This window comes from Pseudomonas asplenii (genome assembly GCF_001293465.1).
GTDB lineage: Bacteria > Pseudomonadota > Gammaproteobacteria > Pseudomonadales > Pseudomonadaceae > Aquipseudomonas > Aquipseudomonas fuscovaginae_B.
In genome coordinates this window covers 31,502-143,735 of the sequence record NZ_JSYZ01000026.1, presented here as the reverse complement: position 1 = coordinate 143,735, position 112,234 = coordinate 31,502, and the positions used below count along the sequence as shown (strand labels likewise).

Below are 112,234 nucleotides of genomic sequence, written 5' to 3'. Positions count from 1 at the left end.
GCCCCCGCTCCAAATAGTGCTTCCACAGCCCACAGTGATGAAAACAGCAGAACCATCTGCTGCAAAGTGGATCACTAGATAGAACCCTTCTCTGGCAGTGGGAGACATTGCTCTAGAGAAGACACGTACCCAAGGGGCTTCTGTCTTTCGACCGATACCATCCGAGCCCTCGACAGCAAGATCATCAAAAACACTATCAAATGCCTTCTGTAGGGCTGGCAAGCGGGTTCGTAGCTCCCCCGCGAGCACTGACCGAATGAGATGCCCCCGCTCTTGCATTTCAGGTGTGTTGGTTGATGAGTATTTAGGCTGCAATGCGCAAACCTTTCCCAACGTGCTTTCCACTAAAAACTCCCAATTTTCCTATGTAGTCTGCTTCCACATGCGAAACGCGTAGCCACTGGCATCTAGCTCAGCGTTTTCTCGTCAAAAGGACTGGAAGTCATAAATCTGTTGCTGCCGGCTCATCCAATTGCCGCAAAGAAACTGAACTCACGTGAAGTTCATCTTCTTGAATGCCAACTTCTGGCGCCCTACTGCCTCGGGTCGATAGCTGCTGGCTGAGACGAGGTAGACAGTAACGATTGCCTGCTCTCGCCCAGAGCACCAGGAAACAGCCAAATGCATGAGCCGGCTATCGCCTCAACACGCAATGATGTCAATATGACACCTATTCAAGGAATTAGCATCCGCCGCGAGGACCAGTCGGATGCCGTGCGTACAGGGATAGAGATGTATGGCTTCGATTCAGATAGGCGGTGAAGACCAGACCACGATGATCCGCGACTGGAGGGTTCACTGGTGCGACAAGTCCAAAGCCCTGCAACTGATCTGCTATTACCCTTCAAGGAAACCGTCCACGTACTCGCTCAGCGACTGCCATGTCTCTCCCACGCGCGAACTGGGCAACCTGCTGCTGACCAAACCCGGCAGCAACGTCATGACTCCCATCGTCAAAGCGACGATCTACGACGAGCGATATGCCGTCGTCTACTATCCGGGCGCCAGCAAACCCTATGTCTTCAAGATGGACGGCCTCCGTTTCACCGCCCCGACGGCGATGAAGCAAATGCCAGTCTTCCGCTATTTCACTGCGGTGGCGAATGCCCGACAGGAGCACGCCGATTCGAAGACTGACCATGACATCGCCAGCAATGTCGTGAGCCAACTTGAAAAACTACCTGCCACTCCCGGTACCGCCTTGCAGGCCTATTGCACGGGGTGCAACGGCACGCTGGAACCGGGACAGGGCCTCATCTATCCGTTCGGGCTGAACGAAAGCCAGCTCGATGCAGTCGAGCGTGCCTTCCAGGCACAGGTCAGCGTGATCGAGGGCCCGCCAGGAACCGGCAAAACCCAGACCATCCTCAACATCCTGGCCAATATCCTGCTACGCGGGCAGACAGTGGCGGTGCTGTCCAACAACAATGCGGCGGTGGAAAACGTCTACGAAAAGCTGGAAAAATGCGGCCTGGGTTACCTGATCGCCAAGCTCGGCAAAAAGGGCAACCGCGAGAACTTCTTCAACGACCTGCCCCCACGGCTATCCAGCGAACCTGAGCCGGCGCCCTCCCTGGAGGAGATCCAGGCCTTGTTGGCCCGCTTGAAGCAGCACCTGCACAACCACAACAGAGCGGCTCAACTGCAAATCGAACTCGACGAGCTCGCCATCGAACGACGCTACCTGCAACAGTGGCAGGAAAGCAGCGATGTGCAGGCCAGCGTGTCGCTGGAAAAATACGGACTGACCCCGCGCAAGACCGCAGACCTCATGGCCTACCTGGCTCATCTCGACGAGCAGCGCATCCACCTCAAGGACCGCATCGAACTGCTGTTCAGATTCAGGATCTTCCGCACCAAGCCATTCGCCGAGGGCGAAGCCCGTCTGGCCGCATTCCATGCTCTGCAGATGCACTACTACGACAAATCACTGCAGGACAAAGAAGCAGAGTTGCAGGCGTGCCGTGAATCGCTGGCACGTGGAAATTTCACCGCCTTGCTGAATGAACTGAGAACAGCATCGATGCTTTACCTGAAGCAGCACCTACATCGCCAGGTGCCGCCGTCGGACAGCTTCGATGCCAACACCTACCGCCGTCATTTCGATGCCTTCGTAAAGCGTTTCCCTATCCTGGGAAGCGGCACGCACTCCATCGTCAACTCGATCGCCCCCGGGGCGATTCTCGACTACGTGATCATCGACGAAGCCTCCCTGCAGGACATCGTGCCGGGCATACTGCCGCTGGGCTGCGCGAAGAACCTGATCGTCGTGGGTGACAACCGCCAGTTGGCGCATATCCCCGTGAAACTGGGACTGAAGGCCCCCATCGAGGCTTACGATTGCGAGCGCTACAGCCTGCTCGATTCGTGCATCCAGGTTTTCCAGGACGCACTGCCCAGGACGTTGCTCAAAGAGCATTACCGTTGCCACCCCCGGATCATCCAGTTCTGTAACCAGCAGTTCTACGACAACGCCCTGGTACCCATGACCGAGGACAAGGGCGAATCCCCTCTACGCCTGGTGGTGACGGCCAAGGGCAACCACACGCGCCAGAACACCAACCTTCGGGAGTTGGACTCTCTGCTCAAGGTGCTCGACGACGAAGGGCTGCCCGTGGACTTCGACGGCGAAGGCCGCGGTTACATCGCCCCGTTCCGGGCACAGGTGAACCTCTCCGGCACGCACCTGCCGGCGGACTTCGCCAAGGACACCGTGCACAAGTTTCAGGGTCGGGAGTGCGACGAGATCGTCTTCTCTACGGTGCTGGACAAGAAGCGTTATAACCAGGAGCGAAAGCGCCTGGATTTCGTCGATGACCCACGCATGATCAACGTGGCGGTATCGCGGGCCAAGCATCGCTTTACCCTGGTGACGGGCGACGACGTGTTCACCGAGAACAATGGCCACATCGCCGCCCTGATTCGCTACGTCACCTATTACGCGCAGGACGAGCACGTCGTGCGAGCGCCTGTGGTGTCGGCCTTCGACTTGCTGTACCGCGAGTTCGACCAATCCCTGGCGCGCCTGGACGCCCGCCTGCGGCCCGAGGATTCGCGCTACAAGTCCGAGCAGATCATCGCGCAACTGCTGCGCGAGGCGCTGTCCGCGCCGGCGTTCCAGTCATTGACGTTTCACACTCAGATAAAGCTGGATCAACTCGCATCGCCGGATAACCCGCAATGGACGGAGCCCCAGCGCGCCTTCATGAAGCGCTCCACTTGCGACTTCGTGATCTATTTCAAAATCGGCAAGGTCCCCAAAGCGGTCATCGAAGTCGATGGTGGATCCCACGACCGCCCCGACCAGGCGGCTCGGGATGCGAAAAAGAATGAGATCCTCGCCAAAAGCAACATTCCTCTCCTGCGCCTGCGCACCGTTGAGAGCCGCATCGAGGAGAGGATCGGTGACTTTATCGCCCCATGGGCCAGCCCTGCGCCCGACACATAAGTTGGGAGCACTTTTTCCGGGTTACACCGGCGAGGCGAAGCCGTAGTCACTAACTTCGAGGAGTATGGCGCCCTCAGGGCAGCTTTAGCTTCGATCAAGCATAAGGGTACAGCCTCACACTTGAAGGCGTGGGTTAAGGCACGTGTAGTTGCCTGTTCATCAAACACCTCTGTATCGCGATCACTCTCGCCTAAAAAGGTGCCTGGGGTTAGTAGATCCCTACACCTAAGCAGCTAGGCGTGAATGAGCACCGGCATCACGCCAAAAGCAGTCCATCCTATCCTGCATCTTCGATTTCAGCTTAATGTTCTAAAATAGATACTAAAGCACTGGAGAATAAATCTTACAGAAAGAAGGTTACCCATGATGGATACGATCAGCGCAAAAGAACGCAGCAATATAATGTCCCGAGTAAAGAGTAAGAATACACGTCCTGAGATGTTTATTCGACGCATGCTGCACCGTGCAGGTTTTCGCTACCGCCTACACGACACCACTCTACCTGGAAAACCGGACATCGTATTCCCTCGCAAACGCAAGATTATCTTTGTAAATGGCTGTTTTTGGCACCGCCACGAAGGGTGCAAACAAGCAAAAATCCCGAAATCAAACCAGGTTTTTTGGCATGCTAAGCTCGAAGGTAATAAAATGCGTGACAAGTGTAATCTTAGAGAACTTCATAACGCAGGCTGGGAGACAATGATCGTTTGGGAGTGCGAACTGAAAGACGTGCAGACCCTCGAGAAAAAACTCCTCGAATTCCTCTCAGGAGAAACTACTCTCCAGCCTCAATAATAGTTCCGTGAGGATACACCTCGCGCTCTTTGTAAATGATCACATAGCCCAGCATCGCGGTGATTTGCCACTCGCGCCCCAAAGCAGCTTTAATCTGCTGTAAAATTTTTTTAACACTATCCCGCTCCGCTCGCAACCTCACAACCGCTAGTTCAAGATCAGAATGCGCCGTTTTTGACTTCCCACCTTTATTCATATACCTAATCGTATAACCCAGCTGCTCTTTCAACTGTTTCAATACCGCAGCAACAGTAATCTCACCGCTCGATCGAACTATAGTCGCCTCATAGTTTAGATCTATCGGATATAGATTATCGAAGTGGCTTTCCTTAATTTTTGACTTATCACGGTTCCTTCCCGGATCATTGGAGCCGAATCCACTGAAATTCCAAGAAAGGCGGATACTGAGGTATTTATAGTGTTTGATTAGTAGACTCTCAAGGTCCATCGCGGTAAATACGTATAGTCTAACGGCTTTGAAGGCAACCTGAGTTTGTAGCAGATTCTGACGTGATCGCACCTTCTTAGAGTGGCGCAACAGCCGATTCTTCAGACCAGCCTCTGCGTCAGTTTTCCCTACATAAACCAGCACACCATCCAAAAATAGCTGGTAAACGCCCTGCTCCTCTGGAACATTCTGAACAGAATCTTCAGTGAGAGGTACAGGAACCATACTCTCAAACAGACTCACCAATTGCGCCAAAAGCGCAGAGGGCAAATCAAATTCAAGTGCCTTGAAATAGTCCATTTTCCATTGACTTCCCAAAGTTAAAACCGTGCGCCAGTCTAACCCCAAAAATCGTCTCGACCAAAACTATGAATGCACTAGGAATACCCACCTGCAGGACGCTGGTGGGTGATCAATTTACTCCCCTAAGGCCTCAATGAACTGACCAGAAAGGCAAGAAGGCAACACGCGAAGGTAGGTCTCAGCATCCTGAGCAATTTGCGCCTGACTTTCAGGGCGATCCGCTAGACGCATAGCCCATTCGCGCCCAGGGTGTAGGACGTCCCAGCGGGGTCGCATGCCCGCGTGGCGACCCTTGCCGGGATTATGGTTGCCAAAGCCGTCAATGAGCGAGTTCCACACAGGAGTAAAGCGAGCGATGATCAGCGACTCGCCTAGTGGGATCCAGATGTCATCCACAACCAGGAAACGGCAGTGGAAATCACCAATAACTAGGTTTTCAGCAGCCTTGATGCTTTCAGCATGCTCCTTCAGCCGCTTATGCAAAACCTTCCCCGCCGCCAGCTCCTGACCACTCCCCATTCGCGCACCAGGAGGAACCGCCTTACCGACATAGATGGGCAGCATAAACTTTCCATTACGGTTGAGCCTACTAGCCTGCGCATAGGGGGCAAAGTCACCTGTATAGTAGATGGCATAGATTCCAGCCCCTTCAAATACGGGGAGATCTCCCAATGGATGGACTTCCTTCGTTAATAGCGCCTCGGCAACGCTTGCGCCGAGATTCTTCTTGTCCAATGGATTGAACGGAATCACTTTTCCCGTCACGCGGTAGCCCTTCCTTTACCTGTATCTGCTTTTTTCAGTTTGCTCAATCCAGCAATTGCAAGCTTCTCAGCCACGCTCGACGCAACACGCTGTGCCAACAACACCGGCACCGCGTTCCCAAGTTGGCGCATGGTCTCGGTCCAACTTCCATGAAATCTGAAGCCATCTGGGAAGGTCTGAATACGTGCACTTTCTCTCACAGTAAAATAACGGACGCTACCGTCATCTCGAACAAGCATATTTTCACCACCGGGCACACCATGCCCTCCCGCCTTCAGTGTCTTCGCGGGAAGATCAAGAGGACTCCCCGTGTGGCCGGGGTACACCCTTGCACCATCTTGAAATTGATGGTTAGGGACACTCAAAGCCTCACGCGACTGCGGATCAGGCAAATCATAAATGACGTCCCTAACAGTACGCCACGCGAATGCAGTCGGCGGAGATTTTAACTGACAGAGCTTTGCGACTCGACCAGCAAGCTTGGGAGGCACCGCAGGCATGGGTAGACCATGACGCCGCCAATAGGAACCGGTGACCCATTGTTCGTAAAGCAAGGCTTCGTAGCTGTGCGTGGGCTCGGGGAAGGACCATTCAACGCCAAGGTCATCACGGAAACCCACGAAAAAGACTCGCTCACGCTTCTGCGGTACACCATAATTGGCAGCGTTAACCAAGGTTGGTACCACGTTGTACGTTAGCCCACTCCCTTTACTGTTGCCGGAAGTCTTTTCTTCCTGCAGACGCTTTAGGTGCTCGCTCCAGTCCTCGTCACCAAGGGGGGGCAGCTCGGGAAACTCGAGCTGAAGCTGAATGTAGTGAAAATAATTAGCGAACGTCGAGCGAGTCAGCCCCTTAACGTTCTCAACAATGAAGGCTTGCGGTTTGAGTCGCCGGATCACTTCAACTGTTGCGGGAAACATATCCCGCGTATCAGCTTGAGCCCTATGCTTCCCACCGATGGAGAAGGGTTGACAGGGTGGGCCGCCTGCTAAGAGCTCAATCCCTTGGGGAATAGATGCCCAATCAAAAGCGCGAACGTCGCCTTCGTGAAGCTCCCAACTGTCCAAGAGCGGGTAACCGCGTCGCTGGTTTTCTCTTACCGTGTCACAGGCCCATTTGTCCCATTCGACGACAGCAAGATGCTCAAATCCCGCGATTTCGCACCCCATGGCTAGACCACCCGCGCCTGCGAATAGCTCCACTGATCTCATCGGATCGCCCTCAAAAACACTGTAATAATATACAGAATACTATCAAAATTTCAGAGCCCGCACACCCATTATCCAGACCCCAATGCAGCAGAAGCGTGAAAATTCGAAGCAAAAAGCAGCTCCCTACCGCCCCACCCCTAGCAGTATCGATGAATCGCCATTGGTCAGATTTACAGGCTTTATACGAGATAATCACCGCTATACAAGCAGCGAGCCCATGAAATAAGCAAGAAAAAGTCCGAAACCAGCTTAAACCATGAGGCACCAATAATACCTGGAGGTCGACAGCCGAAACAGACTCACTTACCAGCGAGCACCTTCAGAATCTCTTCGCGCGTAGGCACGCTTTTCTCGCTATCAGGAAAGGTCACTTTGAAGCCGGCCGAACGAAGACTGGCCACATAATTGGATTCACGAGTTCTGGCTGCATAAGTCTTCTTAGCTTTCAAACTGAGCACACAGATCGAGCAAAATCTCAGGTGTGTTGATCAGACTATTTTAATCCATCTCTACTCATAACTCTAATTTGACAGGATTCGGGATATCTCTAAAAGTGTGATCCTCTGAAAAGTTAGGCCCAGCTCTACGCAAACCCAAATAACTTTGCGATCAGAGAAAATCGGTAAATTTGATGATAAGATCAGTCATCCAAAACCCAGCGACGGTATAATAATGTCTAGTAAAATTATCTCTGCCAAAGAGTTCGACATCTGCGTTTCGATGTCAGATCTAGTCACCTGGGAAGGCGACGACAAGTATCCCAACGCTGACCTTCAGGCTGTATTTGCCACCCTTGAAATTCCCGTAAACATCATGGAGCTCCATGATTCGTATTTCGCTCACCCTTACAACGGCTACGGCGACGTACATGTGTACCATGCTCAAGATAATGGAGGCAGTATTGTTGCAATCAACTTGTATCGAGAACTCACGGACCAAATAGACCTGACGCTTCTCTCGCTGCGCATTGAGAGCCCTGAGTTTGACAGCGTATTGGCCCATCTCCGCTCATTCTTTGACAGCGCCGGGTGCCAAGTGGCATTTGAGCAGGTAAGCCATTCTGCGCGACTTCGCAATATGCTTGATGAAAGCAGATATCCCCGGCAGGTCGAAGAAGATCACGACTACATGCAGCAACACTTCGTCCATCGATGATATCAGGCAGCCACATGCCATACGCCTCCGATAAAGTGCTGGTTTCTACTCCTGCACCAATGCCCCTGCCACTTGCTGATCGCTTCCTTGAGACCAGCAAATGCAGCATCGAGCGAGCCTACGCAATCAACGAGCCGGGCACTTCTGTGTCGACGGTTCCCTGCTCTGGAGGGTTCTGGGGAGCGTCAACCCCTGAGTGCCAAAGCTCACCAACTCATACACCGCAAAAGGGCATTTCACCTGGCTTGTGCCATCACTGGCAGTAACGCTATTGATGCCCATATAGACCTCATAGTTTTTACCCTTCTCAAATGTAAAAACCTGGGCCTGCTCCGGACACTGCATGTAGGTACTGCCATAGCTACCCGCCTGCAGCATTTCCCGTGACAGCACAAACGGCTTGCCCGCCGGCACCCGGTATTCGGCCACTATTTCTGAATAAAGCCCCTCAGCCATACTCGTCACGCCCAGATAGTCGTTCAGCTTCGGAGCAAAACGCGCGGGCATGTCCAACTTGGGCGGTACCTGGGGCGATTGCGGATAATTGATCGCCGGCTGGCGGTTTTCACCAAACCGCCCCGCCTTGGCCAATCCCTGCTCATTCCCGACACAGCCTTCGTAAACACCACCTCGTACCTCGCCATTGGTAATCACACGAAGCTGGGCAGTATCAGTACCTGGTGCCGGTTCAACATAAGGCACCCAAGGTCGAGCCGAACAGGCGGAGAGCAATGCCAGGCAGGCATACAATGGAACATACTTCAGGGACATCAGATCACTCCCTTACAGACGGCATAGACGGCAGAAAACCGTACCAAACAGGCAATATGCATAGATCCCTCTAGAACTGCTTCAGATCAGCGGACCTGAAAAACTAACAGGCATGAAAAAGCCCAACCTTTTCAGATTGGGCTTCATCATTAGAAATATTGGTCGGGACGGAGTGATTCGAACACTCGACCCCTTGCACCCCATGCAAGTGCGCTACCGGGCTGCGCTACGCCCCGACACTGAGTAGCTGTGCTTTCAAACCTCTGAAAGCGATTAGGAATTTAACCTAACCTTTTGAATTTTGGAAGTATTATTTCCAAAAAATTTACTTCTTCAGCCCCGCCAGCACATCCTCCAGCTCGGCGATCATCTGGTGGATCAGTTGCTTGTACTGGATGTTCTCTTCCTTGGCGTCGTCACTGGAGAGGCGCTGACGCGCCCCGCCAATGGTGAAGCCCTGGTCGTACAGCAAGGCGCGGATCTGGCGGATCATCAGCACGTCGTGGCGCTGGTAATACCGGCGGTTGCCGCCCCGCTTGGAGGGGTTGAGTTGAGGAAATTCCTGCTCCCAGTAGCGCAGCACGTGCGGTTTTACCGCGCACAGCTCGCTGACTTCACCAATGGTGAAGTAGCGTTTGCCTGGGATCGGCGGGAGCTCGTCGTTATGACTTGGTTCCAGCATAGGCCTCAACTCGGGCTTTCAGTTTCTGCCCTGGACGAAAGGTGACCACACGGCGCGCCGTGATCGGGATTTCCTCTCCCGTTTTTGGATTGCGGCCAGGCCGCTGGCGTTTGTCGCGCAAATCAAAGTTGCCGAAACCCGACAGTTTGACCTGCTCGTTGTCCTCGAGTGCGTGGCGGATCTCTTCAAAGAACAGCTCGACCAATTCCTTGGCCTCGCGTTTGTTAAGACCCAACTCCTCGTAGAGACGTTCCGCCATTTCAGCTTTCGTCAGAGCCCCCATACGTCACTTCCTTAACGTGGCGTTCAACCTGGTTTCAAGCGAGGTGAGGATGTCTTGCGTTGCGGAGTTCACCTCATCGTCATTAAGAGTGCGCGATGGATGCTGCCAGGTCAAGCCAACGGCGAGGCTTTTTCTATGAGGATCAATGCCTTTACCCTCATAGACGTCAAAAAGCCTGAGGTCCGTCAGCCATTCGCCTGCATTCTCACGAATGACTTCCAGCACGGCCGTGGCTGCCACGCCCTTGTCCGCCAGCAGGGCCAGGTCACGACGCACTTCAGGGAAGCGCGACAGCTCGCTGAATTTCGGCATCTTGCCCGCCGCCACTTCAGCCAGGACCAGCTCGAAGACGAACACCGGACGATCCAGGCCCAGAGTCTTGGACAGCTCCGGGTGAATCGCGCCAATAAAGCCGACCCGTTTCCCGTCACGCTCGATCTGAGCGGTCTGGCCCGGATGCAGCGCTGGGTGCTTGCCCGGCACGAAGGTGAAATCGCCCAGGGCACCGGCAGCACCGAGGATCGCTTCCACGTCGGCCTTGACGTCGAAGAAGTCGACCGCATCGCGACCGTGCGCCCAGCCTTCCGGCAGGCGGCTGCCGCAGACCACACCGGCCAGCATCGGCTCCTGCTTCAGACCTTCCAACTGGCCGACGAAACGCAGGCCGCTTTCGAACAGGCGGACGCGATCCTGCTGACGGTTGAGGTTGTGCTGCAGCACCTTGACCAGGCCCGGCCACAGGGACGAGCGCATGGCCGCCATGTCGTTGGAGATCGGGTTGGCCAGCAGCAGCGGCTCGACGCCCGGGCTGAACAGTTCGAACTGCTTCGGATCGATGAAGCTGTAGGTAATCGCTTCCTGGTAACCACGGGCCACCAGCAGCCGACGCAGTTCCGGCAGGCCGCTACGGGCTTCAGCCTTGGCCTTTGGCGCCAGGCGCGCCTGCGGGTAACGAACCGGCAGGCGGTTGTAGCCGTACAGGCGCGCCAGTTCTTCGATCAGGTCGACTTCCAGGCTGATGTCGAAGCGATGGCTTGGCACTTCGACGGTCCACTGCCCTGCCCCGCTGGCGGTCACGCCCAGGCCTAGACCGGTCAGCAGGCGCTCGACTTCGGCCGCGTCCATTTCCATGCCCAGCATCTGGGTGATGCGCTCGGCACGCAGGGTCACCGGTGCCACGGATGGCAGGTGCGCTTCGCTGACGGTTTCGATGATCGGGCCGGCTTCGCCGCCGGTGATTTCCAGCAGCAGGCCAGTGGCGCGCTCCATGGCTTCACGGGCCAGCTTCCAGTCCACGCCCCGCTCGTAGCGGTGCGAAGCGTCGGTGTGCAGGCCGTAGGAACGGGCCTTGCCGGCCACGGCGATCTGATCGAAGAACGCGCTTTCCAGGAAGATGTCGCGCGTGGTCGCGGTGTTCACACCGCTGTGCTCGCCACCCATCACGCCGGCAATCGCCAGGGCGCGGTTGTGGTCGGCAATCACCAGGGTGTCGCTACGCAGGGTGACTTCCTGACCGTCGAGCAGCACCAGCTTCTCGCCTTCTTCAGCCATGCGCACGCGAATGCCGCCGTTGATTTCGGCGAGGTCGAAGGCGTGCAGTGGCTGGCCCAGCTCGATCATCACGTAGTTGGTGATGTCGACGGCGGCGTCGATGCTGCGCACGTCGGATCGACGCAGGCGCTCGACCATCCACAGCGGCGTCGGCCTGGACAGGTCGACGTTGCGGATCACGCGGCCCAGGTAACGCGGGCAGGCCGCCGGCGCCAGGACTTCGATCGGGCGCACTTCGTCGTGCACGGCGGCAACGGCAGGCACGGCTGGACGTGCGACGTCAGCGGCGTACAGCGCGCCGACTTCACGGGCCAGACCCGCCAGGGACAGGCAGTCGCCGCGGTTCGGGGTCAGGTCGACCTCGATGCTGGCGTCGTCCAGGCTCAGGTAGGCACGGATGTCGTCGCCCACCGGCGCATCGGCGGCCAGCTCGAACAGGCCGTCGTTGCCTTCACCGATCTGCAGTTCGGCCTGCGAGCAGAGCATGCCGTTGGATTCGATACCGCGCAGCTTGGCCTTCTTGATCTTGAAGTCGCCCGGCAGTTGGGCGCCGATCATGGCGAATGGCACCTTCAGGCCCGGACGCACGTTGGGCGCGCCACAGACCACCTGGAAGGTTTCCGCACCGTTGCTGACCTGGCACACGCGCAGCTTGTCGGCATCCGGGTGTTGTTCGGTGCTCAGTACTTCACCGACCACCACGCCGCTGAATTCGCCAGCGGCCGGGGTCACGCTGTCGACCTCCAGACCCGCCATCGACAGACGAGCCACCAGCTCGTCGCGGCTAACCTGCGGGCTTACCCAGCCACGCAGCCATTGTTCACTGAATTTCATCCTGTTCTCCCAATAGATTCGTGACGACTAGCGAAATTGCGCGAGGAACCGCAAGTCGTTGTCGAAGAACAGACGCAAGTCGTTCACGCCATAACGCAGCATGGCCAGACGCTCAACGCCCATGCCGAAGGCAAAGCCCTGGAATTCTTCCGGGTCGATGCCGGACATGCGCAGCACGTTCGGGTGCACCATGCCGCAGCCCATGACTTCCAGCCAACCGGTCTGCTTGCACACGCGGCAACCCTTGCCGCTGCACATCACGCATTCCATGTCGACTTCGGCCGATGGCTCGGTGAAGGGGAAGTAGGACGGACGGAAACGCACCGCCAGTTCCTTCTCGAAGAACACCCGCAGGAATTCCTCGATGGTGCCTTTGAGGTCGGCGAAGTTGATGTCGCGATCGACCAGCAGGCCTTCGACCTGGTGGAACATCGGCGAGTGGGTGATATCGGAGTCGCTGCGATACACACGGCCTGGGCAGACGATGCGGATCGGCGGCTTCTGCGATTCCATGGTGCGCACCTGGACCGGCGAGGTGTGGGTGCGCAGCAGCATGTTCGCATTGAAATAGAAGGTGTCGTGCATCGACCGGGCCGGGTGGTGGCCTGGGATGTTGAGCGCCTCGAAGTTGTGGTAATCGTCTTCCACCTCGGGACCTTCGGCGATGCCGTAGCCGATGTGGGTAAAGAATTGTTCGATGCGTTCCAGAGTCCGGGTGACCGGATGCAGACCACCGGAGGTCTGGCCACGGCCAGGCAGGGTCACGTCAATGGACTCGGCGGCGAGTTTGGCGGCCAGTTCCGCTTCCTCGAACGACGCCTTGCGCGCATTGAGCACCTCGGTGACACGCTCCTTGGCGACATTGATCAGGGCGCCGACTTGCGGACGCTCTTCTGCCGGCAGGCTCCCCAGGGTCTTCATCACCTGAGTCAGCTCACCCTTCTTGCCAAGGTAGTGAACCCGGATTTGCTCCAGGGCATTGATGTCTTCAGCGCTTTGCACAGCCTCAAGTGCTTGAGAGACCAGTGCGTCCAGGTTTTCCATGTACAGACTCCAGATACGAAATAGGGGAAGAGCTTGAAGGCTCTTCCCCTATTTACTGACGTTTAACACCGAAGCCTGCGAAGGCCGACCTCGGTGATTGTCGGGGGGTACTTAAGCCAGAACGGCTTTAGCTTTCTCGACAATCGCAGCAAACGCCGCTTTTTCGTTCACTGCCAGATCAGCCAGAACCTTACGGTCGATTTCGATCGACGCTTTTTTCAGGCCCGCGATGAAACGGCTGTAGGACAGACCGTTGATACGCGCACCAGCGTTGATACGAGCGATCCACAGAGCGCGGAACTGACGTTTTTTCTGACGACGGTCACGGTAGGCGTATTGGCCTGCCTTGATTACCGCTTGCTTGGCAACACGGAATACGCGCGAGCGTGCACCGTAGTAGCCTTTGGCAAGTTTCAGAATTTTCTTGTGACGCTTACGGGCAATGACGCCACGCTTTACACGAGCCATGAGTTACTTCCTCTGTTCTTGAGCCAAAAATTAACGAAGGCGCAGCATGCGCTCGACTTTTGCAACGTCAGACGGGTGCAGCAGGCTGCTACCACGCAGTTGACGCTTACGCTTGGTCGACATTTTGGTCAGGATGTGGCTCTTGAAAGCGTGCTTGTGCTTGATGCCGTTAGCAGTTTTCAGAAACCGCTTGGCAGCACCGCTTTTGGTTTTCATCTTTGGCATGTTCGGATACTCCGCATTCAATGGATAAACATAACCGCAAGGCCTGCCGTGCCCTGGTGGTTACTTCTTCTTTTTCGGGGCGATGACCATGATCAGCTGGCGTCCTTCCATCTTAGGATGCTGTTCGACCGATCCGTACTCTTGCAGGTCAGCTTCAACCCGCTTGAGCAGATCCATCCCCAGCTCCTGGTGGGCCATCTCACGGCCGCGGAATCGCAAGGAAACCTTGGCCCTGTCCCCGTCACTCAGGAAACGTACCAGGTTGCGTAGTTTTACCTGGTAATCCCCTTCCTCCGTCCCTGGACGAAACTTGATTTCTTTAACCTGCACTTGCTTCTGGTTTTTCTTCGCAGCAGCAATTTGCTTCTTCTTTTCGAAGATCGACTTGCCGTAGTCCATCACCCGGCAGACGGGTGGCTGGGCGTCAGCGGAAATTTCCACCAGGTCCAGTTTGGCTTCTTCGGCAATTCGAAGCGCTTCATCAATCGAGACGATGCCAATCTGCTCGCCATCAGCGCCAATTAACCGAACCTCGCGTGCCGAGATATTCTCGTTGATCGGCGCTTTCGGTGCAGCTCGTTTATCTTGTCTCATATCACGCTTAATAATAATTACTCCGAATCTTGGCGACCACGCCGGGAAACCGCTTGCGCGAGGAGCGCCGTGAACTGGGCGACGGGCATGGAGCCCAGGTCAGCGCCTTCACGGGTACGCACAGCGACAGTTTGCGTTTCGACTTCCCTGTCTCCGATAACCAAAAGATAGGGAACCTTGAGCAAGGTATGCTCGCGGATTTTAAAGCCGATTTTCTCATTTCTCAAGTCGGACTTGGCACGGAATCCGCTTTCGGCCAGAGATTTTTCCACTTCGAGGGCAAAATCGGCCTGCTTGTCGGTGATATTCATGACCACCGCCTGGGTTGGCGCCAGCCAGGCCGGGAACGCGCCCTCGTAGTGCTCGATCAGGATTCCGACGAAACGCTCGAACGAACCGAGGATGGCCCGGTGCAGCATCACCGGATGCTTGCGGCTGTTGTCTTCGGAAACGTATTCGGCACCGAGGCGGATGGGCAGGTTGAAGTCCAGCTGCAGGGTACCGCACTGCCAGACACGGCCCAGGCAGTCCTTGAGCGAGAATTCGATCTTCGGCCCGTAGAAGGCGCCCTCGCCCGGCTGCAGGTCATACGGCAGGCCGGCGCTGTCGAGGGCCGCGGCCAGTGCGCTTTCGGCACGGTCCCACAGCTCGTCGGAGCCCACGCGCTTTTCAGGGCGGGTGGACAGCTTCATCTGGATGTCCTTGAAGCCGAAGTCGGCGTAGACGTCCATGGTCAGCTTGATGAAGGCGGCGGATTCGGTCTGCATCTGGTCTTCGGTGCAGAAGATGTGCGCGTCGTCCTGGGTGAAACCACGCACGCGCATGATGCCGTGCAGCGCACCCGACGGCTCGTTGCGGTGGCAGGCACCGAACTCGGCCAGACGCATCGGCAGCTCGCGGTAGCTCTTCAGGCCTTGGTTGAACACCTGCACGTGGCAGGGGCAGTTCATCGGCTTGATGGCGTAGTCGCGGCTTTCCGACTCGGTGGTGAACATGTTCTCGGCATAGTTGGCCCAGTGCCCGGATTTCTCCCACAGGGAGCGGTCGACCACTTGCGGGGTCTTGATCTCCAAGTAACCGTTGTCACGCTGCACCTTGCGCATGTACTGCTCGAGCACCTGGTACAGGGTCCAGCCGTTGGGGTGCCAGAACACCATGCCCGGGGCTTCTTCCTGGGTGTGGAACAGGCCCAGGCGCTTGCCGATCTTGCGGTGGTCGCGTTTTTCCGCTTCCTCGATGCGCTGGATATAGGCGGCCAGTTGCTTCTTGTCCGCCCAGGCGGTGCCGTAGACGCGCTGCAGCTGCTCGTTCTTGGCATCGCCGCGCCAGTAGGCGCCGGACAGCTTGGTCAGCTTGAACGACTTGAGGAAACGGGTGTTCGGCACGTGCGGGCCACGGCACATGTCGACGTATTCTTCGTGGTAGTACAGGCCCATCGCCGTTTCGTTCGGCATGTCCTCGACCAGGCGCAGCTTGTAGTCCTCACCGCGCCGGGTGAACACTTCGATGACCTCGGCGCGCGGCGTGACCTTCTTGATCACGTCGTAGTCCTTGTCGATCAACTGGTGCATACGCTCTTCGATCGCCGCCAGGTCGTCCGGGGTGAAAGGCCGCTCGTAGGCGATGTCGTAGTAGAAACCTTCGTCGATGACCGGGCCGATCACCATCCTGGCGGTCGGATACAACTGCTTGACCGCGTGGCCAACCAGGTGGGCGCAAGAGTGACGAATGATCTCCAGCCCCTCTTCATCCTTGGGCGTGATGATTTGCAGTGTGGAATCGGCGTCGATCAGGTCACAGGCATCGACCAGCTTGCCGTTGACCTTGCCGGCCACGGTGGCCTTGGCCAGGCCGGCACCGATGGATGCGGCGACTTCGGCTACGGAAACCGGGCGATCGAACGAACGTTGACTGCCGTCGGGAAGAGTAATAGTGGGCATGGCGCCTCCTCTCCTAGTGGTGACCCCTACCAAAGGTCACGTGGGTTGGGATGAGCAGCCAGTACGCGATCCGTCCAGCCGCTCAGTGAAGAACGCCTGCCGCACAGTGGCAGGAGCCGCAAGGCCAACCGGAAACGAACCAGAGTGACTGGAGTTCAAAAAAGGGTTGATGGCGTGGCGTCGCAGGAGGAACCCCGCTACGACGCCGAATACAGCCAGGGCGGGGATGCTAGCACAGATGAACGGTCATCGCCTCGCCACAAGCACAAACTGCTACAGTTCAGCAGGTTTCATCTGCCACCGGTGAACTTGAGCGGCCCTGCGGCCCTCAAACACCCTGCAAGCGACGCTCAGTTCGCGCTCTATCCAAAGGAGTATTCCAACATGCGCCTGACTCACCTTTTCGCCCTCGCCGCACCCATCGCCCTGCTGCTGCCGCTGAGCGCACAGGCTGCCTGGCCGGCCGGCCAACGCGACGCCTACATAAAGGACTGCACCGCCGCCGCCAACCGCAGCGTCGACCTCAAGACCGCCCAGCAGCACTGCGCCTGCAGCGCCGACCAGCTCAACGACAAGTTCACCACGGCCGAGCTCTCCGAACTGATGCACCCGAAAGACCCCAACAAGGGCCCCAGCAAGGAACTGCAAACCAAGGCGCTGAATGTCGTTGCCGCCTGCCGCGTGAGCAAATAAGCCGCTGAATCGGCAACCCTTGGCCTGCTTCAGAGCGAAAAAGCAGTTTTTTCACACATTTTATGCAGTTTTTACGGCTTTTTTTGTCAGCCTCGTTTTTCGCTGAAAGCCTTTGAAACCGGGGCTTTCAGCCGATCGAGGCGGTAAAGAAAGCGCGACTGATTGGCAATCCGCAGCCGCGGGGGGCTCCCAAGCCGAACATTTCGACTATGATAGCTCCGTGTGCCCAGTTGGCCTGAGCAGCACAGCACTACTGAAAATATATGTTTCTTGGAGATACACCATGTCTAATCGCCAAACCGGCACCGTAAAATGGTTCAACGATGAAAAAGGCTTCGGCTTCATCACTCCTCAAGGTGGCGGTGACGACCTGTTCGTACACTTCAAAGCTATCGAAGCTGACGGTTTCAAAAGCCTGAAAGAAGGCCAGACCGTTTCCTTCGTGGCTGAGAAAGGCCAAAAGGGCATGCAAGCTGCCCAGGTTCGCGCGGAGTAATCTCCCCGGCCTGAAAAAAACCCCGTCCATGTGACGGGGTTTTTTATGGGTGCCCGAAAAGGCGTGCGACAGACAACGCCGCGATCAGCCGCAGTTGACCCGATCGATCTTGCCGGTACGGTCGGCATTGAGGTTCAGGCGATCGGAGCGGTACTCCAGGGTAATCATGTCATCCGGCCCCACCACCCGCGCGGTCTGCGCGCCACTGCGGCTGCGTGCCTGCTCCAGCAATTGGGCAGAGGCCTGCTTGCCGATCGCGAACTCGGCGCCTTTGGCCTCGCAGCGACCGCTGTCGTTCCGAGTCACGGGCTCGCTGCTACTGGCCGGCGCGGAGCCGGTGTTCGTCGAGCAACCGGCCAAGACCGACATGGCGAAAATCGCCCCCAAAGATGCAAGCTTCCAAGGCATGAAGCCTCCTTGTGAAAAATAGGTAGAGTGCGTGCGACCGCCGTTCAGGCAATTGGTTGCATATTGCCAGGCGGACGAACCGATTCTGACAGCAATACCGGACAAGTCTGCCTGAGCCAACAGCCCGCTGGCGCAATCAATCGTGACTGAATATGAACGGCTTGTATATTTCAGTAGATGTCGATGTAGTCGAAGGGCGGATTGGGCCAGTTGTCCTTCAACGCGTTGAACACCTGCTGCACCCACACCTCATCGGCCGCCGCCACGTTGCCGACATAGCCGGAACCGGCCGCCCAGGTCTCCAGGCGAAACAGCAGCCCCTCGATATCGCGCCCGCCGACCACGCCGCTGGACAGGTAGGCGATGCCCGAACGGGTCACCCGCAACTGGGTGTGCACGTCATCACTGGCCGATGCGAGCAACTGGCGCACGGCTTCGAGAGTGAGGTTGTCGGGGTTGTTCAGGTCGATCTGCACGGCGGTTTTCCCGAAAAGGCAAAACCGCAGTTTGGCACGTTGCCGGGCCTTGTGCCCAGCCAACCCGCAGGCGAGCGCCTGCGGGCCACACGGTTTACTTGAGACGACCCAGGCGCGCCGTCAGCAGGTCGAAGAAGCCCTGCGCGTCGCCGTTCTCGACCCAGAACACGTTCTTGTTCTGCTTCAGGCCGTCGTACCAGTCGACGATGGTCTGGCCGAAGGTCGGGCCTTCGCGGCTGTCGACCACCATGTTGACCTCACGCCCGCTGAACAGCGAAGGCTTGAGCAGGTAGGCGATGACCGTGGCGTCGTGCACCGGGCCACCGGGAATGCCGTAGTGCTCCATGTCGCCCTTGACGTAGTCGTTGAGGATATCGCCGACCACCTTGCTCGCGTTGTTGTTCAGCGCGGCGATCTTCTTCAGGCGCTCGTCGCTGGTGAGGATCTTGTGGGTCACGTCCAGCGGCAGGTAGGTCAGCTTGACGCCGCTCTTGAGCACCACCTCGGCCGCCTGCGGGTCGGCGAACAGGTTGAACTCGGCCACCGGCGTGATATTGCCGCCGTTGAAGTGCGCACCGCCCATGACCACCACTTCCTTGATGCCCTGGGTGATTTCCGGATCCTGGATCAGCGCCAGGGCCAGGTTGGTCTGCGGCCCGAGCATGGCGATGGTGATGCTGTGGGGCTTGGCCGCGCGCAGGGTGTCGATCAGGTAGTTGACCGCATTGCCCTGGGCCAGAGGCGCCTTGGGTTCATGTACGGTCACCCCGGAGATGCCCTCCTTGCCGTGGATGTTCTCGGCGTAGATCGGCGTGCGCAGCAGCGGCTGCGGCGCGCCGGCGTACACCGGCACCTCTTCGCGTGCGGCCCACTCGCGGGCCAGGCGGGCGTTGCGCGAGGTCTTGTCCAGGCGCACGTTGCCGGCGACGGTGGTCAGCGCGCGGATGTTCAACTCCTCCGGCGAGGCCAGGGCGAACAACAGGGCCACCACATCGTCGGCCCCCGGGTCGGTGTCGATGATCAGGTCGATCTTTTCCGCCGCCTGGGCGCCGGTGGCAGTGAGCAGGGACACGATCAGCAGACTCCTGAACCAGCGTGACAAATTCTGAGCATAGCGTTGCATGGTGCACTCCTTGTGCGCGATTGGAAAATCAGAACGTCACACCGGCAACCAGGATGACGTTGCTGTAGGGCTGGCACTCACCGGTACGCACCACGGCCTTGGCCTGGCGGCTGAGTGCCTTGAATTGCTCGTGGCTGAGCAGGCGCCGCAGCCCCAGGTCACCCTGGACCGTCAGCGCCTCCAAGGTATCCAGCGCCGGTGGGCGCTTGAGCAGGATTTCTTCGGCCAATGCATGGCTTTCCACCTGCATTTCGCTGAGCACCACGCGCAGGGTGCTGACGAAATCGGGGATACCCGGGGTCAGGGCCAGGTCGATCAGCTCGACGCCCGGCGGTACCGGCAGACCGGCATCGCCGATCACCAGCATCTCGCCATGGCCCAGCGAGGCGATCAAGCGTGACAGGGCAATGTTGAGCAACGGTGCTTTTTTCATGACAGTTCGAACCCCTGCACTTCAGACAATTGCGGAATGGATGGCTGCGCACCGGCGCGGGTGACCGACAACGCCGCCGCGACCTGACCAAAGCGGATCGCCTCGGCCTCGCTCTTGCCGCAGGCCAGCGCCGCGGCAAAGCCACCGACGAAGGTGTCGCCGGCGGCCGTGGTGTCCAGCGCCTGGACCTTGGGCGCCGGGAAATGGGTGAAACCCTGGCCATCGGCGAACAGCGAACCCTGGGCGCCGAGGGTGATGATCACCTTCCCTGCCCCGGCCGCCATCAGCCTGGCGGCAGCCGCCTCGGCCGAGGCTTGCGAATCCACCGGCAGGCCGCTCAGGGCCGAGGCTTCGCTTTCGTTGGGGATCAGGTAGTCGATCGACGCGTACCAGTCGGCCGGCAACGGCGCGCTGGCCGGTGCCGGGTTGAGGATGACGGTCTTGCCCAGTTCGCGGCCGCGCTTGAGCGCATAGCCGACGGTGTCCAGCGGTATTTCGAGCTGGCAGATGATCACATCGGCCGCCTGCAGTACCGCGTCGAAAGCCTTGACCCCTTCGCGGCTCACCCGGCCGTTGCCGCCGGCGACGATGACGATCGCGTTCTGGCTGCTGTCGTCGACCACGATCAGCGCCACGCCGCTGGAAACACCCTCCACCGCGGTGACCGCCTGGCAATCGATGCCCTCGGCCAGCAACGCATCACGCAATTGCTGCCCATAGGCGTCGTCGCCGACACAGCCGACCATCGACACCTGCGCGCCCAGGCGCGCCGCCGCCACCGCCTGGTTGGCGCCCTTGCCGCCGGGCACGGTGCCGAACGACTGGCCGATCAGGGTCTCACCCGCGCGGGGCAGGCGTTCGGCGCGGGTAACCAGGTCCATGTTGAGACTGCCGATGACCACTACTTTTGCTTGCATGCATCTGTACTCTTGAATTCAGTTCGGCCGGCGCCAGCACTGCTGGGCCGACGTTTCAGGCGAAACCATCCGAAACCTGCGCCGTCGATTCGCGCATGACGATGCTGGGGATCACGATACGCTGGTCGAGCGCCAGGCCCGGCGTCGCGATGCGCCGCAGCAGCAACTCGGCGGCTGTCTCACCCAGCTCCAGGATCGACTGGCCGACCGTGGTCAGCGCCGGGTAGACATAACGACTCATGCGGATATCGTCGAAGCCGATGACCGACAACTCGCCCGGCACGCGGATACCGCGCTCCGCCGCAGCCCGCAGCGCGCCGATGCCGAGCATGTCGTTGCCGGCGAAAATCGCGCTGGGCCGCTCGCCGTCCAGCAGTCTTGCCGCCGCCAGGTAACCCCCGGTGCTGGTGAAGTCGCTGGCCAGCACCCACTTGGCCGGCACCTTGACCTTGGCCTGCTGCAGCGCCCGGCGATAACCGGCCAGGCGCAGTTGCGCGACGCTGGTGTCCTTCGGTCCGCCGATGAAAGCGATGGCCCGATGCCCCAGCTCCAGCAGGTGGCGGGTTGCCAGGTAGGCGCCCTCCTCGTGGTCGATGCGCACCAGGTCCGTGTCGACTCCGTCGATATCGCGGTCGACCATCACCATCGGCGTACGCACCGCCGACAGGCCGGCGGCAAAGCTGTCATCACCGCCGGTGGAGGCGACGATCAGCCCGTCGACGCGCTTCTCCAGCAACACCCGCAGGTAGTTGCGCTGCTTGTCCGGATCATCGTCGGAATTGCAGAGGATCACACAATAGTTATTGCGTTCGCAGTAATCCTCGATCCCCCGCGCCAGCTCGGCGAAATACGGGTTCAGGCTGTTGGGCACCAGCAGGCCGATAGTCGCGGTGGACTTGGCCTTGAGCGAGCGCGCCACGGCACTGGGCACGTAGTCGAGCTCGGCGATGGCCGCCTCGACCTTGAGCCGCACCCGTTCGCTGACCGGTCGGGTCTTGTTCACCACATGGGACACCGTGGTGTAGGAAATCCCGGCCAGCGCGGCCACGTCCTTGATGGTCGCCATGACTCAGGCCCGCCGACGGGCGCGTTGGCTGCGATAGGTATCGAGCACCACGGCAATGACGATCACCGCACCGGTGATGATCCGCTTGGTCGGCTCGGTCGCACCGATCTGCGCAAGGCCCGCGGCCAGTACGGAAATGATCAGCACGCCGAAAAAGGTGCTGATCACCGAACCACGCCCGCCCATCAGGCTGGTGCCACCGATCACCACCGCGGCGATCACCTGCAGCTCCAGGCCGGAACCGGCGTTCGGGTCGGCCGCTTCCAGGCGCGAGATCTGGAACAGCGCCGCGATACCGGCCAGCAGGCCCATCAGGCTGAACACCAGGATCTTGTACGGCTTGGGGTTGATCCCCGCCAGGCGCACGGCTTCCTCGTTGGTGCCGATGCCGATCAGGTAGCGGCCGAACACGGTACGGGTCAGCACCAGTTGCGCGGCAATGATCACCAGCAGCGCGATGATGAACGACGGCGAAATACCGAAGGCGATCGGGTTCGACAGCCAGGCGAAGGCATCACCGATGTAGGCGGTGCGCGAGCCGGTCATCTGGTAGGCCAGGCCACGGGCCATTTCCAGCACGCCGAGGGAGACGATGAACGACGGAATCCGCCAGGCCACGGTGATCGAACCGGTAATGGTCCCCGCCAGCGCGGCGCAGCCCATGCCCAGCACCGCCGCCGGCAGCACGCTCCAGCCCCAGCCGAGCACCGCGACGCTGACCGCAGAGGCCGCCAGCGCCAGCACCGAGCCGACCGACAGGTCGATACCGCCGATGATCAGCACGAAGGTCATGCCGACCGCCAGCACCATCAGGTCGGGAATCTGGTTGGCCAGGGTGCTGAAGGTGTCGTAGGACAGGAAGTGGCTGCTCAGGCTGGAGAACAGGATGATCATCCCCAGCAAGGCGCCGGCCAGGCCCAGGTAGGTGCCGAGGCCATAAAAGTTGCGACCGGCCTTGGCGGTCGAAGGAGTAGTTTTCATAGGGTATCCCTAGGCGCCGCGTCGTTGAGCAGCGCATCACGTTTCTGGTAGCCGGCAAACGCGGCGGCAAGCAAGTCGTCCTGGGTCCAGCTGTCGCGCTCGAAGGTCTGGATCAGGCGCCCGGCCGAGAGCACGCCGATGCGGTCACAGATCAGCATCAGCTCGCGCAGGTCGCTGGAGACCACCACCAGCGCCTTGCCCTGGCGGGTCAGTTCGCCGAGCAACGCGTAGATATCGAATTTGGCACCGACGTCGATCCCTCGGGTCGGCTCGTCGAACAGCAGCACCGAGCAGTCGCGCTCCAGCCAGCGGCCGATCACCACCTTCTGCTGGTTGCCGCCGGACAGCTCGGAGACCAGTTGGTCCGGGCTGGAACTGCGGATGCGCATGGCCCCGATCTGCCGCTGCGCCAACGCGGTTTCGTCGCGACCGTTGACCACCCCGCCACTGGAAATTGCCGGCATGTTGCCCAGGGCGATGTTGGCGCTGATCGACTGGGTCAGCAGCAGGCCTTCGCCCTTGCGGTCCTCGGTGATCAGGGCGATGCCATGGCGCACCGCATCGACCGGCGAACGGATATCGACGACCTGGGCCGGCGTGCCGAGGGCCACGGTGCCGCTGTCGGCGACATCGGCACCGTAGATCAGCCGCAGCAGCTCGGTGCGCCCGGCACCGATCAGGCCGGAGATGCCGAAAATCTCGCCGGCGCGCACCTCGAAGGACACGTCGAACACCTTGTCCGCCCGGCTCAGGCCCTTGACCGTCAGGGCCGGTGCGCCGATCTTGCGCTCGCCCAGGTCGATGTGTTCACCCAGCTCGCGGCCGACCATCAGGTTGACCAGTTGTTCGCTGTTGTAGTTGGCCATCGGCTCGACACAGACCAGGTTGCCATCGCGCAGTACCGCAATGCGCTGAGCCACCCGCGCCAGCTCTTCCAGCCGGTGGGAAATGTAGATGATCGCCACGCCTCGGGCCTGCAGGCGGGTGATCTGCTCGAAGAGCATTTCGACCTCGCGGGCGGTGAGCATCGCGGTCGGCTCGTCGAGAATCAGCACATGGCAATCGCCGATCAGGTTGCGGGCGATTTCCACCATCTGCTGGTGGCCGATCCCCAGCTCACCGACCAGGGTGTCGGGGTCGATCGCCTCCAGGCCGACCTGGGCCATGGCCTCGATGGCGGCCTGGCGCAGTTGCTTGCGGCTGATCCAGCCACCGTGGCTGGGCAGGTTGTCGAGAAACAGGTTTTCCGCCACCGACAGGGTCGGCAACAGATTGAGTTCCTGCATGACCATGCGGATGCCCTGCTCTTCAGCCTGGGTCCGGCTGCCGGGGGCATAGGGCTGACCCTTGAAGTGCATCTGGCCGGTGGTCGGCGTGACCAGCCCGCCGATGATCTTCGACAGCGTGCTTTTGCCCGCGCCGTTTTCACCGGTCAGCGCCAACACCTCGCCACGCAACAGCGTCAGGTCGATGTTGCTCAGGACAGGTTGCGCATAGGTCTTGCCGATACCGCTGACCGACAGGACAGCGTTCGGTGCGGAAGATGACATAGGAAAATCTCCGGGCGCCCGCTCAGGACGAGCGGGCGCGGTTGCAGCCAGGGGTTGCTTCTCGGGGTTATTTCTTGAGAACCAGTTCGACCGGGGTCTCGATCACGCCATCGACGGCATCGACCTTCTCGCCCTTGACCAGCTTGAGCGCGTTCTGGATACCGAACACCGCCTGCTGGGCCGCGGCCTGGTCGGCGGTGGCCAGCACCCGGCCGTCCTGCAGCATCGGCTTGATCGCCTCGATGTTGTCGTAACCGACCACCTGCACCCTGCCCGCCTTGCCGGCGGCACGCACCGCGGACACGGCGCCCAGGGCCATGTTGTCGTTACCGGCCAGCAGCGCCTTGAGGTCCGGGTATTCGCTCAGCATGGCCGAGGCAACCTTGTTGCCCTGGTCGATTTCCCAGTTGCCGGATTGGGTGGAGACGATCTTCATGCCGGCGGCATCCATCGCGTCCTTGAAACCGGCGGTCCGCTGCTGGGCGTTGGTGGTGGTCGGTACGCCTTCGATGATGCCGACCTTGTCGCCGGAGGCCAGGGTCTTGGCCAGGTAGTCGCCGACCAGGCGCGCGCCCTTGCGGTTGTCCGGGCCGACGAAGGGAATGTCCAGGTTCTTGCTCTTGAGCACCTGCGGGTCGAGGCGGTTGTCGATGTTGACCACCTTGATGCCGGCATCGGAGGCTTTCTTGAGTACCGTCACCAGGGCCTTGGAGTCGGCCGGGGCGATCACCAGGGCATCGACCTTGGACAGGATCATCTGGTTGACGATATCGATCTGGGCGGCGGTGTCGGTTTCGTTCTTGATCCCGTTGGTGATCATGTCGAAATCGGCGGAGTGGGCTTTCTGGTAATCCTTGGCCCCATCCTGCATGGTGACGAAGAATTCGTTGGCGAGGGATTTCATGACCAGGCCGACCTTGGGCTTGGCCGCGTCAGCGAAGGCCGACGACATCGGCAAGGTGGCAGCGAGTACGGCGACAGCGAGCAGACGACCAGCGAATGGCAACTTCATGGGGTTCACTCCGGATCTTATGATTATTGTGAGCAACGTCAGCCACGCGACAGGACGCTTCCACGACGGTGGAACGCCTGGGAAACAACCCGCGCAAACGTTTGCGTGAATGAACTATGCGAACCTCATCGACATTTGTCAACGGGCTGCCCTGGGTTCGATCCAAAGAATAGTCGTGAGTCGGCCACCGGGCGCGATGCCCGGTGGCGAGGGGAAAGTGCGAAGAAACCCTGTGGGAACAGGTTACGCGGTGGTGCTGACCAGCGAGCCGCTGCTGCCGGACTTGGCCTCTTTGGTCAGGGCCTGGAGCAGTGCCGCGGCCGTCGTCATCAGCGCACCGTTGACGGTACTGATCTGCCCCTGGACAGCCATCACCGCGCTGGTGCGGGCATCCTCCGAAGGGTAGGAAGCCTTCTGCGCGGCCTCCAACTGCTGCTGAAGCTCACGCAGTTGCTGCTGCAACTCCTTCATGCGCTTCTGCAGCGCCTTGACCGCGGCGTTGTGGCCACCGCCCGAGCTTTCCTGGGCGCCGCCGGCCGCTTCGGCGCTGCCGCCGCCAGTACGGACCTTGCCGTCCTTGCTGTCGGCCTCATCGCTGTCCTTGACCGCCTTGTCGATCTCGCTCGTCATGGCGATGGTCTTGGACTCCGTCGAGCCGGCGGTGTGGCCGTTGATCATCAGGCCGCCGGGAGAAGGAAAACCTACTGACATGGTAAGAACCTCGGAAAATTTCTGTACCGGCGTATCGGCGGTGGCCTGCTGAACTTTAGCCACGACGTACGAGAGTGCATCGGGTGCCGATACAAAGCTCCTGCAACCTATGCGCCTTCCGCCCACCAGAGGCCGCGAAAAACCTCACTTGGCGGGCAGCCATTTGCTGACATTCAGGCTCAGGCAAATCCTTATAATTTTTCCTACAGCTGACGCCAAATCATAAAAAGCGCTGTCAGAAACGCTCCAGATCTCTCTGATAGTTGCGAAACTGCCTACAGTTAAATACTGTATGCACGTACAGCTTAATTAAGGATTGTTTCGTGGCAAACCCAACTTCAGCCTCCGCCGCCCTCAGTTCCTACGAGCGCATGGGCCTGCGCGTACAGAAAATCATCAACTCCCAAGCGGCCCAGCAGGCCAAGGCCGCGCTGATCTTCCGCATGCCGGACGAACCCTCCGAGGACTGGGAACAGTTGCTCGAGGAGATCGACGAAAACGACAACGTCACCCTCGCCTACCGCGATGACGGTGGCGTGCAGATTTTCTGGACCGTGCCCAAGGAAGACTGAGTGATGCGTCTGCCCGTCATCGCCCTGCTCGGCCTGTGCTGGGTGCTGCCCGCCCAGGCCGACGCTCCACGAACCTTCAGCGAAGCCAAGAAAGTCGCCTGGAAACTGTATGAACGACAATCCACGGAGTTCTATTGCGGCTGCAAGTACAACGGCAACCGGGTCGACCTCCAGGCCTGCGGCTATGTACCGCGCAAGAACGCCGCCCGCGCGGCGCGCATCGAGTGGGAACATATCGTGCCGGCCTGGCAGATCGGCCATCAGCGCCAGTGCTGGCAACAGGGCGGGCGCAAGAACTGCACGCAGAGCGATCCGACCTACCAGCGCGCCGAAGCCGACCTGCACAACCTGGTGCCGAGCATCGGCGAGGTGAATGGCGACCGCAGCAATTTCAGTTTCGGCTGGCTGCCGGAACAGAAGGGCCAGTATGGCTCATGCCTGACCCAGGTCGACTTCAAGGCCAAGAAGGTCATGCCGCGGCCCTCGATCCGCGGAATGATCGCCCGCACCTACTTCTACATGAGCAAGCAGTACGGGTTGCGCCTGTCGAAACAGGATCGCCAGCTGTATGAAGCCTGGGACAAGACCTACCCGGTACAGCCATGGGAACGCCAGCGCAACCAGAGCGTGGCCTGCGTGATGGGCCGCGGCAACGAGTTCGTCGGCGCGGTGGATCTCAAGGCCTGCGGCTGAACCGGCAGGATTTCCCGACCTCGCCGCGCCCCCCCCCTGTAACAGCCACAGCGATGAGGGAGGCGCCCCCTTCTACGGGGCGGCCGTTTTGCCTGCACGTGTGCGGGCTCCCCCGACCGCTTCCTGCACCCTCATCCTGTTACTTACCCTCCTCTGCCTTTCCCTTTTGCATCTGTACAGAAGACTGGGTACCACTGGAATTGTTCTTCGTTTCGTTATCGGACTTGTCGAAGCATCCATGAAGCATGAATACCGTGCACAGGCCAAGGCACATGGATAACCTTTTCATGATCGTTCACCTTTGAGCGAGAGGGTCATGCAGAGCGCGAGGCCTCGTAGCGGTCATCGCGAACCTGCACAAACCGAAATGGGCGGGTCGTTTCAAGCTGCGGGCTTGAGCACCACCTTCGTCCAGCCATCGTCACGCGCGTCGAAGTGCCTGTAGGCGTCCGGGCCTTCGGCAAGCTTGAGACGATGAGAGATGATCCCGGAAGGTTTGGCGCGGCCATGATGGATCAGTTCGGCCAGACGACGGTTGTAGGCTTTGACATTGGCCTGCCCGGTTCGAATCTGCTGCCCCTTGAACCAGAAGGCGCCGAAATCGAAAGCCATCTTGCCTTCCTGGGCCAATTCATTTTCAGCACCCGGATCCTGAGGCACGAACACGCCCACGACACCGATGCCGCCAGTCGCCTTTGTCGAGGCGACCAGATTGTTCATGGTCAGGTGATTGGCTTCATGCCCGTGGCGGTCACAGCATTGATAGCCCACACACTCACAGCCGCGATCGGTCCCTCTGCCATGGGTCAGGTTCAATATCTGATCCACCGCCTCCTTCTCAAGCGCGCTGATGGGCGTGGCCCCCATCTGGGCCGCGAGCCTTAAACGGTCGGGATGGCTGTCGACCACGAACACCTCGGAGGCGCCCTTGATCATGGCCGAATGGGCGGCCATCAGGCCAACCGGGCCGGCACCGTAGATGGCAATGCTCTCCCCCGGCAGAAGGCCAGCCAGCTCGGTTGCATGCCATCCCGTCGGGAAGATATCGGACAGCATGACATAATCGTCTTCACGTTCTTGCGCGTCATCGGGCAACACCAGGCAGTTGAAGTCGGCATATGGCACCCTCAGCAGTTCAGCCTGCCCACCCTGATAAGGCCCCATTTCAGCGAATCCGTAGGCCGCACCCGCGCTGCCCGGGTTAGCCGTCAGGCAGAATCCGGTCAGGCCCTTCTCACAGTTCTCGCAAAAGCCGCAGCCGATGTTGAAGGGCAGGCATACCCGGTCGCCTGCCTTGATCCGATCGACAGCGGCGCCCACTTCGATGACCTCGCCCAGGTTCTCATGGCCGAATACCCTGCCTGTTTCAAAAGAAGTGCGGCCTTCATACATATGCAGGTCAGATCCGCAGATGTTGGTGGTCGTCACTCGCACCAGCACGTCGGTGGGCTTTTCGATCCTGGCGTCCGGCACATTTTGCACGCTGACGTCACGAGGACCGTTGTACACGATGGCTTTCATTGCGTTCTCCCAGAGGCGAGACGAAAGGGAATTTTCGTCAGCACATGTTCAATCTGTCCGAGAGAACGAATCGCCTGTTCAAGAAATCCGCTGCATGTCTGACGAGCGGTAACTCGACTTCAGGACCTCGCACCGCCGAAAGCGGCCGGCGCCACAGCCTGGCTCTCCCCTTCCTGGAGGAACGAACCTGGCAGATCCCGCTCATAAATCTCATGCCGGGTAGTTTTCCATCCAGGAGATGGCTGACATGAAAGACCTTCGAGACACGGTGAACACCCCGAAAACACTCATGCTGGAACGCAACGATTGGGTACCGAATCATCCCCGCCTGCCGGTGATCATTTATCGAAACGCGATCGCTGCATCAGGTGATGATCAGGCGACGCTGCTTGAGAAGACCTTCTCGGCTCACGGCTGGCCGCCTCAATGGCGAGACGGGGTGTATGACTATCATCACTACCACACCGAAGGACACGAGGTATTGGGTGTCGCAAGCGGCCAGGCACGCCTGATGCTGGGCGGCCCGGATGGGCATGTGGTCGAAGTGGGGCCGGGCGACGTGTTGCTGCTTCCTGCGGGAACGGGGCACTGCAATCTCGGCTCGAGTGCCGACTTTCTGGTGGTTGGGGCGTATCCACCAGGCCAGCATGCCGATATCTGCCGGCAGGCACCGAGCCAGACACAGCTTGAACGTATCGCCACCCTACCCTTTCCCGACCAGGACCCCGTACAAGGCAAGGCGGGGACACTGACCGATTACTGGTCCATCAGCTGAAAAAGCGTTTGCAGGCACAAAGACGGACACCGCCCCCCCATGGCGGAAAGGACGCTGGAATGAATGAAGTACGAACAGGCCACCCGGTCAAAGCGCTCTACGCGACAGCGCTCGCCGCGCTCCTGAGCGCATGCGCTGGCAACAATTCGCCGTCTGGGGTGGTCGCCCCGGGCGACGCCCCGTCACTCACCACCCGTTCACTGGATACAGGCGCCGCACTGCTTCAAGCGCGCCCGCCGATAGACGCGTTGAATGCCTACCTGGATGGTTTCCATTTTTATAACGGACACATGGAAGCGCAGATGGAAGCACATCATTACTGCGCCATCCTGAACGAGGAGGTGATCCAGTGCGTGATCTACGACGGTAATCGCCAGGACGCCAAGTTGATGGGGGTCGAGTACATCATCAGCGAGTCATTGTTCGCCGGTCTGCCCAAAGCCGAGCAAGCGCTCTGGCACAGTCATGTTCACGAAGTCAAATCAGGCCAGCTCGTGGCTCCCGGGATTCCCGAACTGGCCGAACATGCCTTGATGGAAAAGCTCGTCCATACCTACGGCAAGACCTGGCATACCTGGCATACCGACCTGAATAAGGATCTGCCCCTTGGCGTTCCACAGCTCATGATGGGCTTCACCGCAGAGGGTCAGAGCGATCCGGAAATGGTGGCCGAACGGGATCGTCGATTCGGGATAGACAGCGCGCAGAAAAAGAAGGCGCGGGCCGATATACCGGCGCCTGCCATTGCGCCAGGGGCGGATGCCTGGCGCAATGGCAAGGTGTTTCAGATAGTGGATCCGACGAACACACCGCACCCGCATTGACCTGCCTCGCCAATCGGTGACACCTGGCTTTCTGGTGGGCCCTCAGGATCAAGCCTCAAGGCTGCGCCTTGTGCTCCACCACCTCCGATTGCATGTTCTGCTTGTCGGCCAGTTGCGCCTTCTTCTGCTCGGCAATTTCCCGGGTGGCGAACGGGCCGGCGATGACCTGGCCGTCATCGAGGATCTTGAACGGGAAACCGTGCTCGATCAGCCACGCGGTCCAGTCGGTCAGCGCCTTGGACTTGTCGTCCTTGATCAGCAGGTCCCAGCCTGTGGCCTGCGCGGCCGCGGCCACCGGTGCAACGGCCGCCTTGGCCGGCTCGGCCTTGTTGCCCGAACCCTCGCCGCAACCGGCCAGCACCACGAATGCCATCATCACTGCTATTCTGCGCACAGAGCGTCTCCCGTAATCGTCAGTTAATGTGATTTTATCACCTTACGGCCAGTCTCATCCGACGTAGATCCGCCCTGCCGCTCCCTTATCAGGCTGAATTACCGACGATTTTCCGGTGCAGGGGAATTAAATAGAATGAAATGACGTCTGTAATGAACCACCCGCTCGGATCGACTTGGCGGTATTCTGTATGTAAGACCTAAGCCAGGAATGCCTGAGAAAGGCACTTCAGTAGTAACAATCAAGGAGTAAAGACATGCTGATACTCACCCGCAAAATCGGTGAAAGCATCAACATCGGCGACAACATCACCATCACGATCCTGGGCGTCAGCGGCCAGCAGGTACGCGTCGGCATCAACGCTCCAAAAGACGTGGCAGTGCACCGTGAAGAGATCTATCAGCGGATCCAGGCCGGTCTGTCTGCCGGAGAAAAGAAGGACAACCTGTAAGTCCTCGAACTCGTCAGCCCTGACATCCGGGGTCGCGGCTGACGAAAGTCCCACCCTTCCCTCGCCTTTTCCCTACATCGCCAGCGTCAGACCGCCAGCCGGCAACGGCAGCGCCGTCTTGTAGCGCACCTGCTTGAGCGCAAAGCTGGAACGGATGTTCGCCACCCCCGGCACCTTGGTCAGAAAGTCCATCATGAAGCGCTCCAGCGCCTGGATGGTCGGCACCAGCACGCGGATCAGATAGTCCGGGTCCCCCGCCATCAGATAACACTCCATCACCTCCGGCCGATCGGCGATCGCCGCCTCGAAGTGCTGCAGGGCCTCCTCCACCTGTTTCTCCAGGCTGACGTGGATGAACACGTTGACGTGCAGGCCGAGCAGGTCGGCATCGAGCAGGGTCACCTGCTCGCGGATCAGTCCCAACTCCTCCATCGCCCGCACCCGGTTGAAACACGGGGTCGGCGACAGATTGACCGAACGGGCCAGGTCCGCGTTGGTGATACGGGCATTCTCCTGAAGGCTGTTGAGAATGCCGATGTCGGTGCGATCCAGTTTGCGCATGAGAGAAAATCACCTGTTTTTTATGCTTATGCAGATTTTTTATCTGCAAATAATCTCAGGCGCAACCAAACAGAGAGAAATATTCTCCTACGACCGGCCTATGATTGTTGTAGGACAAGATTTCCCTTACCCAGGGAATGATTGCCAGCTCGCGCGCCCACTACAAGAAATTCACAAGATAGAGCGTAGAAAGCCATGACCACAGCGTACCCACCGCTGCGCCTGCACGTACCCGAACCCTCGGGACGCCCGGGCTGCAAGACCGACTTCAGCTACCTGCGCCTGACCGATGCCGGCCAGGTCCGCAAGCCCCCCATCGACGTCGAACCCGCCGACACCGCCGACCTGGCCCGTGGCCTGATCCGCGTGCTCGACGACCAGGGCCAGGCCCTTGGCCCCTGGGCCGAGGACATGCCGCTGGAGATCCTGCGCAAGGGCATGCGCGCCATGCTCAAGACCCGCATCTTCGACAGCCGCATGGTGGTCGCCCAGCGCCAGAAGAAAATGTCGTTCTACATGCAGAGCCTCGGCGAGGAAGCCATCGGCAGCGCCCAGGCCCTGGCGCTGAACATCGACGACATGTGCTTCCCCACCTACCGCCAGCAGAGCATCCTGATGGCCCGCGAAGTGCCGCTGGTGGACATGATCTGCCAGCTGCTGTCCAACGAGCGCGATCCGCTCAAGGGCCGGCAACTGCCGATCATGTACTCGGTGCGCGACCATGGCTTCTTCACCATTTCCGGCAACCTCGCCACCCAGTTCGTGCAATCGGTCGGCTGGGGCATGGCCTCGGCGATCAAGGGCGATACCAAGATCGCCTCGGGCTGGATCGGCGACGGCGCCACCGCCGAGTCGGACTTCCACACCGCCCTGACCTTCGCCCACGTGTACCGCGCCCCGGTGATTCTCAACGTGGTCAACAACCAGTGGGCGATCTCCACCTTCCAGGCCATCGCCGGCGGTGAAGCCACCACCTTCGCCGGCCGCGGCGTCGGCTGCGGCATCGCCTCGCTGCGGGTCGACGGCAACGATTTCCTCGCGGTGTATGCCGCCTCCCGCTGGGCCGCCGAACGCGCCCGGCGCAACCTCGGCCCGACCCTGATCGAGTGGGTCACCTACCGGGCCGGCCCGCACTCCACCTCCGACGATCCATCCAAGTACCGTCCCGCCGACGACTGGAGCCACTTCCCCCTGGGCGACCCGATCGCCCGCCTCAAGCAGCACCTGATCGCCATCGGCCAGTGGTCCGAAGAGGAACACGCCGCCGTCAGCGCCGAGCTGGAAGCCGAAGTCATCGCCGCGCAGAAGGAAGCCGAACAGTACGGCACCCTGGCCGGCGGACAGATGCCGAGCGCCGCGACCATCTTCGAGGACGTCTACAAGGAAATGCCCGACCACCTGCGTCGGCAGCGCCAGGAACTGGGGTTATAAGCCATGAACGATCACAGCAAATTGCAAACGGAGAACGCCGTGGCCACCAGCACCATGACCATGATCCAGGCCCTGCGCTCGGCCATGGATGTGATGCTCGAGCGCGACAGCAACGTGGTGGTGTTCGGCCAGGACGTCGGCTACTTCGGTGGCGTGTTCCGCTGCACCGAGGGCCTGCAGGCCAAGTACGGCACCTCGCGGGTGTTCGATGCCCCGATCTCGGAAAGCGGCATCGTCGGCGTGGCGGTGGGCATGGGCGCCTACGGGCTGCGCCCGGTGGCGGAAATCCAGTTCGCCGACTACTTCTACCCGGCCTCCGACCAGATCGTCTCGGAAGCGGCGCGCCTGCGCTATCGCTCGGCCGGCGAGTTCGTCGCGCCGATGACCCTGCGCATGCCCTGCGGCGGCGGCATCTACGGCGGCCAGACCCACAGCCAGAGCCCGGAGGCGATGTTCACCCAGGTCTGCGGCCTGCGCACCGTGATGCCCTCCAACCCCTACGACGCCAAGGGCCTGCTGATCGCCGCCATCGAGAACGATGACCCGGTGATCTTCCTCGAACCCAAGCGCCTGTATAACGGCCCGTTCGACGGCCACCACGAGAAACCGGTCATCCCCTGGTCGAAACACCCGGCCAGCGCCGTACCCGATGGCTACTACACCGTGCCGCTGGACAGCGCGGCGATCACCCGCCCGGGCAGCGAAGTGACCATTCTCACCTACGGCACCACCGTCCACGTGGCCCAGGCCGCCGCCGAGGAAACCGGCGTCGATGCCGAAGTCATCGACCTGCGCAGCCTCTGGCCGCTGGACCTGGACACCATCGTCAATTCCGTGAAGAAAACCCGTCGCTGCGTGGTCGTCCACGAAGCCACCCGCACCTGCGGTTTCGGGGCCGAGCTGATCTCGCTGGTGCAGGAGCACTGCTTCCACTACCTGGAGGCGCCGATCGAACGCGTCACCGGTTGGGACACGCCCTACCCCCATGCGCAGGAGTGGGCGTACTTCCCTGGCCCGGTTCGGGTCGGGGCGGCTTTGAAACGGGTCATGGAGGTCTGAATGGGTACTCACGTCATCAAGATGCCGGACATCGGCGAAGGCATCGCGGAAGTGGAACTGTCCCAATGGCACGTGCAGGTCGGCGACCTGGTGGTCGAGGACCAGGTGCTGGCCGATGTCATGACCGACAAGGCCATGGTCGACATCCCCTCGCCGGTGCACGGCAAGGTGATCGCCCTCGGCGGCCAGCCGGGTGAAGTCATGGCGGTGGGCAGCATCCTGATCAGCATCGAGGTCGAAGGCGCCGGCAACGTGCGCGAAGGCGGCGAAGCGCCTGCGGCCAAGGCGGCACCCGCACCGGTACAGGAGAAACCGGTCGAAGTGGCGGTCGCCGACCCCGTCGCCAAGCCGGCAGCGGCCCCTGCACCGACCCGCACGGCACCGGTGGTGGCCCGCCAGCCCGACGAACGCCCACTGGCCTCGCCAGCGGTGCGCAAACGCGCCTGGGATGCCGGCATCGAATTGCGCTTCGTCCACGGCAGCGGCCCGGCCGGGCGCATCCTGCATGAGGACCTCGACGCCTACCTGGCCCAGGCCGAACAGCCGGCGCGCGGCAGCGATGGCCGCTATGCCCGACGCACCGACGAGGAACAGATCCCGGTGATCGGCCTGCGCCGCAAGATCGCCCAGCGCATGCAGGACGCCAAGCGCCGCGCCGCGCACTTCAGCTACGTCGAGGAGGTCGATGTCACCGCCCTCGAAGAGTTGCGCGTGCACCTGAACCACAAACACGGCGACAGCCGCGGCAAGCTGACCCTGCTGCCGTTCCTGGTACGGGCGATGGTCGTGGCCCTGCGCGACTTCCCGCAGATGAACGTGCGCTACGACGACGAGGCCCAGGTCATCACCCGTCACGGCGCGGTGCATGTCGGCGTCGCCGCGCAGACCGACGGCGGCCTGATGGTGCCGGTGGTGCGCCATGCCGAGAGCCTCGACCTGTGGGGAACCTCCGACGAGATCAACCGCCTGGCCAAGGCCGCCCGTAGCGGCAAGGCGACCCGCGAGGAGATGTCCGGTTCGACCATCACCCTGACCAGCCTCGGCGCCCTTGGCGGCATCGTCAGCACCCCGGTGCTGAACCTGCCGGAAGTGGCGATCGTCGGCGTCAACCGCATCGTCGAGCGGCCCGTGGTGATCAAGGGCCAGATCGTCGTGCGCAAGATGATGAACCTTTCCAGCTCGTTCGATCACCGCGTGGTCGACGGCATGGACGCGGCGCAATTCATCCAGGCCATTCGCGGCCTGCTCGAACAACCCGCCTGCCTGTTTGTGGAGTGAGCATGCAACAGACTCAAAGCACCACCCTGCTGATCATCGGCGGCGGCCCCGGCGGCTATGTCGCGGCCATTCGGGCCGGGCAACTGGGCATCCCGACCATCCTGGTGGAAGGCCAGTCCCTGGGCGGCACCTGCCTGAACGTCGGCTGCATTCCGTCCAAGGCGCTGATCCATGTGGCCGAGCAGTTCCACGCCACCCAGGGCTACAGCGGCGGCAACTCGCCGCTGGGCATCCAGGTGGCGCAGGCGACCCTGGACATCACCAAGAGCGTGGAGTGGAAGGACGGCATCGTCGACCGCCTGACCAGTGGCGTCGCCGGGCTGCTGAAGAAGAACGGCGTCCAGGTCATCAACGGCTGGGCCAAGATCATCGACGGCAAGAACGTCGACATCGATGGTCTGCGCGTGCAGTGCGAACACCTGCTGCTGGCCAACGGTTCGCAGACCGTGGAATTGCCGATGCTGCCCTTCGGTGGCCCGGTGATCTCCTCCACCGAAGCCCTGGCGCCGGCCTCGGTGCCCAGACGCCTGGTGGTGGTCGGGGCCGGCTACATCGGCCTGGAACTGGGCATCGCCTACCGCAAGCTCGGTGCCGAGGTCACGGTGGTCGAAGCCCGCGACCGTATCCTGCCGACCTATGACCGCGAACTGACCCAGCCGGTGGCCGAGTCGGTCAAGGCGCTGGGTATCCACGTGCTGCTGGGGCACAGCGTCGAAGGTTTCGACGCGGCGAGCAACAGCCTCCAGGTGCGTGATCCCCAGGGCGAAACCCTGCCGTTGGCGACCGACCAGGTGCTGGTGGCGGTGGGTCGCAAGCCACGGACCCAGGGCTGGAATCTCGAAACCCTGGCGCTGGCCATGAACGGTTCGGCGATCCGCGTCGACAGCCATTGCCAGACCAGCATGCGCAACGTCTGGGCGATCGGTGACCTGACCGGCGAGCCGATGCTGGCTCACCGCGCCATGGCCCAGGGGGAAATGGTCGCCGAGCTGATCGCCGGCCAGCACCGCGAGTTCAACCCGACGGCGATTGCGGCGGTGTGCTTTACCGATCCGGAACTGGTGGTGGTCGGCAAGACGCCGGACGACGCCAAGGCGGCCGGGCTGGATTGCCTCGTCGCCAGCTTCCCGTTCGCCGCCAACGGCCGGGCCATGACCCTGGAGTCCAGGAATGGCTTCGTGCGGGTGGTGGCGCGGCGCGACAATCACCTGATCGTCGGTTGGCAGGCGGTGGGCGTGGGCGTTTCGGAACTGGCGGCGGCCTTTGGGCAGTCGCTGGAGATGGGCGCGCGGCTGGAGGACATTGCCGGGACCATCCATGCCCATCCGACCCTGTGTGAAGCGGTGCAGGAAGCGGCGCTGAAGGCGCTGGGGCACGCCCTGCATATCTGACAGATAGTGGCAGGACTCGAGGGCCCCTTCGCGGGCAAGCCCGCTCCTACAGGATCGTGTCGTACACAAGGTGAGTGAACGACACAACTCTGTAGGAGCGTGGCTTGCCCGCGAAGACGTCCGCCCAATCACCACAAAACCATCAGCTCAATCGCGATAATCCGGCGCCACCCGCTCCAGCAATCGCAACATCGCCGACCAGGCCAGCTCCATGGCATTCGGGTCGGTCAACTGCCCCTCCTCCACCGGCCGCCCCGGGTCGTTGAACTGCCGCTCGGTGTGCGCGCACACCTCATGGGACGGCAACACCAGCTCGCCGCAGGCCTGCGCCGTCACCTGGATCTCGCACGCCTTCTCCAGGTAATACATGCGCAGAAACGCCTCGCCCACCGTCCTGCCCACGCTCAGCAGGCCATGGTTGCGCAGGATCATCACCGACTTGTCGCCCAGGTCCTGCACCAGCCGCGCCTGCTCATCCAGGTCCAGCGCCACCCCCTCATAATCGTGGTACGCGGTGCGGCCATAGAACTCCATGGAAATCTGGTTCACCGGCAACAGCCCGCACTTGAGCGCCGCCACCGCGCAACCGGCCTTGGTATGGGTGTGCAGCACGCATTGCGCATCCTCGCGGGCGCCATGGATTGCACTGTGGATCACGAAACCGGCCGGGTTCACCGCGTACGGCGAGTCCTCCACCGCCCGCCCGTCGAGGCCGATCTTCACCAGGCTCGAGGCGGTGATCTCGTCGAACAGCAGCCCATAAGGGTTGATCAGGAAGTGGTGCTCCGGCCCGGGCAGGCGCAGAGAGATGTGGGTGAAGATCAGATCGGTCATGCGAAAATGCGCAATCAACCGGTAACAGGCCGCCAGTTGCTCACGCAGTTGGCGCTCGATGGCCGCCGGCGCGGCAGCGGTGTGCAGAAGGTCATTCAAGCGGATCACTCCTACAGGCTGGGAATTGGAACGGGCCGGGCACCACGCTAGCGCCCGACCCTGGCTACTTTACTTGCTTGCCCAGGCATTGAAACACTCTTCGAGCTCTTCGCCGTGATCGACCCAGAAAGCGACGTTCATGGACAAGGCGTCCTTGAGATGCGGCGAGCCGATGCTGTTCGAGGAGGTCGATACCCTGGTGTTGTGCCAGGGGCATCAGCCGGTCGACAGTCTGGGCGAGGAACTGCAGGGGCTGGTGGACTTCCAGCACATCGGCGACTGCCTGGCGCCGCGGACGGTCGAGGAAGCGATCCATGAGGGGCTGAAGGTTGCCTGGAACCTCTGATACCAGGCTGTCGTACCGGATGAACCTGAACATGACCGGCAACGGTTGGTTCGACCTCAGTACTTGAACCTCCCCACCAGCGTATTGAGTTCGCTGGAAATATCCGCCAGTTGCTCGGCATCGTTGCGGGCGGCGCGGGCCAGGTCCTCGACCTCGCGCGCATCGGTATGAATCTGCGTGATGTGTCGGTTGATATCCTCGGCCACCTGGTGCTGCTCTTCGGCGGCGGTGGCGATCTGGCTGTTCTGATCTCGGATGTTATCCACCTGATCACGTATCTTGTTGAAGCTTTCCCGGGCCTGCTGGATACGGTCGACACTCTGGCGCGACATGTCGACGCTGGCCTGCATCTGCCGGGTGACGTTCTCGGTGCCGCGCACCAGGTTGCCCAGCAGGCCGTCGATCTCGCCGGTGCTGTCGGCGGTGCGCCGTGCCAGCGCCCGCACCTCGTCGGCCACCACGGCGAACCCTCGTCCCTGATCGCCGGCACGCGCCGCCTCGATGGCCGCATTGAGCGCCAGCAGGTTGGTCTGCTCGGCAATCGAGCGGATGGTGTCGAGGATGCCGTTGATGTTGCGGCTGTCCGCTTCCAGTGCCTGCATGGCCTCGGTGGCCTGCTCAAGGTTGCTCGACAACTGCCCGACATTGTCGGTCGCCTCGTCGATCTGCCGTTGCCCGCTCTGCACGTCACGCTGGCCGGCGTCGGCCGACGACGCCGCCTCGGAGCACGAACGCGCCACCTCGTTGGCGGTGGCCACCATTTCGTTGAATGCGGTGCTGACCAGTTCGAGCGCCTCGCGCTGGCGCAACGCGGCATCGTTCACCGCGTGGGCGACCTGGCGGGTGCCACCACTGGTGCGCTGCAGCCTGCCCGAGGTCTGGCCGATGTTGCGCACCAGTTGCGCGATGGCGCCAAGAAACTCGTTGAACCAGCCGGCCAGCACCGCCGTTTCGTCATTGCCGCGCACGGCCAGGTTGCGGGTCAGGTCGCCCTCGCCCTGGGCGATGTCCTGCAGGCCACTGGCAACGCCGCGGATCGGCCGCACGATGATCCCGGCAAACCGCGCACCCACCAGGGCGAACAGCACCGCCATGACCAGCGCGGCCCAGAGGATGATCCAGCTCAGGCGATCGGCCTTGGCCATGACCTCCTGCTTCTCGATCAGCCCGATCAGGTGCCAGCCCAGGGCCTTGGAGGTGTAGACATTGGCCATGTAGGTCACGCCCTTGAGCGTGACCTCTGTCGAGCCTTCGCGCAGTGCCGCCAAGGGCTCGTAGTCACCGCCCAGGTCAGCCAGGCGCTTGAACGAATGCGCCGGATCGGCGGCATCGACCAAGACGTTGCCATCGGCTTCGGTGAGCATCAGGTAGCCGCTGCGCCCCAGCCTGATCTTGCGCACCAGCTCCGTCAGTTGCTTGAGCGACACATCCAGGCCGACCACGCCACGCGGGTTGCCCTGCGCGTCATTGAGGGTGCGCATGGTGCAGATCAGCACCGAATCGCTGGCCGCCCAGTAGTACGCCGGCGTGCGCACGATGCTGCCCGGTACCGCCATCGCCAGGCGGTACCAGGGTCGGGTTCGCGGGTCATAACCGGCCAGGTCCGGCACGTCCGGCCAGGCGACGTAGCCCCCGTCGTCGGTGGCCAGCGACACATAGGCGGTGTTCGGGTGCGCCTTGGCAAAGCTGTCGAAGATATCCAGCGTCGTCTTGGCGATCGCCGGCGGCGCGACGGTCGCAGCGTCGGCAGCCATGTACCGCTTGAGCCCGGAGAGCGACGCCAGGCGAGGGTCCTGGGACAGGTACTGGACGTTCTGGGCGATGCCGTCGAAGAACTGCTGCATGCCGTTGTCGATCTGCAGAATCTCGCGGGTGCTGCTGTCGACGAAGTTGTCCCTGGCCTCATCACGCAGATTGACCACCACCACCGCTGCGACCAGCAGCAGCGGGACACCGGCGATCCCCGCAAACACACACGTCAATTTGTCTCTTATTTTCATTGTGCTCGATCCAGAACGTAGGGAGGGCCAGGGCCCGGGCAGTCGACGGCGGTTTACTCGAAGCGTTTTTCCCGCGAAGGCGGATAGCCGAAATAGGCGGTGTAGCACTTGCTGAAGTGGCTGGGCGAGACGAAGCCGCAGGCCACGGCGACCTGCACGATGGTCAGCCCCGAGTGCTGCAGCAGCCGGCGGCCCTCGGTCACCCGCAGTTCGAGGTAGTAACGGCGTGGCGTGGTGTCCAGCTGTTCCTTGAACAGCCGCTCGATCTGTCGCCGCGAGCGGTTGACGTAGCTCGACAACTGCATCAGGTCCAGTGGCTCTTCCAGGTTGGACTCCATGAGTTTGACCACCTCGCGCAGCGGCTCGGCCATCTTGATGTGCAGCTTGGGATTGACCCGGCGATAGCGCGACGCCTCGAAGGCGAGGATGTCGATGATGCCGTCGACCAGCGCGCCGTTGCGCATCTTGCCGATCCACTCCAGCACCATGTAAAACGCGCCGGTCGGGCTGGCGGCGGTATAGCGGTCACGGTCGACCATGTAGCTTTCGCTGGTGACCTGGGTTTCCCTGGCCGCCTCGGCCAGGGCCAGGCGATGCTCGGGGTGAATCGCGCAGCGATAGCCTTCGAGCAGATTGGCCTGCGCCAGGAACCAGGCACCGCTCCACAGACCGCCCAGTGCGATATCCTTTTCGGCGGCCTTTTTCAGGAAGGCGCGCAACTCAGGCTGCTCGTGCAACGGCGAACGCAGACCACCACACACCACCAGCAGGTCGAAGTCGTCCGGACTGCAATCGGCGAGCCCGGTGTCCGGGCGAATGACAATGCCCAGGTCACTGATGACATCCTGCCCACCGACTGTGATCGTCCGGGTGGCGAACCAGGACGGCTGCAGCAGGTTGGCCGTAACCAGGGTATCGAGGGCCTGCGTGAAGGCCGGCATCGAGAAGTGCTCCAGCAGGATGAACCCGACCGCCGCCTGCGCTGGCGGCGATACTTCATTTTTTTGTACGTAGCGATAGTTCTTGACCTGCAGGCCACCGCTGAAAACTCTTCTGTCTACCATGTATTGCTCATATCAAGTGATCTGAAAGCCATGGGCCAACGGATCCTCGTCGTCGACGACGATCGTGTTGTATCCGGTGACCCTGGCCCAACCCGTTACGCTGGGCTGGATAGCGGTATGGGCACCGAGCGTGGTCTGTGCCTCGACCCGTCCGGTGAAGGTGGTGCCGATCAGGCTCTGGTGGCGGAAATCCTGGCCCACCGCGAGCCGGCCACGGCCGTGAAGTTGTGCCATGCGCGCGCTGGTGCCGGTGCCGCCCGGGGAGCGGTCGATGGCCTGCTCGCCATAGAACACCGCGCAGCGCCCATCGACCTGCGGGTTGTCCGGCTGGTCGCACCAGATCACGTGATGCACGCCACGGATGCGCTCATCGAGCGGATGGACCGGGTCGATCACCGAGGCCAATGCGCTGCGCAGCTTCTGGCTCAGGGCAATCAGCGTGGAGGCCTTGGCGCCCTCCAGCCCAGGCCAGTTCGACTGGGGTTCGACCACCGCGTAGTAGTTGCCGCCGTAGGCGATGTCCACGCTTAGCCACCCTACTCCCTCAATCTCCACCGTCACATCGGTGGCATGCAGGTAGCTGGTGACGTTGAGCATCTTCACACTGCTGACCCGGCCTTCCTGCATGCGGTACTCGACATCGACCCGACCAGCCGGCGTTTCCAGCGCCAGCTTGCCGGGCACCCGTGGCGTCACCAGCCCTTCCTGCAGGGCACTGGTGACCAGGCCGATCGTCCCGGCGCCGCACATCGGCAGACAACCACTGACCTCGATGAACAGCACGGCCACGTCGCAGTCGTCGCGATACGGCGGGTAGAGGATCGCGCCGGACATCACGTCATGACCGCGCGGCTCGAACATCAGCGCCTGGCGGACCCAGTCATGGCGCTCGACGAACAACTCGCGGCGCTCGGCGATGGGCAGGTGCGGCAGCATCGGTGCGCCACCCGCCACCAGTCGTACCGGGTTGCCGCAGGTGTGTGCGTCGATGCAGAAAAAGCTGTTCTTCATGGTGATCATTTCCCGTGGCGTGGCTGCCGATTGCGTTCCAGTACGCCGCGCGAGACGCGGTCGAGCAGCAAGGCGACGGCGACGATCGCCAGCCCCGCCCGCAGGCCCAGGCCCATTTCCATGCGCGTCAGCCCACGGGTCACCTCGGCGCCCAGGCCACCGGCACCGACCAGCCCGGCCAGGACCACCATCGCCAGCGACAGCAGGATGCACTGGTTCAGGCCGACCAGGAGGGTCGGCATGGCCAGCGGGATTTCGATCTTGAAGAGGATGGTGCGCGGCGAAGCGCCCATGGCGTTGCCCAGCTCCAGCATGTGCTTGGGGATCTGGTTGAACGCCAGGGTGGTCAGGCGCAGCATCGGTGGAATGCCGTAGATCACCGTGGCGATGATCGCCGGCACGCGGCCAAGGCTGAAGATCATCACCGCCGGGATCAGGTAGACCCACGGCGGCACGGTCTGCATCACGTTCAGCAGCGGGCTGAGCATGGCGTCGACCCGCTTGATGCGCGAAGCCAGGATACCCAGCGGGAAGGCGATGCTCACCGAGATCAGCACCGACACCGACACCAGCGCGATGGTCTGCATCGAGGCGGTCCACAATCCGGCGAGCAGGCAGAAGCCGAGCATGACCACCGCCAGTATCGCCACGCGCAGGCGCGCCGCCAGCAGCGTGCCGATGAACACGATCGCGATCACCGCCAGCGGTGGCAGGGCCAGGAAAGCCGACTCCACGGCGCCGAGCACCAGTGAGATCAGGCTGCTCACGGCCGCGAAGAAGCCGTGCAGGTTGGTATTGAGCCAATCGACCACCGGCGCGATGTAGCGCCCTGGAGAAAACTGCAGGTCGGCGAGGTTCATTCGCGATTCTCCCGGGCTTTGGGGGTGGCGCTCTGGGCCATGCGGTCGATCACCATGGTCAGGATCACGATGGCGATGGCGGCGTCGATCGAAGTGGCGATGTCGAGGGTACGGATGGCGTTGTAGATCACTTGTCCCAGCCCACCGGAACCGACGATGCCGGCAATCACCACCATGCCGAAGGCCATCATCAGGCTCTGGTTGACCCCGGCCATGATGCTCGGCAGGGCGAACGGCAGGCGGATCTTGCTGAACATCTGCCAGCCGGTCACACCGCTGGCGTGACCCAGTTCGACGAACGCGGTGGGCGTCATGCGGATCCCCAGCGCGGTGAGGCGAAACGCCGGAGCGAAGGCGACGATGAAGGTGGCGATCAGCGCGGTACCGGGGCCATAGCCGAGCAAGGCGATGGCCGGCAGCAGGTAGATGTAGGGCGGCAGGGTCTGGATCAGGTCCAGTGCCGGCTCCACGATCCGGTCCAGGGCCGGCAGCAGGCCCGCCACCACGCCGAGCGGAATGGCGACCAGCAGCGCCAGCACGGTGGCGGCCACCACCAGTGCCAGGGTGCTCATGGTTTCCCCCCACATACCGATGAGCGCGCAGAACAGCATGGCCGCCAGCGTGCCGAGGGCGAAACGCAAGCCGGCCAGGCGCCAGCCGAGCAACGCCAGCAACAGCGCCGTCACGTAGAACGGTGGCAGTTGCAGCAGCCAGTACAGGCCCTGGTACAGGCCCTGCAGCCCGGCGTTGATGCCGTCGAACAGCGAGGAGGCGTTATCCTGAAGCCATTCGAGCATCGCATCGACCGTGCTGTCGAATTGTTCGGGGAAGCTTTCGAAGGCCATGATCACGCCCTCTCCCGCAGTTCGCCGGCCACTTCGGCGTGCTCGTTGGCGATGCCTTGCACGCCGCGCAGCAGGTCGCGAATGGTGATCACCCCGACCACCACGCCGGCCTGGACCACCGCCAGCGCATCACGCTCGGACTGGGTCGCCAGGCCGATGATGTGGTCCAGGTCGGCATCCGAGGCCACCTGGGCCAGGCGCGACACGTCGACGCCCGGATGGACCTGCTGGAACACGGCCACCGGAGCCATGATCGAATGCGCCTTGACCAGGTGCAGGCGCGAGATGCCGGCGACGAATTCAGCCACATAGTCGTCGGCCGGGTTGAGCACGATGTCCTCGGCCGTACCGACCTGAATGATCATGCCGTCCTTCATGATGGCGATGCGATCGCCGATGCGGATCGCCTCTTCCAGGTCGTGGGTGATGAACACCGCCGACTTGCCCAGTTCCTTGGTCAACTGGCGGAATTCATCCTGCAATTGGCGACGGATCAGCGGGTCGAGCGCGCTGAACGGTTCGTCCATCAGGATCACTTCAGGGTCCGCGGTGATGGCGCGGGCCAGGCCGACACGCTGCTGCATGCCGCCGGAGAGTTCGTTGGGGTAGCGGTTGGCCCAATCGCTGAGACTGACCTTGGCCAAGGCCCGTTCGGCCACTTTCAGCCGTTCGGCCTTGGGTACACCCTGTACCTCCAGGCCGAAGGCGGTGTTTTCCAGCACCGTGCGGTGTGGCAGCAGGGCCACACTCTGGAACACCATGCCAATGTGCTTGGCACGCATGTCACGCAGTTGCTGGGGGTTGAGCGAATTGAGTTCACGCCCCTTGACCAGCACCTTGCCGGCACTGGGCGTGATGAGTTTGTTCAACAGCCGGATCAAGGTTGACTTGCCGCTGCCGGACAGGCCCATGATGCAGAAGATCTCACCACGGCGCACTTCCAGATTGACGTCCGATACCCCCACGACACAACTGTAGTCATGCAGTATCTGTTTCTTCGAGAGCCCCTTTTCAATGACCGCGCGCATCGCCTCTTCGGAGCGCTCGCCAAATACTTTCCAGACAGACTGGCAACTCACCAGTACTTCTTGGGCGTCTACTGTTTGCGTACTCATATCAATCCCGTCCGGCCTTTTTAAGTTCAGGCCTGTAATGCATTCAAGTTCGGCAGCTGGCAAGTTTCAAAACAATCAGTCTTTCTTGATGTTTTCCCAGCGTTTGAGCAGTTCGGCGTGACTGTCGGTCCAGTCCTTGATTGCCGCGTCCATGCTCTTGCCATCCTTGACGGCACCATTGATCGCCTTGATGTCGGCCAGCGGCACATAGACACTGGCGATCACTTCGCGCGCACGGGAATTGGCGGCGCTGAAGCCCTTCTGACCAATCCAGTAGTAGCCTTGCGGTGGCGGGAAGATGCCTTTCGGGTCGGCGAGGAACTTGACGTCGAACTTCTGGGTCATCCAGGACGGATCCCAGATCGCCACGGCGATCCATTCCTTGCGGTCCACGGCGGCCTTGAGGGCGGCGGTCATCGCCGCGGTACTGCCTTCGAGCAGGTTGAGCTTGAGGCCATAGGCCTTGACGGCGTTGGCCGCGTCGCTCATCAGGCCCGAACCGGGTTCGATACCGATGATTTTGCCACCGAACTTGTCGGCATTGGCGTTGAGCTCTTCCAGGGAATTGATGGTCACGTAGTTGGGGACGGCGATGGCCTGGTAGAGGCCGTAGGAAACCGGCGAGATCTTCTCGAGCCGGTTCTTGTTCTTGTTCCAGTAGTCATTGGCGGCATAGTCGATCTGCGAGGCGAGGATCTGCACATCGCCCTTGCCCAATGCCGCGTAGGCGATACCCCACTCGGAGAATTGGGTGACCTTGACGGTATAGCCCTGATCTTCCAGCACTTTTTTGGTAATACCGGTGATGGGTGTCAAATCTTCCCAGGACAAGGTGCCCATGGTGATGGTTTTTTCTTCGGCGTGGGTCGGCAGAACAACTGCCGCCGCCAGAGCCAAGGCACAGAACGCTTTCTTAAACATCTTCATGGTGGTTCCCCGAATTGGTTATTTTTTGTAACGGCAGAACAAGCACTTGCTATTGTTGTTGGAGTTTTGATGTTTGTTTTTATTGTCGATGCGAGTGTCTGAATCCTCTTTTACGGCGCGTAGCAACCCATTCCCGGCAAAAGCTTCTGCCGGAAGTTCTGTACAACGTCAGCGATGACGCTGTTATTCAGGAATATTGAAAAGACCCTGACCGTATTCGGTGAGCCTGTGCCCTCGCGGACAGACCGGCCCTGTACCAGCAGCCGGGGAATGGCAGGTGTCGCCCTCGAGGGTTGGTAGGTACCACGCCACAGCGACCGGTGCCGTCATACCTTCGAACCTCGACACACCACACGCCAACGTTTAACTCAAGGGGCCCTCCACCAGCGAGTCGGCCTTCAGTGCCTGCGGGGCAATGAACATCTGCATGTTCGCTCGCGACAGCTCCCAGTGTTCGAACACCAGGTCCACCACCCGGTTTTCATCGTGCCTGGCGATCGCATCGATGAACTCGTCGTGGTGTTCCACCGATAGATCCAGGCGTTGCTCCATGTCCTGATCACGCGGCCGGTAGAACGTGTGGCCGATCCGTGCGTGATCGATCAACAACCGTGACAGGCTCGGCTTCAGGTACGGGTTGCCGGCCATTTCACCCATGATTTCGTGAAAGCGGTTGTTCTCCAGCGCCAGAGCCAGGGGATTTCTTTCCACCGAGGCCTGCCGAAAACGCTGCTGGGTCTGTTTGAGCTCCTCCAACTGCGCCGGTGTGAAGTTCTGCACCGCCAGGCGCCCAATGGCAGCGTAGATCATCGGTGCTACCAGAAAAAAATTACGCAGCGTCGAATGGTTCATCGGGATCACCCGGGTTCCACGGTTCTCGCGAATATCCAGGTAGCCCTCACCTTCCAGGCGCCGAAACACTTCTCGAACCGGGGTGCGAGAAAGACCGTAGCGCTCACTCAAGGTGACCTCATCCAGAACCTGATCAGGATCGAGCTCCATCGTCAGGATCTGCCGCTTCAGGTCTTCGTAAAGCCCAGTTTTGCCACTTTTCACCAGGGACCTCCGGTGTTCTGGATGCCAGTGATGGCACCGTGGTTGAGAACAGACTCCCACGCAACTCGGGCGCGGTCAATCCATTGAATTCACTGTGTATACACAACGAACACAAGATGGATTCAGAGTTTTCCATTTTAAATCAATCACTTAGCCAACATTCGTCCTACGAAAAATAGTCGGTTTTAAGTATGAATCTGTCGGAAATCGACAAACACCGATTTCCGAGACGTGCTTGCCCTCTTCAGCCGGTTTCCCGGCACGCCGTCCAGGTCGACCAGTTTGCCTGCGACATCCCATCGTCTGCCAACGACATTTGCAGCGCTTTGCTCACGAGCATGCCCAACGGCACTCGACAGCCGCGACAACCTGCCGCATATTTGTGGATACAACATGTATACATCAAGTTTTCCGTGGCGATCCGTGTCGCCCACGGGTGATGTCAAATAACAAAAGAGCGGTGCCCATGGTACAGATCAGTTCCCTTCCAGCCGACGACAAGACCTGCGGTTGGTATCACCTCAGCCAGAAGCGCCAGGCCCGTCCCGCGCATACTGGCCACTCCAAGGCGCGCTGGGTGGTGGTCGGTGCCGGGTTCACCGGCCTGGCCGCCGCCCGCCAGTTGGCGCTGGGCCATCCGAATGATGAAGTAATCCTGGTGGAAGCCCAGGAGGTCGGCTTCGGCCCCTCCGGGCGTAACGCCGGTTTCGCCATCGACCTGCCCCACGATATCGGCGCCGAGGACTACATCGGCGACATCGACACCGCCAGGACCGTGCTCAAGCTGAACCTGTCCGGCCAGCGCTACCTCAAGCAACTGGTCGACACCTACGGCATCGACTGCCAGATGACCTTCTGCGGCAAGTACCAGGCCGCCGTCGAGGATCGCGGCATGGCCGTGCTCGACGCCTACCGGCGTGGCCTGGAGAAACTCGGCGAACCGTGCGAGATGGTCGGCGCCGAGGCCCTGCGCCAGCGGGTCGGCACCGGCTTCTACCGCCAGGCGCTGTTCACTCCCGGCACCGCGCTGATCCAGCCGTCGGCCCTGGTCAAGGGCCTGGCCGACACCCTGCCCGGCAACGTCAGCCTGTATGAACACACGCCGATCCTCGAGGTCGAGTACAGCCCGCGCATCGTCCTCAAGCATGCCAACGGCAGCATCGAGGCCGACCGCCTGGTCCTGGCCAACAACGCGTTCGGCATGCACTTCGGTTTCCTCAAGGGCCGCATGCTGCCGATCTTCACCTACGCCAGCATCACCCGCCCGCTCACCGACGAAGAACAGGCGCGCCTGGGCGGCGATCCGTACTGGGGCATCATCCCCGCCGACCCGTTCGGCACCACCGTGCGCCGCACCCCGGACCAGCGCCTGCTGATCCGCAACAGCTTCAGCTTCAACCCCGACGGCCGCGCCCGGGAGCGCTACCTGGAGCGCTTCATCGAGCGTCACCGCGCCTCCTACACCCGGCGCTTCCCGATGCTGCCCAACGTGGATTTCGAATACACCTGGGGCGGAGCCCTGGCGATGACCCGCAACCACAACGGCTTCTTCGGCCAACTGGCACCCAACGTCTATGGCGCCCTGGGTTGCAACGGCCTGGGCGTCACCCGCGGCACCGCCACCGGCAAGCTGCTGGGCGACTGGCTCAGTGGCCAGGAAGACGAACTCACCCGGTTCCTGCTCAAGGCCCCGGGCCCTTGCGCCAACCCGCCACAACCGTTTCTGTCGATGGGCGTGAACATGAACCTGCGCTGGGGTCAGTACCGCGCCGGCGCGGAGAGCTGAAAGCCGGGCCCGCTCCAGCCGGGCCCCTGAACGATTTGCCGCGACGTTCCCCGGATGTCGCGGTGCGGCCCGGCCCCGTCCGCATCAGGCCGGAAGCTGCGAACGATCAACACGTGGAGACAATATGAAAAACAACCATCACTCGATCGAAGACGCCCCCCTCAACCGCTTTCACCAGCGCCTGACCGTCCGCTCCGGCGGCGGCTCCTTCGTCGACGGTTATGTACTGAGCATCGTCGGCGTGGCCATCGTGCACATGGCCGCCGCCCTGAGCCTGAACGCCTTCTGGCAAGGCCTGATCGCCGCCTCGGCGCTGATCGGCATCTTCTTCGGCGGTTTCGTCGGCGGCTGGCTGACCGACCGCTTCGGCCGCCAGCGGATCTTCTTCGTCGGCCCGACCCTGTTCATCCTCTGCTCGCTGGCCCAGCTCTGGGCCCAGTCCGGCGAGGAGATTTTCATCGCCCGCCTGCTGCTGGGGGCCGCCATCGGCATCGAATACCCGGTCGCCACCGCCCTGCTGGTGGAATTCCTGCCGCGCAAGTATCGCGGCCCACGCCTGGCGACGCTGACCATCCTCTGGTTCGCCGGTGCCGCCTTCGCCTACCTGGTGGGCGAGCTTCTGCTCCACTTCGCCGGCCCCGATGCCTGGCGCCTGGTTCTGGCCAGTGCCGCGGTGATTGGCGCGCTGCTGTTCCTGGTACGCCTGGGCACGCCCGAGTCGCCACGCTGGCTGCTCAAGAAAGGTCGCGCCCAGGAAGCCGAGGCGATCATCCAGCAGGTGTTCGGTCCGTCGTACTCGCTGGACAACCTGCCGGAGGAGCCGGCCGAGCGCAAAGTCTCGATCCTCAGCCTGCTGCACTCAGGCTACGGCAAGCGCATGCTGTTCGTGACCATGTTCTGGACCTGCTCGGTCATCCCGGTGTTCGCCGTGTATGCCTTCGCCCCGCAAGTGCTGCGCGCCCTCAACCTGGACGGCACCCTGGCCTCGGTCGGCTCGGTGGCGATCACCCTGCTGTTCGTGGTCGGCTGCATCGTCGCCACCCGCCTGATCAATAGCCTGGGTCGTCGGCGGATGCTGATCCACAGCTTCTTCTGGTCCGGCCTGGCCCTGCTCGCCCTGGGCGCCTCGCACAACGCTTCGGGCCTGGTGATCCTCACCCTGTTCGGCGCCTACGCGCTGTTCATCGGCGGTGCCCAGGTGCTGCAACTGGTGTACCCGAACGAAATCTTCCCGACCGAGATCCGCGCCCAGGCCGTGGGCGTCGGCACCTCGCTGTCACGCATCGGCGCCGCGGTGGGCACCTGGCTGGTACCGGCGGCCCTGGACAGCATCGGTATCGAACAGACCATGTACGCCGCCGCCATTGTCACCTTCGTCGGCCTGGCCTTCTCCTGGGCCCTGGCCCCGGAAACCCGCTCGCTGAACCTGCAGCAGGCCGCTTCGCTGAACTGACCGCTTTGATGAACTGACTGCATTGATGAACTGAGTAGTACCGACGCCGCCAGCACCACGTTCGCTGGCGGCGTCACCCCCACCCTTGATTCTCTGGAGAACAATGATGAACTTCGACGGTATCTTTACCCCCGCCATCACCCCCCTGGCCGCTGACGGCTCCATCGACAGCGGCGCCTTCGCCCAGGTCCTGGAATACCTGATCGAGCAGAAGGTGCACGGCATCATCATCGGCGGCTCAACCGGCGAGTACTACGCCCACAGCATCCAGGAACGCCTGGACCTGACCCGCCTGGCCGCCGAAGTGATCAATGGCCGCACCCCGCTGGTGATCGGTACCGGCGCCATCCGCACCGAGGAGTCGGTCGCCTACGCCGAAGCCGCCAAGGCGGCCAAGGCCGACGCCATCCTGGTCGGTTCGCCACCCTACGCGCTGCCGACCCAGCAGGAAATCGCCAACCACGTGCTGGCGGTCGACCGCGCCGCCGGCCTACCGATCATGCTCTACAACTACCCGGGCCGCATGAGCGTCGACATGGGCCCCGAGTTCTTCGAAGCCGTGAGCAGCAGCCGCAACATCGTCGCGATCAAGGAAAGCTCCGGTGACATCGCCCGCATCCACCACTTCGGCGAGCGCTACCCACAGATCGCCCTGTCCTGCGGCTGGGACGATCAGGCCCTGGAATTCTTCGCCTGGGGCGCGCGCAGCTGGGTCTGTGCCGGTTCCAACTTCATCCCGGCCGAACACATCGCCCTGTACGAAGCCTGTGTGCTGGAAGGCAACTTCGCCAAGGGTCGCCAGATCATGGCCGCGATGATGCCGCTGATGGACTTCCTCGAAGGTGGCAAGTTCGTCCAGTCGATCAAGCACGGCGTGGCTCTCAACGGCCTGGTCACCGGTGGCGTGCGCGCACCGCTGAGCGGCCTGGACGAACAGGAGCAAGCAGCCCTGCAGGAAATCATCAAAACCCTCAAGGCCAAAATCGCCGCAATCAAGGGAGCCTGAGCAAATGACCGACGTACTGAGCAAAGACGAATACGCGGCGATTGCCGCCAACCTGAAGTTCCCGACCCAGGCCTACATCGGCGGGGAATTGCGCGACGCCCTGGGCGGCCGGACGTTCGACACCTTCAACCCGGCCACCGGCCAGTTGCTGGCGAAGATCACCGCCTGCGACAGCCGCGACGTCGACCTGGCCGTGGCTGCGGCCAAGGAAGCCTTCGACGACGGTCGCTGGCACCTGCTCTCGCCGGGTGAGCGCAAGCACGTGCTGCTGCGCTTCGCCCAACTGCTGGAAGACAACGCCCACGAGCTGGCCGTGCTGGAAAGCCTGGACAGCGGCAAGCCGGTCGGCGAATGCCAGGCCACCGACGTGCCGGAGACCATCCACACCCTGCGCTGGCACGCCGAGTTGATCGACAAGATCTACGACGCCACCGCACCGACCGGTTCGGGTGCCCTGACCCTGGTCGTGCGTGAGCCGATCGGCGTGGTCGGCCTGGTGCTGCCGTGGAACTTCCCGCTGCTGATGCTGGCCTGGAAAATCGGCCCGTCCCTGGCCGCCGGTTGCTCGATCGTGGTCAAGCCGGCCAAGGAAACCACCCTCACCGCCCTGCGCGTGGCCGAACTGGCGCACCAGGCCGGTATCCCGGCCGGCGTGTTCAACGTCGTGCCTGGCGGTGGCAAGGAAGTCGGCGAGCCCCTGGGCCGTCATGACGACGTGACCATGGTCAGCTTCACCGGCTCGACCGACACCGGTCGCCTGTTCCTGCAGTACGCAGCCGAGTCCAACCTCAAGCGCATCGTGCTGGAGCTGGGTGGCAAGAACCCGGCGGTGGTCATGGACGATGTCGAGGACCTGGACCGCGTGGCCCGTCACGTGGTCAACGGCGCCTTCTGGAACATGGGCGAGAACTGCTCGGCCTCCTCGCGCCTGATCGTCCACGAAGACATCAAGGACGCCCTGCTCGAGCGCATTGGCGTGCAACTGCGCGACTGGAGCCTGGGCGACCCGCTGGACCCGGCCAATCGCCTGGGTTCGCTGGTCAGCAAATCGCACTTCGAGAAAGTGCGCAGCTACATCGAGCAGGCCGCCGGCGACAAGATGTCGATCATCTTCGGTGGCAAGGCCGCCGACGGCTTCGTCGAGCCGACCGTGGTCGACAACGTGCCGTCCGACAACGCCCTGTTCCGTGAAGAGGTGTTCGGCCCGGTCTTGAGCGTGACCTCGTTCAAAACCCTCGACCAGGCGATCGAGCTGGCCAACGATACCATCTACGGCCTGGCCGCCTCGGCCTACACCGGCAGCCTGCGCAACGCGCTGCGCCTGTCGCGGGAGATCCGTGCCGGTATCGTCACCGTCAACAGCTTCGGCGAAGGCGATGCCTCGACGCCGTTCGGTGGCTACAAGCAGTCCGGTTTCGGTGGTCGCGACAAGTCGCAGTGGGCCCACGACCAGTACACCGAGCTGAAGACCATCTGGATCGACGCCAACTGATACACGCCACACTTACCCCCACACGCCGCAACAGCGGTGTGTGGGGATTCTGACCTCTCAGCCCCCTTCCCCACCTCATCGCCCCGCAACTTACTCAATATGCGATGCGACCGTACATGTGTGCGACGATCTGGAACATCCCTGGCGAATGCCCCTGCCTAGCGTACAAGACACCACCCGTTCCGGCTCCAGCCATCTGCAGTGGTTAAACTTCCCCGGCCCCCTGAAAGATGCATGTTCCACCTATCGGGTGTCTGGGGAAATTGAACCACTACGGTAACTGCTGGGACAACTCGGTGATGGAGCGCTTCTTCCTGAGCTTGAAAATGGAACGGGTGTGGCGGCGTGATTACGCCAACCATGGCGAGGCCATACGCGACATCACCGAATACATCGTTGGGTTTTACAACAACGAATGGCTGCACTCGAAACTGGGATATTTGCCACCGACTGCTTACGAGCAGACGATGGTGCCGAAATTACCTATCGAGGTGTCCGGGATTAGTTGACCACTACACGCACCGCCTTATCGGTCAAAGCCATGGAACTATCCTCCAATACAAGGGAGGAGATATCGGCTTGAAGGACTCGTAGGCTCTAGCGACAATTCGCCTTGGCCAACGCCCAAATTCGATGTACTTATTTCTGTACTTGTTGGGCGTGGCTAGCGGTGGATTCCAGTGGAGGGCACTGGAACGAAAAAAGGAGCCGAAGCTCCTTTTTTCAATGACTTACAGACTTCTGTGGCTGTCCATGGAACTCTGTAAATCCAGTAACTGGAGCGGGAAACGAGACTCGAACTCGCGACCCCGACCTTGGCAAGGTCGTGCTCTACCAACTGAGCTATTCCCGCGTCGTCTTGGTGATGCGCATTCTATAGAATCTACGCACCACGTCAACCCCTTGATTCAAAAAAGTTTTATTTATTTTCACCATTGATCCGCAGGTGCGGCCAGGCGGCCCGCAGATACTGCACCATCGACCACAGGGTCAGGCCCGCAGCGACCATCAACAGCGCATAGCCGACCACGACCCAGAAGCTGAGGGCCGAGGGGTTGGCCAGCAGGATCACCAGCGCCAGCATCTGCGCGGCGGTTTTCCATTTGCCCATCTTCGAAACCGCGACCTGTGCACGCGCACCGATCTCGGCCATCCACTCGCGCAGGGCCGACACCACGATCTCACGTCCAATGATCACCACCGCCGGAAAGGTCAGCCAGAAGTTGGCGTGCTCCTGCACCAGCAGGACCAGGGCCACCGCCACCATCAGTTTGTCGGCCACCGGGTCCAGGAAGGCACCGAATGGCGTGCTCTGTTCCAGGCGTCGTGCCAGGTAGCCATCGAGCCAGTCCGTTGCCGCGGCAAAGGCGAAAACCGAACTGGCCGCCAGGTAACTCCACTGGTACGGCAGGTAAAACAACAGAATGAAGATCGGGATAAGTACAACGCGCAGAACGGTGATCAGATTAGGGATATTCATCGGCACAACTGGCTACGAAGTGAAAGGGCATTCTACTCGCTGTGCAGACTGGCATAAATCAACTCTGCGAGCTTTTTGCTGATCCCCGGCGCCTTGGCGATCTCATCGATGCTGGCCCGGGACAGTTCCTGCAATCCACCGAAATGCTTGAGCAACTCACGCCGGCGTTTCGGCCCGACGCCGGCCACCCCTTCCAGGGTCGAGGTCCGCCGGGTCTTGCCGCGGCGCGCACGATGGCCGGTGATGGCGAAACGGTGGGCCTCGTCGCGGATCTGCTGGATCAGGTGCAGCGCCGGCGAATCGCCCTTGAGGGTGAATTCGTGGGCCGCATCGTTGAGATACAGGGTCTCGAAACCGGCCTTGCGCGTCGCGCCCTTGGCGACGCCGAGCAGGATCAGGTCCGGCACCGCCAGTTCGTTGAGTACGTCGCGAGCCATGGACAATTGCCCCTTGCCACCGTCCACCAGGAGGATATCCGGCAACTTGCCCTCCCCCTCCTTCAGCCGGCTAAAACGGCGGGTCAGCGCCTGGTGCATGGCCGCGTAGTCGTCGCCGGCCGTGACACCCTCGATATTATAGCGGCGGTAGTCGGACTTGATCGGCCCCTCCGGGCCGAACACCACGCAGGACGCCACCGTCGATTCGCCGCTGGAATGGCTGATGTCGTAGCACTCCAGGCGCTGCGGTGGCTCGTCCAGATCCAGCACCTCGGCCAGCGCGTCGAAGCGTGCCGCCACATGCTGGCGGTTGGCCAAGCGGGCGGTCAGGGCCTGTTCGGCGTTGGTCACCGCCAGTTGTTGCCAGCGCGCCCGGGTACCCCGTACCCGGTGACTGATGCTCAACTCGCGGCCGCGCAGTTCCTCGATGGCAGCGACCAGAGTCGGGAAGTCATCGTGGACCACGTTGACGATCAGTTCACTGGGCAGGTCGCGCTCGGGGCTGCTGATGAAGTACTGGCCGAGGAAGGCCGCCATGACTTCGGAAACGTCCTCATCGATGCCCACCTGCGGAAAGAAGTTCTTGCTGCCCAGGACCCGCCCGCCCCGCACGCTGATCAGGTGCACGCAGGCACCACCCGGGTTGACGAAGGCGGCGATGACATCGACGTCGCCATTGCCGCCTTCCATGCTCTGCTGGTCCTGCACACGGCGCAGCAGCGCGATCTGATCGCGCAGCTCAGCCGCCTTCTCGAAGTCGAGGGTGCTGGCCGCCTGTTCCATGCCGGCATTGAGCTCATCGCTCAGGGCATTGCTGCGCCCTTCGAGGAACATCACCGAATGGCGGACATCCTCGGCGTATTCCCGGGGCTCGACCAAGCCGACACAGGGCGCCTTGCAGCGCTTGATCTGGTACTGCAGGCATGGCCGGGTGCGGTTCTTGTAGTAACTGTCCTCGCACTGGCGCACATGGAAGGTTTTCTGCAACAGCGCCAGACTCTCGCGAATCGCCCCGGCGCTCGGATACGGCCCGAAATACTTGCCCTTGAGCTTCTTCGCCCCACGGTGAATGCTCAGGCGCGGATAGTCCCCGTCCGAGAGGAAGACATAGGGGTAGGACTTATCGTCGCGCAACAGGATGTTGTAGGGCGGGCGCCACTCCTTGATCAGCGTCTGCTCCAGCAGCAACGCCTCGGTTTCGTTGGCGGTGATGGTGGTCTCGACCTGGGCGATACGCGCCACCAGGGCGGCGGTCTTCGGCGCGAGGCCGGTCTTGCGGAAATAGCTGGCGAGGCGATTCTTCAGGTTCTTGGCCTTGCCCACGTACAGCAGGCGTGCATCGCTGTCGAACATGCGATACACACCGGGACGGCCACTGCAGGTAGAAAGAAAAGCGCTGGAATCGAACGGTTCAGTCATTGTCAGCCGGCATCGACCATGCCATGGCGCACGGCCAGAAGCGTCAACTCGACATCACTGCTGACCGACAGCTTCTCGAAGATCCGGTAACGGTAGGTATTGACGGTTTTCGGTGACAGACACAGCTTGTCGGAAATGATCTGCACCTTCTGGCAGCCGACGATCATCAGGGCGATCTGGATTTCCCGTTCGGACAAGGCATCGAACGGCGATTCGCTGGCCGGCTGGAACGACTTGAGCGCCATCTGCTGGGCGATCTGCGGGCTGATGTAACGCTGCCCGGCGAACACCAGGCGAATCGCCTGGACCATTTCCGCCAGCCCCGCGCCCTTGGTCAGGTAGCCCGAGGCCCCGGCCTGCATCAACCGCGTCGGGAACGGATCCTCCTCGCACACGGTGACCGCCACGACCTTGATATCAGGGTGGCTACGCAGCAATTTGCGCGTTGCTTCAAGGCCGCCGATACCCGGCATCTTGACGTCCATCAGCACGACATCCGGCTTGAGCTCCCGCGTTTTCAGCAGGGCCTGCTCTCCCGACTCCGCCTGTCCCACAACCTGCAGGCCATCGATGTCGGCAAGCATCCGGGTAATGCCTGTACGCACAAGATCATGGTCATCGACAACTAGCACCCTAATCAAGCAGACACCTCGCGAATATGGTCTTATCAGATTATTGACCACCTTAGCAAAAAACCGGCGGCCAGACCTAGCGGCAAGCGTCACATAAGAGTGTCATTGCGCTCTGGGCGCCTGTGACGTCGATGGGGGGGAGGACCGCTTCTCAGCGGTCTTGCGGGTCCCTGCGACCCTTGGCACCGTAGGAGCCGACCGCTTCGGCCAGCGTCGTGGTCAGTTGGCTGATCGCCTCCTGGTCAGCCTTGCGCAGGCTGCGGTAGCTGCCCAGCACCTTCTCTTCGCTGGAGCTGAGATTGTCGATCAGCGTCGGCGTCCGGTTGCCGGTCAGGACATACAGCACATCGACCCCACGCTCGGCCACCCGCGACAGGTAGTCGGCCTTCGGCGCGCGATCGCCGCTCTCGTATTTGCCCTGGGCGTTGGCTTCAACGCCACCGATTTCGCCAAAAGCCTTCTGCGACAATCCAAGTCGCTCCCTCTCTTGTCGTAACCGGGAACCAATTCCACTCATTTGGATGTAATATCCCAAGTCATGCACCCTTAAAGGGGGTGAATTCAACAAAATTAAACAAAATTGAACGGTTTTGAACTATGCCCGGTATTCGCACCGCTGCACAAGCCAAGGCTTGGCTGGAACATCAAGGAAAATCGGTTCAGGAGTTTGCACGCGAGCATGGCGTCGATCCGGCAACCACCTATCAAGTGCTCGCCGGGCGCAAAAAGGGACGCCGCGGGGAAGCCCATAAGGTGGCGGTCCTGCTGGGCATGAAGGACGGAATCATCCTCGACGACAACGATCGGAGCGAGGAATAGGCCCCCGCGTTTGAGTCCAGTATGCGCCTCGAAATATCGAGGAGTAAGCTCAATCCGAAAATACTATCAGCCGATTCCACCGCTCGACTTCACAGCCCCGACACTCATGCGAAAGAAGCACTCGTCCTCCCCTACGACCTCCAGCCCCATACGCTCGTAAAGCCGCCTGGCGGGATTGCTCTTGAACACGGTCAAGCGCACCTCCGGCCGCCCTTCCCTGAAAGCGATGTCACGCGCCTGGATGATCAGCCAGCCACCCAAGCCTCGCCCACGCCCCGCTTCGATCAGTTGCAACTCGCGGATATACAGCGCCCTGGCGTCCCGACTGAAGCTGACGAAACCCAGCACCTGCTCCCCTTCGCACAACAGGGCGTTCTGCCGCCCGGCCCAGGCGATATCGAAGGCTTCCTCCTGCCAGAGCAGATCGTACTCGCAGTAGTAGGCCATCATGTTCCTGCGCGTCAGCGTCCGGGCGAACGCCAGGTCCGCCTCGGTAGCCGGGCGAAAACGCCAATCCCGGGTCACAGCCCCTCCACTTCAACCACCTCGCCCTGCCACGTGCCGTCGACACGTCGACCGATCACCAGCACATCACCCATCCCCGCAGCAGCCGCTACCCGTCGCCCGCCTGCCGCCCAGATCGCACTGCGCCCCGCCGCCGCCCAGCCGCCGGTGGTTCCACCGTGGTTGGCCATCAGCACGGCCATGTCGTGCTCACGGGCATACCCCTGGAGCAACGCACTGTCGGCGGCGTAACCGTTCTCGCTGATCAGCACACCTGATGCATACAGGTTAGCGCCAGATCGGGCGGCCTGGAGGGCATGGCTGGCGTGGGAAAAGTCAGCACAAACCGACAGAGCGACAGTGTCGGCGCCGAGGGCCAAGGCAGCGCCTCCCGCCCCCGGGCTAAACACCTGTTCCTCGCCTTCGTGCAGATGCTGTTTGCTGTAGAGCTGCCGGGAGCCCTCGGCGTTGAAAGTCAGCGCGCCGATCAGCAGCGGGTCGGTGGGAGACCGGCGAATCGGCAGGCCGACCACGGTCACCAGTCGCCGCTCGCGCGCCAGATCGGACAAGGGTTGCAATACCTCGGCATCCGGGGTGATCGCCAGTGCCGCCGCCAGGCTCGGCTCATAGCCGGTCAGCGACAGTTCGGGAAATACCAGCAGTTGCACGCCCCGCTCCGCCGCCTGCTGCATGAAACGCAGGTGCCGCTGGAGGTTGCCCTGCAGATCACCGGCTAGAGAGCAGGACTGAGCGGCGGCAATGGTCAGGACGGTCATGGGCATGCCTGATGATCGAGTAGGAAATGTCCGGTGAGTTTGTCATAAAACGTTTAATTTGTTTAAGCCATAGCGACTGCAGGGCGCGATCCATAGAAATTTCTGATTGAACAGCGTCCCATGGCTCTAGTAAGCTCGGGACATTCCATCGGAGACGCGCCATGCCCACCCTTCATTCCATGCCTTGCCAGACTGCCAGCGCCCTGCGCTCGCCAGCGGCTGCCTGGGTGAAAACCGCCGGCGCATCCGCAGGCTTTTATTTTGGGTACTGGTTTAGCCACTGGCGCGCCTGATACCCAACCGGCGCCCACTACTCAAGGGGTCGCCTACCAGAGAATCAACAACCCCCGGTCGGCCTCCCGACCGGGGGTTTTGTTTTTCCAGGGCTTCAGTTTTACGCAAACCGTTTCAACAGACATTTCGAATCGAGGTACACCGACATGAACTACGCCACCTATTACCGCTACGAACTCACCACCGCCTGGCGATTTACCAACCTCCGCTCGGGACAGCACGCCGCCTCCGAACGGTCACTCACAGGTGGCAAGCACACACTCGCAGCCCATCCGGCTGATTGTCGAACACCGCAATAGGGCCGCGCGCGGGAAGACCCGCCGCCTGCCCAAGGAACCCCGAACATGAATTCGTCTCTCTGCGCCTTGCCACTGTCCACCCGGTCGTCCGCCAACGAGCCGCTGACCCAGCGCCTGCCGACGGCCCTGCAACTCAAGCAGCACCTGCCCCTCAACACCACACTCAGCGACCAGGTCGCCCGCCACCGCCAGGCCATACGTGCCATCCTCGACGGTGAGGACCCGCGCCTGCTGATGATCGTCGGCCCCTGCTCGATCCACGACCCGCAATCGGCCCTCGAATACGCCGGCCACCTGGCGAGCCTGGCGAACGACGTCAGCGACCAGATGCTGCTGGTCATGCGCGCCTATGTCGAAAAGCCGCGCACCACGGTCGGCTGGAAAGGCCTGGCCTACGACCCGCACCTGGATGGCAGCGACGACATGGCCGGCGGCCTGGCGCTGTCCCGCGAACTGATGCGCGAGATGCTGCGCATGGGCCTGCCGATCGCCACCGAATTGCTGCAGCCCATGGCGGCCAGCTACTTCGACGACCTGCTGAGCTGGGTCGCGATCGGCGCACGGACCACCGAGTCGCAAATCCATCGGGAAATGGCCAGCGGCCTGCCGATGCCCGTGGGGTTCAAGAATGGCACCGACGGCGGTGTCGGCATCGCCAGCGATGCCATGCGTTCGGCGGCGCACCCGCACCGGCATTTCGGGGTCGACAGCCAGGGGCACCCGGCGATCATCCAGACCGCGGGCAACCCCGACACCCACCTGGTGTTGCGCGGCGGCCATCGTGGCCCGAACTACGATGCCCGCAGCATCGCCCTGGCCCGGGCGGGCCTGGAGAAGCAGGGCATTGCGAGCCGGATGATGGTCGATTGCAGCCATGCCAACAGTGGCAAGGACCCGCTGCGCCAGCCGGCGGTGTTCGCCGAGGTGCTGGAACAGCGTCTGCAGGGTGACCGTTCGCTGATCGGCATGATGCTGGAGAGCCATCTGTTCGAGGGCTGCCAGCCGTTGAGCCCGTCCCTCAAGTACGGCGTGTCGATCACCGATGGCTGCCTGGGCTGGGAAGCGACCGAGCAGTTGCTGCGTAGCGCGGCGCAGCGGTTGCGGGAGCAGGCGTCCTGCAAGGCGGTGAGTGCCTGACAGGCCCCGTTCGCGGGCAAGCCGGGCCGCCGTCGAGGAACTTTGCCGGGAAAAAGCCGCCTGAATCCGGTAGGCTCAACATTTTACCCAAAGGAGTACCTCACCATGGCCCGAGCCACTGCCCGCCACATCCTGGTTGCCACTGAAGCCAAGTGCAACGAACTCAAGGCCCAGATCGAAGGCGGCGCCGACTTCGCCGAGATCGCCAAGGCCAACTCCACCTGCCCTTCCAGCCGTGACGGCGGCAACCTGGGTTCCTTCGGCCCGGGCCAGATGGTCAAGGAATTCGACACCGTGGTGTTCAGCGCGCCGATCAACACCGTGCAAGGCCCGGTGAAAACCCAGTTCGGCTACCACCTGCTGGAAGTCACCAGCCGCCAGGACTGATCGCTCTGCCCGGGGCTGCCCGCCAGGGCGGTTCCCATGGCAGCGCCTCTCCCGTGGCGGGGCCACCCGCCACCGGGGGAAATGCGAGATCGCTTGCAATCCCACTTTCACACCGTCCTCAAGGCTGACGATGCGACTGGTTCTCTCCCTGACATTCGGCACCCTGGCCCTGTTCGCCAGCGTCGCCCACGCCGCTCCCGCGCAACACGCCCTGACGGTCTACGGCGAGCCGCCCAAGTACCCGGCCAGCTTCAGCCACTTCGACTACGCCAACCCCGACGCCCCCAAGGGCGGCAGCCTCAAGCGCTCGGCCATCGAGATCGGCCAGTTCGACCATGTGCTGCCCTATATCGACAAGGGCATCGGCGTCTCGCAGATCGACGGCTATATCTATTCACCGCTGGCGGTGCGCTCCCTCGACGAGCCCTACACCGTCTACGGCCTGGTCGCACAGAAGATGCAGCGCTCCGATGACGGCCTGTCGCTGCGCTTCTTCCTCAACCCCAAGGCCCGCTTCGCCGACAACACGCCGATCACCGCCGAGGACGTGCGCTACACCTTCAACCTGCTGATGACCCAGGGCAGCCTGAGCTACCGCATGCAGTTCGAAGGCATCAAGGACGTGGTGGTCGAATCGCCGACCCAGGTCCGCTTCGATTTCAGGAACACCGAGAACCGCTCGCTGCCGCTGGATATCGCCACCCTGCCGGTGCTGCCGGAACACTGGTGGAAAACCCGCGACTTCGCCGACGGCGGCGGTTACGAGGCCCCGCTGGGCAGCGGCCCCTACCGGGTGAGCAAGGTCGACTCCGGCCGCAGCATCACCTTCACCCGCAACCCCGACTGGTGGGGCAAGGACCTGCCGGTCAGCCGCGGCCTGTACAACTTCGACCGCTTCAGCATCGAGTACTTCGGCGACACCGACGTGGCCCGCCAGGTGCTGCGGGGCGGTGCCTACGACTACAACCGCGAATTCTCCGCCACCGCCTACTCCATCGGCTACGACAGCCCGGCGCTGAGCGACGGCCGGCTGCAGAAGGCGCAACTGGCCCAGGAGTCGCCACAGACGGCCCAGGGCTACGTGTTCAATCTGCAGAAGCCGATCTTCCAGGATCGCCGGGTACGTCAGGCCCTGGCCATGCTCTGGGACTTCGAGTGGAGCAACCGGCAGATGATGCGCAACATGTATGTGCGCCAGCAGAGCTTCTTCTCCAACACGCCACTGGCGGCCCGTGAGCTGCCGGACCAGGCCGAACTGGCGATCCTCGAACCGTTGCGCGGACAGATTCCCGACGAGGTCTTCACCCAGGTCTTCGAGGCGCCCAGGACCGACGCCAGCGGCAACCTGCGGGACAAGCAGTTGCAGGCCCTGGCCCTGCTGGAGCAGGCCGGCTGGAAGCCCAGGGGGGATCAGTTGGTCAACGCCCAGGGCGAGCCGCTGAGCTTCACCTTCCTCAATGCCCAGAACGGCATGGAACGCCTGCTGCTGCCCTACAAGCGCAACCTGGCGCAGATCGGCATCCGCATGGACATCCGCCGCATCGACCCCTCGCAGTACGTCAACCGCCTCAAGGACCGCGACTACGACATGATCGTCAGCGGCTACCCGGTGACCACCTCGCCGGGCATCGAGCTGTACAATTTCTTCGGCTCCAAGGCGGCCACCGACCCGGGCTCGAACAACTTCATGGCCCTGCGGAACCCCGCCGTGGACAGCCTGATCAACGGGCTGGTGAAAGCCGATACCCAGAAGCGGATGCTCAGCTACGCCCATGCCCTGGACCGGGTGCTGCAGTGGAACTACTACTGGATTCCCAACTACTACCCGCCGGGCATCTCCACGGTGTGGTGGAACCGCTTTGGTATCCCGACGATACAGGCCAGCAATGACGCGGCCATCGAGACCTGGTGGGAAGTCAGCCCGACCCCGCTGACCAACGAACAGATGACCGCCGAACTGATCAGGCGCGGCCATGACGGAGGGCACCGCTGATGCCGGCCTACATCCTGCGGCGCCTGCTGCTGATCATCCCGACGCTGCTAATCATCCTGCTGGTCAACTTCGTGATCGTCCAGGCCGCGCCCGGTGGCCCGGTGGAACAGGCCATCGCCCGCCTGCAGGGCCTGGGCAGCGCGGGTGCGGTCGGTACCGGCGGTGGTGACGGGCTGCACGGCTCGTCCCGCGCCAGCCGCGGCCTCGACCCCAAGCTGATCGCCGATATCGAGCGCCAGTACGGTTTCGACAAGCCGGCACCGGAGCGCTTCTGGCTGATGCTCAAGAGCTACGCCCGCCTCGACTTCGGCAAGAGCTTCTTCCGTGGCGCCCAGGTCACCGACCTGATCCTGGAGAAGATGCCGGTAACCATCTCGCTCGGCCTCTGGGCCACGCTGATCACCTACCTGGTGTCGATTCCCCTCGGCATCCGCAAGGCGGTCCGGCACGGCAGCCGCTTCGACATCTGGAGCAGCACCGCGATCATCCTCGGCTACGCCATGCCGGCGTTCCTGTTCGCCATGCTGCTGATCGTGCTGTTCGCCGGCGGCACCTCGCTGAACTGGTTTCCGGTGCGCGGCCTGGTCTCGGACAACTTCGACCAGTTGTCGACGCTGGGCAAGATCGCCGACTACTTCTGGCACCTGGTGCTGCCGGTGACCTCGCTGGTCATAGGCGGTTTCGCCACCCTGACGATCCTGACCAAGAACTCGTTTCTCAACGAGATCACCCGCCAGTACGTGGTCACCGCCCGGGCCAAGGGCCTGAGCGAACGCCGGGTGCTCTACGGCCATGTGTTTCGCAACGCCATGCTGCTGGTGGTCTCGGGCATTCCCCAGGCCTTCATCAGCGTGTTCTTCGCCGGTTCCCTGCTGATCGAGGTGATCTTCTCCCTCGACGGCCTCGGCCGCATGAGCTACGAAGCGGCGGTGTCGCGCGACTACCCGGTGGTGTTCGGCTCGCTGTTCATCTTCACCCTGTTCGGCCTGCTGATAAAACTGATCGGCGACCTCTGCTATACCCTGGTCGACCCGCGTATCGACTTCGCCGCGAGGAACGCCTGATGCTGCGACTTTCCCCCGTGAGCCGGCGCCGGCTCGACCGGTTCAAGGCCAACCGCCGCGGCTGGTGGTCGTTGTGGCTGTTCGCCGCGCTGTTCGCACTGAGCCTGGGCGGCGAGCTGATCGCCAACGACAAGCCGCTGGTGCTCAGCTACCAGGGCTCGCTGTATTTCCCGGTGTTCAAGCGCTACACCGAACAGGAGTTCGGCGGCCAACTGCCGTTCCAGGCCGACTACCGCAGCGACTACGTGCACCAGCTGATCACCCGCGATGGCGGCTGGATGCTGTTCCCGCCGATCCCCTTCAGCGCCGACACGCCCAACTACGACCTCAACAAGCCGGCGCCCAGCCCACCGACCACGGTGAACTGGCTGGGCACCGACGACCAGGCCCGCGACGTGCTGGCGCGGGTGATCTTCGGCGCGCGGGTGTCGATCCTGTTCGCCCTGGCCCTGACCGCCATCAGCGCACTGATCGGCATCGCCGCCGGCGCCCTGCAGGGCTACTACGGCGGCTGGGTCGACCTGCTCGGCCAGCGCCTGCTGGAGGTCTGGTCCGGGCTGCCGGTGCTGTACCTGCTGATCATCCTCTCCGGCTTCGTCGAGCCGAACTTCTGGTGGCTGCTGGGGATCATGGCGCTGTTCTCCTGGCTGGCGCTGGTCGACGTGGTGCGCGCCGAGTTCCTCCGTGGGCGCAACCTGGAGTACGTCAAGGCCGCCCGTGCCCTGGGCCTGAACGACCGCAAGATCATCCTGCGGCACATCCTGCCCAACGCCATGAACGCGACCCTGAGCTACCTGCCGTTCATTCTCACCGGCGCCATCTCGACCCTCACCGCCCTGGACTTCCTCGGCTTCGGCATGCCCTCCGGCAGCGCCTCGCTGGGCGAACTGATCGGCCAGGGCAAACAGAACCTGCAAGCCCCGTGGCTGGGATTCACCGCCTTTTTCACCCTGGCGCTGATTCTCTCGCTGCTGGTCTTTATCGGCGAGGCGCTGCGTGATGCCTTCGACCCCCGCTCATGAACCAGGCCCGCGCCATGACCGACAACCTGATTGAAATCCGCCACCTGACTGTCGCCTTCGGCGGCCAGCCCGTGGTCCGCGACCTGTGCCTGGACATCCGCGCCGGCGAGTGCCTGGCGCTGGTCGGCGAGTCCGGTTCGGGCAAGTCGGTCACCGCCCATTCGATCCTGCAGTTGCTGCCACAGACCGGCTGCCAGGCCAGCGGCAGCGTGCGTTATCGCGGCCAGGAACTGCTCGGCGCCGACCACGCTACCCTGCGCCAGATTCGCGGCGACCGCATCGCCATGATCTTCCAGGAGCCGATGACCTCGCTGAACCCGTTGCACACGGTGCAAAAGCAGATCGGCGAAACCCTGATGCTGCACAAGGGCCTGGGCGGCAAGGCAGCCCAGGCGCGGATCCTCGAACTGTTGGAACTGGTGGGTATCCAGAAACCCCGGGAACGGCTCAAGGCCTATCCCCATCAACTCTCCGGCGGCCAGCGCCAGCGGGTGATGATCGCCATGGCCCTGGCCTGCGAGCCGGAACTGCTGATCGCCGACGAGCCGACCACCGCCCTCGACGTCACCGTGCAGCGCAAGATCCTGCTGCTGCTCAAGTCACTGCAACAACGCCTGGGCATGTCGCTGCTGCTGATCAGCCACGACCTCAACCTGGTGCGCAGCATCGCCCAGCGGGTCTGCGTGATGAAGGCCGGGGAAAGCGTCGAGCAGGCCGACTGCGAAACCCTGTTCAACCAGCCGCAACACCCCTACAGCCGCCTGCTGCTGGATGCCGAACCAGCCGGCGAAGCGCTGGCCCTGGGCGACAGCGAAAGCGTGCTGCAGGTCGATGAGCTGCGCGTGCGCTTCCAGATCGGCGGTGGATGGCTGCGGCGCAAGGAATACCTGCAGGCGGTGGACGGCATCAGCCTCTGCGTGCAGCGCGGCAAGACTCTGGGCATCGTCGGCGAGTCCGGCTCGGGCAAGTCGACCCTCGGCCAGGCGATCCTGCGGCTGCTCGACGCCCAGGGCAGCATCCGCTTCCGGGGCCAGGCCCTCGACGGCCTGAACCAGAAACAGCTGCGACCGTGGCGCAAGCAGATGCAGGTGGTGTTCCAGGACCCGTTCGGCAGCCTCAGCCCGCGCCTGTCGGTGGCGCAGATCATCAGCGAGGGTATCGAGGTGCACTGCCCCGGTACCGCCGCCGAACACGAGGCGCAGGTGATCCGCGCCCTCGAGGAGGTCGGCCTCGACCCGCAGAGCCGTCATCGCTATCCCCATGAGTTCTCCGGCGGCCAGCGCCAGCGGATCGCCATTGCCCGCGCCCTGGTGCTCAAGCCGGCGCTGATCCTGCTCGACGAGCCGACCTCGGCCCTCGACCGCACCGTGCAGAAGCAGGTGGTCGCCCTGCTGCGCGACCTGCAGGCCAAGCATGGCCTGACCTACCTGTTCATCAGCCATGACCTGTCGGTGGTCCGCGCCCTGGCTCATGACCTGATCGTGGTCAAGGACGGCCAGGTGGTCGAACAGGGCAGCACCTGCGCGGTGTTCGACCACCCGCAGCACCCCTACACCCGGGAGCTGCTGGCCGCGACCCTGACGCACACCGCCCCCCTGAACTGCCCGTGAGCCAGACGCCGATGAACGACCGTGAAAGCCTCAAGGACTACCAGCGGGTCCGCTTGCTGGCGATTCGCTCGCTGTTCGAGAACATCGAGCAGTCCAGCGAAGGCACGGTGATCGTCGACCGCGATGCGCGGATCGTCTGGATGAACGAACGGTACGCCAAGCGCTTTGGCCTCTCCAGCGCCGAACAGGCCATCGGCCAACCCTGCGAAAGGGTGATCCCCGGCAGCCTGCTGCGCGAAGTGGTGCGCACCGGCCGGCCGATCCTGCTGGACCTGCAGGACATGCCCAAGGAACCGCTGGTGGTGATGCGCCTGCCGGTTCACGACGACGCTGGCGCGGTGATCGGCGCCATCGGCTTTGCCCTGTTCGGCGAGTTGAACAGCCTGTCGCCGCTGCTCAAGCGCTACCAGAGCATGCAGGAAGAACTGGCATCGACCCGCTCGCTGCTGCGGGCCCGACAGACCAAGTACAACTTCGCCCACTTCATCGGTACCAGCGCGGCGAGCCTGGAAGTCAAGCGCCGCGCCCGCCGCAGCGCCAGCACCGACTCACCGGTCCTGCTGCTGGGCGAAACCGGTACCGGCAAGGAGTTGCTGGCCCACGCCATCCACAGCGCCTCGCCACGGGCGCACAAGGCATTCGTCAGCATCAACAGCGCGGCAATTCCGGAAACCCTGCTGGAGGCGGAGTTCTTCGGGACAGCCCCGGGCGCCTTCACCGGCGCCGACCGCAAGGGCCGCCCCGGCAAGCTGCAGATCGCCCAGGGCGGCACGCTGTTCCTCGACGAGATCGGCGACATGCCGCTGCCCCTGCAGAGCAAGCTGCTGCGGGTATTGCAGGAGAAGGAATTCGAGCCGGTCGGTTCCAACGAAGTGTTGCGCAGCGACGTGCGGGTGATCGCCGCGACCTCCACCGACCTGGAGGCGGCGATCCGGCGTGGCGAATTCCGCGCCGACCTGTATTACCGCCTCAATGTCCTGCCGATCAACGTGCCGCCGCTGCGCGAGCGCCTGGAGGATCTACCGGCGCTGAGCGAGGTGATCCTCGAGGAACTCGATAGCCACCATGAGTTGACCGCCGAGGCCCTGGATCTGCTGGGGCAGCATGCCTGGCCGGGCAATATCCGCGAGTTGCGCAACGTGCTGGAGCGCGCCGCGCTGCTGGGGGATACTCAGGTGCTGGGGGCTGCCGACATTCGTGGGGCGATTGGTACCTTCAGCCCGCTGGAGCGGGCGCCGGTTCCTGTCATGGCAGCGCCTGGGAACGAAACTTTCAGCGCCGCCCGTGAGCGCTTCGAACGACAACTGATCGAGGCAACCCTGGCGCAATGCGGCGGCAAGGTCGTGGAAGCCGCACGGCAACTGGGGCTGGGGCGCTCGACGCTGTACAAGAAAATGGTCGCGCTGGGCATCAGCGAGTCTCAATAAAGAGACACCCGTCTAAATCCAGAGACAAACACTCATCGAACGGCCAACACTTCCCTGTAGGAGCCGGGCTTGCCCGCGAATACAGGCAACGCGGTCCTCCAGACAGACCGCGTTATCGTTCTTCGCGGGCAAGCCCGGCTCCTACAAGGGGAGCGTCGCCTGTAGAATCGTCTCTTTTTAGAGACAACCCCCAGGAAAATCACTCGAAAAATAAAAAATATCATTATTTTTCAATGAGTTAATTAAATGGCACGAAACTCGCTATTTCCACTGGAGATTCAGACCTAACCTACAAAAATAACAATTGGAGACACACCATGAGTGTGATCATCGCCCTCGCAGCCCTGGCGTTGCTGATGCTGGCCGCCTACCGAGGCTACAGCGTCATCCTGTTTGCCCCCATCGCCGCCCTCGGCGCTGTCCTGTTCACCGATCCTGCCGCTGTCGCGCCCGCCTTCACCGGGGTGTTCATGGACAAGATGGTCGGTTTCATCAAGCTCTACTTCCCGGTATTCCTGCTCGGCGCGGTGTTCGGCAAGCTGATCGAGCTGTCGGGGTTCTCCCGCTCCATCGTCGCCGCCGCCATCGGCCTGCTCGGCACCCGCCAGGCCATGCTGGTGATCGTGCTGGTCTGCGCCCTGCTGACCTATGGCGGTGTCTCGCTGTTCGTGGTGGTGTTCGCGGTCTATCCGTTCGCCGCCGAGATGTTCCGCCAGAGCAACATCCCCAAGCGCCTGATCCCGGCGACCATCGCCCTCGGCGCATTCTCCTTCACCATGGACGCCCTGCCCGGCACGCCGCAGATCCAGAACATCATTCCCAGCACCTTCTTCAACACCACCGCCTGGGCCGCACCCTGGCTGGGCGTGATCGGTACGGTGTTCGTGTTCTGCGCCGGCATGCTGTTCCTGCAACGCCAGCGCAACAAGGCCCAGGTCGCCGGCGAAGGCTACGGCACGCAGTTGCGCAACGAGCCGGAAACCGCCGAGGACATTCGCCTGCCCAACCCCTGGATCGCCCTCTCGCCGCTGCTGCTGGTGGGCCTCATGAACCTGCTGTTCACTCGCTGGATTCCCGTCTGGTACGGCAAGACCCACACCCTCAGCCTGCCCGGCATGGCCGCGCCGGTGCAGACCGAAGTCGCCAAGCTCACCGCCATCTGGGCGGTCCAGGCGGCGCTGCTGGTGGGCATCCTGGTGGTGCTGGCGTTCGGCTTCCGGGCGATTCGCAGCAAGCTGGCCGAAGGCAGCAAGAGCGCGGTCAGCGGCGCCCTGCTGGCGGCGATGAACACCGCCTCGGAATACGGTTTCGGTGCGGTGATCGCCTCGTTGCCGGGTTTTCTGGTATTGGCCGACGGGCTCAAGAGCATTCCCAATCCGCTGGTCAACGAAGCCATTACCGTGACCCTGCTGGCCGGGATCACCGGCTCCGCCTCCGGCGGCATGAGCATCGCCCTGGCGGCCATGGCCGACAGCTTCGTCAGTGCCGCCCACGCCGCGAACATTCCGCTGGAAGTGCTGCACCGGGTCGCCGCCATGGCCAGCGGTGGCATGGACACCCTGCCGCACAACGGCGCGGTGATCACCCTGCTGGCCGTGACCGGGCTGACCCACCGCGAAGCCTATAAAGATATTTTCTGCATCACGCTGATCAAGACCCTGGCGGTATTCGTGGTGATCGCCACGTTCTACGCCACCGGCATCGTCTGAGGAAACGACTATGAGTCTCAAAGGAAAAACCGCCCTGGTCACCGGCTCCACCAGCGGCATCGGCCTGGGCATCGCCCTGGGCCTGGCCAGGGCCGGCGCCGACCTGATCCTCAACGGCTTCGGCGACGCCAGCGCGGTGCTCGCCGAGGTCCGCCGGTTCGGCGGCAAGGTTGGCCACCACCCGGCCGATGTCAGCGACCCGGCGCAGATCGCCGACATGTTCGCCTATGCCGAACGGGAGTTCGGCGGTGTCGATATCCTGGTCAACAACGCCGGCATCCAGCACGTCGCACCGGTGGAGGCGTTCCCGGTGGAGCGCTGGGACTCGATCATCGCGATCAACCTGTCCTCGGTGTTCCATGCCACCCGCCTGGCCCTGCCGGGCATGCGCGCCAAGGGCTGGGGGCGAATCGTCAACATCGCTTCGGTGCATGGGCTGGTCGGCTCCGTGGGCAAGGCCGCCTATGTCGCGGCCAAGCATGGGGTGATCGGCCTGACCAAGGTGGTCGGCCTGGAGACCGCCACCGGCAATGTCACCTGCAATGCCATCTGCCCCGGCTGGGTGCTGACGCCGCTGGTGCAGAAACAGATCGATGACCGGGCCGCTGCCGGCGTCGACCCGCAGCAGGCGCAGCATGACCTGCTGGCGGAGAAACAGCCGTCGCTGGAATTCGTCACCCCACCGCAGTTGGGCGAGCTGGTATTGTTCCTCTGCAGCGAGGCCGGTAGCCAGGTGCGGGGCGCGGCGTGGAATATCGATGGCGGGTGGTTGGCGCAGTAGCCTGGATGGTTGGCGGCCTTGAGGGCGCCTTCGCGGGCAAGCCCTGCTCCTACAGAAGTGAGGCGAGCCCAGGACTTGCACACGACACCAACCTGTAGGAGCAGGGCTTGCCCGCGAAGAGGCCCGCATTAACAGCACAAAATAAAAAGGGAACCCCATGTCAGAAGTCTTGTGGCGCCCCAGCGCAGAACGCATCGAAAAGACCCGTATCGAAGCCTTCCGGCGCTTCGTCAATCACCGTCACGACCTGCAGATCACCGACTACCCGGCCCTGCACCGCTTCAGCATCGAGCGCCGCGAGGACTTCTGGCAGGCCATCGTCGACTTCTTCGATGTCGAATTCCACACCCCGCCCAGCCGCGTGCTGAGCGAAGAGCAGCACATGCCCAGCGCCCGCTGGTTCCCCGAGGCGACGCTGAACTTCGCCGAACACCTGCTGCGCCGCCGCGACGACCATCTGGCGGTGGTCGCGGTCAGCGAGGACGGGCGCCGGGAAACCCTCACCCACGCCGAACTGGCCGCCCATGTCGCTGGCCTGCAACAACGTCTGCGCGAGGCCGGTGTCGGCGTCGGCGACCGGGTCGCGGCCTGCATGCCGAACACCTGGCAAACCCTGGTGGGCATGCTTGCCACCACCAGCCTGGGCGCGATCTGGTCCTGCTGCTCGCCGGACTTCGGCACCCACGGCGTGATCGACCGGTTCGGCCAGATCGAGCCCAAGGTGCTGATCGCCTGCGCCGGCTACCGCTATGCCGGCAAGGAGCTGGAGCAGAGCGCCAAGCTCAACGAAATCCTCGAGCACCTGCCCTCGCTGCAGCAACTGCTGGTGGTGCCCTACGCGCATTCCCAGGCAAGCGCCGAGGACTTCCGGACCCACGCCAGGGTGAACCTGTGGCAGGACTTCTACCAACCCGGCGGCGAGCCGTATTTCGTCCCGGTGCCCTTCGCCCAGCCGCTGTACATCCTCTATTCCAGCGGCACCACCGGCGTGCCCAAGTGCATCGTCCACAGCACCGGCGGCGTGTTGCTGCAACATCTCAAGGAACACGGCCTGCATGTCGACCTCGGGCCTGGCGACTGCCTGTTCTACTACACCACTTGTGGCTGGATGATGTGGAACTGGCTGGTGTCGGCGCTGGCGGTCGGTGCCACGGTGGTGCTGTATGACGGCTCGCCCTTCCATCCCGGCCCGCAGCGCCTGCTCGACCTGATCGACGACGAGGGCATCAGTGTCTTCGGCACCAGCCCGAAATACCTGGCCGCCCTTGAACAGGCCGGGCTCAGCCCACGGCAGACGCACCGGCTGACCCGCCTCAAGACCATTCTCTGCACCGGCTCGCCGCTGTCGCCCCACAGCTACGACTACGTCTACCGGGAAATCAAGGCCGAGCTGTGCCTGTCGTCGATGTCCGGCGGCACCGATATCGTCTCCTGCTTCGTCAGCGGCAACCCGGTACTGCCGGTCACTCGCGGCCAGATGCAGTGCAAGAGCCTGGGCATGGCCGTCGAGGTCTGGAACGACCAGGCCCAGCCGCTGCACGGCGAAAAGGGCGAACTGGTGTGCACCCGGCACTTTCCGGCGATGCCGGTCGGGCTATGGAACTATCCGCAGCAGGAGAAACTCATGGCCTCCTATTTCAGCCTGTTCCCCGGGGTCTGGGCCCAGGGCGACTACGCCGAGGAGCTGGATGGCGGCGGCCTGATGATCCACGGCCGCTCCGATGCCGTGCTCAACCCCGGCGGCGTGCGCATCGGTACGGCGGAGATCTATCGGCAGGTGGAAAAGGTCGAGGCGGTGGTGGAAAGCCTCGCCATCGGCCAGCAATGGCAGAACGACGTGCGGGTGGTGCTGTTCGTGCGCCTGCAGGAGGGCGTAGCGCTCGACGATGCCCTGCTGCAGCAAATCCGCCAGGTGATCCGCGACAACACCACGCCACGCCATGTCCCGGCGAAGATAGTCGCCGTCACGGACATTCCCCGGACCCTGAGCGGCAAGATCGTCGAACTGGCGGTGCGCAACGTGGTGCACGGGCTGCCGGTGAAGAACACCGATGCCCTGGCCAACCCGGAGGCGCTGGAGCAGTTCCGCGATCGTCCGGAACTGCGCGAGTGAGCCGCACATATCACAGGACATCAGCCCAGATAGCGCATCACCACCGCCTGGAAACCGCCGAGCATGGAATGCCCGGCCACCAGAATACGTCCGTCGCCCTGCACCGCCAGCGCGGTGACGGTGTCCAGGCTCTTGCCCAGGCGGGTACGCACGTAGCCCTTGCCGGAAGCGAAGTCGAGGTCGAGCTGGCCGTTCGGCAGGTAACGCGCCAGCACCAGGTCCGAGCCGAACCCGGCCACCGTCGAGCCGGCGGCGAGAATCGATCCGTCCGGCTGAACCGCGACCGTTGCCCAGCGGCAGGCGGGCGCGTCGATATTCAGCAGCACCGCGGCCCCCTGGTTGAAGCGCCGGTCGATGCAGCCGTTGGCGGTAAACCCCTGCAGCGCACCGCCCAACGGCTCGAAGCGGGTACCCACGCAAAACAGTTGCCCCTGGGCACTACGGGCCAGCCGGGTGACCGTCGAGCTGGCGTCGGCAAAGTGCACGCAGAGGTAGCCTTCATGGCCAAAGGCCGGGTCCAGCCGACCCTCCGGCAAGTAGCGGGCCACCAGGCCACTGGGTGGAAAATCGATTGAGCCACCCACCAGAATCTTGCCATCGGGCTGCAGCAGGACACAGCTGAGCCAGCTGTTCATCAGCCGCCGCCGGACCATCACGAAGCCCAGGCCATTGAAGCCGTGGTCGAGGCCGCCATCGGGCAGCAGGCGAACCAGCAGGCCGACATGATCGGTGGCGGAATAACTGTGGTTGAGGGTCAGCAGGATCCTGCCGTCCGGCTGCACGGCGCCGAAACAGCTCTCGAAGCCTGCCAGTCCCGGTGGCAGCCAGCTGTCACGGGGTCCCTCGGACAGATCGCCGGGCAGGCGCAGCAGGTACACGCCCTGGTCAGCGAAGAGCGGATCGGCACGGCCGTCCGCGAGAAAACGCGCCACCACCGGCAAGGTGCGCCGGTCATCCGGATAATGCAGGCCAAAAACCAGGATCCGCCCGTCGTGCAGCCGACGCAGGCTGATACCCGTCGACTCGCCCGCGGCCTGAAACCGGCCAACCAGGCTGCCACCCTGGCCGAACGAGGTGTCCGGCGAACCGTCGGCATGCAGGCGGGCCAGGCCGAAATGCACACCGGTGGGCATCTCCACCCTGGCGACCACGAGAATCTTGCCATCGGGACAGAACAGCACGTCATTGGCCTGGCTCGACAGGCTGCCGGCAAACTCCACCTGCGCCTTGCCCAGGCAACCGAACCCCGGATCCAGCTCACCCGCCGGGTTGACCCGGCAGCCGCGCAACGCTTGCAGCATCATCAGGGGATTCCTCCATGAAAGAGACGTCGCCTGCGGCGGTGCAGCCGTTGCGATCTGCCCGCTATTCAATCCATCGGGGGTTTCCCGGACAACTGTCAGAAATGACAGGTTTTGTGGCCTTGCGAGCCATATTGGTGACTTTTCAAGCCAATCAGACTCATTCGGACAAGGGTATCAGCCAGGCCAGCGGCGGCGGCGGCGACCGGCTCACTCCATGGCGGTCTTGACCATCGCCAGTTCGGGGTGGCTGACCAGCTTGTCGATATGCAGCTCTTCATCGTTGAGCCAGGTTTCGGTCAGTACCCGGTAATGCTCCATGTCCCGGCAACGCATGCGCAGGCTGTAGTCGAAGGCGCCGCTGAGCAGGTGGCATTCGAGCACCTGGGGGCAGGCACGGACCTTGGCCTCGAAAGCCTTCTGCGCTGCCCGCCCGCTCTGACCCGACAGCGCCACCAGCACCAGCAGCGACAGGCCGGGCGACAGCTTGTTCTCGTCGAGAATGGCTCCGTAGCCGCGGATCACCCCCAACTGCTCCAGCTTGCGCACCCGCTCCAGGCACGGCCTGGGCGTCAGGTGCACGCGCTCGGAGAGTTTCTGGTAGGTGATGCGTCCGTCATGGCGCAACACCTCGATAATTGCCTGGTCGATGCGGTCCAGCACGATCGACAGGTCACGAATTTCAGCCATGGATGGCTTGCCTCACTTCAAACGACCAGAAAGAAACAGGCGCCATTGTACGACCTTCCTTGGCCGATGCCTGAATCACTTTCAGCCTGCTCTTGCACCTGGCCGGCCGCCGGGCTCCAGGCTCTGTATGTAAAACCGTGATACTCGGTGATGCGGCGTTGAGAACAGCCTCGCAATGCTCATTTACAAACCGTAAGCTCCACTTCCTCGGCTGTTTTCGCCTTGCCTGACCTTCGTCTCAAGGCTTTTCATACAGACCCTGGCGGGCCTTGCTGATCAGATCGGGACGGCTGTCCACCAGCATCGGCTCGATGACGTTGCCCTGGATCGAACAGGTCAGCATGCCCCGGCTGTTCGGGCTGCTCTTGGCCAGGTCCTCGGCAGCCGGCTCGATCAGGAACACCCGCTCGGCCGTATCGATCACCAGCTTGCCCGAATTGCTCTGCGGGTCTTCCGGTTGCCAGGCCCGCTGGCTGTGGGACCAGATTTCAGCACGAGCGTACATGCCCCCGGCATCCGCCGCGCCGGTGCGCTTGTGTTGCTCGAGCAACTCGAACAGTTCCCTGGGCGTCTGCTCGGTGTAGAACCCCCAACTGATCAGGCGCGAACCCATCATGTCCATGTCTTCGGCGTAGAAACCGGTCAGACTGACACCGTCGAGGATGACCGGCTTGTCGAACATCCAGCGCCGTCCCAGTTCACTGCGGGTGCCACCCACGGGCCGGGTGAAACCGTTTTCGGTTCTGGTCGGGATCAGTCCATTGAACAGCGGCTGCTCGATGACGGCCAGGGAGTGCTTGTCGCAGGCGACATAATCATTGAGCGACGTGGCGGCCAGGGCGGGTGCGCCACACAGCAGCACCGTGGCGCCACACAGCGAGGCGAGGATTTTCACGGGGGACTTTCGTGGAAACATGTCAACTTCCTGTTGGAGAGTGGGGCTTCGAACCATCGGGCACATGACGAGCAGGAGGCCGATAAGGAGAGCGTTGTTCGTTATCGGCAGCTTCCCAGGCAACCTGAAGTTTGCAGCGATAAGGCCTGCCCCGCCAAGAAGCCTGCCGGCAAACAGAACTTCTCGACATCCGCACAACCATAATTACCAGCAGGCAGCGTCCTGATACCATTCAGGCAGCTATTTTTCGCATGGGGCAATCATGGAAGTATCCGGAACCGGGACGCTCGAGCAAGCAGTCGAGCAGGACACCTACTACCGAACGATGTTCGAGGCGGTCGATACCGGCTTCTGCATTATCGAGATGAAATTCGATGCGGGCGCAAAGCCCGTGGACTACCGCTTTCTCGACGTGAACCCGGCGTTCGAACGCGAAACCGGTCTGGTTGGAGCCAAGGGTCGATGGATGCGGGAGATGATTCCGACACACGAACAGCACTGGTTCGATATCTACGGCGAGGTGGCCCTGAGTGGGGTGGAGCGACGCTTTGAAAACCAGGCGCAGGGACTCGGGCGCTGGTATGCGGTGCATGCGGTGCGTGTCGGCAGCCCGGGCGCCTACAAGGTCGCGGTGTTTTTCAATGACATCACCGAGCGACGCCAGGCGGAAATCGCCCTCAAGCAGCTCAACGTCTCGCTGGAGCAGGAAGTCGCCTCCCGTACCGATGATCGCAACCAGCTCTGGACCCTGTCCTCGGACATTATGCTGCGCTGCACCTTCGATGGCCGGATCATCGCCGTCAACCCGGCCTGGGAAGACACCCTGGGCTGGAGCGAAGCCGACCTGCTCGGTACCAGCCTCTACGACCTGATCCACCCGGATGATCTCGAGCAGACTCTTGAACGTGCCCGCTATTCCGCCACCGGGCAGAGCATCCGCCGCTTTGAAAACCGCTACCGCTGCAAGCACGGCGGCTACCGCTGGATCAACTGGTCTTCCAGCCCCTCCGATGAAGTCATCAACGCCGTCGGCCGTGACTGCACCCTCGACAAGGAACAGGCCCAGGCCCTGGCCAGGGCCGAGGCCCAACTGCGCCAGAGCCAGAAGATGGAGGCCGTCGGACAACTGACCGGAGGCCTGGCCCACGATTTCAACAACCTGCTGACCGGCATCAGCGGCAGCCTGGAGATGCTGCAGAGCCGCATCGACCAGGGTCGCGTGGAGCAACTGGACCGCTACATCAATGCCGCGCTGATCGCCGCGCGCCGGGCCACCGCCCTGACCCACCGGCTGCTGGCCTTCTCCCGCCGGCAGACCCTCGACTCGCGGGCGACCAACGTCAACCTGCTGATCAGGGAGATGGAAGACCTGATACGACGTACGGTCGGCCCCTCGATACAACTGGAATCGAAGCTGTCCGAGCGCCTGTGGACCACCCTGGTGGATCAGAACCAGCTGGAAAACTCGCTGCTCAACCTGTGCATCAACGCCCGCGATGCGATGCCCGAAGGTGGTCACCTGAGCATCGAGACCGCGAACATCACCCTCAACTCGGCATCGGCCCTGGCGCTGGAACTGCCTCCCGGCGGTTATGTGTACCTGGGCGTCGCGGACAACGGCTGCGGGATGTCGGCCGATATCCTGGGCAAGGTCTTCGAGCCGTTCTTCACCACCAAGCCACTGGGCTCCGGAACCGGCCTCGGCTTGTCGATGGTCTACGGTTTCGCCCTGCAGTCAGGTGGCCAGGTGCGCATCAGTTCGCAGTTGGGCAGCGGCACCCAGGTACGCCTCTATCTGCCTCGCCACTTTGCCGAGACCGAGGAGCGCGAGGCCGCCCTCGCTTCGCCGCCGGCCCCCCAGGCCCTGGCAGGCGAAACGGTATTGGTGGTCGATGACGAACCCCAGGTGCGCATGCTGGAAGTCGATCTGCTGGAGGAGCGCGGCTACAAGGTACTGGAGGCCAGCGACGGCGCGACCGGCCTGAAGATTCTGCAGTCGCCGATCCGTATCGATCTGCTGGTCAGCGACGTCGGCCTGCCCGGCGGCATGAATGGCCGGCAACTGGCGGAGCTGGCCCGACAGACCCGGCCGGGACTCAAGGTGCTGTTCGTCACCGGTTATGCCGAACACTCGGTCATTGGCGACGGCAACCTGGCACCCGGCATGCACGTGATGACCAAGCCGTTCGCCCTGGACGATCTGGCCAACCGCGTGCGCGAAGTGATCAGTGGCACCTGACCGGTTTCAGTAAATGGACACCGGCTGCATCGGGGATATAAACCTTACTTGTAATAAGGTTTATATCGCTGGCGCTCTGCAAAAACTCCAGACAAAAAAAAGCCCAAGCGGCTGATGGACGCTTGGGCCTTAAAGAATGCATAAACCGTGGTAGGTGAACGCAGGGCGATAATAACTGATCCCGGAAATTCGTAACAAGATATTTTTAATCTGACTTTATTCCTAACCCCTTAAATAACCACAGGTTTTTCCCGGATATCAGCGTAACCAAAGCTCGGCAAAGCCCTGTTCTGGGTCGAGCGACGGGGTAATTAATGCATTTGCACCAAAGCGGTTCACGACAGTTACTGAAAACCCCGGAAAGACCACACTCCATATCCGTGAATTATCCGGTAGATAGATGAAGGTTATTATTCGGACAATATAAAATCCGATGAACGGCTCATTCAATCCAGCCCCTGACCGGATATTTCAGCGCTTCTCTACCCACCTCGCAAAACAGGAAAGTTCCCCGGACGCAAAAAAATATAAACCGGCCCAACCCCTCAAGAGCGTTTGCGTCCCTGCCCGCGCCCGGCGACAATTGGCGCTCCATTCATTTCGAGGTTCGCAACATGCGTAAAGCACTTACCGTTCTGGCGCTCAGCGCCCTGTTTACCCAAGGCGCCATGGCGGCCGGCGGTACCCAGGCAGCAGTCGGAGGTGGCTTGGGTGGCGTCCTGGGCAACGTGGTTGGCCAGCAGATGGGTGGCAGCACCGGCGCAGCCATTGGTGCGGGCCTGGCTGGCGCGGCCGGTGGCGCCATTGCCGCCAAGAAAGGCAAGAAGACCAAGGCCGCCATCGGTGGCGGCCTGGGCGCAGCCGGCGGCTCGTACCTGGGCAACCAGCTCGGCGGCAGCACCGGCGCAGCCATTGGCGCGGGCCTGGGTGGCGCGGCCGGCGGCGCACTGGGCGGTCGCAAGTAAGACCTTGCCCGAGACGAAAAACCCGACACGAGTGTCGGGTTTTTTATTGGCGCAACCTATCGCCTTGTCTCGCCATGAGCAGGCGCCGGGACCGTATCCTGCCGTGGCTGCAGCCAGCGGCTGAACAGGCGCGTCACCCGCGGCATGAACACATAGACCACCAGCAATACGATGGTCAGGGTAATCACCACGTTGGCCGGCACATAGCCGCCCAACCAGGGCCACAGGGCGAATAACGGTTTCCACAACAGCGGTACCAGGAAGGTCAGCGGCAGGATCACCAGGAACGTCACACAGGCCTGCTTCCAGCGCGGTGGCGGCGTCGGCGCATCCACCTGCACGGGGGTGAACCAGAACTCGCGGTCGGCGTTGATTTCGGTCTGGTCGCCATCGGCCAGCAACGGACGGGCCTGATCGACCAGCTCGCGACGATCATCGGAATCCAGCCAAACCTGCAATTGTTCGGTACTGGCAAAGCGCAGCACGCTGGTGAACAGCGCCAGGCCACCACTGTGCCCACGCACCACGTCGATCCCCAGGTGCCCGGGATAGGTACGCGCCTTGGCGACGATCTGGCGCAACCAGGCTTCATAGGCCTGGTCCCCACCCTGTTTGACCCGGTGGCGTACCAGCAGCGTGACCACGCCGTCGGACAATTCGATATTCATGGCTGATTCCATCTTCCTGTAGGTGACCGATGGGGCAGGCGTAAGCGCTACACCCGCCCCTCCCTGTTACTTGACCTGACGCTGTGGCGCCTTGTGCACCATGGTGTAGGCGTAGTCCACGCCCATGCCGTAGGCGCCGCTGTGCTCGCGTACCAGGTCCATCACCGGGCCGTAGGTGTCCTTGTGCGCCCAGTCACGCTGGAACTCGAGCAGAACCTGCTGCCAGGTCACCGGAATCGCACCGGCCTGGATCATCCGTTGCACGGACATGTCGTGGGCTTCCTGGGTGGTGCCGCCGGAAGCGTCGGTGACGATGTACACCTCGTAGCCTTCGGCCATGGCTTCCAGGGCCGGGAAGGTCAGGCAGACCTCGGTCCACAGGGCGGCCATGATCAGCTTCTTGCGACCGGTGGCTTTCACTGCTTCCACCAGCTTCCTGTCTTCCCAGGAGTTCATCGAGGTCCGTTCGATCGGCTCGGCACCCGGGTTCACGGCCAGCAGTTCCGGCCAGATATAGCCACTGAAGCTTTCGGTTTCCACCGAGGTGTAGATCGTCGGCACGTTGAAGATCTTCGCTGCCTTGGCCAGGCCCACGGTGTTGTTCTTCAGGGTCTGGCGGTCGATCGACTGCACGCCGAAGGACATCTGGGGCTGGTGGTCGATCAGGATCAGGGCGCAGTTGGTTGGGTTCAGCAGTTCGCGGTTGGACATGATTGAGTTCCTTTGGGTTTCGAGGTTGACCACCGGGGTCACAGGTAATCTGGCAGTTGCCTCTGGGATCCACTTGAAGGCCTGTGCTGCCTGCTTGGAATGAACTTTAGGGCCTGGATAAAAAAGGGACAATTCCATAAAATCGAGAATCATTGATTCTATTTAAGGAACAGTCATGGATCGCGTCGAATGCATGCGGGCGTTTGTCGCCACCGTGGGAGCCAATGGCTTTGCCGCGGCGGCGCGGGCGATGGACGTACCACGCTCGAAAGTCAGCAAGCAGATCCAGGCGCTGGAAGAGGCCATCGGCGTGCAGTTGTTGCTGCGCACCACCCGCAGCCTGCACCTGACCGAGGCCGGCGCCGAGTACTACGAAGCGGCCCGCGAACTGCTGGCGTCGCTGGACGAGGCCGAGCAACGCGCCCGCGACGGCATCGGCGAACTGCGCGGGGTATTGCGCGTCAACGCGCCGATGTCTTTCGGCCTGCGGCGGCTGGGGCGGTTGATCCCGCTGTTTCACCGGGAACATCCGAACGTCGAGTTGCAACTGGTGCTCAGCGACCAGCAGGTGGACCCGGTCAAGGGCGGCTTCGACGTGACCATCCGCATCGCCAGCCTGCCGGACTCGTCCATGGTCGCCAAACTGCTGGCCCCGGCGCCGCGCATCATGGTCGCCTCCCCCGACTACCTGGAGCGCGCCGGGACGCCTACGACGCCACGGGAACTGTGCGCCCACCAGTGCCTGAACTACGGCTACCTGCAAAGTGGCGTCAGCCTGCAACTGTGCAACGGCAGGGAAACCCAGCGGGTCACCGTCACCGGCCCCTTGCACGCCAACAACGGCGACCTGCTGGCCCAGGCTGCCGAGGCCGGCATGGGGATCGCCCTGCTGCCGGACTTCATCGTCGAGGAGGCCCTGGCCGCCGGGCGCCTGGTGCCGGTGATGTGCGAATGGCAGGCGCCGCCGATCAGCATCAACGCGGTGTACGCCTCGGCGCGCCGGGTACCGCAGAAGACCCGGGCATTCATCGACTTCCTGGTGCGGGAACTGGCGGTAGCCGCAGAGAGCTGAAACAAATAGACTGTATATACATACAGAAAAGGCATTGCTCAAAACCCCGGTACTGAGCATGCTGTCCGCTCTCTTGCGCACATGATCGAACGAAGGTGGCCATGCGGCTGTTTCTTTGCGAAAAACCCTCCCAGGCCAAGGACATCGCCGCCGTGCTCGGTGCCACGCGCCGTGGCGATGGCTGCTGGGTCGGCGCCAATGCCACGGTCACCTGGTGCATCGGCCATCTGCTGGAAACCGCCCCGCCGGACGCCTATGACGCCCGCTACAAGCGCTGGGTGCTGGCCGACCTGCCGATCGTCCCGGAACAATGGAAGATGCAGGTCAAGCCCAAGACCGCCAGCCAGTTCAAGGCGGTCAAGCGCCTGCTGGGCGAAGCCCGGGAACTGGTGATCGCCACCGACGCCGATCGCGAAGGGGAAATGATCGCCCGCGAGCTGGTGGAACATTGTCGCTATCGCGGGCCGATCCAGCGGCTCTGGCTGTCGGCGCTGGACGATGCCTCGATCCGCAAGGCCCTGGCGGCCCTCAAGCCGGGTGGCGAAACCTTCAACCTCTACCATTCGGCCTTGGGCCGCTCGCGGGCCGACTGGCTGATCGGCATGAACATGAGCCGGCTGTTCACCCTGCTCGGCCGCCAGTCCGGCTACCAGGGCGTGTTGCCGGTGGGTCGGGTGCAGACGCCGACCCTGCGCCTGGTGGTGGACCGCGACCGCAGCATCGCCGACTTCGTGCCGGTGGCCTACTGGGCAATCGATGTGCGCCTGCTGCATGACGGCCAGCCCTTCGTCGCGCAATGGCGCGCGCCCTCGGACGCCTGTGACGATCAGGACCGCTGCCTGAACCAGGCCCTCGCCCAACAGGCCGCCGCCGCCATGAGCGCGGCTCCCGGCGCACGGGTGGTGAAACTCAAGACCGAGCGGATTCGCGAGCCGGCGCCCCTGCCCTTCGACCTCGGCACCTTGCAGGAAGTGTGTTCGAAACGGTTGGGGCTGGGCGCCCAGGAGACCCTGGACATCGCCCAGTCGCTGTATGAAACCCACAAGGTCATCACCTACCCACGCAGCGACTGCGGCTTTCTTCCCCTCAGCCAGCACGGCGACGCCGCGCGGGTGCTGGCGGCGCTGGAACGGGCCGACCCGAGCCTGGGCAAGCTGGCCCCGCATCTCGACCCGACACGTCGCTCACGGGCCTGGAACGATGCCAAGGTCACCGCCCACCACGGCATCATCCCGACCGGCTCGGGCGCGAGCCTGGAGCGCCTGCAAGGCAAACCGCGTGCGGTCTACACACTGATTCGAGCCCGCTACCTGGCGCAATTCCTGCCCAATCACGAGTACGACCGCACCCAGGCCGACTTCGACTGTGCGGCACAGGCATTGCGGGCCGTGGGCAAGCAGGTGATCGAACCCGGCTGGAAACGCGCCCTGCCGGAGGCGCTGACGCCACCCAAGGGCCGCGAAGCACCGGAACCACAGGCCTTACCGAAGCTGCGCGAGGGCGACGAGTGCGCAGTGGACCGGGTCGAGCTCAAGGACCTGTGGACCCAGCCGCCAAAACCCTTTACCGAAGGCGACCTGATCAAGGCGATGAAGAACGTCGCCAGGTACGTGGAAGACCCGCGCCTGAAGCAGAAGCTCAAGGAAACCACCGGCATCGGCACCGAGGCCACCCGCGCCAGCATCATCCAGGGTCTGCTGGACCGCAACTACCTGGTCAAGCATGGCAAAAGCCTGTCGGCGACCGCGGCGGCCTTCAGCCTGATCGACGCAGTGCCGCGGGCGATTGCCGACCCGGGCACCACGGCCATCTGGGAGCAGGCACTGGACATGGTGCAAAGCGGCGAGATGAGCCTGGAAGAATTCGTCGCCAAACAGGCGGCCTGGATGAGCAAGCAGGTGGGGCGCTGTGTCGAGCTCAAACTGCAGATCAGCATGCCGCCCGGCACCACGGCACCTGCGCCGTGGAAGAAGAAACGCAAGGCCTCCGGAACCAGGACCACAAGAGCCCGCCGCCCGGCAAAGGCGGCGAGCAGTCGTCCAAAGAAATGACCAACCGGGTGGAGGGCCATTGCACCTGGCGGCTCAGGTGATCCACCTTGCACTGGCGGTTATCCGGCTAACGCCCCTGATCGCGACCTCCCGCTTGAGCCCGGACGTCAGACGGCGTCCTTATGAAGTGCCGATATGGCTCATCGCGTGGCAACGCATTCCCCCCTGTCCTCAAGTCTGGGAACACCTTCTCAGCATGAAACAGGTTCGGAAGTTATCATGGCGAGCGCCGCCGCAAGCGGCCCTGCCACCGAGGCGTTCGCACGGCGGCCTGCAAAACCATTGGCCATGTTGGCGGGACATGCTCTCCGGATAATCGGGCAGCGTATTCAGGGAGTGGTTGCCCGCCCTTCAAAGGAACGAGATATGACCCCCACCCCCAATCTGATTGGCAAAGTGGCAGGCGGTGTAGCAGCCCTGCTGGTGCTCATCGTGTTTTTCGGCAGTTGGTACACCGTGGATGAAACCGAACGCGGCGTACTCCTGAGAAACGGCGCACTGGTGGGCGTCGTCGACCCGGGCCTGTCGTTCAAGATGCCCTTCATCGAGAGCGTTCGCCTGATCAGCATCCAGAGCCAGGTCTCGGCCTACGAGAACCTGCAGGCCTACAGCAAGGACCAGCAGTCGGCGCAGCTCAAGGTCTCGGTCTCCTGGCACGTCGCCCCTTCCGATGTCGCCAAGGTCTACACCCAGTTCAAGGACATCGAAGGTATCCGCGACCGCCTGATCAGCCGCCAGGTACCCACTCAGGTCGAAAACGTCTTCGGCCAGTTCAATGCCGTGGCCGCCGTGCAGAATCGCGTGCAACTGGTCAGCGACATCTCTACCGCCATCAAGGGCTCGATCAACGGCCCGGTGATCATCGACAGCGTGCAGGTGGAAAACATCGATTTCAGCGATGCCTATGAAAAAGCCATCGAGGCGCGCATGGCGGCCGAAGTGCAGGTCAAGACCCGTGAACAGCAACTGGCGACCGAGCAGGTTCAGGCGCAGATCCGCGTGACCCAGGCCAAGGCCGAAGCGGACGCCCAACTGGCCCAGGCCAAGGCCGATGCCCAGGCCACCGAACTGCGGGGGCGCGCTGAAGCGGAAGCGATCAAGGCCCGAGCCCAGGCGCTGGCGAGCAACCAGAACCTGGTGGAGCTGACCAAGGCCGAGCGTTGGAATGGCGTGCTGCCAACGACGGTACTGCCAAGCGGCACCCTGCCCTTCATCGACGCGCGGCAGGAGCGTAAATCGGACTGAGGTCCGAAATCAGGAGGACGTCCACTGCCATGCCTCCCGAATTGCACATACGTGGTACAGCCCCCCCCCTGAAACCGGATGCTGAGGAACAGCCAGGGGAGCGGTCACCCCATCGAGTGTTTGCCGGTATTTCAGGAACGCCGGATGCGGCAGCAGTCGGCCCGCCGTAATGGCGGAGTCGACACAGGGAAGGGAGTTGGCACATTCCAAACGCAAAAAAGGGCCAATCTTTCGATTGACCCTTTCAGACCGCCCAGCAGAGCGGATTTTATCTGGTAGGCACGATTGGACTCGAACCAACGACCCCCACCATGTCAAGGTGGTGCTCTAACCAACTGAGCTACGTGCCTGCTGTAGGCTGCATTCTACGGATTTTCTGCCGAGAGGCAACCTGTTTTTTCGCTAAGCCTATGAATAGGCTTGGAAAAATCTTCAGGGCAAGCGTTTCCAGGCCAAATGCCACTCAGCGCGAAGACCTCACCTCGAACTTTTTTCAGGACGAAAAAAATGCCAATCTTTCGATTGGCCTTTTCACACCGCCCAGCAGAGCGGATTTTGTCTGGTAGGCACGATTGGACTCGAACCAACGACCCCCACCATGTCAAGGTGGTGCTCTAACCAACTGAGCTACGTGCCTGCTGTGAGGCGGCATTCTACGGATTTGCCGAGGGGTGTCAACACCTTTCTTTCTGCTAAGTCTCTGAATAGGCGAATTTTTTATTGAAGCTCCAGCAACTTCCCGGTTTGCGGTGGCTGGCGGGGGTATTTCAACTGAGGTAGCATCAGGCCATTCGTCAAAAATATAAAACAGAGGTTGCAGGATGGCGAACACTCCCTACCCCCAGTCCTACTACGCCGCATCGGCCAACCCGGTTCCCGAGCGTCCGCCCTTGCAGGATGATGTCGAAACCGATGTGTGCGTGATCGGTGCCGGCTACACCGGGCTGTCCAGCGCCCTGTTCCTTCTGGAGAACGGCTTGCGGGTGACGGTACTGGAAGCCGCCAGGGTCGGCTTCGGTGCCTCGGGCCGCAACGGCGGGCAGATCGTCAACAGCTACAGCCGCGATATCGATGTGATCGAGCGCAGCGTCGGGCCGAAGCAGGCGCAACTGCTCGGGCAGATGGCCTTCGAAGGCGCTCGGATCATTCGCGAGCGGATCGCCCGATACAACATCCAGTGCGACCTCAAGGACGGCGGGGTATTTGCCGCCTTGAGCAGGAAACAGATGGGGCATCTCGAATCCCAGAAGAAGCTCTGGGAACGCTTTGGGCATACCCAACTGGAACTGCTGGACCAGCGCCGCATTCGTGAAGTGGTCAACTGCGACCAGTACGTCGGCGGCATGCTCGACATGAGCGGCGGGCATATTCATCCGCTGAACCTGGCCCTGGGCGAGGCTGCGGCGATCGAATCCCTCGGTGGCAGGATCCATGAACAATCGCCGGCAGTGCGCATCGAGCGGGGTGCCAATCCCGTGGTGCATACGCCCCAGGGCAAGGTCCGGGCCAAATTCATCATCGTCGCGGGTAACGCCTACCTCGGCAACCTGGTACCGGAGCTGGCCGCCAAGTCGATGCCGTGCGGTACCCAGGTGATCACCACCGAGCCACTGGGCGATGCGCTGGCCAAATCGCTGCTGCCGCAGGACTACTGCGTCGAGGACTGCAACTACCTGCTCGACTACTACCGTCTTTCCGGCGACAAGCGCCTGATCTTCGGCGGTGGCGTGGTCTATGGTGCGCGCGATCCGGCGAACATCGAGGCGATCATCCGGCCGAAGATGCTCAAGGCCTTCCCACAGCTCAAGAATGTGAAGATCGACTACGCCTGGACCGGCAATTTCCTGCTGACCCTGTCGCGCTTGCCCCAGGTGGGTCGCCTGGGCGACAACATCTATTACTCCCAGGGTTGCAGCGGCCATGGCGTGACCTACACCCACCTGGCTGGCAAGGTGCTGGCCGAAGCGCTACGCGGGCAGGCCGAGCGTTTCGATGCGTTTGCCGATCTGCCGCACTACCCGTTCCCGGGCGGGCAATTGCTGCGCACGCCGTTCAGTGCGTTGGGAGCCTGGTATTACACGATGCGGGACAAGCTGGGGATCTGAGGGGATGCAGCGCCTGTGGGAGCTCAGGGAGTGGGCTTGCTGGCCTATTCGCGGGCAAGCCCTGCTCCTACAGGGATGGGGGTGGCCGATCGCTCCCAGGCGTGGCTTGGGAATGATCCGATGAGCTTGAATCAGTGCCCGGCCAGTGCCTTCCTGGCGGTCGCGGCCGCCGGTTCCTGACCGGCACGGGCCAGTTCATCGGCGGCCTTCAGCCAGCGCTGCGGGTCGACCTGGGCCGGCAATTGCGTTGGCGACTGGATCAGCACCGCCCAGCCACCCGCGCCCTTCCAGGCCGAGACGAATGTGTCGAAATCCATCGGCATCCGCCGGTTCATCCCGGCCCGCAACAGGATCGTCCGCTTGAACCGGTTGTAGCCGGCAACCACCGCATAGCGCGGCTCGGACCACACCCGCCCTTCATTGAACTTCACCAGCACCGGATAACCGGCCGCTACCTGGGTCAGCAATGCCGGCAGCTCGGCATCCAGCGGATAGACCACCATCCCGTATTCACGGGCCAGTACCTGCATGTTCTTTTGCAGGTCCGCTTCCGCGCCCGGCAGTTTCAGCGGCTTGTCCAGCAGCCCGGGGGTGACGGTCACGCCCTGCTGCGCCAGCATGCTGGCCAATGCACCCGGGCCACTCTGGTAGGCCTCGCCCCGGAAGAACGGCACACCGTTCAACTCCACACGCTCCGGCAGCCGCTGCAATTGCGGCGGCTGCCCACCGCCGCTGGTGCACCCGCCCAGGGCCAGCAACAGGGCGCCCATCATCAGCAACCGACGGGACGACACGGGAAAATGGTTTGATCCGTTGGACATCTTCACTCTCTTGATCAGTTGCCAGGCACATCCGCTCTGGCTCGGGGACTTGATCATAGGTCGCGGCCGCCCGGGGGTATAGCCTTTCATCGCGGTTTATACGGCGCCATAGAGCGAAATGGCTGATCGCACACGACCATTGGTCAATAGCCTGAAACACCGCAGCGACTAGACTGATCTACAAAAGCAAGACGAAGTGAGAGAGCCCCGATCGGGGCGAAGGAGGCGCTGATGAGCCTTGTCCTGACCGTTGCATTGTTGATCCTGGGTTGGCTGGCGGTGGCCGCCGCCCTGTTGTGGGGAGTCCTGAGGATTTCCCGTCGTCACCATCACCCCAGCCTGCCCTCGCAGACGCACAAGGCTGGCAAGACTGCCGGACGCCCTGCCAACGCCCATTGACCCCTGTGTATCAAAAAGGCCGCAAGGTTCGTGGAGAACCCGGCGGCCCGGTCACTCAGCGCGCCTGAATCAGCCCTGTGCCGCCTCACGTTTCTGCCGGGCGCGTCGGGCCAGCATGTTCAGGCCCTCGATGATCGCCGAGAAGGTCATGGCGGCATATACATAACCCTTGGGCACATGAGCGCCGAAGCCTTCGGCGATCAGCGTCATGCCGATCATGATCAGGAAACCCAGGGCCAGCATCACCACGGTCGGGTTGTCGTGGATGAACTTCGCCAGCGGCTCGGAGGCCAGCAACATCACCGCTACCGCGACGACCACCGCAATCACCATGATCGGCAGGTGTTCGGTCATGCCCACCGCGGTGATGATGCTGTCGATGGAGAACACCAGGTCGAGCATCAGGATCTGGCCGATGGCCGCGGCGAAGCCCAGGGAGACCCGCGAGTTCTTGTCCTCGGACGCCTTCTCCTGCGGGTCCATGCTGTGGTGGATTTCCGTGGTGGCCTTCCATACCAGGAACAGGCCACCGGCGATCAGGATCATGTCCTTCCACGAGAATGCCTGGCCGAATACCTCGATCACCGGCGCGGTGAGCTTGACGATATAGGCAATGGTGCCAAGCAGGCCCAGGCGCAGGATCAGCGCCATGCCGATGCCGAGCCGCCGCGCCTTGGTGCGAAACTGCGCAGGCAGCTTGTTGGTCAGGATCGAAATGAAGATCAGGTTATCGATACCCAGTACGACTTCCATGACGATCAGCGTCAACAAGGCAATCCAGGCGGTGGGGCTGACAGCGAGTTCCAGCAGGTATTCCATGGTTCAGTCCTGAGTAGAGTCCCAGGCAAGCCTAGCAGGTGGCTCGCCAATAGCGCCGCATTCTAAAGATACCGATACTTCAGAAAAATTCGTATTTTTCAGCGCTATACTTCGTTTTTAACGAAGTGATGACCCTCATGCTCAATTACCGCCAACTGCATTACTTCTGGGTCGTGGCCAAGACCGGCAGCATCGTGCGCGCCTGCGACCAGTTGAACCTCACCCCGCAGACCATCAGCGGCCAGATCAGCCTGCTGGAACAGAGCCTGGGTATCGAGTTGTTCCGCAAGGCCGGGCGCCAGCTGGAACTGACCGAGGCCGGGCGCCAGGCCCTGCCCTATGCCGAGCAGATGTTCCAGCTGGGTAATGAGTTGCAGGCGATGTTGCAGGCGCAGCCCCGGGAGCAGCCGTTGCTGTTTCGGGTCGGGGTGGCGGATGTGGTGCCCAAGTCCATCGTCTACCGGCTGATCGCCCCCACCATGGAGCTGGAGGAGCCGATCCGCATCACCTGCCGCGAGGACAAGCTCGAACGCCTGCTGGCGGACCTGGCGATCCAGCGCCTGGACCTGGTGATCTCCGACAGCCCGATGCCGAGCCATCTCGATATCAGGGGCTACAGCCAGAAGCTGGGGGAATGTGGGGTCAGTTTTTTTGCCACACCAGCATTGGCGCAGCGTTATGGCGATGCGTTCCCCCACTGCCTGCAGAACGCGCCGCTGCTGATTCCCGGCCAGGAAACCGTGGTCCGCAGCCGGTTGTTGCGTTGGCTCGCCGAGCAGCAGATCCAGCCGAGGATCGTCGGCGAATTCGATGACAGCGCCCTCATGCAGGCCTTTGGCCAATCCGGCAGCGGCATCTTCATCGCCCCGAGCGTCATCGCCGATGAGGTCTGTCGGCAGTACGACGTCAGGCTGATGGGCCAGACCGACGCCGTCAGCGAGTCGTTCTATGCCATCTCGGTGGAGCGCCGGACCAAGCACCCCGGCACGCTGGCCATTACCGAGGGTGCTCGACGCGAGCTGTTCATGGGGCCTGGCGCTTAAGCCGTCACCGTCTTGGCGTCGGTGGTCATCAAGGCCATCGCCAGCAGGATCGACATCAGGATCAGCGCCGCCGCCGCGAAGCCGACACCGCTCAGGCCGACACTGTCGATGACCCGGCCACCGATCACCGCCCCCAGGCCGATCCCCAGGTTGGCCCCGGCAATGTTCAGCGAAGCGGCAAACGCCGGTGCCTGGGGCGCCACCTTCATCAGGCGGACATGGCTGACCAGGAACAGTGCCGCCTGGGTGATCCCCCAGACCGCCAGTGCCGCCGCCAGCCCGGGCCACGAGTTGATGTTCGGCATCACCGCCACCAGGGCGGGAATCATGAAGGCGCAGAACACCATCGAAGCGATCAGCGGCTGGCGATCGACCATGCGCCCGCCCAGGGCGTTGCCGATCAGACCGACCGCACCGAATGCCATCAGGCACCAGCCCACCACCGTGCCGTTGAAACCGGCCAACCGCTCGAGGATATCGGCCAGGTAGGTGTAGGCGGTGAACATGCCGCTGAAGATCAGGATCGACAGCAGCACATGGCCGAGCATCAGCGGGCTGCGCAGAATGCCGAACTGCGAACGCAGCGAGACCTGCTTCAGGTGCAGGCGGGTCGCGGGCAGGTAGCGCCAGAGCAGCAGCGCCTTGACCAGGGCGACCACCGCCAGGATCGTGAACGCCATGCGCCAGCCCCAGGCGTCTCCAATCAGCGTACCCACCGGGATGCCGAACACCGTGGCGCAGACGATGCCGAAACCGATCTTCTCGATCGCCCGGCCCGCGTGATCCGGGCCGACGATATCCACCGCCGTTTCACTGGCCAGGGCCCAGAATACCGGCAAGCCCAAGGCCGGCAGCAGGCGCGCAACCGCCATGACCCAGATGTTCGGCGCCAGCGCCGCCACGGTATTGGCCAGCCCGAAGACCAGCAGGATGCTGATGAACAGCCGGCGCCGCTCGAAGCGGGAGAACCAGGCGGTCAGGAACGGTCCGAAGGCCGCTACGGTAAAGGCGAAAAGCGTCACCAGCAGACCGGCCTGGGGGATGCTGACCTCCAGATCGCGGGCAATGGCCGGCAACAGCCCGACAATGACGAATTCCGTGGTCAGCACGGTAAAACCGGCGGCCGACAGCAGCAGGATGGCGAGGAACATGAACGACTCCACAAACGACAGCGCCAGCGATAGCCCCGGGGCTCACTGGGAGGAAAGGAAATGATGATGGGCGATTGTACCAGAGCGGTTATGACAATGAGTCATGCGGTGCCTGCGAGGGCCTGTTCGCGGCGGTCCGACGCGAACAGGGGCACCGGCCTACTGACGGGAGCCTGCTTTCCAGCAAGCCGGCTCCTTGCGAGATCAGGTAGGGCGAGTCAAGCCGTAGCCGATCAGAACGCGCCCATGTAGTCGCGCTTGCCGATTTCAACGCCATTGTGACGCAGGATCGCGTAGGCGGTGGTCACGTGGAAGAAGAACTGCGGCAGGCCATAGCTCAGCAGGTAGGACTGACCGCTGAAGCGCTTCTCTTTCGGCGTGCCCGGACGGGTCACGATCTCGATGCCTTCCTTGCCGTCGACCTGGGCCGCGTCGATGCTGTCCAGGTGCGCCAGGGTCTTGCTGATCAGTGCCTGCAACTCGGCGAAGGTGGTTTCGCTGTCCGGGTAGGAGGGCACTTCGATCTGCGCCAGGCGCGAGGACACGCCCTTGGCGAAATCGACGGCGATCTGCACCTGGCGCACCAGTGGGAACATGTCCGGAGCCAGGCGGGCCTGCACGAATACGCTCGGGTCGATGCCCTTGGCCGTTGCGTGAGCCTCGGCCTTGTTCAGGACGTCGCTCAGGGCGTTGAGCATTTGCTTGAAAACCGGGATGGAAGCGGCGTACAGGGAAATGGTCATGGGTTTCTCACAATGAAAATGGCAGGAGTACAGCCGGCCGATTATAGCCAGAGGCGGTCGCATTGCCGCTTGTCTTTTTGTCGGGGGAAGACCTAGGCTAGTCGCCTTCCAATGCATAGGGAACCGCGCCATGAGCACCGAGCAAGAGACTTGCGTCGAACAACCGCGATTGAACAGCACGGAAATCCGCATCCTGGGCTCCCTGATCGAAAAGCAGGCCACCAGCCCGGAAACCTATCCGCTGACCCTCAACGCCCTGGTGCTCGCCTGCAACCAGAAAACCAGCCGCGAACCGGTGATGAACCTCAGCCAGGGCCAGGTTGGCCAGAGCCTGCGGGCACTCGAGGGCCGTGGCTTTGCCCGGCTGGTGATGGGCAGCCGGGCCGATCGCTGGGAGCAGCGGGTCGACAAGGCACTGGAACTGGTGCCGGCCCAGGTGGTGCTGATCGGGCTGCTGTTCCTGCGGGGACCGCAAACCGTCAACGAACTGCTGACCCGCAGTGGCCGCATGCATGATTTCGAGGACACCGAGCAGGTGCTGCACCAGCTCGAACGCCTGATCGCCCGCGGCCTGGCGTTGCTGATTCCGCGCCAGGCCGGCCAACGCGAGGACCGCTACACCCACGCCCTGGGCGACCCGGCGGATATCGAGGCGATCCTCGCCGCTCGCCAGCAGGCCCCTGAACGCAGCAGCGGCAGCGCGGTGTCGGCGGAGCGAATCGAAGAGCTGGAAGCACGAATCGCGGCGCTGGAAGAGCGGTTGGCGCGGTTGGAGCAATAAATCACAGCGGGGTTTGCGCTGATTCCAGGCTTGTGGGCCATTCGCGGATAAACCGGGGCCTACGTCCGGGCGAACGCCACCGCTTTCTGGAACTGCTCCTCGGTCGGCCGTACGCCGGTGTACAGCACGAACTGCTCCAGCGCCTGGATCGCGATCACTTCCAGGCCGGTGATGACCCGCTTGCCCTGCTCCCGGCCACGCACGATCAAGGGCGTCTCCGAAGGAATCGCCACCACGTCGAACACTGTCTCGGCGGCATCCACCGCCTCCGGCTCGAATGCCAGTTGCCCGGCCTCCGGGCCTCCGTCCATGCCCACCGGCGTGACGTTGACCAGCATCTGCGGACGCAGCGCCCCCAGCTCGGCCTGCCACTCGTATCCGCAGATTGCCGCCAGCGCCTTGCCGGCGGTTTCGTTGCGGGCCACGATCACGCCGTTGCGATAACCGCCATCGCGAAGTGCCGAAGCCACGGCCTTGGCCATGCCGCCGCTGCCGCGCAGGGCGAAAGTCGTGTCCCTGGGCACCGCATGGGTTTCGAGCAACTGGGCAATCGCAATGTAATCGGTGTTGTAGGCCTTGAGGTGGCCCGCCGTGTTGACGATGGTGTTGATCGACTGGATCGCCGCCGCCGAGGCGTCCAGCTCGTCGACCAGAGCGATGCAGGCTTCCTTGAACGGCATCGACACGCCACAGCCGCGAATGCCCAGGGCACGGATGCCGCCGACGGCACCCGGCAGGTCCTGGCTGCTGAAGGCCTTGTAGTAGAAGTTCAGGCCCAGTTGTTCGTAGAGATGGTTATGAAAGCGCAGGCCGAAATTACCGGGACGCCCAGATAACGACATGCACAGTTGGGTGTCTTTGTTCGGGTTCATCTGCATGTTTCATCTCCTGAGGGGTACTTTCGGATAAACGGGATTAGCCACCCGCACCGGTTTTCGCTGATCATAGGCTCTGGCACAGGCATCACGGGACTGTAAAGAAGCACCGCCCGGAACCTTACACAAAATTTACCCAGCGGCGTCGAAGATTTTCAGGCACCCGCTGTCATAGAAGTATCCCCGCGACAGTTCTTGAGTCTATTGCAGACAACAAGCGCTGGGGTTGGAACCTGAGGAATCATCATGATGCGTACCATTCCCAAGATAGCCTTGCTCGTTGGTGCACTCGCTGTCGCAGGCCAGGCCTCCGCCCACGGTGGCGGCGGCTGGGTGGGTCCTGCCTTGTTGGGCGGCGTGATCGGCGGAGCCATTGTCAGCTCGGTGGTGTCGAGCCCCCGTCCTGTCTACGTGCAGCAGCCTGTGTACGCACAACCGGCACCGGTGTATGTCCAGCCGGCCCCGGTCTATGTGCAACCTGCACCTGTCTACGTTGCCCCCCCACCGCCTCCTCCCGTGGTGGTCTACGGTGGCGGCGGCTACTACGGTCGCCCGGTGTACTACGGCCACCCCCATTATGGTTACGGCCCTCGCTGGTAACCACCCGGCAGAAATCCAGGCCCCGCTCGCAAGACGGGGCCTGGGTCGTTACGGGGGCAGGAAAAGCCGCGGGGCCACCCTCCCCGTCTGGATTTCAGAGGTAAAGGTCGCAGGCAAGACAGCATTCGTACACCAATGGCGCATGATAGGACTGCCGGTCGTCGCATTGCTCAGCCCTTCACACGGCTGTCATATGGGTGCCACCGCCCGGCTGCAAAATCGATCCATCGTCGAGGGCCTTCCCTTATAAGAACAAGGACGAACCATGCCAACGCAAAATCCGCATCGCATCGCCGGGCTCTGCACCTCCAGCAAGGTCTACAGCGCCCTGACCGAGCTCAAGCAGCTCGAAGGTCATCGCACGGCCAAGTTTCTCTCGTTGCTGGCCGAGAACCTGGTCCGCAAGGGGCTGTTGAATGAACAGGAAGTGATTCACATGCTGGATCAGGTGGTCGACTGATCCGGCATCAGCCGACCTGCGACAGCCAAACGATAATGGACCAGGGCTCGATTTCGTCGATGTCCACTATCGAGCACGGTGATTTTTCCTGAAGCCGTCATGACCGTAAGGTAGCTCCATAGATTGATGGAGGTACTTATGCCCAAGGTTCAGATCATGTCCGTTATCGGCAGCGCCGTTCCCGCCTCGCTCAGGGAACTGGGACTGCTCGCCTGCTGGTACCTGGTTCGCGATGGCGTACAGATCAGCGGCCCCCTCACTTCCCTGCCAGCGGCCAAGGCCCTGTCCGAACGCATGGACCTGCATGCCCTCGGCGCCTGACCGCCCACCGACTTCCCGAAACGTGCGTTGCTCCGCACAACCCCTTGCCCGCACTGTGTTGCGGGCTTTTTTTGGCCGGTACTCAGCTGCGTTCGGCCTGGACGCTGTTGAGCTGGGTGCGATGCCCCAGCTTCTGCAGGCGCTTGTCCAGCTCGATCATCACCGCCCGGTCCGAACGCCCGCTTTCCAGCTCGTCGATCAGCACGTTGGCGACCTTGCGCAGTTCGTGAATGATCAGAATCCGATCGTCATTCAGGTCCTGCTTGTGGGACTCGAACAGGCGATGCAGAAAATCCTCGAGGCTGCGCTGGTGGCGATGCCGGTCGGAAGCCCGCAGGTGAGTCAGGCTGGCGGTGATGCGCCCCAGCAGTTCGAGCAGTTCCAGGCCGAAATAATGCAGGCGCCGGGCATACCCCACTTCGCGCTCACGCAGGCGCTGACGCTCGGCCTGGAACGCCTGCTTGCGCTGGATCGCCGGCACCGCAATCGCCACCATCAACCCGACAATCAGCCCCACGGCCTGAATCCAGCCATACCAGTCGGCCGATTTCGGAAAGAACGCGAACCCCAGCAGCAATACCGCGACGATTCCCGCCCATACCACCATGGGCAGGTAATCCCTGCTCAAAGAAATCTTTGGCATGCCCCAACTCCTGAAGTCCAGAAAGCACCTAGCGCAATAATGGCGCCGATGCTAATCGCAGTTCGCAGCGAACACCATGACCTATCAATGCCGATACCCGAACACCCCGTCGGGACTCAGGGAAAACCCTAGAGCGCAATTGATTTCAAAGGGTTTTCCGGGGTATTGCGAACTTGACAAAAGCCACTGGCGAAGCAGCTGGAAAATATTCTGGAAAAATCGCTGGAACCTGCGAAATAAAGGCCTTGGACCGATACAACGGCTGCCCTCTCTACGCTACCATATGTCTTATGGCCAGTACGGACTCGAGGGTCCATCGCCAAACAGCCAAGGCACGTCTTCCGGGTTCTCCGGGCAGCCATTGCAGTGACTGAATCCAGCCAGGGATCGGACAACCATCGGAAAGTTCGAACAGGCAGCGGAAGTGCGATCACACAAGATTAAATTTTGTGTCAGTTACGCCCACTCTCTGCAGCGCTGTGGCAACTTTCCGGGCTATATTCATCAAACGTAACGCTTTTTCAAGAAAAGCCCGTTGCCAACGGTTTATCCATTTTTAGCGAGTCCATCCGCGTGAACATTCGTCATTCCATCCTCGGCCTTTTTTTCGTTCTGGCCGGCACCGTTGCCACTCCTGTCGTCGAGGCGCGTGAAACCACCCAGGCCCCTCGCGATACCAGCCACCTGCAAGTCGCCTCCGGCAGCGCCCTGCTGATCGATCTGCAGACCAACAAGACCCTGTACTCCAGCAACCCCGACGTGGTGGTGCCGATTGCCTCGGTGACCAAGCTGATGACCGCCATGGTGGTGCTCGACGCCAAGTTGCCGATGGACCAGTACATCTCGGTGAACATCAGCGATACCCCGGAAATGAAAGGCGTGTTCTCCCGGGTCAAGCTCGGTAGCGAACTGCCGCGCAAGGAAATGATGCTGATCGCCCTGATGTCGTCCGAGAACCGGGCGGCCGCCAGCCTGGCGCACCACTATCCGGGCGGCTACGCGGCGTTCATCGCGGCGATGAACGCCAAGGCCAAGTCCCTGGGCATGATCAACACCCACTATGTCGAACCGACCGGGTTGTCGATCCACAACGTCTCCACCGCCCGCGACCTCAGCAAGCTGCTGATGGCCGCCCGTCACTACCCGATGCTGAGCGAGCTGAGTACCACCAAGGAAAAGACCGTGGCGTTCCGCAAGCCCAACTACACCCTGGGCTTTCGCAACACCGACCATCTGGTCAACAAGGACAGCTGGAACATCAAGATCACCAAGACCGGTTTCACCAACCAGGCCGGCCACTGCCTGGTGCTGGTCACCGAGATGGGCAATCGCCCGGTCGCCCTGGTGATCCTCGATGCGTTCGGCAAGTACACCCACTTCGCCGACGCCAGCCGGATCCGCAACTGGGTCGAAACCGGCAAGGGCGGCAGCGTGCCGGACGTGGCGCTGCGCTACAAGGCCGACAAGAATCTGAAGGGCCGCCAGGCGGGCGAACAGGCCGCAAAGTAACCGGGCAGGAACCGGCCCGGTTTTCCGGGCCGCGCTCAGCTGCGTTGGCGTTTGAGTGCCTGTTTATGCGCGTACATGGCCCTGTCGGCGTCCTCCAGCAGATCTGCGATCGAGTCATGGCGATGCGGGTCATATTCGATCTGCCCCACGCTGAAGCGAATGTCATAACCCCGCTTCTGCCCTGAATTGCGCTCGCCCAGGGTGTGGCGAAGCCGCGCCATGATCATCTCGACCTGCACATGATCGGAGCCGGTCAGCAGTACCACGAACTCATCGCCCCCCAGCCGGCCGACCACGTCGCTCTCGCGAAACACGATGCGCAACACATCGGCGAAGTTCTTCAGCGCCAGGTCGCCCTCGGCATGGCCGTACACATCGTTGATCTGCTTGAAGTCGTTGAGGTCGAAGAACAGCAGCGAAGCCGGCTTGCCCATGCGCTTGCACACGCCCAGCCCCTGGCTGGCCAGGGCCTCGAAACCACGACGGTTGGACAACAGGGTCAACTCGTCCATGGTCGCCATCTGTACCGCCACCAGTTCCTGCTCGGCCATCTGCGCCAGGTCGCACAGCAGCGAGCGTTCCTCGTCATTCAAGGTTCGCGGCCGGGTGTCGATCAGGCACAGGGTGCCCAGTTTGTTGCCATCCCCGACCGTCAGCGGACAACCGGCATAGAAACGGATGCCGGGGGCGCCCGTCACCATCGGATTGTCATGGAACCGTTCGTCGCTCTCCGCGTTCGGAATCATCAGCACCTGATCACCGAGAATCGCGTGACCACAAAAGGAAATATCCCGCGGCGTCTCACTGGCCGTCAGCCCGACGCAGGACTTGAACCACTGTCGGTTCTCATCGACCAGGCTGACCAGCGCGATGGGCACATCGAACAGGCGCTTGGCCAGGCGGGTCAGGCGGTCGAAACGCTCTTCGGGCGGAGTATCGAGAATATTCAGCGAGCGCAGTTTTTCCACGCGGGCCGTTTCATTGGTAGGTTTTTTCGGCGCTAACATCACAGACATCCCAGGCTTGCGATCATGCAAGCGTAGACAATAAATGAACCGCCACAACGCTATGGACCGTGTAAATCCGCCAATGTTCTTCGGTCGACCCGTTGCCCGCCCCCGACCGTCCATGCGTCCTGTGACCGGCCGCACAACCCCGGGCCCAGGCATGGGCGCCGCCCGCACGACAGGTCATACTCGCCCTCCGCCATCACCGCACAGGATGTCCCCGTGAGCGCCGCCCGTGACGAAAGCAACCCTCCCAAGAGCATCGGTCGCCTGCTGCTGGAGCTGATCTGGCAACTGCTGGTGCTGGGGGTACCGATTTTCCTGGTGACCACCCTGCCACCGCTACTGGCCGGCACCGTGGTACTGGCCGCAGCCGCCGGCATGTGGCTGTGCGCCAGGCTCGGCTGGCTGGCCGGCGGACGGGGTGCCGCCCGGCTGATGATCTCGGCGGTGTTCGGCCTGGGTTTCAGCCTGGGGCGCGCCCTGCCCGACTACTGGGACATCGCCGCGGCCTGCCTGGCCATTTTCCCCGGGCTGGCCTGTGTCGCCACCTGGGAACGCCGGCTCGGGCTGGTGCCGCCCAGCGCATCCAGCCCCCGTGGCCGAAGCGCCTGGGGTGGCCAGGAACCCGACCAGACGCCCGAGGGCGAACCGATCCGGGTATTCAACCACAGCGAAATCGCCATGGGCGGGCCGGTCACCTGCGACTACCTGTTTCCCGATGGCGTGCTGCTCGAAGGGCTGGGCTCATCGGCGCGCTTTTCCAGCGATGGCCGCTATTTCGCCGCACCGGTGCCGTCGCGCCAGAGCTGGGGCCTGGTGATTCTCGACCGCCGCCAACGGCAGCTCTATCGCTGCAACGACGAACGCTTCTGGGAACTGGACACCTTCAACGAACAGGGGCTCGCCGGGCGCTACAGCCCGCTGGTGGATAACAGCACCGAACAGGTCAGCCTGCAGGCCCTGCTCAAGACGGCACAGCGGGTGGACCTGTTGCCCGTCGGCGACCTCTGGCTCGAACCCGGCCATTGGCAGCAGAACCTGGCCCGCCAGCAGATCGAACAACGCTCCCCGGACGGCCGGCACCTGCTCGAAGGCCAGCTCAGCCTGCCTGACAGCCTGCGACAACTGGAACAGCCGCTCGGTGCCCTGTTGCACCCGGATTACCGCCTGAGCCTGGATGGGGAAGCGACGCCGCTGCTGGTCAAGGCCGACACGACGCCGGTGTGGAGCGACGACAGCCAGCGGCTGGTCTGCGTCGCCACGGTCGCCGGGGAGCCTGACACGCCGGCCCGTGGCCTCTGGCTGTGGCAGCGGGGCCAGGGCTGGCGCGCCTTGCGCACCCCCTGGAGTACCCACGATCGCAGCCCTTCCGGCTACTGGAGCGAGCCGGTGGCGCTGGACGCCCAGTTCGTCCGCCTGGACAGCTACCTGCCGCTGCAGCAGCCCGACAACGGCCGCTTCGGCTACCAGTTGCACGAGATTCACAGCGACTCGGAAATCCTCGTCGGCCACGACCCGCTCGGTCGTGAGCGGGATGCCGACTGGAACCGCGCTCGGGTGCTGCTGGCCCTGCCACTGGAAGGCGATGGGCAGGCCTGCTCGGTGCAGATCGAGTCCGCCCCGCTGCCGGGCGGCAGCCGCGCCCGTTTCATCCGGGCCTGCGACAACCAGGACGGGGTCGGCGGTTACCGCTGCCAACTGGCCGACTGGGAACTGCCCGGCCTCTGGCAGTTGCCCCATCGGCTCAGCGATGACGGGCAGTACCTGGCGCTGATCCCCTTCACCGAGGCCAAGGCGTTGCCGGATCGGGTCGTCGTGGTCGATCCCGGCAACCGGCGGCTGATCGACAGCCCGCCCTTGCTGGTCGCCGGGCTGGTGGATTTTCGCGGCCCAGTGCTCAGCGTCGCCGTGGTCGTTGGCCGTCTGCCCCGGGATGACTCCGGCACACCCCTGCGGCGCTTCACCGTACCGGCACCGGCGGCGTCCGAAGCCGGCGGGTTCTGCCGTTATCGCGAGGACTCGCGGGTGTACTACGAAATGCGCCAGCTCCGGCTCGGCAAAGACAGCCTCGAGGTGTTACCGGCCTGGCGCGTGGTCAACCAGCCACAGCTCGCCACCGCCGAAGGCGAGTTCATCCAGCCTGCGCCGACCGGCCTGGACGCCGCCTGGCTGTTCGGCAGTTCCACCGAATATGGCGATGACCGGCTGCGCGGCCAGATCGCACGCCTGGGCGGCCACCTGCTGACCGCCTCCGGCTGCGCCCTGTCCGATCTCGCCCCGTCGATGATCTGGTCCCCCAGGGGCCGTTACCTGGCGCTGACCCGGCTCTATCTGGAACATCCGGATTTCGAGTTCAGCCGGCGCGCCTGGAAACTCCTGCTGCTCGATGTCGAGGCCCACACCCTGCGCATCGCCCCGGACTGGCTGGGCAACCGGCCGCAGTTCATCGATTTCAGCGGCGACACCCTGCACCTGCGCCACTATGAAACCGACTGGGACCTGCGCGATGGCTCGGACCCCGGCCACCGGGTGAAAATCGACCTGAAGACCGTGCTGCAATGGCCCGCCGAACCACTGGAGCGCCATGGCGAACTCTGGCTGACCCGCAGCGACGCCGGCAATGCCAGCGCGTGGCAGGCACTGGAAAGACCGGCGTTACTGTAGGAGCATGTCCATGATTCGAACGCCCGAGACACTGGAACCGACCATGAGCAGATCGACCACCGCCCACCCGGACGACAAGGCCCCGTATTTCTGGCGTGATGCGGCGCTGCCCTTCATCGAGGCGCGCTCGATCCAGGATGGCCGCGAGGTCTGCTATTCCCGGCATTCCCACGAGCACTTCTCCATCGGCGCGATCACCCACGGCCGCAGCACCTATATCAACGAACAGCAGCAGTGGCAGGTCGAGGCCGGCACCGTGGTGCTGATGAACCCCGGCGAGGTGCACGCCTGCAACCCCATCGACGACCAGCCCTGGGCCTATCGCATGTTCTATGTCGAGACACCCTGGCTGACCGCGCTGCAACACGAACTGGGGTTCAGCCCGGACCTGGACTTTCGCCCGTTCTCCGCCACCCACAGCCGCGATCCGCAGCTGTACCGGGGCCTGAACGCACTTTACGAACAACTGGTGGACGACGACCTCGCCCACCTGGAAAAGCAGTGCGCGATCGTCGAGTTCTTCACCCTGCTGCAACACCGGTTGAACCCGGCGCCGATCCCGGCCCGCGAGGTCAACCAGAAGCTGGAGCGGGCCGCGGCCTACATCCACAAGCACTGCACCGAAGCACTGAAGCTGGAGGACATCTGCCAGGCCGCGCAACTCTCGGCGTCCTACCTGACCCGCGCCTTCAAGCAGTATTACGGCATGACGCCCCACGCCTTCCTGGTCAACCGGCGCATTCAGTATGCGCGCAATCAACTGCGGCGCGGACGGCTGATCGCCGACGTCGCACTGGAGGCCGGCTTCGCCGACCAGGCGCACTTCCAGCGGGCCTTCAAGCAGCACCTGGCCGCAACGCCCGGCCAGTATCGCGGCTGAGCGGACTCAGGGCAGCAACAGGTAGGCCGCACTGAGCGCCAGCAGCAAGGCCATCAGCCGATTGAACAGGCGCATCCCCCGGGGATTTTCCAGGTAGCGGCGCAGGAAGGTGCCGGCGAAGGCCCAGCAGGCGATCGAGCCGTAGCAGATCACGAAGTAGATCAGCGCGAACTCCAGCACCACCCGCGTATCACCCTCGGCGGCAAACGCGCCCATGCCGGCGACGCAGGCCAGCCAGGCCTTGGGGTTGAGCCACTGCATTACCGCGCCGAGGGTCAGGGTCGGGCGCTTGCCGGCGTTGCCAGCGTCGAGCGAACCGTCATCCATGGCCAGCTTCCAGGCCATGTACAGGAGAAACGCCACACCGCCGAGCTGGATGCCTCGCGTCAGCGCCGGCACCCGCAGCAACAGTTCATGCAGCCCCAGGCCGATCAGCACCAGCAACAAGGTGAAACCCAGGGTGGCGCCGGTCACATGGCGCAGGCTGGCACGCAGGCCGAACTGCGCCCCGGCACTCAAGGCGACGATGTTGACCGGGCCAGGGGTAATGGACGAAGCCAGCGCAAAGGCGGCCATGGAAAGCAGAACGCTCATCGGATAGGTCTCTCTCGATTGAAGATGAGCAGCACCGTACCCAGCCGCCGGCATCACGTATTGAAGAAAACTCCCCTGGCGGACCGACAGCCAGCGTTTACTATGGCTGCTGCGTTTTCCCTGGCATTCGCCCGACCTATCCACCGGAGGGAGTCAAAGGCCCATGAGCGTCGCCTATCAGAGCCTGCTGGAATACACGCGCCGGATGAACCGGGTGCTGGAACACATCGACCAACACCTGGACCAGCCGCTGGAGTTGGCCGAACTGGCGGCCATCGCGCACTTCTCGCCCTTTCACTTCCATCGCCTGTTCAGCGCCTGGGTCGGGGAAACCCTGGGCGACTACCTGCGCCGCCGCCGGCTCGGCTGTGCCGCCCTGCTGTTGGCCGAACGCCCCGAAGCCACGGTGCTGGACATCGCCCTGCAGGTCGGCTTCGGCTCCGGCGAGGCCTTCAGCCGGGCGTTCAAGCAGCACTTCCAGGTCACGCCCAGCACCTGGCGCCAACTCGAACCCGTCCGCTGGGAACAGCGCCTGAACGACATCCGCGAACGGCGCCGGCAGTCATTTCGCAATCCTGATCAGGAATGCGCGCTGATCCTGTCCGACCATGGGCGCTCCCAAACCCTGGAGGAAATGACGATGGACGTCACGCTTGAAGACATCCCCCCGACCCGCATCGCCTACATGCGCTACACCGGGCCCTACGGCCCTGGTATCGGCATATTCTGGCGCGAGACCTTCATGCCCTGGATGGAACGTAACGGCCTGACGGGCGAGCTGCGCCTGGGCATCGGCCACGATGACCCGCATGTCACCCCACCCGAGAAATGCCGCTATGACGCCTGCGTGCAGGTGCCGGACGACTTTGTCGGCAGTGGCGAAGCCACGGTGGCCACCCTGCCCGGCGGGCGCTACGCGGTGGCCCGTTTCAGTGGTCATGTCCGCGACTTCCCGGATGCCTGGACCGAGCTGTGCCGCGACTGGCTGCCCCGCAGCGGCATGCAGTTCGCCAGTGGCCCGCCCTTCGAACGCTACCCGAAAGATGCCCATTACGACCCGGTGGCCGGCACGCTAGACTGCGACATCTGCATCGCGGTGAAACCGCTGTAGCTGAGGATCGGCCCAGGTTTGCTGCCAATGAGCAGTACACCTGGGCAACAAGTTTCCGGTACAGCCCTGCAAAGGCTTGGACACACTGGCGCCAGCAGGATGCCCGGGGTTACTGTCGAGCCTTTCCTGTTTCCTGCCGGAGCGCGCCATGACCCTGTCGACCCTGCTTCTCTTCATCCCCGCGTGTTTCGCCCTGAACATGGCACCCGGCCCGAACAATCTGCTGTCGGTCAGCAATTCGACCCGTTACGGCTTCCGAACCTCCTGCCTGGCCGGCCTGGGGCGCCTGCTGGCCTTCGCCGGCATGATCGCCCTGGCGGCGGCGGGCCTGGCGGTGGTGCTGCAGACCTCGGAACTGCTTTTCCATGGGATCAAGATCCTCGGTGCCGCCTATCTGTTCTACCTCGCCATCCAGCTCTGGCGCGCCAATCCGCAAGCCGAGGCACAGACGGAGCAAACCCGGGCCAACCTGCCCGCCCTCGCCCGCCAGGAGTTCCTGGTGGCGGCAGGCAACCCCAAGGCGATCCTGATCTTCACCGCCTTCCTGCCACAATTCGTCGACTCTTCCCAAGGCATCTCCCAACAGTTCGCGGTACTGGGTGCACTGTTTCTGGCCCTGGAATGGGTCGCCATCAGCGCCTACGCCTACATGGGCATCCACATGCGCCGCTGGTTCGCCGAGCCCCGGGGCAAGCGCCTGTTCAATCGTGGCTGCGCGGTACTGCTCTCGGGTGCGGCGTCGGTGCTGCTGACGGCTCGCAGGGCCTGACATGTCGATCACCACACCGCCTCCCGTGATCCACACCCATCGCCTGCTGCTGCGTCCGGTTCGGGCGGACGACCTCAAGGTCGCCCAGGCCATCCATGGCGATCCGCAGACCAACCGCTATAACCCCAAGGGCCCCTCCTCCCTGGAAACGACCAGCAGCCACCTGTTCAACTGGATCGAACACTGGAAGAACAAGGGCTTTGGCTACTGGGCCGTCTGTGACCGGCAACAGCCGGAAAAGGTATTGGGATTCGGTGGGCTGCAGGACGCCCTGTTCGGCTCGCGCAGTGGCTTGAACCTGTACTTTCGCTTCGCGGTGGAGGCCTGGGGTAAGGGCTACGCCAGCGAGATGGTCGAGGCGGCCCTCGACCTGGCGTTCAGGCACCTGGCACGCAACGAAGTCATCGGCCTGGTGCGCCCGGACAACCTGCCCTCGCGCCGCACCCTGGAGCGGGCCCGAATGACCGTCGATGGCGAACTCGACGACGTTCCCGGCCAACCCCACAGCCTGCTCTACAGCCTGAGCGCGGAACGCTACCTGAGCCCGGAAAGTTTCATGTAGCGCGCTGCGGCAAAGGCGTAAAATGCCCCGAGCAACCATTACAAAATATGTCAGCCAGGGGAATCGCTTATGAAATCCAGTCTCGTCAAGGCCACGCTGGTACTGGGCAGCCTGCTGCTGGGCGCCTGCTCATCGGACCTGAGCACTCACTACAACAGCGCCTGCTCGACCCTGAGCTGCCAGCAGCACTACAACAGCAGTGCCCGCCTGAGCCAGGACAATGGCTCGATGAACCGCAACCTGGGCAGCAGCTTCAGCGAGTATGGCGAGAGCATGCTGCGCGACTAAGCCGCTGACACCGATCTACAGCAGCCTTCCTTTCTACTCCAAGACCTGCGTTTATGAGCGAAGCCTTCGAAGTCCCCAGCCCTCACGAAAAACACGTCGAACACACCACCGAACATGCGCACGCCCGAGGCGACGGCTTCGCCAGCCGGATCGCGGTGATGACCGCGGTCATGGCCACCCTCGGTGCCATGCTCAGCTACCAGGCCGGCTCCACGGAAAGTGAAGCGGCGATGGACAAGAACAATGCGGCCATCATCAAGACCGAGGCCGCCAACCAGTGGAACTACTACCAGGCCAAATCCAGCCGCCAGAACCTCTCGGAAATGGCCAGCCATATTCCGGGCCTGGATGCCGGGCACTACACCGCCGAGGCCGAACGTTACAAAAAGGAGAAGGAAGCGGTACGCCAGAAGGCCGAGGGACTGGAAGCCCAGAGCCGCGAATGGGATGCCCGCTCGGAGGAGCTGCTGCACCAGCATCACCGCTGGGCCCAGGCGATGACCGCCATCCAGATCGCCATTTCGCTGGCGGCGATCACCCTGCTGACCCGCCGGGAATGGCTCAAGCGCCTGTCCTATACCGCGGCGGGTGCCAGCGTGGTGCTGGGCTCGATGGCCTGGCTGCATATCTGAGGCCGGCCGCTGCCGGGTTCTGGCGATGGCGACCGGGCAGAAAACACCGGGTCGCCTGAGACACCGCCATCGCCGGCAGGCCGGCTCCCACAGGCATCAGCCGCGCTTGACCGCCTGCAGCGTGTAGCTCAACGGCAGGCGGTCAGGCGCCTGCTTCAGACGCCACTCGTCGTCCTGCGCCGAATGCACCATCTGCCCCGGCAGTGCGTCCCAGGGAACGCTCTGGTGCTCCACCAGGCCGGTGATCGTCATCCCCTCCTCCAGCAGCGCACCGACGATCTCGCCCAGGCCATGGTTCCAGGTGTGAGTGACAGTGGCGGTCAACGGCGAATCGCTGGCCACGTAGGTCTGGTCGCTGCTGAAGACCAACGGCTGCTCATGCTCGAAATACGGGTATTCCACCCGCAAGCCCTCCTGATGCGCCTCGTTGAGCGACCAGAGCATCGGATGCCCCTCGCGGATGAACAACCGGCCGCCCGGCTTGAGCAACGCCGCCACCGTCCGCGCCCATGGCTGGATGCGCGGCAACCAGCAGAGTGCGCCGATGCCGGTGTAGACCAGGTCGAAGGACTCGCGCGGCAGCACCTCGGCCGCGGCATGGACGTCGGCCTCGACAAACTCCAGCTCGGCCCCGCAACCGCGCGCCAACGCACGGGCCTCGAGCAGCGCGGCGGGCGAGAAATCCAGTCCGGTCATCGACGCGCCGAGCCGCGCCAGCGACAAGGTGTCGGTACCGATATGGCACTGCAGGTGAACGCCCCGCAGGCCGGCGATATCGCCGAGCAGTGGCAGGTCGAAGCGCACCACGTCGGAGAGGTGCCGCGGATCGGCGAGAAAACGATGCAGGCCATACTCCGCAGAGCGCGCATGCACCGGCGCGCGATCGTTCCAGTTGGCCTTGTTGATGTTCAGCGAGTCATTCATGGGCAAAGGGTCCCTGCCATTTTCCAGACAGGCACCCTATCACCCTCGTCAACGAAATGATTTGAGCAAGTTGTAAAGCTTCAGGCGTGTGCCCAGCGCCGATGCAGGCCGCGCGCCAGGGCATCCAGGGCAAAGCCGAGCACACCGATCAGCAGCACCATCGCCATCAGTTCCGAGTAGGCCAGGCGGTCACGGGTGTCGAGAATGAAATAACCCAGGCCGGCGCTGACACCGAGCATTTCGCACGGCACCAGCACGATCCAGAGAATGCCGATGGACAACCGCACGCCGGTCAGCACATGGCCGAGCACCCCCGGCAGGATGACCTTGCGCAGGGTTTCCCAGCGGGTGGCGCTGAGGCTGCGGCTCAACTGCAACCAGCGCGGGTCGAGCTGGCGCACGCCGGCCGCGGTGTTGAGCATGATCGGCCAGACCGCGGCGAAGGCCAGCAGGAAGTAGATCGGCTGGTCGCCCACCCCCATCAGCATCACCACCACCGGCATCCACGACAGCGGCGAGATCATCCGCAGGAACTGGAAGGCCGGCGTGGTCGCCGCCTCCAGATGACGGTAGCTGCCGATCAGCAGGCCCAGGGGCACGCCGATCAGCAGGGCCAGCGCCAGGCCGACCAGGATCCGCTTGAGGCTGACCAGAATGTGCTCGTAGAGCTCGGCACGACCGAGCAGTTCGACCAGGCTGGCCAGGGTCGCCTGTGGCGAGAAGCGGGCCGACAACCCATCGGCGCTACCGAACAGATGCACCCCGAGCCACCAGGCCAGCAGCAGGCTCAACAGCCCGGCAATGCCCAGCAGCCAGTTCCACAACGGCTTGCCCATCAGATGCTGAACTCCTCGCTACGCTCGAAGTTGTCCGGCAGGCCGAACGCCTTGAGCCCACCCACCGCCGCGATGCTGTTGCGCACAAAGCGGTCGTCCACCAGGTCGCGGGCGGTCTGCGCCGGATCGAGGTTGGCGAGGAAGCCCTTGTCGCCTTCGATCAGGGTGTCCTTCAGGCGCCGGACCAGTTCCTCGGTGTAGCTGGGGAACGGATAGGGCTGGAAGTCGATGCGCTGCTCGTCCCAGTTGCCATGGCGGATCGCGCCGCTGGCGAGGTAGGCGTCGCGCTCGGCGGCATTGGGCGTCAGCACCCGGCCAAGCACCTGCGGGGTATGGGGCGTGTAGCGGTTGCTGCCCTCCTTGGACAGCAGCCTGGCCGCCTCGGCGCGGTTATCCCGCGTCCACAACTGCGCCTTGACGATGGCGTTGACCACCTTCTGCGACCACTCGGGGCGAGCGTTCAGGTCCTGCTCGTGCATGAACACCACGCAGCAGGCGTGGTTGCGCCAGACGTCGCCGGTGAAGCGCTGGACCCGACCGACCTTGAGTTCCTCGGCCAGGGCGTTGAACGGCTCGGCGACGATGTAGCCGGCGATGCGCTTGCTGGCCAGGGCCGGTGGCATGTCCGACGGCGGCAGCACCACCAGGTTGACCTCGTTGGCCGCCAGCGCGCTGTTGGCCGGCTTGCTCACCGGTTGCAGGCCGTTGTCACGGAACAGTTGCTGTACCACCACGTTGTGGATCGAGTACCAGAACGGAATCGCTACCGATTGCCCGCCCAACTGACGGATCTCGGTGATGCCGGGGGCGACGGTCAGGCCCGAGCCGCCGACATGGTTCCAGGCCACCACCTTGGCCGGCACCTTGCTGCCATAGCGGGCCCAGACGGTCATCGGCGACAGCAGGTGGATCACGTTGACCTGCCCGGAAATGAACGCCTCGATCACCTGCGCCCAACTGCGCAGCAGCACCGGGCGCTCGGCCTTGATGCCCTCGGCCTCGAACAGGCCGTTGTTATGGGCCACCAGCAGCGGCGTGGCGTCGGTGATCGGCAGGTAGCCGATGCGTACCGGCGCATCCGGCTCCAAGGCCGCACGGGCCTTCCGGCTGTTGAGCAGCGGCAGGGCGCCGCCGGCCGTCAGCAGGGCGCTGAGTTTGAGGAAGTCACGACGAGTGTGGGTGAAGTCGTCCAGGCACATGATCCATCTCCGACGGTTCGGGCTGTGTTGAATTGAGAGGGTTGCGGCTTGCCCGCCGAAGGGTTTTGAGAATCTCGATGCGCAGGGCACCCAGTTCGTCGACCAGTTCGGCACGCGGTTGCGGCAGGTCGATACGCCATTCACCGAGCGTCCGCGCCGGGCTGTTCCCCAGTAGCAGGATACGATCGGACAGCAGCAGGGCTTCATCGATGTCATGGGTGATGAGCACTGCGGCCGTGTGATGTTCGGCAATCACCCGCAACAGCAATTGCTGCATGTCCGCACGGGTGACTTCGTCGAGGGCGCCGAACGGCTCGTCCAGCAACAGCACCTGCGGCTGACGGGCCAGGCAGCGGGCCAGCGCCGTGCGCTGGGCCATGCCGCCAGAGAGCTGCGCCGGGTAATGCTCGCGGGCATGCTGCAAACCGACTTCACTGATCGCGGCATCGATCCGGGCCTGGCGTTGCTGCGCGCTCAACTTCGGTTGGCGGGCGAAGTCCAGGCCGAAGGCGACGTTCTTCTCCAGGCTCAGCCAGGGCAGCAGGCTCGGATCCTGGAAGGCCACCGCCACGCGCGGATGCGGCCCCTCAAGGCGCTCGCCGTGGAGACTCACCTGGCCGCCATGGGGCGCCTGCAAGCCGGCCAGCACCCGCAGCAGGCTGGACTTGCCGACCCCGCTCGGTCCCAGGATCGACACCACCTCGCCCGGTTTCAAGTGCAGGTCGAAGGCTTCCAGCACCGCCTGCCAGCCCTGCTCCCGCGGATAGCCGAGACTGATCTGCCGGGCTTCGAGCAGCAGCGCACTCATGCCACGGCTTCCCGCGCCTGACGCTGCAGTTCGGTGCGCAGTTGCACCAGGCTCGGCGTGACGATCGGCACGAATGCCGATTCCCGCCAGCGCCGGGCGAAACCGCTGCCGAACTCGCTCAGGTAGGCCTTGCCGCCGCTGGCCTGCAACTCCAGCTGCACAGCCTGGGCGGCCACTTCGGCGAGGCTGATGCGAATCTGGAACAGGTCGGCCGGACGCGCCAGGAAACGGCCCTCGAGCAGCCCGCACTTCAATGCCTCCACCGCCTGCTCCAGCACCTGCCGTTGCTCGACCAGCGGTTCGCGCAGGATCGAGCGCCCATCCTGCAGGTGCTGTTCGACTTCACTCAGTGCCCGGCGGCTCAGGCCAATCGCCATGCCGCATTGCAGGCCGAGAAACGCGGGCCTGACGGCGGGCAGGAAACGCTTGGCATCCGCGTGCAGCAACCACTCGCTGCCGACGTTCACCTGGCACAGATCGATGGCCGCGGTATTGCTCGATTGCAGCCCCATCAGTTGCAGATCCTCGGAACGCCGCAGGCCGGCCAGGTTGTCCGGAATCGCCAGGACGAAGGGTGCACCGCCCTCCTCATCCTCGATCGCCGCCGCGACGACGAAACCGCTCTTGCGCAGGTTGGTCACCCAGTGCAGACGGCCATCGAGCTGCCAGCCATCGGCCTGGGCCTGGGCGCGCACCTGCAGCGACTCGATGCCCGACAGGAACTTCATGGCGTTCGACAACCCGGTCGCACCGGCCAGCTCGCCGCTGAGCAGGTTAGGCAACAGGCGCTCGCGCAGGGCTGTGTTGGGACTGTGCAGCAGGTATTCGATGAAGGCACGCTGCCCCCAGAACACGAAGGCCGCCGCCAGGGAATGACTGGCGACGCGGGCCAGCGTCTCGATGGCATCGGTGACATTGCCACCGCTGCCGCCCGCCGCTTCATCGACGCCCACCCGCAGCACGCCGGCTGCCGCCAATTGCGACAACACCCCCTGCGGATCGCACTGTCCCAGGTCCAGGGCCTGGGCGTGTTCATCCAGCCATTGGCTCAATGCCGGATCAAGCATGTGATTTTCTCCTTGAGCGCGACGCCGGGTCACCGCCGGCGCCGTTGAATCATTGACCCGCAGCTTGCCAGCGGTACTTGGCCAGTTCCGGGTTGAGCGGGGTACGGGCGAACACGTTGGCGAAGTTGCAGAGTGTCGCAAGGCTGACGCCGAGAATCACTTCCAGGGCGTTACCTTCTGTGTATCCGGCCTCCTTGAAGGCATTGAACGTCGGCTCGCTGACATTGCCGCGGGTGGCGATGACTTCCCGGGTAAAGGTAGCCAGTACTTCGAGTTTTGCCTCGGGCAATTCACTCTGGCCACGCAGGGCGCCGACCACTTCGTCCGGCAGCTTGGCCTTGTTCAGTGCCACCGCGGTGTGCCCGGCGACACAGAAGTCGCAACCGTGGGTGGTGGCGGCGATCAATTGCACCACTTCGCGCTCGGCCAGGCTCAGTTCGGCTTTGCCGTTGAGCCCCGATACCGTAACGTAGGTTTCCAGGGCCGCCGGGGCATTGGCGAGCACGCCCAGCAGATTTGGAATGAACCCGGAGTTCTTCTGGGCGTTTTCCAGAAAGGGCCTGGCCGCTTCAGGGGCGCTTTGCAGAGTGTGTAGAGTGACGCGCGACATGGAGTGGACTCCTGCTGTGTGGGGTGTCCGACAAGTCTGTTGGTTATAAGAATTTCGATCCATATTCAAAAGTAGCGATTACTTGCTCCTGAGTGTTTCCATTAGATGATTTCGTCCAGCCCATTGGTTGATTGGTTATTAGACAGCCTCGAACTCGACACCAGCCTGTTTCACGTAGGCCGCTACTGCGGCGGCTGGCACGCCAGTACCCATGGCCTGGCCCGGGCCAGTTTCCACCTGATAGTGCAGGGACACTGCTGGCTGCATATTGATGGAGCGCAAGCCGGCGTCCGTCTGAACGCCGGGGATGCGGTATTCCTGCTGCAGGATCTGGACTACCGCCTGTCCAGCGCCGAGGACCGCCTGCAAGCCAGGGCGCTGCCGCGCATGGCCATGACCGCACTCGACGGCGAAGCCCAGGATGGCGTCGGCCTGGTCTGCGGGTTCTTTCACTTCCGCTCGGGGCTGTCGTCCCTGATCATCGACGGGCTGCCGGACTGGATCGTGCTGCGCGCCGGCGACCCCTCATCGAGCGCGGCGCGGTCCCTGTTCGAACTGATCCTGGAGGAATGCCAACGCCAGCCGGCGCCCTCCCCGGCCCTGCTGGAACGCCTGAGTCACCTGCTGTTCCTGTACGTGCTGCGCCAGCAGGTGGCCGACAACCAGGACCTCGGTGGCCTGGTATCGCTGGCCCGGCACCCGGGCTTTGCACCGTTGCTGGAACAGTTGATCGAACGCCCCGCACAGAACTGGTCCCTGGAAAGCATGGCGGCCTGTACCGGGCTGTCGCGGTCGGCGTTCTTCAAGCGCTTCAACGAACTGGCCGGGCAATCGCCGGGCCAGGTGCTGCTGGCGCTGCGCATGCGCCATGCCTGTCAGTTGCTCAAGGCCAACCACACCGTGGAGCAGGTCTGCGCGGCGGTCGGCTATCAGTCGATCGCAGCGTTCACCCGGGCGTTCACCAAGGCGGTCGGGGTGCAGCCGGGAGCGTATCGTCGACAACACGAACCGTCACAAGCCCACTAGGCTATGTACGAAATCGC

At 62.6% G+C, this 112,234-nt stretch carries 110 protein-coding genes, 4 tRNA genes and 4 pseudogenes (1 of these 118 only partly in view); 52 read left to right on the top strand and 66 right to left on the bottom strand.

Translation table 11 applies throughout. From position 1 onward, the window contains the following. Positions 1–345, bottom strand: the start of a protein-coding gene (locus PF66_RS32375) for an MrcB family domain-containing protein (protein ID WP_081009930.1). Its footprint begins 744 nt before the window's first position; 345 of the gene's 1,089 nt are visible here — the first part of the coding sequence; its start codon is at positions 343–345; the stop codon falls past the left edge of the window. 391 nt (positions 346–736) lie between these two features. On the opposite strand from PF66_RS32375, the gene PF66_RS28330 reads away from it, so the two are divergent. Both PF66_RS28330 and PF66_RS32370 read left to right on the top strand, forming a co-directional pair. Further along, complete coding sequence (locus PF66_RS28330) at positions 737–3,448, top strand: AAA domain-containing protein (RefSeq protein ID WP_054064502.1); 2,712 nt, start codon at positions 737–739, stop codon at positions 3,446–3,448. Positions 3,449–3,811: 363 nt separating this feature from the next. Further along, positions 3,812–4,243 carry a very short patch repair endonuclease gene (locus tag PF66_RS32370; protein WP_241494473.1) on the top strand — a complete coding sequence of 144 codons (432 nt, stop codon included), beginning with the start codon at positions 3,812–3,814 and terminating at the stop codon, positions 4,241–4,243. On the opposite strand, the gene PF66_RS28325 is transcribed toward PF66_RS32370, so the two are convergent. From PF66_RS28325 to PF66_RS33560, 4 genes are all read right to left on the bottom strand, one after another. Then, entirely contained in the window at positions 4,224–4,991 is a 768-nt protein-coding gene (locus PF66_RS28325) for a GIY-YIG nuclease family protein (RefSeq protein WP_054064501.1), read from the bottom strand. The genes PF66_RS32370 and PF66_RS28325 overlap by 20 nt on opposite strands. Before the next feature lie 117 nt (positions 4,992–5,108). Further along, complete coding sequence (locus PF66_RS28320) at positions 5,109–5,759, bottom strand: Eco29kI family restriction endonuclease (protein ID WP_054064500.1); 651 nt, start codon at positions 5,757–5,759, stop codon at positions 5,109–5,111. Further along, positions 5,756–6,970, bottom strand: coding sequence for a DNA cytosine methyltransferase (locus PF66_RS28315; protein WP_054064499.1), 1,215 nt, complete (start codon positions 6,968–6,970; stop codon positions 5,756–5,758). The genes PF66_RS28320 and PF66_RS28315 overlap by 4 nt, the downstream gene beginning before the upstream one ends. A 299-nt stretch (positions 6,971–7,269) precedes the next feature. Beyond that, positions 7,270–7,428 carry a YhfG family protein gene (locus tag PF66_RS33560; RefSeq protein WP_342633336.1) on the bottom strand — a complete coding sequence of 53 codons (159 nt, stop codon included), beginning with the start codon at positions 7,426–7,428 and terminating at the stop codon, positions 7,270–7,272. 214 nt (positions 7,429–7,642) lie between these two features. Between PF66_RS33560 and PF66_RS32365 the strand changes: the two genes are divergently transcribed. Next, complete coding sequence (locus PF66_RS32365; protein WP_081009929.1) at positions 7,643–8,125, top strand: hypothetical protein; 483 nt, start codon at positions 7,643–7,645, stop codon at positions 8,123–8,125. Positions 8,126–8,251: 126 nt separating this feature from the next. On the opposite strand, the gene PF66_RS28305 is transcribed toward PF66_RS32365, so the two are convergent. The 10 genes from PF66_RS28305 to thrS all read right to left on the bottom strand — a co-directional run bounded on the left by PF66_RS28305 (position 8,252) and on the right by thrS (position 16,517). Beyond that, complete coding sequence (locus tag PF66_RS28305) at positions 8,252–8,896, bottom strand: hypothetical protein (RefSeq protein WP_054064497.1); 645 nt, start codon at positions 8,894–8,896, stop codon at positions 8,252–8,254. 159 nt (positions 8,897–9,055) lie between these two features. Next, positions 9,056–9,132, bottom strand: a tRNA-Pro gene (locus PF66_RS28300). 89 nt (positions 9,133–9,221) lie between these two features. Beyond that, positions 9,222–9,578, bottom strand: a complete 357-nt coding sequence (locus tag PF66_RS28295; RefSeq protein ID WP_054057737.1) for a MerR family transcriptional regulator — start codon at positions 9,576–9,578, stop codon at positions 9,222–9,224. Beyond that, entirely contained in the window at positions 9,559–9,861 is a 303-nt protein-coding gene (ihfA, locus tag PF66_RS28290) for an integration host factor subunit alpha (protein ID WP_002553164.1), read from the bottom strand. Before ihfA ends, PF66_RS28295 begins: the two co-directional genes overlap by 20 nt. Positions 9,862–9,864: 3 nt before the next feature. Beyond that, positions 9,865–12,246 carry a phenylalanine--tRNA ligase subunit beta gene (gene pheT / locus PF66_RS28285; protein ID WP_054064496.1) on the bottom strand — a complete coding sequence of 794 codons (2,382 nt, stop codon included), beginning with the start codon at positions 12,244–12,246 and terminating at the stop codon, positions 9,865–9,867. A gap of 27 nt (positions 12,247–12,273) precedes the next feature. Beyond that, positions 12,274–13,290, bottom strand: a complete 1,017-nt coding sequence (gene pheS / locus PF66_RS28280; protein ID WP_054057739.1) for a phenylalanine--tRNA ligase subunit alpha — start codon at positions 13,288–13,290, stop codon at positions 12,274–12,276. Positions 13,291–13,401: 111 nt separating this feature from the next. Continuing rightward, a complete protein-coding gene (rplT, locus tag PF66_RS28275; RefSeq protein WP_010443727.1) occupies positions 13,402–13,758 on the bottom strand; it encodes a 50S ribosomal protein L20 in 357 nt (118 codons plus the stop codon). Between the two features lie 30 nt (positions 13,759–13,788). Next, a complete protein-coding gene (gene rpmI, locus PF66_RS28270; RefSeq protein ID WP_002553160.1) occupies positions 13,789–13,983 on the bottom strand; it encodes a 50S ribosomal protein L35 in 195 nt (64 codons plus the stop codon). A gap of 60 nt (positions 13,984–14,043) precedes the next feature. Continuing rightward, on the bottom strand, positions 14,044–14,595 hold the full coding sequence (gene infC / locus PF66_RS28265) for a translation initiation factor IF-3 (RefSeq protein WP_186676118.1): 552 nt from the start codon (positions 14,593–14,595) through the stop codon (positions 14,044–14,046). Next, positions 14,595–16,517, bottom strand: a complete 1,923-nt coding sequence (gene thrS / locus PF66_RS28260) for a threonine--tRNA ligase (RefSeq protein WP_054064495.1) — start codon at positions 16,515–16,517, stop codon at positions 14,595–14,597. Before thrS ends, infC begins: the two co-directional genes overlap by 1 nt. A gap of 384 nt (positions 16,518–16,901) precedes the next feature. Between thrS and PF66_RS28255 the strand changes: the two genes are divergently transcribed. After that, positions 16,902–17,210, top strand: a complete 309-nt coding sequence (locus PF66_RS28255) for a hypothetical protein (RefSeq protein WP_054064494.1) — start codon at positions 16,902–16,904, stop codon at positions 17,208–17,210. Between the two features lie 283 nt (positions 17,211–17,493). Next, complete coding sequence (locus PF66_RS28250; protein WP_054057742.1) at positions 17,494–17,706, top strand: cold-shock protein; 213 nt, start codon at positions 17,494–17,496, stop codon at positions 17,704–17,706. 84 nt (positions 17,707–17,790) lie between these two features. Here the strand turns inward: PF66_RS28250 and PF66_RS28245 are convergent, their stop codons facing one another. The 10 genes from PF66_RS28245 to PF66_RS28200 form a co-directional block, all read right to left on the bottom strand. Beyond that, complete coding sequence (locus PF66_RS28245) at positions 17,791–18,114, bottom strand: I78 family peptidase inhibitor (RefSeq protein ID WP_054064493.1); 324 nt, start codon at positions 18,112–18,114, stop codon at positions 17,791–17,793. Between the two features lie 170 nt (positions 18,115–18,284). Then, a complete protein-coding gene (locus PF66_RS28240; RefSeq protein ID WP_054057744.1) occupies positions 18,285–18,590 on the bottom strand; it encodes a hypothetical protein in 306 nt (101 codons plus the stop codon). Positions 18,591–18,684: 94 nt separating this feature from the next. Further along, positions 18,685–19,713, bottom strand: a complete 1,029-nt coding sequence (locus PF66_RS28235) for a nucleoside hydrolase (protein ID WP_054064492.1) — start codon at positions 19,711–19,713, stop codon at positions 18,685–18,687. Positions 19,714–19,741: 28 nt separating this feature from the next. Further along, positions 19,742–20,146, bottom strand: coding sequence for a D-ribose pyranase (gene rbsD / locus PF66_RS28230; protein WP_054064491.1), 405 nt, complete (start codon positions 20,144–20,146; stop codon positions 19,742–19,744). Continuing rightward, a complete protein-coding gene (gene rbsK / locus PF66_RS28225; RefSeq protein ID WP_054064490.1) occupies positions 20,143–21,063 on the bottom strand; it encodes a ribokinase in 921 nt (306 codons plus the stop codon). The genes rbsD and rbsK overlap by 4 nt, the downstream gene beginning before the upstream one ends. A 55-nt stretch (positions 21,064–21,118) precedes the next feature. Next, positions 21,119–22,129 (bottom strand): LacI family DNA-binding transcriptional regulator, encoded by a 1,011-nt coding sequence (locus PF66_RS28220; protein WP_054064489.1) that lies wholly within the window; start codon positions 22,127–22,129, stop codon positions 21,119–21,121. Between the two features lie 3 nt (positions 22,130–22,132). Beyond that, positions 22,133–23,110: an ABC transporter permease gene (locus PF66_RS28215; RefSeq protein ID WP_054064488.1), complete on the bottom strand. Its 978-nt coding sequence runs from the start codon at positions 23,108–23,110 to the stop codon at positions 22,133–22,135. After that, positions 23,107–24,660, bottom strand: coding sequence for a sugar ABC transporter ATP-binding protein (locus PF66_RS28210; protein ID WP_054064487.1), 1,554 nt, complete (start codon positions 24,658–24,660; stop codon positions 23,107–23,109). The genes PF66_RS28215 and PF66_RS28210 overlap by 4 nt, the downstream gene beginning before the upstream one ends. 67 nt (positions 24,661–24,727) lie before the next feature. Beyond that, positions 24,728–25,672, bottom strand: a complete 945-nt coding sequence (locus PF66_RS28205; RefSeq protein ID WP_054064486.1) for a sugar ABC transporter substrate-binding protein — start codon at positions 25,670–25,672, stop codon at positions 24,728–24,730. A 243-nt stretch (positions 25,673–25,915) separates the two neighbouring features. Further along, the gene (locus PF66_RS28200) at positions 25,916–26,383 is read right to left on the bottom strand and encodes a hypothetical protein (RefSeq protein WP_241494469.1); all 468 of its coding nucleotides are present in this window, start codon (positions 26,381–26,383) and stop codon (positions 25,916–25,918) included. 371 nt (positions 26,384–26,754) lie between these two features. Between PF66_RS28200 and PF66_RS28195 the strand changes: the two genes are divergently transcribed. Further along, positions 26,755–26,955, top strand: coding sequence for a DUF1654 domain-containing protein (locus PF66_RS28195; protein ID WP_054057767.1), 201 nt, complete (start codon positions 26,755–26,757; stop codon positions 26,953–26,955). A gap of 3 nt (positions 26,956–26,958) precedes the next feature. Then, positions 26,959–27,648 (top strand): endonuclease, encoded by a 690-nt coding sequence (locus tag PF66_RS28190; protein WP_054057768.1) that lies wholly within the window; start codon positions 26,959–26,961, stop codon positions 27,646–27,648. Positions 27,649–28,029: 381 nt separating this feature from the next. On the opposite strand, the gene PF66_RS28185 is transcribed toward PF66_RS28190, so the two are convergent. Next, positions 28,030–29,169 carry a glutathione-independent formaldehyde dehydrogenase gene (locus PF66_RS28185; RefSeq protein ID WP_054064484.1) on the bottom strand — a complete coding sequence of 380 codons (1,140 nt, stop codon included), beginning with the start codon at positions 29,167–29,169 and terminating at the stop codon, positions 28,030–28,032. Positions 29,170–29,416: 247 nt separating this feature from the next. On the opposite strand from PF66_RS28185, the gene PF66_RS28180 reads away from it, so the two are divergent. Continuing rightward, positions 29,417–29,944, top strand: a complete 528-nt coding sequence (locus PF66_RS28180) for a cupin domain-containing protein (protein WP_054057753.1) — start codon at positions 29,417–29,419, stop codon at positions 29,942–29,944. A gap of 59 nt (positions 29,945–30,003) precedes the next feature. Continuing rightward, a complete protein-coding gene (locus tag PF66_RS28175) occupies positions 30,004–30,768 on the top strand; it encodes an OBAP family protein (RefSeq protein ID WP_054064483.1) in 765 nt (254 codons plus the stop codon). Positions 30,769–30,823: 55 nt separating this feature from the next. Here PF66_RS28175 and PF66_RS28170 read toward each other — a convergent pair whose 3' ends face one another. After that, positions 30,824–31,162 carry an SPOR domain-containing protein gene (locus tag PF66_RS28170; RefSeq protein ID WP_425357922.1) on the bottom strand — a complete coding sequence of 113 codons (339 nt, stop codon included), beginning with the start codon at positions 31,160–31,162 and terminating at the stop codon, positions 30,824–30,826. A gap of 256 nt (positions 31,163–31,418) precedes the next feature. Here PF66_RS28170 and csrA point away from each other — a divergent pair, with 256 nt between their 5' ends. Continuing rightward, positions 31,419–31,613 carry a carbon storage regulator CsrA gene (gene csrA / locus PF66_RS28165; RefSeq protein WP_054057756.1) on the top strand — a complete coding sequence of 65 codons (195 nt, stop codon included), beginning with the start codon at positions 31,419–31,421 and terminating at the stop codon, positions 31,611–31,613. A gap of 72 nt (positions 31,614–31,685) precedes the next feature. Here csrA and bkdR read toward each other — a convergent pair whose 3' ends face one another. Then, on the bottom strand, positions 31,686–32,174 hold the full coding sequence (gene bkdR / locus PF66_RS28160; RefSeq protein ID WP_010443703.1) for a Bkd operon transcriptional regulator BkdR: 489 nt from the start codon (positions 32,172–32,174) through the stop codon (positions 31,686–31,688). 195 nt (positions 32,175–32,369) lie between these two features. On the opposite strand from bkdR, the gene PF66_RS28155 reads away from it, so the two are divergent. From PF66_RS28155 to lpdA, 4 genes are read left to right on the top strand one after another with little or no spacing between them, the layout of a single operon-like run. Next, positions 32,370–33,605, top strand: coding sequence for a 3-methyl-2-oxobutanoate dehydrogenase (2-methylpropanoyl-transferring) subunit alpha (locus PF66_RS28155; RefSeq protein WP_054057757.1), 1,236 nt, complete (start codon positions 32,370–32,372; stop codon positions 33,603–33,605). A gap of 3 nt (positions 33,606–33,608) precedes the next feature. Further along, positions 33,609–34,664, top strand: a complete 1,056-nt coding sequence (locus PF66_RS28150; RefSeq protein ID WP_054057758.1) for an alpha-ketoacid dehydrogenase subunit beta — start codon at positions 33,609–33,611, stop codon at positions 34,662–34,664. Further along, positions 34,665–35,942, top strand: a complete 1,278-nt coding sequence (locus PF66_RS28145) for a dihydrolipoamide acetyltransferase family protein (protein WP_054064481.1) — start codon at positions 34,665–34,667, stop codon at positions 35,940–35,942. Positions 35,943–35,944: 2 nt separating this feature from the next. Further along, positions 35,945–37,333, top strand: coding sequence for a dihydrolipoyl dehydrogenase (gene lpdA / locus PF66_RS28140; protein WP_054064480.1), 1,389 nt, complete (start codon positions 35,945–35,947; stop codon positions 37,331–37,333). Positions 37,334–37,480: 147 nt separating this feature from the next. Here lpdA and PF66_RS28135 read toward each other — a convergent pair whose 3' ends face one another. Next, a complete protein-coding gene (locus tag PF66_RS28135; protein ID WP_054060020.1) occupies positions 37,481–38,266 on the bottom strand; it encodes a class II aldolase/adducin family protein in 786 nt (261 codons plus the stop codon). Positions 38,267–38,429: 163 nt separating this feature from the next. Here PF66_RS28135 and PF66_RS32355 point away from each other — a divergent pair. Beyond that, positions 38,430–38,612, top strand: a pseudogene (locus PF66_RS32355) (hypothetical protein); the annotation flags it as partial. Positions 38,613–38,668: 56 nt separating this feature from the next. Here PF66_RS32355 and PF66_RS34080 read toward each other — a convergent pair. The 9 genes and pseudogenes from PF66_RS34080 to PF66_RS28095 all read right to left on the bottom strand — a co-directional run. Continuing rightward, positions 38,669–39,205 (bottom strand): annotated as a pseudogene (locus PF66_RS34080) (methyl-accepting chemotaxis protein); the annotation flags it as partial. Positions 39,206–39,529: 324 nt separating this feature from the next. Next, positions 39,530–40,456: pseudogene (locus PF66_RS34075) on the bottom strand (cache domain-containing protein); the annotation flags it as partial. 209 nt (positions 40,457–40,665) lie between these two features. After that, positions 40,666–41,676 (bottom strand): GlxA family transcriptional regulator, encoded by a 1,011-nt coding sequence (locus tag PF66_RS28125; RefSeq protein ID WP_054060021.1) that lies wholly within the window; start codon positions 41,674–41,676, stop codon positions 40,666–40,668. Positions 41,677–41,688: 12 nt separating this feature from the next. Beyond that, positions 41,689–42,687, bottom strand: coding sequence for a 4-hydroxyproline epimerase (locus PF66_RS28120; RefSeq protein WP_054064525.1), 999 nt, complete (start codon positions 42,685–42,687; stop codon positions 41,689–41,691). 5 nt (positions 42,688–42,692) lie between these two features. Continuing rightward, positions 42,693–43,547, bottom strand: coding sequence for an ABC transporter permease (locus tag PF66_RS28115; RefSeq protein WP_054064478.1), 855 nt, complete (start codon positions 43,545–43,547; stop codon positions 42,693–42,695). Continuing rightward, positions 43,544–44,392, bottom strand: coding sequence for an ABC transporter permease (locus PF66_RS28110; RefSeq protein WP_054064477.1), 849 nt, complete (start codon positions 44,390–44,392; stop codon positions 43,544–43,546). The genes PF66_RS28115 and PF66_RS28110 overlap by 4 nt, the downstream gene beginning before the upstream one ends. Positions 44,393–44,394: 2 nt before the next feature. Further along, positions 44,395–45,507 carry a quaternary amine ABC transporter ATP-binding protein gene (locus tag PF66_RS28105; protein WP_054064476.1) on the bottom strand — a complete coding sequence of 371 codons (1,113 nt, stop codon included), beginning with the start codon at positions 45,505–45,507 and terminating at the stop codon, positions 44,395–44,397. A 75-nt stretch (positions 45,508–45,582) separates the two neighbouring features. Beyond that, entirely contained in the window at positions 45,583–46,434 is an 852-nt protein-coding gene (locus PF66_RS28100) for a glycine betaine ABC transporter substrate-binding protein (protein WP_054060024.1), read from the bottom strand. Positions 46,435–46,797: 363 nt separating this feature from the next. Further along, a complete protein-coding gene (locus PF66_RS28095) occupies positions 46,798–47,490 on the bottom strand; it encodes a GntR family transcriptional regulator (RefSeq protein WP_054060025.1) in 693 nt (230 codons plus the stop codon). Between the two features lie 466 nt (positions 47,491–47,956). Between PF66_RS28095 and PF66_RS28090 the strand changes: the two genes are divergently transcribed. From PF66_RS28090 to PF66_RS32890, 5 genes and pseudogenes are all read left to right on the top strand, one after another. Continuing rightward, on the top strand, positions 47,957–49,276 hold the full coding sequence (locus PF66_RS28090; protein WP_054060026.1) for an NAD(P)/FAD-dependent oxidoreductase: 1,320 nt from the start codon (positions 47,957–47,959) through the stop codon (positions 49,274–49,276). A gap of 124 nt (positions 49,277–49,400) precedes the next feature. Beyond that, entirely contained in the window at positions 49,401–50,729 is a 1,329-nt protein-coding gene (locus PF66_RS28085) for an MFS transporter (protein ID WP_054064475.1), read from the top strand. A gap of 106 nt (positions 50,730–50,835) precedes the next feature. Then, positions 50,836–51,735, top strand: coding sequence for a dihydrodipicolinate synthase family protein (locus tag PF66_RS28080; RefSeq protein WP_054060028.1), 900 nt, complete (start codon positions 50,836–50,838; stop codon positions 51,733–51,735). 4 nt (positions 51,736–51,739) lie between these two features. Then, a complete protein-coding gene (locus PF66_RS28075) occupies positions 51,740–53,227 on the top strand; it encodes an aldehyde dehydrogenase (RefSeq protein WP_054064474.1) in 1,488 nt (495 codons plus the stop codon). 272 nt (positions 53,228–53,499) lie between these two features. Further along, a pseudogene (locus PF66_RS32890) lies at positions 53,500–53,736 on the top strand (integrase core domain-containing protein); the annotation flags it as partial. Positions 53,737–54,004: 268 nt separating this feature from the next. Here PF66_RS32890 and PF66_RS28065 read toward each other — a convergent pair. From PF66_RS28065 to PF66_RS28045, 5 genes are all read right to left on the bottom strand, one after another. Further along, positions 54,005–54,080, bottom strand: a tRNA-Gly gene (locus PF66_RS28065). Positions 54,081–54,146: 66 nt separating this feature from the next. After that, positions 54,147–54,707, bottom strand: coding sequence for a CDP-diacylglycerol--glycerol-3-phosphate 3-phosphatidyltransferase (gene pgsA / locus PF66_RS28060; RefSeq protein WP_054060031.1), 561 nt, complete (start codon positions 54,705–54,707; stop codon positions 54,147–54,149). Between the two features lie 32 nt (positions 54,708–54,739). Beyond that, positions 54,740–56,563: an excinuclease ABC subunit UvrC gene (gene uvrC, locus PF66_RS28055; protein WP_054060032.1), complete on the bottom strand. Its 1,824-nt coding sequence runs from the start codon at positions 56,561–56,563 to the stop codon at positions 54,740–54,742. Positions 56,564–56,565: 2 nt separating this feature from the next. Beyond that, complete coding sequence (gene gacA, locus PF66_RS28050; protein ID WP_010446530.1) at positions 56,566–57,204, bottom strand: response regulator transcription factor GacA; 639 nt, start codon at positions 57,202–57,204, stop codon at positions 56,566–56,568. Positions 57,205–57,346: 142 nt separating this feature from the next. Then, complete coding sequence (locus PF66_RS28045) at positions 57,347–57,712, bottom strand: helix-turn-helix domain-containing protein (protein WP_054060033.1); 366 nt, start codon at positions 57,710–57,712, stop codon at positions 57,347–57,349. 80 nt (positions 57,713–57,792) lie between these two features. Here PF66_RS28045 and PF66_RS28040 point away from each other — a divergent pair, with 80 nt between their 5' ends. Beyond that, complete coding sequence (locus PF66_RS28040; RefSeq protein ID WP_054060034.1) at positions 57,793–58,014, top strand: DNA-binding protein; 222 nt, start codon at positions 57,793–57,795, stop codon at positions 58,012–58,014. Positions 58,015–58,080: 66 nt separating this feature from the next. Here the strand turns inward: PF66_RS28040 and PF66_RS28035 are convergent, their stop codons facing one another. Further along, the gene (locus PF66_RS28035; RefSeq protein ID WP_054060035.1) at positions 58,081–58,539 is read right to left on the bottom strand and encodes a GNAT family N-acetyltransferase; all 459 of its coding nucleotides are present in this window, start codon (positions 58,537–58,539) and stop codon (positions 58,081–58,083) included. Continuing rightward, complete coding sequence (locus PF66_RS28030) at positions 58,536–59,294, bottom strand: carbon-nitrogen hydrolase family protein (protein WP_054064473.1); 759 nt, start codon at positions 59,292–59,294, stop codon at positions 58,536–58,538. The genes PF66_RS28035 and PF66_RS28030 overlap by 4 nt, the downstream gene beginning before the upstream one ends. 638 nt (positions 59,295–59,932) lie before the next feature. On the opposite strand from PF66_RS28030, the gene PF66_RS28025 reads away from it, so the two are divergent. From PF66_RS28025 to PF66_RS27980, 10 genes are all read left to right on the top strand, one after another. Beyond that, a complete protein-coding gene (locus tag PF66_RS28025; RefSeq protein ID WP_054064472.1) occupies positions 59,933–61,024 on the top strand; it encodes a 3-deoxy-7-phosphoheptulonate synthase in 1,092 nt (363 codons plus the stop codon). Between the two features lie 60 nt (positions 61,025–61,084). Beyond that, entirely contained in the window at positions 61,085–61,411 is a 327-nt protein-coding gene (locus tag PF66_RS28020; protein WP_273826303.1) for a peptidylprolyl isomerase, read from the top strand. Between the two features lie 130 nt (positions 61,412–61,541). Continuing rightward, the gene (locus tag PF66_RS28015) at positions 61,542–63,404 is read left to right on the top strand and encodes an extracellular solute-binding protein (protein WP_054064471.1); all 1,863 of its coding nucleotides are present in this window, start codon (positions 61,542–61,544) and stop codon (positions 63,402–63,404) included. Beyond that, positions 63,404–64,468: a microcin C ABC transporter permease YejB gene (locus tag PF66_RS28010; protein ID WP_054060039.1), complete on the top strand. Its 1,065-nt coding sequence runs from the start codon at positions 63,404–63,406 to the stop codon at positions 64,466–64,468. Before PF66_RS28015 ends, PF66_RS28010 begins: the two co-directional genes overlap by 1 nt. Continuing rightward, positions 64,468–65,490: an ABC transporter permease gene (locus tag PF66_RS28005; protein ID WP_054064470.1), complete on the top strand. Its 1,023-nt coding sequence runs from the start codon at positions 64,468–64,470 to the stop codon at positions 65,488–65,490. Before PF66_RS28010 ends, PF66_RS28005 begins: the two co-directional genes overlap by 1 nt. A gap of 14 nt (positions 65,491–65,504) precedes the next feature. Next, positions 65,505–67,100 (top strand): ABC transporter ATP-binding protein, encoded by a 1,596-nt coding sequence (locus PF66_RS28000; RefSeq protein ID WP_054064524.1) that lies wholly within the window; start codon positions 65,505–65,507, stop codon positions 67,098–67,100. An 11-nt stretch (positions 67,101–67,111) separates the two neighbouring features. Continuing rightward, positions 67,112–68,527, top strand: a complete 1,416-nt coding sequence (locus tag PF66_RS27995; protein WP_054058954.1) for a sigma-54 interaction domain-containing protein — start codon at positions 67,112–67,114, stop codon at positions 68,525–68,527. A 317-nt stretch (positions 68,528–68,844) separates the two neighbouring features. After that, positions 68,845–70,236 carry a GntP family permease gene (locus PF66_RS27990; RefSeq protein ID WP_054058939.1) on the top strand — a complete coding sequence of 464 codons (1,392 nt, stop codon included), beginning with the start codon at positions 68,845–68,847 and terminating at the stop codon, positions 70,234–70,236. Positions 70,237–70,246: 10 nt separating this feature from the next. Beyond that, positions 70,247–71,017: a 3-hydroxybutyrate dehydrogenase gene (hbdH, locus tag PF66_RS27985; protein WP_054058938.1), complete on the top strand. Its 771-nt coding sequence runs from the start codon at positions 70,247–70,249 to the stop codon at positions 71,015–71,017. A gap of 157 nt (positions 71,018–71,174) precedes the next feature. Continuing rightward, positions 71,175–73,130: an acetoacetate--CoA ligase gene (locus tag PF66_RS27980; RefSeq protein ID WP_054064469.1), complete on the top strand. Its 1,956-nt coding sequence runs from the start codon at positions 71,175–71,177 to the stop codon at positions 73,128–73,130. 20 nt (positions 73,131–73,150) lie between these two features. Here the strand turns inward: PF66_RS27980 and PF66_RS27975 are convergent, their stop codons facing one another. The 3 genes from PF66_RS27975 to PF66_RS27965 all read right to left on the bottom strand — a co-directional run bounded on the left by PF66_RS27975 (position 73,151) and on the right by PF66_RS27965 (position 76,037). After that, positions 73,151–74,434 carry a hypothetical protein gene (locus tag PF66_RS27975; RefSeq protein WP_054064468.1) on the bottom strand — a complete coding sequence of 428 codons (1,284 nt, stop codon included), beginning with the start codon at positions 74,432–74,434 and terminating at the stop codon, positions 73,151–73,153. 207 nt (positions 74,435–74,641) lie between these two features. Then, a complete protein-coding gene (locus PF66_RS27970) occupies positions 74,642–75,121 on the bottom strand; it encodes an Lrp/AsnC family transcriptional regulator (RefSeq protein WP_054058935.1) in 480 nt (159 codons plus the stop codon). Between the two features lie 238 nt (positions 75,122–75,359). Beyond that, positions 75,360–76,037, bottom strand: a complete 678-nt coding sequence (locus PF66_RS27965) for a hypothetical protein (RefSeq protein WP_054058934.1) — start codon at positions 76,035–76,037, stop codon at positions 75,360–75,362. Positions 76,038–76,278: 241 nt separating this feature from the next. Between PF66_RS27965 and PF66_RS27960 the strand changes: the two genes are divergently transcribed. Together PF66_RS27960 and PF66_RS27955 are read left to right on the top strand one after the other, a co-directional pair. Further along, the gene (locus PF66_RS27960; RefSeq protein ID WP_054058933.1) at positions 76,279–78,255 is read left to right on the top strand and encodes a hybrid sensor histidine kinase/response regulator; all 1,977 of its coding nucleotides are present in this window, start codon (positions 76,279–76,281) and stop codon (positions 78,253–78,255) included. 614 nt (positions 78,256–78,869) lie between these two features. Further along, complete coding sequence (locus PF66_RS27955) at positions 78,870–79,220, top strand: hypothetical protein (protein ID WP_054064467.1); 351 nt, start codon at positions 78,870–78,872, stop codon at positions 79,218–79,220. Between the two features lie 56 nt (positions 79,221–79,276). Here the strand turns inward: PF66_RS27955 and PF66_RS27950 are convergent, their stop codons facing one another. Together PF66_RS27950 and PF66_RS27945 are read right to left on the bottom strand one after the other, a co-directional pair. Beyond that, positions 79,277–79,888, bottom strand: coding sequence for an antibiotic biosynthesis monooxygenase (locus PF66_RS27950; protein ID WP_054061521.1), 612 nt, complete (start codon positions 79,886–79,888; stop codon positions 79,277–79,279). A 66-nt stretch (positions 79,889–79,954) separates the two neighbouring features. Then, positions 79,955–80,599, bottom strand: coding sequence for a hydrolase (locus tag PF66_RS27945; RefSeq protein WP_054061520.1), 645 nt, complete (start codon positions 80,597–80,599; stop codon positions 79,955–79,957). A 175-nt stretch (positions 80,600–80,774) separates the two neighbouring features. On the opposite strand from PF66_RS27945, the gene PF66_RS27940 reads away from it, so the two are divergent. The 3 genes from PF66_RS27940 to PF66_RS27930 all read left to right on the top strand — a co-directional run bounded on the left by PF66_RS27940 (position 80,775) and on the right by PF66_RS27930 (position 84,967). After that, positions 80,775–81,671, top strand: a complete 897-nt coding sequence (locus PF66_RS27940; RefSeq protein WP_054061519.1) for a LysR family transcriptional regulator — start codon at positions 80,775–80,777, stop codon at positions 81,669–81,671. 101 nt (positions 81,672–81,772) lie between these two features. Beyond that, on the top strand, positions 81,773–83,722 hold the full coding sequence (locus tag PF66_RS27935) for a DNA topoisomerase III (RefSeq protein ID WP_054064466.1): 1,950 nt from the start codon (positions 81,773–81,775) through the stop codon (positions 83,720–83,722). Between the two features lie 366 nt (positions 83,723–84,088). After that, a complete protein-coding gene (locus tag PF66_RS27930) occupies positions 84,089–84,967 on the top strand; it encodes an SPFH domain-containing protein (protein WP_054064465.1) in 879 nt (292 codons plus the stop codon). Between the two features lie 273 nt (positions 84,968–85,240). Here PF66_RS27930 and PF66_RS27925 read toward each other — a convergent pair. Together PF66_RS27925 and PF66_RS27920 are read right to left on the bottom strand one after the other, a co-directional pair. After that, a tRNA-Val gene (locus tag PF66_RS27925) sits at positions 85,241–85,317 on the bottom strand. A gap of 210 nt (positions 85,318–85,527) precedes the next feature. After that, positions 85,528–85,604: transfer RNA gene (locus PF66_RS27920), tRNA-Val, on the bottom strand. A 184-nt stretch (positions 85,605–85,788) separates the two neighbouring features. On the opposite strand from PF66_RS27920, the gene PF66_RS27915 reads away from it, so the two are divergent. Next, the gene (locus PF66_RS27915) at positions 85,789–87,072 is read left to right on the top strand and encodes an NAD(P)/FAD-dependent oxidoreductase (protein WP_054064464.1); all 1,284 of its coding nucleotides are present in this window, start codon (positions 85,789–85,791) and stop codon (positions 87,070–87,072) included. Between the two features lie 131 nt (positions 87,073–87,203). On the opposite strand, the gene PF66_RS27910 is transcribed toward PF66_RS27915, so the two are convergent. Continuing rightward, positions 87,204–87,893, bottom strand: coding sequence for a peptidase C39 family protein (locus PF66_RS27910; RefSeq protein WP_054064523.1), 690 nt, complete (start codon positions 87,891–87,893; stop codon positions 87,204–87,206). Between the two features lie 231 nt (positions 87,894–88,124). Between PF66_RS27910 and PF66_RS33235 the strand changes: the two genes are divergently transcribed. After that, positions 88,125–88,292: a hypothetical protein gene (locus PF66_RS33235; RefSeq protein WP_192842722.1), complete on the top strand. Its 168-nt coding sequence runs from the start codon at positions 88,125–88,127 to the stop codon at positions 88,290–88,292. A gap of 69 nt (positions 88,293–88,361) precedes the next feature. On the opposite strand, the gene PF66_RS27905 is transcribed toward PF66_RS33235, so the two are convergent. Continuing rightward, positions 88,362–89,111, bottom strand: a complete 750-nt coding sequence (locus tag PF66_RS27905; RefSeq protein ID WP_054064463.1) for a TerC family protein — start codon at positions 89,109–89,111, stop codon at positions 88,362–88,364. 137 nt (positions 89,112–89,248) lie between these two features. Here PF66_RS27905 and nhaR point away from each other — a divergent pair, with 137 nt between their 5' ends. Further along, on the top strand, positions 89,249–90,154 hold the full coding sequence (nhaR, locus tag PF66_RS27900) for a transcriptional activator NhaR (protein WP_054064522.1): 906 nt from the start codon (positions 89,249–89,251) through the stop codon (positions 90,152–90,154). On the opposite strand, the gene PF66_RS27895 is transcribed toward nhaR, so the two are convergent. Both PF66_RS27895 and PF66_RS27890 read right to left on the bottom strand, forming a co-directional pair. Continuing rightward, positions 90,151–91,305 carry an MFS transporter gene (locus PF66_RS27895; RefSeq protein WP_054058776.1) on the bottom strand — a complete coding sequence of 385 codons (1,155 nt, stop codon included), beginning with the start codon at positions 91,303–91,305 and terminating at the stop codon, positions 90,151–90,153. The two genes, nhaR and PF66_RS27895, sit on opposite strands and share 4 nt — an antisense overlap. A gap of 233 nt (positions 91,306–91,538) precedes the next feature. Further along, complete coding sequence (locus tag PF66_RS27890; protein WP_054058775.1) at positions 91,539–92,048, bottom strand: DUF1993 domain-containing protein; 510 nt, start codon at positions 92,046–92,048, stop codon at positions 91,539–91,541. A gap of 130 nt (positions 92,049–92,178) precedes the next feature. Between PF66_RS27890 and PF66_RS27885 the strand changes: the two genes are divergently transcribed. Then, positions 92,179–92,829: a YceH family protein gene (locus tag PF66_RS27885; RefSeq protein ID WP_054064462.1), complete on the top strand. Its 651-nt coding sequence runs from the start codon at positions 92,179–92,181 to the stop codon at positions 92,827–92,829. A 59-nt stretch (positions 92,830–92,888) separates the two neighbouring features. On the opposite strand, the gene PF66_RS27880 is transcribed toward PF66_RS27885, so the two are convergent. Beyond that, positions 92,889–93,707 carry a shikimate 5-dehydrogenase gene (locus tag PF66_RS27880; protein WP_054064461.1) on the bottom strand — a complete coding sequence of 273 codons (819 nt, stop codon included), beginning with the start codon at positions 93,705–93,707 and terminating at the stop codon, positions 92,889–92,891. Positions 93,708–93,950: 243 nt separating this feature from the next. Here PF66_RS27880 and PF66_RS27875 point away from each other — a divergent pair, with 243 nt between their 5' ends. The 3 genes from PF66_RS27875 (at position 93,951) to PF66_RS27865 (ending at position 95,085) form a co-directional block, all read left to right on the top strand. Next, positions 93,951–94,304, top strand: a complete 354-nt coding sequence (locus tag PF66_RS27875) for a hypothetical protein (RefSeq protein ID WP_017904470.1) — start codon at positions 93,951–93,953, stop codon at positions 94,302–94,304. Positions 94,305–94,569: 265 nt separating this feature from the next. Then, the gene (locus PF66_RS27870; RefSeq protein ID WP_054058772.1) at positions 94,570–94,764 is read left to right on the top strand and encodes a hypothetical protein; all 195 of its coding nucleotides are present in this window, start codon (positions 94,570–94,572) and stop codon (positions 94,762–94,764) included. 138 nt (positions 94,765–94,902) lie between these two features. Then, positions 94,903–95,085: a hypothetical protein gene (locus PF66_RS27865; protein WP_054058771.1), complete on the top strand. Its 183-nt coding sequence runs from the start codon at positions 94,903–94,905 to the stop codon at positions 95,083–95,085. An 82-nt stretch (positions 95,086–95,167) separates the two neighbouring features. On the opposite strand, the gene PF66_RS27860 is transcribed toward PF66_RS27865, so the two are convergent. Continuing rightward, positions 95,168–95,728, bottom strand: a complete 561-nt coding sequence (locus tag PF66_RS27860) for a hypothetical protein (RefSeq protein ID WP_054058770.1) — start codon at positions 95,726–95,728, stop codon at positions 95,168–95,170. Between the two features lie 573 nt (positions 95,729–96,301). Here PF66_RS27860 and pbpG point away from each other — a divergent pair. Then, entirely contained in the window at positions 96,302–97,237 is a 936-nt protein-coding gene (pbpG, locus tag PF66_RS27855) for a D-alanyl-D-alanine endopeptidase (RefSeq protein ID WP_054058769.1), read from the top strand. A 35-nt stretch (positions 97,238–97,272) separates the two neighbouring features. Here the strand turns inward: pbpG and PF66_RS27850 are convergent, their stop codons facing one another. Then, a complete protein-coding gene (locus PF66_RS27850; protein WP_054064460.1) occupies positions 97,273–98,244 on the bottom strand; it encodes a sensor domain-containing diguanylate cyclase in 972 nt (323 codons plus the stop codon). Between the two features lie 222 nt (positions 98,245–98,466). Between PF66_RS27850 and PF66_RS27845 the strand changes: the two genes are divergently transcribed. Both PF66_RS27845 and PF66_RS27840 read left to right on the top strand, forming a co-directional pair. Next, on the top strand, positions 98,467–100,911 hold the full coding sequence (locus PF66_RS27845) for a hypothetical protein (RefSeq protein ID WP_054064459.1): 2,445 nt from the start codon (positions 98,467–98,469) through the stop codon (positions 100,909–100,911). Positions 100,912–100,954: 43 nt separating this feature from the next. Next, entirely contained in the window at positions 100,955–101,791 is an 837-nt protein-coding gene (locus PF66_RS27840; RefSeq protein ID WP_054064458.1) for a helix-turn-helix transcriptional regulator, read from the top strand. 6 nt (positions 101,792–101,797) lie between these two features. Here the strand turns inward: PF66_RS27840 and PF66_RS27835 are convergent, their stop codons facing one another. Then, positions 101,798–102,385 carry a LysE family translocator gene (locus tag PF66_RS27835; protein ID WP_054059907.1) on the bottom strand — a complete coding sequence of 196 codons (588 nt, stop codon included), beginning with the start codon at positions 102,383–102,385 and terminating at the stop codon, positions 101,798–101,800. Positions 102,386–102,548: 163 nt separating this feature from the next. Here PF66_RS27835 and PF66_RS27830 point away from each other — a divergent pair, with 163 nt between their 5' ends. The 5 genes from PF66_RS27830 (at position 102,549) to PF66_RS27810 (ending at position 105,747) form a co-directional block, all read left to right on the top strand. After that, positions 102,549–103,496: an AraC family transcriptional regulator gene (locus PF66_RS27830; protein WP_054059906.1), complete on the top strand. Its 948-nt coding sequence runs from the start codon at positions 102,549–102,551 to the stop codon at positions 103,494–103,496. 148 nt (positions 103,497–103,644) lie between these two features. Continuing rightward, on the top strand, positions 103,645–104,265 hold the full coding sequence (locus PF66_RS27825) for a LysE family translocator (protein ID WP_054064457.1): 621 nt from the start codon (positions 103,645–103,647) through the stop codon (positions 104,263–104,265). Position 104,266: 1 nt separating this feature from the next. Next, positions 104,267–104,827 (top strand): GNAT family N-acetyltransferase, encoded by a 561-nt coding sequence (locus PF66_RS27820; RefSeq protein WP_054064456.1) that lies wholly within the window; start codon positions 104,267–104,269, stop codon positions 104,825–104,827. Between the two features lie 69 nt (positions 104,828–104,896). Then, the gene (locus tag PF66_RS27815; RefSeq protein WP_054059903.1) at positions 104,897–105,115 is read left to right on the top strand and encodes a hypothetical protein; all 219 of its coding nucleotides are present in this window, start codon (positions 104,897–104,899) and stop codon (positions 105,113–105,115) included. A gap of 53 nt (positions 105,116–105,168) precedes the next feature. After that, a complete protein-coding gene (locus PF66_RS27810) occupies positions 105,169–105,747 on the top strand; it encodes a DUF4337 domain-containing protein (protein ID WP_054059902.1) in 579 nt (192 codons plus the stop codon). A 96-nt stretch (positions 105,748–105,843) separates the two neighbouring features. On the opposite strand, the gene PF66_RS27805 is transcribed toward PF66_RS27810, so the two are convergent. The 6 genes from PF66_RS27805 to PF66_RS27780 form a co-directional block, all read right to left on the bottom strand. Beyond that, complete coding sequence (locus PF66_RS27805) at positions 105,844–106,671, bottom strand: class I SAM-dependent methyltransferase (protein ID WP_054064455.1); 828 nt, start codon at positions 106,669–106,671, stop codon at positions 105,844–105,846. A gap of 80 nt (positions 106,672–106,751) precedes the next feature. Next, positions 106,752–107,507: an ABC transporter permease gene (locus PF66_RS27800; protein WP_054064454.1), complete on the bottom strand. Its 756-nt coding sequence runs from the start codon at positions 107,505–107,507 to the stop codon at positions 106,752–106,754. Continuing rightward, positions 107,507–108,706, bottom strand: coding sequence for an ABC transporter substrate-binding protein (locus tag PF66_RS27795; RefSeq protein ID WP_054059899.1), 1,200 nt, complete (start codon positions 108,704–108,706; stop codon positions 107,507–107,509). Before PF66_RS27795 ends, PF66_RS27800 begins: the two co-directional genes overlap by 1 nt. Then, positions 108,672–109,514 carry an ABC transporter ATP-binding protein gene (locus PF66_RS27790; RefSeq protein ID WP_054059898.1) on the bottom strand — a complete coding sequence of 281 codons (843 nt, stop codon included), beginning with the start codon at positions 109,512–109,514 and terminating at the stop codon, positions 108,672–108,674. Before PF66_RS27790 ends, PF66_RS27795 begins: the two co-directional genes overlap by 35 nt. Then, positions 109,511–110,581, bottom strand: coding sequence for an acyl-CoA dehydrogenase family protein (locus PF66_RS27785; RefSeq protein ID WP_054064453.1), 1,071 nt, complete (start codon positions 110,579–110,581; stop codon positions 109,511–109,513). The genes PF66_RS27790 and PF66_RS27785 overlap by 4 nt, the downstream gene beginning before the upstream one ends. A 49-nt stretch (positions 110,582–110,630) precedes the next feature. Beyond that, complete coding sequence (locus PF66_RS27780; protein WP_054059896.1) at positions 110,631–111,191, bottom strand: carboxymuconolactone decarboxylase family protein; 561 nt, start codon at positions 111,189–111,191, stop codon at positions 110,631–110,633. Between the two features lie 105 nt (positions 111,192–111,296). Between PF66_RS27780 and PF66_RS27775 the strand changes: the two genes are divergently transcribed. Then, positions 111,297–112,217 (top strand): AraC family transcriptional regulator, encoded by a 921-nt coding sequence (locus tag PF66_RS27775; RefSeq protein WP_054064452.1) that lies wholly within the window; start codon positions 111,297–111,299, stop codon positions 112,215–112,217. Positions 112,218–112,234 lie beyond the last annotated feature (17 nt).

What these genes read in the sequence shown, in the direction of transcription:
- PF66_RS28110 (WP_054064477.1), bottom strand. Translation starts at nt 44,392, where the DNA reads ATGGCCTTCGAAAGCTTCCCCGAACAATTCGACAGCACGGTCGATGCG.
- PF66_RS28250 (WP_054057742.1), top strand. Translation starts at nt 17,494, where the DNA reads ATGTCTAATCGCCAAACCGGCACCGTAAAATGGTTCAACGATGAAAAA.
- pheT (WP_054064496.1), bottom strand. Translation starts at nt 12,246, where the DNA reads ATGAAATTCAGTGAACAATGGCTGCGTGGCTGGGTAAGCCCGCAGGTT.
- PF66_RS27860 (WP_054058770.1), bottom strand. Translation starts at nt 95,728, where the DNA reads ATGCCAAAGATTTCTTTGAGCAGGGATTACCTGCCCATGGTGGTATGG.
- PF66_RS27905 (WP_054064463.1), bottom strand. Translation starts at nt 89,111, where the DNA reads ATGGAATACCTGCTGGAACTCGCTGTCAGCCCCACCGCCTGGATTGCC.
- rbsD (WP_054064491.1), bottom strand. Translation starts at nt 20,146, where the DNA reads ATGAAAAAAGCACCGTTGCTCAACATTGCCCTGTCACGCTTGATCGCC.
- PF66_RS27955 (WP_054064467.1), top strand. Translation starts at nt 78,870, where the DNA reads ATGCGTAAAGCACTTACCGTTCTGGCGCTCAGCGCCCTGTTTACCCAA.
- PF66_RS28010 (WP_054060039.1), top strand. Translation starts at nt 63,404, where the DNA reads ATGCCGGCCTACATCCTGCGGCGCCTGCTGCTGATCATCCCGACGCTG.
- PF66_RS28295 (WP_054057737.1), bottom strand. Translation starts at nt 9,578, where the DNA reads ATGCTGGAACCAAGTCATAACGACGAGCTCCCGCCGATCCCAGGCAAA.
- PF66_RS27930 (WP_054064465.1), top strand. Translation starts at nt 84,089, where the DNA reads ATGACCCCCACCCCCAATCTGATTGGCAAAGTGGCAGGCGGTGTAGCA.
- PF66_RS27785 (WP_054064453.1), bottom strand. Translation starts at nt 110,581, where the DNA reads ATGCTTGATCCGGCATTGAGCCAATGGCTGGATGAACACGCCCAGGCC.
- PF66_RS27915 (WP_054064464.1), top strand. Translation starts at nt 85,789, where the DNA reads ATGGCGAACACTCCCTACCCCCAGTCCTACTACGCCGCATCGGCCAAC.
- PF66_RS28100 (WP_054060024.1), bottom strand. Translation starts at nt 46,434, where the DNA reads ATGAAGATGTTTAAGAAAGCGTTCTGTGCCTTGGCTCTGGCGGCGGCA.
- PF66_RS27910 (WP_054064523.1), bottom strand. Translation starts at nt 87,893, where the DNA reads ATGTCCAACGGATCAAACCATTTTCCCGTGTCGTCCCGTCGGTTGCTG.
- PF66_RS28080 (WP_054060028.1), top strand. Translation starts at nt 50,836, where the DNA reads ATGAACTTCGACGGTATCTTTACCCCCGCCATCACCCCCCTGGCCGCT.
- PF66_RS27885 (WP_054064462.1), top strand. Translation starts at nt 92,179, where the DNA reads ATGAGCACCGAGCAAGAGACTTGCGTCGAACAACCGCGATTGAACAGC.
- PF66_RS28195 (WP_054057767.1), top strand. Translation starts at nt 26,755, where the DNA reads ATGGGCCTGCGCGTACAGAAAATCATCAACTCCCAAGCGGCCCAGCAG.
- PF66_RS27895 (WP_054058776.1), bottom strand. Translation starts at nt 91,305, where the DNA reads ATGTTCCTCGCCATCCTGCTGCTGTCGGCCGCCGGTTTTACCGTGCTG.
- PF66_RS28075 (WP_054064474.1), top strand. Translation starts at nt 51,740, where the DNA reads ATGACCGACGTACTGAGCAAAGACGAATACGCGGCGATTGCCGCCAAC.
- PF66_RS27960 (WP_054058933.1), top strand. Translation starts at nt 76,279, where the DNA reads ATGGAAGTATCCGGAACCGGGACGCTCGAGCAAGCAGTCGAGCAGGAC.
- PF66_RS28255 (WP_054064494.1), top strand. Translation starts at nt 16,902, where the DNA reads ATGCGCCTGACTCACCTTTTCGCCCTCGCCGCACCCATCGCCCTGCTG.
- PF66_RS27945 (WP_054061520.1), bottom strand. Translation starts at nt 80,599, where the DNA reads ATGTCCAACCGCGAACTGCTGAACCCAACCAACTGCGCCCTGATCCTG.
- PF66_RS28155 (WP_054057757.1), top strand. Translation starts at nt 32,370, where the DNA reads ATGACCACAGCGTACCCACCGCTGCGCCTGCACGTACCCGAACCCTCG.
- uvrC (WP_054060032.1), bottom strand. Translation starts at nt 56,563, where the DNA reads ATGACTGAACCGTTCGATTCCAGCGCTTTTCTTTCTACCTGCAGTGGC.
- csrA (WP_054057756.1), top strand. Translation starts at nt 31,419, where the DNA reads ATGCTGATACTCACCCGCAAAATCGGTGAAAGCATCAACATCGGCGAC.
- bkdR (WP_010443703.1), bottom strand. Translation starts at nt 32,174, where the DNA reads ATGCGCAAACTGGATCGCACCGACATCGGCATTCTCAACAGCCTTCAG.
- PF66_RS28200 (WP_241494469.1), bottom strand. Translation starts at nt 26,383, where the DNA reads ATGTCAGTAGGTTTTCCTTCTCCCGGCGGCCTGATGATCAACGGCCAC.
- PF66_RS27995 (WP_054058954.1), top strand. Translation starts at nt 67,112, where the DNA reads ATGAACGACCGTGAAAGCCTCAAGGACTACCAGCGGGTCCGCTTGCTG.
- rplT (WP_010443727.1), bottom strand. Translation starts at nt 13,758, where the DNA reads ATGGCTCGTGTAAAGCGTGGCGTCATTGCCCGTAAGCGTCACAAGAAA.
- PF66_RS28190 (WP_054057768.1), top strand. Translation starts at nt 26,959, where the DNA reads ATGCGTCTGCCCGTCATCGCCCTGCTCGGCCTGTGCTGGGTGCTGCCC.
- PF66_RS28150 (WP_054057758.1), top strand. Translation starts at nt 33,609, where the DNA reads ATGAACGATCACAGCAAATTGCAAACGGAGAACGCCGTGGCCACCAGC.
- PF66_RS27965 (WP_054058934.1), bottom strand. Translation starts at nt 76,037, where the DNA reads ATGTTTCCACGAAAGTCCCCCGTGAAAATCCTCGCCTCGCTGTGTGGC.
- PF66_RS28090 (WP_054060026.1), top strand. Translation starts at nt 47,957, where the DNA reads ATGGTACAGATCAGTTCCCTTCCAGCCGACGACAAGACCTGCGGTTGG.
- PF66_RS32370 (WP_241494473.1), top strand. Translation starts at nt 3,812, where the DNA reads ATGATGGATACGATCAGCGCAAAAGAACGCAGCAATATAATGTCCCGA.
- PF66_RS28000 (WP_054064524.1), top strand. Translation starts at nt 65,505, where the DNA reads ATGACCGACAACCTGATTGAAATCCGCCACCTGACTGTCGCCTTCGGC.
- PF66_RS28145 (WP_054064481.1), top strand. Translation starts at nt 34,665, where the DNA reads ATGGGTACTCACGTCATCAAGATGCCGGACATCGGCGAAGGCATCGCG.
- PF66_RS28215 (WP_054064488.1), bottom strand. Translation starts at nt 23,110, where the DNA reads ATGAAAACTACTCCTTCGACCGCCAAGGCCGGTCGCAACTTTTATGGC.
- PF66_RS28115 (WP_054064478.1), bottom strand. Translation starts at nt 43,547, where the DNA reads ATGAACCTCGCCGACCTGCAGTTTTCTCCAGGGCGCTACATCGCGCCG.
- PF66_RS27830 (WP_054059906.1), top strand. Translation starts at nt 102,549, where the DNA reads ATGAGCGTCGCCTATCAGAGCCTGCTGGAATACACGCGCCGGATGAAC.
- PF66_RS28245 (WP_054064493.1), bottom strand. Translation starts at nt 18,114, where the DNA reads ATGCCTTGGAAGCTTGCATCTTTGGGGGCGATTTTCGCCATGTCGGTC.
- PF66_RS28105 (WP_054064476.1), bottom strand. Translation starts at nt 45,507, where the DNA reads ATGAGTACGCAAACAGTAGACGCCCAAGAAGTACTGGTGAGTTGCCAG.
- PF66_RS27970 (WP_054058935.1), bottom strand. Translation starts at nt 75,121, where the DNA reads ATGGCTGAAATTCGTGACCTGTCGATCGTGCTGGACCGCATCGACCAG.
- PF66_RS27850 (WP_054064460.1), bottom strand. Translation starts at nt 98,244, where the DNA reads ATGTTAGCGCCGAAAAAACCTACCAATGAAACGGCCCGCGTGGAAAAA.
- pgsA (WP_054060031.1), bottom strand. Translation starts at nt 54,707, where the DNA reads ATGAATATCCCTAATCTGATCACCGTTCTGCGCGTTGTACTTATCCCG.
- PF66_RS27975 (WP_054064468.1), bottom strand. Translation starts at nt 74,434, where the DNA reads ATGATGCTGCAAGCGTTGCGCGGCTGCCGGGTCAACCCGGCGGGTGAG.
- PF66_RS28315 (WP_054064499.1), bottom strand. Translation starts at nt 6,970, where the DNA reads ATGAGATCAGTGGAGCTATTCGCAGGCGCGGGTGGTCTAGCCATGGGG.
- PF66_RS27815 (WP_054059903.1), top strand. Translation starts at nt 104,897, where the DNA reads ATGAAATCCAGTCTCGTCAAGGCCACGCTGGTACTGGGCAGCCTGCTG.
- PF66_RS28015 (WP_054064471.1), top strand. Translation starts at nt 61,542, where the DNA reads ATGCGACTGGTTCTCTCCCTGACATTCGGCACCCTGGCCCTGTTCGCC.
- PF66_RS28125 (WP_054060021.1), bottom strand. Translation starts at nt 41,676, where the DNA reads ATGGTAGACAGAAGAGTTTTCAGCGGTGGCCTGCAGGTCAAGAACTAT.
- PF66_RS27795 (WP_054059899.1), bottom strand. Translation starts at nt 108,706, where the DNA reads ATGTGCCTGGACGACTTCACCCACACTCGTCGTGACTTCCTCAAACTC.
- PF66_RS27820 (WP_054064456.1), top strand. Translation starts at nt 104,267, where the DNA reads ATGTCGATCACCACACCGCCTCCCGTGATCCACACCCATCGCCTGCTG.
- rpmI (WP_002553160.1), bottom strand. Translation starts at nt 13,983, where the DNA reads ATGCCAAAGATGAAAACCAAAAGCGGTGCTGCCAAGCGGTTTCTGAAA.
- PF66_RS27880 (WP_054064461.1), bottom strand. Translation starts at nt 93,707, where the DNA reads ATGCAGATGAACCCGAACAAAGACACCCAACTGTGCATGTCGTTATCT.
- PF66_RS28185 (WP_054064484.1), bottom strand. Translation starts at nt 29,169, where the DNA reads ATGAAAGCCATCGTGTACAACGGTCCTCGTGACGTCAGCGTGCAAAAT.
- PF66_RS27865 (WP_054058771.1), top strand. Translation starts at nt 94,903, where the DNA reads ATGCCCAAGGTTCAGATCATGTCCGTTATCGGCAGCGCCGTTCCCGCC.
- PF66_RS27835 (WP_054059907.1), bottom strand. Translation starts at nt 102,385, where the DNA reads ATGAGCGTTCTGCTTTCCATGGCCGCCTTTGCGCTGGCTTCGTCCATT.
- thrS (WP_054064495.1), bottom strand. Translation starts at nt 16,517, where the DNA reads ATGCCCACTATTACTCTTCCCGACGGCAGTCAACGTTCGTTCGATCGC.
- PF66_RS33235 (WP_192842722.1), top strand. Translation starts at nt 88,125, where the DNA reads ATGAGCCTTGTCCTGACCGTTGCATTGTTGATCCTGGGTTGGCTGGCG.
- hbdH (WP_054058938.1), top strand. Translation starts at nt 70,247, where the DNA reads ATGAGTCTCAAAGGAAAAACCGCCCTGGTCACCGGCTCCACCAGCGGC.
- PF66_RS27890 (WP_054058775.1), bottom strand. Translation starts at nt 92,048, where the DNA reads ATGACCATTTCCCTGTACGCCGCTTCCATCCCGGTTTTCAAGCAAATG.
- PF66_RS28305 (WP_054064497.1), bottom strand. Translation starts at nt 8,896, where the DNA reads ATGTCCCTGAAGTATGTTCCATTGTATGCCTGCCTGGCATTGCTCTCC.
- PF66_RS28205 (WP_054064486.1), bottom strand. Translation starts at nt 25,672, where the DNA reads ATGAAGTTGCCATTCGCTGGTCGTCTGCTCGCTGTCGCCGTACTCGCT.
- PF66_RS28040 (WP_054060034.1), top strand. Translation starts at nt 57,793, where the DNA reads ATGCCCGGTATTCGCACCGCTGCACAAGCCAAGGCTTGGCTGGAACAT.
- PF66_RS28005 (WP_054064470.1), top strand. Translation starts at nt 64,468, where the DNA reads ATGCTGCGACTTTCCCCCGTGAGCCGGCGCCGGCTCGACCGGTTCAAG.
- PF66_RS27840 (WP_054064458.1), top strand. Translation starts at nt 100,955, where the DNA reads ATGAGCAGATCGACCACCGCCCACCCGGACGACAAGGCCCCGTATTTC.
- nhaR (WP_054064522.1), top strand. Translation starts at nt 89,249, where the DNA reads ATGCTCAATTACCGCCAACTGCATTACTTCTGGGTCGTGGCCAAGACC.
- PF66_RS27780 (WP_054059896.1), bottom strand. Translation starts at nt 111,191, where the DNA reads ATGTCGCGCGTCACTCTACACACTCTGCAAAGCGCCCCTGAAGCGGCC.
- PF66_RS27800 (WP_054064454.1), bottom strand. Translation starts at nt 107,507, where the DNA reads ATGGGCAAGCCGTTGTGGAACTGGCTGCTGGGCATTGCCGGGCTGTTG.
- PF66_RS27935 (WP_054064466.1), top strand. Translation starts at nt 81,773, where the DNA reads ATGCGGCTGTTTCTTTGCGAAAAACCCTCCCAGGCCAAGGACATCGCC.
- PF66_RS28045 (WP_054060033.1), bottom strand. Translation starts at nt 57,712, where the DNA reads ATGAGTGGAATTGGTTCCCGGTTACGACAAGAGAGGGAGCGACTTGGA.
- PF66_RS28235 (WP_054064492.1), bottom strand. Translation starts at nt 19,713, where the DNA reads ATGCAACGCTATGCTCAGAATTTGTCACGCTGGTTCAGGAGTCTGCTG.
- PF66_RS27940 (WP_054061519.1), top strand. Translation starts at nt 80,775, where the DNA reads ATGGATCGCGTCGAATGCATGCGGGCGTTTGTCGCCACCGTGGGAGCC.
- PF66_RS28120 (WP_054064525.1), bottom strand. Translation starts at nt 42,687, where the DNA reads ATGAAGAACAGCTTTTTCTGCATCGACGCACACACCTGCGGCAACCCG.
- lpdA (WP_054064480.1), top strand. Translation starts at nt 35,945, where the DNA reads ATGCAACAGACTCAAAGCACCACCCTGCTGATCATCGGCGGCGGCCCC.
- PF66_RS28175 (WP_054064483.1), top strand. Translation starts at nt 30,004, where the DNA reads ATGAATGAAGTACGAACAGGCCACCCGGTCAAAGCGCTCTACGCGACA.
- PF66_RS27790 (WP_054059898.1), bottom strand. Translation starts at nt 109,514, where the DNA reads ATGAGTGCGCTGCTGCTCGAAGCCCGGCAGATCAGTCTCGGCTATCCG.
- rbsK (WP_054064490.1), bottom strand. Translation starts at nt 21,063, where the DNA reads ATGCAAGCAAAAGTAGTGGTCATCGGCAGTCTCAACATGGACCTGGTT.
- PF66_RS27810 (WP_054059902.1), top strand. Translation starts at nt 105,169, where the DNA reads ATGAGCGAAGCCTTCGAAGTCCCCAGCCCTCACGAAAAACACGTCGAA.
- PF66_RS32365 (WP_081009929.1), top strand. Translation starts at nt 7,643, where the DNA reads ATGTCTAGTAAAATTATCTCTGCCAAAGAGTTCGACATCTGCGTTTCG.
- PF66_RS27805 (WP_054064455.1), bottom strand. Translation starts at nt 106,671, where the DNA reads ATGAATGACTCGCTGAACATCAACAAGGCCAACTGGAACGATCGCGCG.
- PF66_RS28025 (WP_054064472.1), top strand. Translation starts at nt 59,933, where the DNA reads ATGAATTCGTCTCTCTGCGCCTTGCCACTGTCCACCCGGTCGTCCGCC.
- PF66_RS28180 (WP_054057753.1), top strand. Translation starts at nt 29,417, where the DNA reads ATGAAAGACCTTCGAGACACGGTGAACACCCCGAAAACACTCATGCTG.
- PF66_RS28030 (WP_054064473.1), bottom strand. Translation starts at nt 59,294, where the DNA reads ATGACCGTCCTGACCATTGCCGCCGCTCAGTCCTGCTCTCTAGCCGGT.
- PF66_RS27990 (WP_054058939.1), top strand. Translation starts at nt 68,845, where the DNA reads ATGAGTGTGATCATCGCCCTCGCAGCCCTGGCGTTGCTGATGCTGGCC.
- ihfA (WP_002553164.1), bottom strand. Translation starts at nt 9,861, where the DNA reads ATGGGGGCTCTGACGAAAGCTGAAATGGCGGAACGTCTCTACGAGGAG.
- PF66_RS28085 (WP_054064475.1), top strand. Translation starts at nt 49,401, where the DNA reads ATGAAAAACAACCATCACTCGATCGAAGACGCCCCCCTCAACCGCTTT.
- PF66_RS28210 (WP_054064487.1), bottom strand. Translation starts at nt 24,660, where the DNA reads ATGTCATCTTCCGCACCGAACGCTGTCCTGTCGGTCAGCGGTATCGGC.
- PF66_RS27775 (WP_054064452.1), top strand. Translation starts at nt 111,297, where the DNA reads ATGATTTCGTCCAGCCCATTGGTTGATTGGTTATTAGACAGCCTCGAA.
- PF66_RS27875 (WP_017904470.1), top strand. Translation starts at nt 93,951, where the DNA reads ATGATGCGTACCATTCCCAAGATAGCCTTGCTCGTTGGTGCACTCGCT.
- PF66_RS27980 (WP_054064469.1), top strand. Translation starts at nt 71,175, where the DNA reads ATGTCAGAAGTCTTGTGGCGCCCCAGCGCAGAACGCATCGAAAAGACC.
- PF66_RS27950 (WP_054061521.1), bottom strand. Translation starts at nt 79,888, where the DNA reads ATGAATATCGAATTGTCCGACGGCGTGGTCACGCTGCTGGTACGCCAC.
- pheS (WP_054057739.1), bottom strand. Translation starts at nt 13,290, where the DNA reads ATGGAAAACCTGGACGCACTGGTCTCTCAAGCACTTGAGGCTGTGCAA.
- PF66_RS27870 (WP_054058772.1), top strand. Translation starts at nt 94,570, where the DNA reads ATGCCAACGCAAAATCCGCATCGCATCGCCGGGCTCTGCACCTCCAGC.
- PF66_RS28330 (WP_054064502.1), top strand. Translation starts at nt 737, where the DNA reads ATGGCTTCGATTCAGATAGGCGGTGAAGACCAGACCACGATGATCCGC.
- PF66_RS28325 (WP_054064501.1), bottom strand. Translation starts at nt 4,991, where the DNA reads ATGGACTATTTCAAGGCACTTGAATTTGATTTGCCCTCTGCGCTTTTG.
- PF66_RS28220 (WP_054064489.1), bottom strand. Translation starts at nt 22,129, where the DNA reads ATGGCGACCATCAAGGACGTGGCCGCGCTGGCCGGGATTTCCTACACC.
- PF66_RS27825 (WP_054064457.1), top strand. Translation starts at nt 103,645, where the DNA reads ATGACCCTGTCGACCCTGCTTCTCTTCATCCCCGCGTGTTTCGCCCTG.